Here is a 112,792-nt window from a genome sequence, read left to right on the forward strand (position 1 = left end):
CCGCATTCTACGCGATCTACACCGCTTAGCAACCCCTCTTTTTAAGCTAACTGCTTGATTTACAAGCCGTTTTCCGAGAGGTTCACGCCGGAAGAGGTGCGCATTATAGGCCCGCCAGAACTGCCGTCAAGGCTTATTTTCAGCAGACCGAAAACACCACGGCTGATCGAAATTCAACGTTCCTCTACATAGACGCAGCCGGCACTGGGTCGCTTATATCACCCACTCCCTCCTTGGCTTTTTGCCGCTTGAGAAAGTCGACCTTCCACTGCTCCACCCCGATAAACTCGGAATCGATATTCGCCTCGACTCGGTACTTGTCCTTGAGTGCCGCGATTGCTACTCGCTCTTCTATAAGGAAGCGATCGAAGCGCTCCAGCAGTCCGCCCTGCTTAAGAGAGGAAAGACTGAAACTGCTGCGGGTATGGGGCAACCTGGGGTCGAATACCAGAGCACCCGGGCGAGCGCGCACGTTATCCAGATAATGGGTGGCCACCACCACGTTGAAGTACGCACCGTCGGCCTCCTTCTTCAGGGTCTGCTTGATCATCTGGCGCAGATCGCCACTGCGGACCAGCTGCAGCTGCTGGCTCTTCAGCTGCTCCTGGTACCCCCAGGCCGTCCAGCCATCCACCATTGCCAACCGCTGCAACGGCAGCGCATCTTTACCCAGGCGCTCGGGCGCGACCAACGCGCCATCCACATAAGCGACCACACCCTGGCTATAGACCAGAGGCTTGCCGGCTTTTTGCGCCTGGGACCATTGCGGGTTGTCCGGGTACTTGAAATCGATCTGCCCTTGCAGCAGCGCCGGCAATAGCTGGTCGACCGGCATCGGTCGGTACTCCAGCTGAAGACCGCTGCGGCTGGCGAACAGATCCAGCAGCTCACGAGCGAACCCCTGGTAGTGCCCTTCGGCGTCTACGCGGTAGTGCGGAGCGAACTCCACCTTTTCCACCCCCACCACATAGGTTTGGCCATGACTAAAGGCGCAGACACTCATGGCCAGCAGGCCGACTGTTCTGGCGTTCACTCGGTACCCCTCCGCAAATAGACTGGCTCAGCCGCCAGTGACGCTCATAAAACGCACGACCTGCACCTGCTGATCCAGGCGAAAATGATGGCGTTCGGGCTTGAGCTGCAGTGCCTCACGCAGCGCCTGCTGCAAGCGCGGGCTGTCACCCGGGGAACCTCGCAGCACAGACCGCAGGTCCAGCGCACCCTCATGCCCCAGGCACAACACCAGCCGCCCCTCGGCGGTGACCCGTACCCGATTGCAGTCGCCGCAGAAGTTTCCGCTGTGGGGCGAGATAAAGCCGACCCGTGTGCCACTGCCCGCCACCCGCCAGTAACGCGAGGGACCGCCCGTGGCATGACTGCTGCGCACCAGGGGATGCCGCTGCTCGATCAGGCTGCGCACCTGATCGCTGGAACAGAAGGTCTGCTCACGCTCATGGGAAACCACCGCCCCCAGCGGCATTTCCTCGATAAAACTGATATCCAGGTCACGCGCCATGGCGTATTCCAGGAGCTCGAGCACTTCGTCGTCGTTACGCCCCTTTTGCACCACGGTATTCAATTTGATCCGGGCAAAGCCGGCAGCCCGTGCGGCTTCGATGCCCCGTAACACCGCTGCGAGGCTGTCCCGACGGGTGAAGGCGGCAAAGCGGTCGGCCCGCAGCGAGTCGAGGCTGATATTCAAGCGCTTCACACCGGCCATTTTCAGCGCCGCGGCCATGGCCTCCAGCTGTGAACCATTGGTGGTGATCGCCAGGTCGTCCAACTCGTCCCGCTCGCCGAGGCGTGTCAACAGACTGCACAGGCCCTTACGCACCAGGGGTTCGCCCCCGGTGATACGAATACGTTTGACACCCAGGGCGATAAAGGCATCGGCCACCCGATACAGCTCCTCCAGGCTGAGGATCTGCGCGCGCGGCGCGAACTGCATGTGCTCGCTCATGCAGTAGGTGCAGCGGAAATCGCAGCGGTCGGTCACCGACAGGCGCAGGTAGGTGATACGCCGGCCGAAGGGATCGACCAACTGGGTGTTCGGCATGATCGATCTCCGGGTACTCAAGGAGCCGAGTTTTGTTATTAGCTAAACAGGCTTGATAATGTAAACAGAATACTTATTTTTTGTATACACAAATAAAAACAATCGATCCAACTACCCCTCCAGAACTGGCTAGACGCTGGCTTGAGCCGCCAAACGGCCCGGTGCTACCATGCCCGACCGCCGCCAATCGCCCCTGGGATTGACGTCAAACAAGGAGCCCAAGGGCCAGATGACCAGTATTCGCGAGCGCAACAGAAGTCTGATTCTGCGCGCGGCCAGTGAAGAGTTTGCCGATAAGGGCTTCGCCGCCACCAAGACCAGCGACATCGCCGCCAAGGCCGGGCTACCCAAGCCCAACGTCTACTACTACTTCAAGTCCAAGGAAAACCTCTACCTGCAGGTGCTGGAGAGCATCATCGAGCCGCTGTTGCAGGCTTCGGCGCCCTTCAACCAACCCGGCCAGCCGGCGCAGGTGCTGGAAGCCTATATCCGCTCGAAGATCCGTATTTCCCGTGACCTGCCCTCGGCCTCGAAGGTATTCGCCAGCGAGATCATGCACGGCGCACCGCACCTGACGGTCCTGCAGACCGAGCAATTGCATGCCCAAGCCAAACACAACATTGCCTGTATCCAGGCCTGGGTGGACCAGGGTTTGATGGCGCAAGTCGATCCCAACCACTTGCTGTTCAGCATCTGGGCGGCCACCCAGACTTACGCCGACTTCGACTGGCAGATCTCCACCGTCACCGGCAAACCCCGCCTGGACGACGCCGACTACGAGGCCGCGGCGCAAACCATCATTCGCCTGGTGCTCAAGGGCTGCGAAGTCCGCGGCGATGGGCTGGCGACCCCGCTCTGAATAAGCCGGCATACCATGCGCTTCTTCGCGCCGACTATGGCTCGCGTCCCCCTTTTTATTGCTGCGCCTGGGGCAATGGCGCCACTGTAACCAAGGTGTGCATATGCTCGCCGCCCCCACCGCGGCGCATGCCACGCACCGGGCAGGCGTCCAGATAATCCAGGCCGACCGCCAGTTTCAGATGACGTTCCGGGCGCGCCAGCTGGTTGGTCACGTCGAAGCTGTACCAGGCGCCGTCGAGCCAGGCCTCGGCCCAGGCATGGCTGGCCAGGTGTTCGCAATCGTCGGTGTACAGGTAGCCGGACACATAACGGGCCGGAATGTCCAGGCTGCGGGCACAGGCGACAAAGGCATGGGCATGGTCCTGGCAGACCCCGACCTGCCCTGCGAAGGCCTGCGCTGCAGTGGTCTCGACCTGGGTGGCGCCCGGGGTATAGGCGATGTGCTGGTGCAGCGCGTGCATCAGATCGATCAAGGCGCTGCGGTCGACGCGCCCTGCGCCGTGCGAGTGGGCGAACTCACGCAACGCCGTATCGGCCAATGTCAGGCGGGTATTGCGTAAAAAAGGCAAGGGGGACCCCGCCTCCGGCTCGGCATCGCGCAGCGCGTCGATTTCGACCAAGCCGCGCGCCGCGATGACGATTGCGCCATGGGGCTCGTCCAGGGTCAGCACGTGAAGGATATTGCCGTAGGGGTCGCACTGCGCACGCACCGGACGCGGCAGTTCGAGTTGCCAGCTGAGCACCTGTTGCCGGGCACTGTCCTGGGGCGTCAGGCGCAGGTATTGAATGCTCGTCTGCACCTGACTCTCATAGCGGTAGGTGGTGTCGTGACTGATCGACAGCCTCATATGACCTCCAGGTAGGAACAATAAATGGCATCGGCCAGCTGGCGTACCCGCTGGATAAATTCGGTGAGCCACAGGTGCAGCCCCTCCTCCAACACTTCATCGACATGTGTGTAGCGCAGCCGCGCGTCCAACTGGGCCGCCAGGCGCTGGGCCGGCAGGCCGTTGTCACCGGGCAGGCTGGCCAGCATGGCGTTCAGTTCCTCCAGGCAAGCGCGCAGGGAACGCGGCACATCGGCGCGCAGCAGCAACAGCTCGGAGACCTTGCGGGTATTGGGCGACCCCCGGTAGACCTCGGCAAAGGCTTCGAACGACGACAGCGCCCGCAGCAGGGCACTCCACTGGTAGTAGCCGCGGGCCGAGCGGTCGTCGACTTCCTCAACCTCCTCGCCGAGCATGTCGAAGCGCGCGTCGAGCATGCGCAGGGTGTTGTCGGCGCGCTCGATATAGGTGCCCAGGCGAATAAAGCGGTAGGCGTCGCTGCGCATGATGGTGCCGAAGGTGGCCCCCCGAAACAGGTGGGAACGCTGCTTGACCCACTCGCAAAAGCGGCTGATGCCGTAGTGCGCGACACCCTGCGGCGCCAGCTCGCGAATTTCCAGCCAGGTGGCGTTGATGTTCTCCCACATGTCGGCGGTGATTCGCCCCCGCACCGCGTGGGCGTTGCTGCGGGCGGTGCCCAGACAGCTGTAGATACTCGCCGGGTTGTCGGCGTCCAGCGCGAAAAAATGCAGCAGGCGCTCGGCATGCAACTCGCCATGGCGGTTCAGGTAAGCGTCCAGGGTGCCGGTGATCAACAGCGGCATGGCCAGTTCGCCCAGACCATCGCCGCGGCCGGCCTGCGGCATCAGCGACAGGGAGTAACTGATATCGAGCATGCGCGCCAGGTTCTCGGCACGCTCCAGCGAACGGGACATCCAGTACAGGTCGGAGGCGGTTCTCGAAAGCATCTTGGTCTACTCCTCCACCACCCAGGTGTCTTTGGTGCCGCCGCCCTGGGACGAATTGACCACCAGCGAGCCGTCACGCAACGCCACCCGGGTCAACCCGCCCGGTACCAGCCGCACCTCGCGACCGGACAGCACGAACGGCCGCAGGTCGATATGCCGCGGTGCAATGCCGTTCTCGACGAAGGTCGGGCAGGTCGACAGGCACAGGGTCGGCTGGGCGATATAGGCTGCCGGATTGGCCTTGAGCCGGGCACGGAACGCCTCGATCTCGGCGTGACTGGCGGCGGGGCCCACCAGCATGCCGTAGCCACCGGAGCCCTGGGTTTCCTTCACCACCAGCTCCGGCAGGTGGGCCAGCACATGGGACAATTCCTGCGGCTTGCGGCACTGCCAGGTCGGCACGTTATTCAGGATCGGCTCCTCGTCCAGGTAGAAGCGGATCATGTCGGTGACGAAGGGGTAGACCGATTTGTCGTCCGCCACCCCGGTGCCAATGGCATTGGCCAACACCACGTTGCCGGAGCGGTAGGCGGCCAGCAGGCCCGGTACCCCGAGCATGGAGTCCGGGTTGAAGGCCAGCGGATCGAGAAAGGCGTCATCCAGGCGCCGGTAGATCACCTCCACCGGCCGCGCGCCCGCCGTGGTGCGCATAAACACATGGTCGTCGCGCACGAACAGGTCCGCGCCCTCCACCAGCTCCACGCCCATTTCCCGCGCCAGGAACGCATGCTCGAAATAGGCGCTGTTGAAGCGCCCGGGGGTCAGCACCACCACGCTGGGGTTGTCCAGCGGGCTGGCGCTTTTCAGGGTATCGAGCAGCAGGTTCGGGTAATGATCGATCGGCGCGACCCGCTGGGCGGCGAACAGCTCAGGGAACAAGCGCATCATCATCTTGCGGTCCTCGAGCATGTAACTGACGCCGCTGGGGGTGCGCAGGTTGTCTTCGAGCACGTAATAGCTACCGTCGCCGTCACGCACCAGGTCGATGCCGGAGATATGCGAATACAGGTCACGGTGCAGGTCCAGGCCTTGCATCGCCGGCTGGTACTGATCGTTGACCAGTACCTGCTCGGCGGGAATGATGCCCGCCTTGATGATGCGTTGAGCATGGTAGAGGTCGGCGAGGAACATGTTCAGCGCCTTGACCCGCTGAATGCAGCCTTGCTCGACGATGCGCCATTCGCTCCCGGGAATGCTGCGCGGAATGATGTCGAACGGGATCAGGCGCTCGGTGCCCTGGTCGTCGCCATAGAGGGTGAAGGTGATGCCCGCGCGGTGAAACAGCAGGTCGGCTTCGCGACGGCGCTGGGCCAGCAATTCGGCCGGAGTGTCCGCCAGCCAACGGGCAAACTCGCGGTAATGTGGACGGCAGTCGCCCGTGGCGGTATGCATCTCGTCGAAAAAGGTGCGGGTCATCCCATGCTCCTAACCTGCCGAAGATGAGTTAACCCTTTGCAAAGCCCGCGCCACTAAAAATAGCGTGCTATTACAATCACTTAATTATTAGCCAGGCGAATAACGCACCTTTTTGTCGCGCGCCGGAGACGACGCAGAGGTGGCCTGCCTGCTCCGCTGGCAGTTTTTGGCCGGGAAACCCATGGACCATTCAAGCGCTCGCACCAGTTGATAGGCCCACCGGCCGTGGGGCCGCGGAGCCCGACCAATCGAAGCTTGCCAGGGAAGTGGGGGATGAAAGCGGGGACCAACCTGCCCCGGCGAACGCCGGGACAGGCCAACCTGGCTTAGGCAGGAGGACGCTTGACCTCGTGAGCGACGCCCCAACCATCGAGGACACCGCCCAGGGGCAGCACCAGCGATTCCAGATCGTGCTCGAAATGGCCGATGCCATCGTAGGTCGCGTGCATGACTTTGCTGATTTGCAGATGCCAGGCGCCGTCGTCGCCGATCGATACCTGGGCATTCAACGACTCACCGCGAAAATTGCCTGCCGCCTTGCGGGCCCGGTCCTCGTCCGGAAAAATGGCGTAGAACTCGATTGGATGAAAACGAGCGAAATCAAAACCACCCTCTTTCATGCGGCGCAGAACGTTACTGCTGACATCATCGTTTAAGGCTGTGCTCATAAAAGAACTCCTCTCAGGCGATGGATGGATAGTCCGCATTCCCATTGCTGCCGACCCAACTTCGGTGGCGTCGCGACACCTTGTGGTGTCGCCCGAGAATCAGGCCTGCAGTTGGCCTGATGTGCACGAACAGGCCGATACCTTGGCCTGTTGGACGGCGAATCCCTCAGGGCAAGGGAGTCGGGCCGTCTGCTTGCAGGGTAGCCTTTTCGGCGCTACGGCGCTGCCCCCATCTTCGCCTCGGCGACGCCTCTTCGACCGGCGGTGGGATCGACAATCACCCTGAAAACAGCCCCTGCGAACGGCTGCTAACGGCGCCTCAACTGCCCTTCCAACACGGAGAGCGCGGCCCGGCCCTTGTGCAGCTCGCACGGCCAGTCGTGCCAAGCGCAGAACATCGCCAGGGCGGTCGCCCCGGTTAACTCGAACGGCCGCTACCGGGCTCCAGTGACTGGGTCCCTCGTTCACGCCGCACCAGCCAAACCGTCAAAGTCCTCGTTGCTGGACAAAGGCAGCCACTCGGCCCAGCGCCAGGTCAGCAGCATTCAGTCGGCCCGCCAAGCTCTGGAACACGTGCCAGAATCCCGGATAACGCTCCAACCGAACCTCGCCACCCGCTGCACGCACCCGCTCTGCCAGGCGCAGGCTGTCGTCGCGCAGGATTTCGTCTTCACCGACCTGGATCAACAGCGGCGGCAATGCCGTCAGGTCGTCGTTCAGGGGCGACAGGCGCGGGTCCTGGCGCTCCATCAGCGGCGGGCAGAAGGCGCTCAAACCCTGGCGAACCCAGCTTGGGTGCAACACCGGGTCGCCGGCGGCTGGCCGGTGCAAGGCGCTCGCGCTGGCATCGGTCAGCGGCGAAAAACACAGCAAGGCCGCGGGCCGTGGCAACCCCAGGGCCGGAAGACGCAAGGCACTGATCAGGGCCAGATGACCGCCCGCCGAGTCGCCGCCGATCAGCACCTGGGACGCCGAGTAGCCCTGCGCCAACAACGCCTGGTAGGCCGCCACGACGTCATCCAGGGCCGCCGGATAGGGGCTTTCCGGCGCGCGCCGGTAGTCCAGAACACAGACCAGCAAGCCGCAACGCAACGCCAGGTGCGCGGCCAGGTTGCGGTGCGTCGTCGGCGAGCCGATCAGGTAGGCCCCACCGTGCAGGTACAGCAGCACGCTGCTGGAAGGCGCCGGCGGCCGATGCCATTCGCAGGGCCGGTCCGCCAGGAACCCCGGCTCGATGGACACCTGCGCCGGCGGCCGGCTGCTGCAGGCCAACAGGCGTAGCACGGCGCGCTGCCCGGCGACCGGCATCCAGGGCCGCACCAGGCCACGGAATATCACCTTCAGGGTAAGGCGCAGCAGCCCGGTCAGAAGACGCTGCCCCGTGGAAAGCGGCACGGGCAGTTCAACGAATGAGGTCATAGTCATTGGGCTCCGGAGCGCGCGTTTGCTTGCGATAGACAAAGGTAAAGTCCGGCCAGTTGTTGGTGTGCTTGCCGGAGGCCAGCTTGTACCAACTGCTGCAGCCCTGTTCCCAGACCGAACGCCGCAGCCGCTGCTGCAGGCTCTGGTTGTAACGCTGCTGCACCGCGAGTTTGACGTCCAGATAGCGCAGGCCCGGCTGGCGTAGCCAGTCCAGGCAGCCCAGTACATAAGCAAACTGGCTTTCCAGCATATAAACGATGGAGTTGTGCCCCAGGTTGGTGTTGGGTCCGTACAACAGGAACAGGTTGGGAAAGCCACTGACACTGATGCCCTTGTAGGCTTCGGCGCCCTCTCGCCAGGCCTGGTTCAGCTCGCGGCCGGCCAGGCCGTTGATGCGCATCGGCGCAAGGAAATCCGTGGCGGCAAAGCCACTGGCGTAGATGATCGCGTCGACCTGATGAACCTCGCCATCGCCGGTCACCACAGCCTGTTCGGTCAGCCGTTGAATGGGCTGGCTGACCACCCGCACCTGGGCCTGGGTCAACGCCGGGTAATAGTCATTGCTGATCAGGATCCGCTTGCAGCCCAAGGGGTAGTCCGGGGTCAGTTGCCGGCGCAGCGCGGGGTCGCTAACCGCCCTGGCCAGGTGCCGGCGAAAGCGCCCGATATAGAGGGCCATCAACCGCGGAAAGGCAATAAAGGCCAGGGCCCGGACTTCGTGTTGCAGGTACTTGAGGCCGCGGTCCAGACGCAGCAGTCCCGGGCAGCGCCGCAACAACCGCTGCTCCCAGGGCCGATAGGCGCGATCCGGTTTGGCGATCACGTAGGGCGCCGAACGCTGGAACAGCAGCAGGCCGGCCACCTGCGGCACTATCTGCGGCACGAACTGGACGGCGCTGGCGCCACTGCCGATCACCGCCACCCGCTTGCCGCGCAGGTCGTAATCGGGGTTCCAGCACGCGCTGTGAAACGTCTCGCCCTGGAAGCGCTGCTGGCCTTCGATCAGCGGATAAGCCGGGCGGTTAAGTTGGCCGCAGGCGCTGACCAGCGCCCGTGCGTGCAGGACCTGCCCGTTGCCGCAGCTGACCTGCCAAAGGCCGGTGCTCGCGTCGAAACGCGCCGCCTCGACTTCGGCTCCGAAACGAATGTGCGCACTCACGCCATATTTGTCGGCGCAGTGCTGCAGGTACGCGAGAATCTCCGCCTGGGGCGCGTAGGTGCGTGACCAGTCGGCTTTCGGCTCGAAGGAAAAACAATAGAGGTGCGACGGCACATCACAGGCCGCACCCGGGTAGCGGTTGTCACGCCAGGTGCCGCCGAGCGCATGGGCTTTTTCCAGCAACAGGAAATCCTCGATACCGGCCTGGCGCAGGCGAATCGCCAGGCCCAGGCCGGCGAAGCCCGTGCCGATGATCAACACCTGCAAAGGTGGCGGCTCATCTGGTCGCTGATGCACCGGTGGCGTTCCTGCGTGATCCCGAGGTGCCACGATGCTACGTGTCCGCCTCGGCTCGGGTTATGGCATAGTCGGCCAATGTATTGTGACTTTCGGACAGCGCCATGCCCGCAGCTTCCACCTGGCCCGCCCAGCGCAGCGCCATCAGCGCTCAACTGCTGCTCCAGCTGGGCCTGGACCATGGCCTGTCGGTGGATACCTGCCTGCAGGGCACCGGCCTGAGCCCACTGTGCCTGGCGCAAGCGGCTCAACAGATCGACGCGGTTCAAGAACTGCAGCTGGTCGCCAACCTGATTGCCGCCCGGCCGGAGGTCGGTGACCTCGGGCTGCAAGCGGGACTGCGTTACCCATTGACCTGCTATGGCGTCTGGGGCTACGCACTGCTCAGCAGTCCGAATATGCGCCAGGCCGCGGAACTGGGACTGCGCTATCTGGACCTGACCTTCGCCTTTACCCGCGTCCACCTGAGCGAGGCCGGCGATCTCGCCCAGTTGCAGCTGGACGATCGCGCCCTGCCCATCGGCGTGCGCGATTTCCTGGTCCTGCGCGACGCCATCGCCGTGACCGTGATTCAACGCGAGCTCAGCGGCGCAGTCCTGCCGCTGCACCGTGTGCAACTGCGCATGGCCGCGCCCCGCGAGCCACAGCGGTTTATCGAACCCTTCGGGCTGTTACCAGAATTCGGCAGCCCACAAAACTGCATCAGTTTCGACCGGCGCATACTCGACCAACCACTGCCGCGGGCCAACCCTGGGCTGGCCGAGCTGTGCGAGCAACAGTGCCAGGCACTGCTGGCCAAACGCCCGGTGCGCAACGGGCTGGCCGAGCAGGTACGCAGCCGGCTGCTGACACCGGGTCGCTGGCTCGACATGGAACAAGTGGCCGTCGAGCTGGGGCTGAGCAGCCGCACATTGCGCCGTCGCCTGGAGCTGCAAGACACCTCGTTTCGCCAGCTGCGTGAAGAGGTGCGCCAGACCCTGGCCGAGGAGCTGCTGGCACTCGGCGGTTTGACCCGCGAGGCCATCGCCGAGCGCCTGGGCTACGGCGAAGTCGCCAATTTCCTGCACGCCTTCAAACGCTGGAAGGGCGTGTCGCCAGGGCAATACCTGCGTCAACGCACGGTCCCGACAGCCGATCGCAGCCGCTCGCCACAGCCCCACCGCCGAGGCAATCCCGACACCGATTGAGCCGCTTGCGCCGCGTCTCGTTAAGCGATGCACCTGGCCTATTGGCCAGCGGCTAGCACCTGAACTAGGAGTCAACAGACGAAGGGAAACCAGCCTGTCCTTCGTTTACTCAGGGAGAGCTTCCAATGAACGGATCGACAGGAAAACTACGCCAGGTGTTGGGCCTGTGCGGCGCGCTGGCGCTGCTGAGCAGCGGTGCCCACGCCGAAAAAGACCAAACAGCCGACAAACCCAACGGCCCCGAGCCAACAGAACGAGCAGAACCAGCAGAACTCGCAGAAAAACCCTCCAGCTACAGCCCGGTGGTGATTCGCGAGGATTTCGCTTCGATCGTGCGGCGTATGCTGCAGGACAAACCGCGCCTCGCCCAGCAGCACCAGGACTTGTTGCGGGCGCGCTATGACCTGAGCGACAACCCCTCCGGCAGCCGCATGTCGGGCGGAAAACCCGTGCAGCAAGGCGTTCGGGTTCGCCTGCAGCACGGCATCAGCTGGGAGGGGCTGGCCGCCCTCAGGCCCGGGGAAATTCGCCAGAGAGACCTGTTCCCCTTGGGTTTTCTGCCTCTGCCCCACCCCAACCACGCCGAGGGTGGCATGCTCTTTCCGAGTTTCGCGATCGATGAGATCAAACGCCAGGAGGGTCGCGACCTGACCCGCTTCGACCTCGATTTCGATCTGCCCACCCATCTGCTGCCGGAATTTCCAGCGCCGATCTACCTGACCACCCGACCCGACCTGGGCGATGTGTCCGGTGGCCAGTTAATCACCCTGGCCAACTTCTTCGAACGTTTCAACGGCATTCTCAACCCCAAGCAGCTCGAAGGGCTGCGCCTGCTGTTGACGCCTTTTCCTCAACAACAATTCAACGTCACCGACGACCGTCGCAGCCTGCACCCCAGCCGCGGCGTCGCCTGCCTGGATTGCCATGCCAATGGCCATAGCAATGCCGCCACCCACCTGGCGGGTGATGTGCGACCCCAGCCATTTCGCCATCGGATCGATACCCCCACCTTGCGCGGCGTGAACATCCAGCAGTTGTTCGGCTCACAACGGGCGCTGAAGAGCGTCGAGGATTTCACCGAATTCGAACAACGGGCCGCCTACTTCGATGGCGACCCGGTGATCGCCACGAAAAAAGGGGTGAACATCCTCGAACGCGGCAGCCAGGTGCATTTCATGGCCGAATTCCAGGCCCTGCTGGACTTTCCGCCGGCACCCAAGCTCAAGGTCGAAGGCTGGCTCGACCACCAATTGGCCACGGCCCAGGAGCTACGGGGGGAACAACTGTTCCATGGTAAGGCCGCCTGTTCCGGTTGCCATGCGCCGCCCTACTTCACCGACAACAGCATGCACAACCTGAAGGTCGAGCGTTTCTATCAACCGCGGCTGATCAACAACCGCCTGGCCAGCGCCGACGGACCGATCAAGACCTTCCCGCTGCGCGGCATCAAGGACTCGCCCCCATACCTGCATGATGGCCGACTGCTGACCCTGGAAGACAGTGTCGAGTTCTTCAACCTGGTGCTGGCGCGGCGCCTGACCGCCCCGGAAAAAGCCGACCTGGTGGCGTTCTTACGCACCCTTTAGACCCAGCCCAACCCGCCGCTGACAGACACAGCGACGGGTTGGCCCGGTTGCCGCCTCGACGGGCACAACAGCCCAGCGGATCACTGCGGCCGGGCAGCCCTTAGTGGCCTGTTTTGCCTCGTTCGATTAGTCCGTTTCGACGCCTGACGTCCTGATAGCGCGTTGCTGCGGAAAATGCTCCCAGGCCCTAACGCGCCGCGCCGCTGACGATCTGCAGCACGTCCAGGTAGCTCGGCGGTGGCGGGGTCAACCCCCGCTCGCGCAACAGCCGATGCAGGTGCGGCAAGCGAAAATACGGCACCGAAGCCATCAAGTGATGCTCGATATGAAAATTCACCCGCACTGGCGCCACAGTGGCCCGGGCCAACCAGCCGGCCGCAGTGGTCCGGGTGTTGCGCAAGGGGTCGGCGCCGGGCTGGGTGCAGGCATGTTCGGCCATGGAACGGATCCGCACGAACAAGGGAAATGGCGTGAGGTAGGCCAATGCCCAGACCCCATACAGCCAGGCATGACCGCTGGCCCACAGCACGCCAGCCAGCAGCGCATTGGTCAGCAGCATGCCAGCACTGTTCTTCAGCAGGGCCCTGGCATGGTCGGGCCAACGACGACCGGCGCGCGGCAGGCGCTGCACATCGTTGGCGACCGTCCACTTGAGCACCTCGGCATCCATCAATGCCCGTCCGAGCAGGAATTTCAGGCCGGACAGGCCACTGAGGTCGCGCAGGATTTTGCGGGTCAGGGAGCGCCTGCTGGTCGGAAAGCCGGTGGTCAGGGACAGGTCCGGGTCGTCCGCCGAGGAGGTCTTGGTGTGGTGAACCAGGTGGTAGGGCCGGTATTTGTGCAGCTGGTTCCACAAGGGCCGCGCGCACAGCCAGTCGGCCAATATGTCGTTGCCCCAGGCACTGGCGAACAGCGTGCCATGAGCCCCCTCGTGCTGCAAAATGGCCAGCGCCAGTTGGCGTCCGGCAATGACCAGCAACGCCAGCAGCAGCGCCAGTCCCTGCCCCCAGAGCGGCAAATGCGCCCGGGCATACACCAGGACGATAAAACTCAGGGCGATGACCGCCCAGGTGGAGCCTATCGCCCAAAGCCCCATGGCATTGGAGCGACGGGTCAACTGCCTGATCTCAGCGTGACTGAACAGTTCGCTGAGCTTGGGTCTGCGGGTCATGGCGCGGGCTTCCAGGTCAATGATGAACGGGGTTGAGGGACACCGCCGGCAGCGCAGTATGCGGGCCACGGTGCAGCGCCTGCCAAATCTGTTGCCCGGCCTGATCGAAACGCCGCACGCACGCGACAAAAGCCTGGCGCGCCTCGGTATCGACCAGCGGTGCGGGCAACAACGGGTCGTGGACCACCTGGCGAATCGCCCGACTGCCCAACAGAAAGGACTCGCGAGCGGCCACTTCGGGCTCGAGTTCGCCCGCCCGCAGCAGCCAGGCCTCCAATTGCTGGCTGAGCTGGTGGTAGGCACCGTTCAGGGCCGCGCCGTCCCACAAGGCGTGGATCTGCGTCACGCTGGCCGCCTCGAATTGCCCGGCGACGAACATCCGCGCCGACGCTTCCAGGCCCAGGCCATAGAGGCGACGGCGTACCGCCTCGACATTCGACTCGATATTGTTGGGACGCACATGCAGGCCTTTTTCCAGCTCGCGAAATCCCAGCAACTGCAACGCCCGCTCCCGCCGACGCAAGGCCGTCCGATCGCTGCGGCCGAGGGCGGCACTGACCACCGCCAGATAATCGCCCGACCAGGGGCGCATGCGCTGCTCGGCCGTGCGCCAACTGGCCACGTCGCCGGCCAGTTCCCGGGCCAAGGGACCCAGGTGGTAGCAGCCGCGCCCGGCCCCCTCCAGCAAGGAGTCCGTGGACAACCGGGCCAAGGCGACCCGTACGGTGTTTTCGCTGATGCCGAACAGCGCGGCTGCGACAATCGCGTCCCGGGCCGACAAGGGCCGCCCATCGCTGGCCAACAGCAAATCGAGGATCAGTGTTTTCGCGGTTAATTTCATGATGCCTGCCCTGTTGCGACTGACCGTGCCGGGCTGCGCCGAGCGCTTACATTACTAAATAATACACATAACGATTATTTAAGTAATATTTCAATAAAAAACATTTATGCCAAATTTATGTACTTAGAAAACGAAAACCCTGCCGCCGCTGGCGATTTACCGTTATCTGCGCAAACCTCCCGCAGTGAGGCCCTAGGCCGGCAACTCGGCCAGGCGCTGCTGCAGGAAACGCCGCTCGGCGTCCTGGCGCACCAGGGCCAACGCCCGCAAATAGGCTTCCCGCGCGTCGGCGGTACGCCCCAGCTGGCGACAGAGGTCGGCACGGGCGGCATGGGCCAGGTGGTAATCCTGCAACTCGCCCCGTGCCAGCAGGACATCGATCAGCTGCAAACCCGCGGCGGGACCATCGCGCATGGCCACCGCCGCCGCGCGATTGAGTGCCACCACCGGCGAGGGCTCGACCCGCAGCAGCACGTCGTAGAGGCCGACGATCTGCGCCCAGTCGGTCGTGTCGGCCGTGCTCGCCTCGGCATGCACCGCGGCGATGGCCGCCTGCAAACTGTAGGGCCCGAAGCGCCGCGAGCGCAGGGCTTGCTCAACCAGGGCGCAGCCTTCGGCGATCTGCTCGGCGTTCCACAAGCCACGGTCCTGGTCGGGCAGCAGCACCAGCTCAGCATTCCGGCTGCGGGCCGGACGGCGCGACTCGTGCAGCAGCATCAATGCCAGCAACCCCCAGGCTTCGGGTTCAGGCAGCAAGGTGATCAGCAGGCGCGCCAGACGAATGGCCTCGGCGCAAAGGTCGTGGCGGGTCAGCGACGGCCCGGAAGACGCCGAGTAGCCCTCGTTGAACAGCAGGTAGATCACCTGCAGCACCTGCCCCAGCCGGCCCGGCAGTTCTTCCCTGGACGGCACTTCATAGGGAATGCGCGCCTCGCGGATCTTCGCCTTGGCCCGCACGATGCGCTGCGCCACGGTCGAGGGTGCGCAGAGAAAAGCCCGCGCCACTTCCTCGGTGGTCAGGCCGCAGACCTCGCGCAGGGTCAGGGCGCTCTGGGCGTCCGCCGGCAAGGCCGGGTGGCAGCAGATGAAGATCAGCCGCAGGCGATCATCCTCCAGGCTAACGTCCTGCTGCGGCTCGAATGCCACCTCCTCGAGTTGCCACGCCAGTTCCTTTAGCGAGGCGTCGAAACGCATACGTTGGCGTATCCGATCGATGGCCTTGAAACGACCGGCCGAGACCAGCCAGGCACGCGGGTTGCGCGGCAGGCCGTCTTGTGGCCATTGCGCCAGGGCAGCCGCGAAGGAGTCGTGCAACGCCTCCTCGGCCAGTTCGAAATCGCCCAGCAGGCGAATCAGGGTGGCCAGCACCCGACGCGACTCGTCGCGATAGACAGCCGCCAGGGTCTCGCGCAATGCCGCATCCGTTAGCCTCGGGTCCATAGCGCCGCTCCTTCGATGATGTACTGCCGTATGCCTGAGTATGCCGGGGCCCTCCGGCGGCTTTACGCACCGCCACTGCGTCCCAGGCACGCTGAAGGATAACCGGCGCCACCTCGCCTGAAGAGAACGGGTGGGCGGGAGAATCCCGCAGTTTTGACAGGACAGCCTTTCAACCCTGCCGGGCCTGCTGAGTACAGCGCTGGGTCAAGCCTGCGCGGGGGGCGATTTTGCCAGGATTCGCGGGCGCTGCCCGCCCTACACAGGCCGGCGGTCCGCGCCAGGGCTGGGACCCTTCTTCGCGGCAAGGCGACTCGCGAGGGTTATGCCCACAGGCCCTGGGGCGCGCCGCTCACCGCGAGATCGCCTCAGAAAACGCAAACGCCGCTCGCCCGAGCTCTGCCTTGCCCCTAAGATCGCAGCCATTGTGGCACTCCCCTTTTTCCAGGCCCGAGCCGATGTTGAGCATCCAGAAGCTGTACAAGAGTTACCCGACGCCCCAGGGGCCGCTGCCAGTGCTGCAGGGCATCGACCTGGAGCTGGCCAGCGGCGCCAGCCTGGCCCTGATGGGCGAATCGGGCAGTGGCAAGAGCACCCTGCTGCACCTGGTCGCGGGCCTGGATTCGGCCGACAGCGGGCGCATCCTGGTGGCCGGCCATAATTTGGCGGCACTGACGGAAAGCCAACTGGCCGACTGGCGACGTACCGGCATCGGCCTGATCTTCCAGCAGTTCAACCTGATTTCCAGCCTGCGGGTGGCCGACAACCTGGCGTTCCAGGCCCGCCTGGCTGGCCGCCACGACCCCGCGTGGCAGGCCGAGTTGGCCAAACGCCTGGGCCTTGGCGACCTGCTGCAGCGCTATCCCGAGCAACTCTCCGGCGGCCAGCAGCAGCGCGTCGCCCTGGGGCGGGCACTGGCGGGACGGCCCGCCCTGGTGCTGGCCGATGAGCCCACCGGCAGCCTGGACGAGGGCACCAGTGACGAGGTGCTGGACCTGCTGCTGGAATTGCTCGCCGAAAACGCCACCACCTTGCTGATGGTCACCCACAGCCAGCGGGTGGCGGCGCGCCTGCAACGCCGGGTAACCCTGCGCAAGGGTTGTATCTTCGATGCGGACACCGCCTGAGATGAACAGCCTGCGCTGGACCCTGACCACCCTCTTCAGCCACTGGCGCCGGCACCCAGTGCAGTTCTTCAGCCTGCTTACCGGCCTCTGGCTGGCCACCGGCCTGTGGACCGGGGTGCAGGCGCTCAACAGCCAGGCACGCGACAGTTACGCCCGCGCCAGCCAACTGATCGCCGGCGACGGCCTTTATCGCATCAGCCCGCGCAGCGGAGGCCGGTTCACCCAGCAAAGTTATATCGACTTGCGCCTGGCCGGCTGGCCGGTTTCACCGCTGCTGCAAGGCCCTGTGCGGTTGCAGGGCCACGAGGACCAACGCCTGCAGCTGCTGGGTATTGAGCCACTGACCCTACCGGCCAGCAGCACCCTGGCCGGGCAAGCCAGCGCCGAACTCGACCTGCTTGCGTTTATCGGTCAACCGGGACGCACCTGGATTGCCGCCGATACCCTGCACAACCTGCAGCTGAACCCAGGCGACCGCCCACGCAGTGTCGATGGCGAACGGCTGCCACCGCTGGAGCTGCACCCACGCCTGGCCCCCGGCCTGCTGCTGGTGGACATCGGCGTCGCCCAGCGGGTGCTAGGCGCGCCGCAGCAGCTCTCGCAATTGCTGCTGGCCGTCGAGGGTGACGGACCACCGCCCGCCCTGCCCGCATCCCTGGAACCACAGCTGCGCATCAGCCGAGGCGAGGACAACGCCGACCTGGGCCGCTTGACCGACAGCTTTCACCTGAACCTGACCGCCCTTGGCCTGCTGGCCTTTGTGGTCGGGCTATTTATCGTCAATGCCGCGATCGGCCTGGCGCTGGAGCAACGCCGCGGCCTGCTGCGCACCTTGCGCGCCTGCGGGGTCGGCGCGCGCACCTTGCTGGCCGCGCTGACGCTGGAGCTCTGTGGCCTGGCCCTGCTCGGCGGCGTGCTGGGCGTCGCCAGCGGCTATGGCCTGGCCGCGCTGCTGCTGCCGGACGTGGCGGCCAGCCTGCGCGGGCTGTACGGCGCCGAGGTGGCCGGGCAGCTCAACCTGAGCCCGGCCTGGTGGTTCAGCGGTTTGCTGATCAGCCTGCTGGGCGCCCTGCTGGCCGGCGCCAGCAGCTTGATCCGCGCGGCCCGCCTGCCGCTGCTGGCCTTGGCGCAGCCCGAGGCCTGGCACCAATCCCAGGCCGCCTGGCTGCGGCGTCAGGCCGGCCTGGCCTTTGCCCTGTTGGGCCTGGCCGGCGCCAGCTGGCTGTTTGGGAACGGCCTGCTAGCCGGCTTCGTGCTGCTTTCCTGCCTGCTGCTGGCCGCGGCCCTGCTGCTACCAGTGTGCGTCAGCGGCCTGCTGGAGCTGATCCTGCCGCACTGCCGCACGCCCCTGGGCCAATGGTTTGTCGCCGACAGCCGGCAGCAGTTGCCGCGCCTGGCGCTGGCCTTGATGGCGCTGCTGCTGGCCCTGGCCGCGAACATCGGCGTAGGCAGCATGACCGAAGGTTTTCGCCTGACGTTCGGTGGCTGGCTCGACCAGCGCCTGGCGGCGGAGCTCTACCTGCGCACCGACGACCCGCAGCAGGCCCGGCAACTCGAGCAGTGGCTGGCGCAACGCCAGGACGTGGAGGCCGTGCTGCCCAACTGGAAGGTCGAGCTGAATTTGCAGGGGTGGCCGGCCGAGCTGCACGGCATCCTCGATCACCCGACCTACCGCGAACACTGGCCGTTGCTGGAAGCCACGTCCGCCGCCTGGGACCAGGTCGCCCGTGGCGAGGGCCTGATGCTCAGCGAGCAACTGGCCCGTCACCTGCACCTCGCCCTGGGGGATCGCCTGAACCTGGGCAGCCCGCAAGGCGAATGGTCGGCGACCGTGGTCGCGATCTACGCCGACTACGGTAACCCCAAGGGCAACCTGCTGGTCGAGGCCGGCGCCCTGCAGCGTCACTGGCCGGGCGTACAGCCGGGCAGCTATAGCCTGCGGCTGGCGCCCGCCGCGGTGCCGGCCGTAAAACAGGCGCTGCAGGACAGCTTCGTCCTGAACGACACACAACTGGTGGACCAAAGCACCCTCAAGGCCTGGTCGACACGGATCTTCGAACGCACCTTCGCTGCCACCGCCGCGCTCAACAGCCTGACCCTGGGGGTGGCCGGCATCGCGTTGTTTATCAGCCTGTTGACCCTCAGCCAGAGCCGCCTGGCACAGCTGGCGCCGCTTTGGGCCCTGGGCGTCGGCCGCCGGCAGATGCTCTGGCTGAACCTGGGCCAGACCCTGGCCTTGGCGCTGATCACCTTGTCGCTGGCCATTCCCCTGGGCCTGCTGCTGGCCTGGTGCCTGGTGGCGGTGATCAATGTGCAGGCCTTCGGCTGGCGCCTGCCACTGCATGTGTTCCCCCTGCAGTTGCTGCAGGCCGCCGCCCTGGCGCTGCTGGCGACCGTGCTCGCCGTGGCCTGGCCGCTGTGGAAACTCTACCGGGTCAGTCCCGCCGAACTGCTGAGGACCTTTGCCCATGAGCATTAACCGTTGGGCGCTGCTGCTGATGGTCGCCGCGCTGACCGCCTGCGACGACCAGAGCGCACCATCCCAGGGGTTTGCCGGGCTGGGCAGCCAGGCGCAGAACTATGCCGGGGTGGTGCCCGGGCGGCGTTTCGACTTTCCGGCCGATCACGGTGTGCACCCGGGGTATCGCATCGAATGGTGGTACGTCACCGCCAACCTGGAAGATGAGCAAGGCCGCCCCTGGGGCGTGCAATGGACGCTGTTTCGCAACGCGCTGCAGCCGGGCGGCAGCGCCGCTGGCTGGGCCGACAGCACGGTCTGGATGGGGCACGCCGGCCTGACGGGCCCCGACGGCCATCGTCATGGCGAGCGCTTCGCCCGCGGCGGCGTCGGTCAGGCCGGGGTCGACACGGCGCCGTTCAAGGCCTGGATCGACGATTGGCAGTTGGCGGGTCAATGGCCCGGCAGCAGCGACCCGCTGCAACTGCAGATGCGCGCCTCGGGCCAAGGCTTTCGCTACGACCTGCAACTCACCAGCGAGCGGCCCCTGGTCTTGCAGGGCGATCAGGGTTACAGCCGGAAATCCGGACAGGGCCAGGCCTCGAATTACTACAGCCAACCTTACCTGCAGGCCCGCGGCAGCCTCGAGCTGGACGGCCGAACCTATCAGGTCAAGGGCCAGGCCTGGCTGGACCGGGAATGGAGCAGCCAGCCGCTGGCAGCCGACCAACAGGGTTGGGACTGGTTTTCCCTGCACCTGGCCAGCGGCGAAAAACTGATGCTGTTCCAGCTGCGCCATGCCGACGGCCGGCATTACCGCGCCGGGACCTGGATCGATACGAACGGCGTCGCCCAGACCCTGGGCGAGCAAGAGATCCGCCTGACCCCGCTGCAGCAGAGCGCGGTCGCCGGTCGGCGCCTGCCCACCCGCTGGGCCCTGAGCATTCCCGGCAAACAGTTGGAACTGCTGACCGAGCCGGTACAGGAAGACGCCTGGATGGACACGCGTTTTCCCTACTGGGAAGGCCCGATCCGTTTCAGCGGCAGCCAACAGGGTGTCGGCTACCTGGAAATGACCGGTTACTGAACAGTCCCTGGGTTCGCATTAGGAGCTGTGGACACTAGCCCGCCAGGCCGACATAGACGTTTTGCACGTCGTCATGGGCGTCGATGGCCTCGAGGAAGGCTTCCACTTCCTCCATCTGCGCCTCGGTCAGGCTGACGGTGTTCTTCGGCCGGTAACCGAGCTGGGCCGATTGCACAGTGAAACCGTAGGTCGGCAGCGCTCGGCAAACCGCGTCCATGTCGGTGGGGTCGGTGAGGAACAGGGTGGCACCGTTTTCCGCCGCTTCGAAGTCCTGGGCGCCGGCCTCGATGGCGGCCAGTTCCGCATCGGTATCGGCGTCCTTGGGCGCCGCCTCGATCATGCCCAGGTAGTCGAAGTCCCAGGACACCGACCCCGAGGCGCCCAGTTGGCCCTTGCGAAACAGGACGCGGATCTCGGACACCGTGCGGTTGATATTGTCGGTCAGGCACTCGACGATCACCGGCACCTGGTGCGGGGCAAACCCCTCGTAGGTCAGACGTTCGAAGTGCACGCTCTCGCCCAGCAGGCCGGCGCCTTTCTTGATCGCCCGCTCCCAGTTCTCCCGGGGCATCGAGGCTTTTTTCGCCTGTTCCAGCACCAGGCGCAGGCGTGGGTTCATGTCCGGGTCGGCGCCGCTGCGCGCGGCAATCATCAGTTCCTTGGACAGCTTGCCGAAAATGCGGCCCTTGGCGTTCGAGGCCGCTTCCTTATGTTTGACTTTCCACTGTGCGCCCATGGGGATCTCTTGATAGGGGTCGGCTGGGTCCGGGCCCTGTGGACATAGCGCAGGGCCTCGGTGCCCGAGCCACCGGATGAATAAGGACACCGTCTGGCCGTCGGCCTGGGCGGCTGTTGCCGGGGACCCTGGTCCGCCGGCATTCAGGGGTGTTTTTATACACCAGAACCCCCTATTCCCGGAACCCGGACGCGCCGAGCCCTGGGGCGTTATTTGGGGTCGGTCACCCCGGCGGTATTGTCCAGCAGGCTCTGGGTGGCCGTTTGCAGAAAGGCCTCGAGTTTCGCCTGCAGCTGGCCATCGGCGTCCTGGGCGGCCGCACCCTGCAGCAAAGTCGCGTGGGGTTTGGCACCCAGCTGGTAGTCGAAGATCCGCACCGGCAGGTCCTTGGGTTTGATCAGCACCTGGCGGTTGGTCAGGATTGCCACCGTCTGGTCGCTGCCCGAGGGCTTGATCACGCCGATGCCGCTGTCGCCGGCCGGCAGGTTGAGCAGGTCGCGGCCCCAGCACTGGTGGCGCACCTCGCCACCCAGGCGGCCCATGATGGTCGGCACTATGTCGATCTGGGTGCCCAAGGTATCGCGGCGCGTGCCGAACTTGTCCTGGATGCCGGGCCCGATCAGCAGCAGCGGGACATTGAAGCGGAACAGGTCCATGTCCGTCAGCTGTTCCGGGCTGCCAAAGCCATGGTCACCGACTATGACGAACAGGGTGTCCTTGAAATACGGCGCCTGGCGGGCTTTTTCAAAGAACTGCCCCAGGGCCCAATCGGAATAACGCATGGCGGTCAGGTGCAGGTCCAGCGCGCCATGGCCCGTGACCGGCGGCACCGGCAGCGGTGTCGGCAAGGCGTAGGGGGTGTGGTTGGACAGGGTTTGCAACAGGCTGTAGAACGGCTTGCCGCCATCCTGCTTGGCCAGCTCCTGCGCGCCACGGTCGAACATGTCCTGGTCGGACACGCCCCAGGTCGGATCGGAGAACACCGGGTCGACGAAGTCTTCGCGGCCGATAAAGCGGGTCATGCCCTGGTTGCTGAAAAACCCCGACTGGTTATCCCACTGGAAATTGCCGTTGTACACATAGAGGTCGTCGAAGCCCCGCGCGCCGAGTAACTGCGGCAGGCCGGAAAATTTGTTGCCGCCCTCGGGCGTGCGCATCAGGTACTCGAAACTCGGCAGGTTGGGGAAACAGGCCATGGTCGCGAACATGCCCTGGTGGGTGTGGGTGCCGTTGGAGAAGAAACGGTCGAACAACAGCCCTTCCTTGGCCAGCTGGTCAAAATAGGGGGTGATGCCGTCCTCGCTGCCCAGCGCGCCGACATAACGGCCGGCAAAGCTTTCCATCAGGATCACCACCACGTTGCGAATTGGCAGCGTGCCTTCGGCCGGCGGGGTAAAGTCCCGGCGAATGGCGGCGCTCTCGGCATCGACCAGTCGATCATGGGGCGTCAGCAGCATCTGCCGCACCCGCTGCAGGGCTTCGGCCGGCGGCTGGGTGGCTTTCCAGGCATTGTCGCGGTGATCCGAGAAGCTGTTTTTCGCCGCGTCCACCAGGGTCAGGACCCCGTTGAGGCCCAAATGGTTGGCGAACGTCGATTCGGTGGTGTAGGCGTCCCCCCAGCGCAGCGGCGGGCCTTGGCGCAGGGTGCCGCGGGCGGCGACCACCGCCAGCAGCAGGCACAGGAAAAATACCAGGCCACGCTGGTAAGCAGGGGCGACGGTGCGCCCAGCTGGGTGCAGAGCGGAGCCGGGGCGTGTGCGGCGTTCCACGGCGCGAAACAGCAGGCCGAGAAACAGGGTGGCGGCGGCCCAGGCCAGCAGGTAGCGCAGCACCGGAAAACCGTACCAGAGCATGCTCAGCACGGTTTTCGGGTCTTCCTGGAAATACTGGAACACCAGGCTGTTGAGACGCTGGTGGAATTCGCGGTAGAAATCCATCTCCAGCAGGCCCAGGAACAGGGTCAGGCTGGCAAAGCCGGTCAGCCAGATCCACTGCCAGCGTCGACGCGCCATCGCCCAGGGACTCAGCAGTGCGAACAGCAAGGGTGCGCAGGCATACACCACCAGACGCAAGTCAAAGCGCGCGCCGTTGAAAAACGCTTCGGCGAAGTCCGCCATCGACGTCGCCCCGATCAGGTCGCGGTTGTAGACCAGCAGCGCCACTCGCAGCAACGAGAACATCAGCAACAGGGCCAAGGCGCCGAACAGCGTGAAACTCAGCTGTGCCTTGAGACTGGCCGGAGGCGAGGCAGAACGGTCTTCCGTTGAACGCATGGTATTCAGGATCCTGAGCGATTGATTTCAAGTATTCGATTGCGCCCTTGCTCGGCCAGCAGGTAGTGGCCGGGGGCAAGGGCGACCAGGCTTTGTGCCGAGCGCAAATGTTCCAGCACCACCTGCAGGGGCCCAGTGGGTGGCAGCAACAGCACCCGGGCCATATGGGTGGCGTCTTCGGTGATCCACAGCCCTGCGGCGTCGCACAGCAGAAAACCCGGAGCGTTCAGGCCCGCCTGCACCAGACGATCCTCGCCCGAGGCCTGCCATTGCTTGACCCAGCCCTTTTTCTTCTCGGTGTAATACAGGCGCCCGTCTGCGCAGACCGTCACCGCCTCCCCCTCGTCCAGGCCCTCGCGCAGGGTCGCCAGCTGCCCCGTGTGCGCGTCATAACGCAGCAGGCGACCGGCCTTCTTGTCCTCGATGGCGTACAGGTAACGCTTATCGCTGGCCAAACCCTCGACGTTTTCGGCCTCGAACAGCGACCTGGCCTGGCCACCCTTGAGCAACAGCACCGAATGCCGCCCCCCTTCCTGGCCTACGGCCATGCCGCCCTGGTAAGCCGCCAGGCCATCGGGTTTGAACAAGCCTTCGAGCAGCACATGGCGACCACCACTCGAATCACGCCGCGCCAGGCTGCCCTTGTCGTCGTCGAACTCCTGACTGAAGGTCAGCTCGCCGTCAGTACCGACCAGCAAGGCGCTGACCCGCGGGATATCGGCCGCCCAAACGCGGTACGTCCAATCACCGGCGGCGACCGCCGGAAACCAGTGGCGCCAGGCCGGGTAGGCGAGCGCGGGCAGGCAGGCGAACACCAGCAACAATGGCCGGAGCCTGGCGGGCAATGGCAGGAAAATGGACAAGCGCGCATGACCGAACGAAAAAGGAGACCAGTGTCACACCAGTTCTGTGAAAAATCCGTCGGTTAGCGGTGTTTCTAAGCGCTGAGCTGTAAGCGAAAGTTACCTGGGAAAGGTCTGCCGGGGATGGCTGCGCTGTGTCAGCGCGCCACTCCCGGTGCCGTTGGTGTCAGTCGTTGCTGGGCTTATGGATGGCCTGCAGCACGTACTGCGGCAAGGCGAACGCGCCCTGGTGAATCTCGGGGTTGTAGTAACGGGTGACGATACCGCTGCCGGCGAAGCGCTGACGCAGGGTCTCCAACGGCAGCTTGCGGTAGGCCGCGTCGGTGCTGCCCCAGGCGAAGGTCATGGCGCCGCCGATATAGGTCGGCACCGCTGCCTGATAGAAATGCCAATCGGTAAACAGCCCTTGCATGCGCCCGGCGGTGGTTTGCACCCCCTCCAATTGCATAAAGGGCGTGCCGTTCTGGGTCACCAGGATCCCGCCATCGGCCAGGCAACGGCGACAGGCCTGGTAGAAATTCTCGGAAAACAAGGCTTCACCCGGTCCGATCGGATCGGTGGAGTCGGAGATGATCACGTCGAACTGCTCGGTGCAGGTGGCGACGAAACGCATGCCGTCGTCGATCACCAGGTTCAGCCGGGGGTCGTCAAACGCGCCCTTGGAATGCTCGGGCAGGTAGAGTTTGCACATGTCCACCACCGTGACATCGATCTCCACCATGGTGATCTGTTCGACGCTGCGGTGGCGGCTCACCTCACGCAGCATGCCGCCGTCGCCGCCGCCGATGATCAGTACCCGCTTGGCGTTGCCGTGGGCCAGGATCGGCACATGGGTCAGCATCTCGTGGTAGATGAACTCGTCGGCCTCGGTGGTTTGGATAACGCCGTCCAGGGCCATGACCCGACCCATGCGCGGGTTCTCGAAAATCACCAGGTGCTGGTGCTCGGTGCGCACCTCGTGCAGCAACTTGTCCATGCGAAAGGATTGGCCGTAGCCTTCGTACAACGTTTCCAGGTAGTCGCTCATAAATTCGTTTCCCACTCGGTGCTGATGGCGACGGATAACCCGCCCCTGAAGAATGGCAGGCATTCTACGTGGCGCGCCCGGGCAGGTCGAACCTCGCGACGGTATTGGGCCGCCAGCACGCGCGCCCAACTGGCGGGAAATACGGCAGGCCCGCCGCAGCCAGCCAGCCGTTTTCGAGAGGGATATCCCAACCGGATCTACCCGACTGGATCTACCCGACCGGATCGCCCCCAACCGGGGCTCTCCAGACCGGGACCTGTCCTGATCGAACCTTTCCCGGCCGGAAAACCCGGCGGGGTCACGCCGCCCGACCCTTGCCGCCTTTTTTATCCAGCTGCGCCCGGCGTTCCTCGAAGTGCTGGGTAACACTGCGGATCACATGGCGCGCCGACAACACCTCGGCCGCCTGCCTGAGCGTATCCTTCACCTGCGCCACGGCCCTCTGGTCGCCCTCGGTACCCAGCGCGTCGCAGAATCTACCGACATACTGGGCATAGTCGATATGCCCCAAGGTTTCTGCGGTGCTGCTGCCCTGATCACCCAGCAATTGCGCGAGTTCGTCCCGGGCACTTTCCCGGTCTGCTTGCTGCACGCTGATATAGCAGCCGTCCTCGCTGAACTCCAGGGACTTGACGTCAAACAGCTTGGGCATCGACAAGGCGATCTTGGCGTGATCGCTCACCCGCCGATTCGGCAATTGGTCGATAACCTCACGCAAGGTATGGTTGACCTGACGGCTGTAGTTGCCGCCGTCGAAGGTCAACACCCGCCCCACGTCATCCTCGAAAAAGTCCTGGGCGAGGAACTCTTCCCTACGACTTTGCGGCGGTTGAACCCGTACCGTCAGGGCATTGGAGACGATGTCCTGATCGTTGCGGTGCAAGCACATCTGCACCAGGTAGTCGCCCGGCTCGGCGATTTGCCAACCGCCGCGACCCGCCGCCACGAACAACGACTGGTAAAGCGACTCGCCGCTGCGCAATACGGCCTGGCCCGGCTTACGGCAGTAGTGCGCATAGGACAGGCGTTCCCGGGCGACGTGGCCCTGGCGCTTGATGATGATGGTCATTGCCTCGGTGTCGCTGAGCAGGTCGTCAGGCAGCAACATGGGTTGCTCGGTCACGTTGGTGAGTTTCATCTCCAGCATCACCGGCTCGAGGAACTCGAAACGCGGCAGTTCACGGTTGACGCGGATTTCCAGCCGCAGGGAGGGCTCGGCCGAGACCCTGGCCTGCTGGAAGCCATGATGGTCGAACCAGTCGGCATTGCCCATCTGCACGAACTGCCGTGGCGCGTGGCGCAGGAACAGCAGCTCGCTGTCGCTGAAACGGAACTCGAAGTTCGCGAAAAACGCCGTTTGGCCACCGGCCACCGAGTAGGGATAGTTCATGAAACTACGCGCTTCCGGCTCGTTGGGCAGCGGCACCCAGGGGCCCTTGCCGTTAAAGACCAGAGCCTTTTGCCAGGAGTGCGCCAAATTGAAGGCGTGGCCCATTTCATGCACTGCGGTCCAGAACCGCATCCGATTGACCCAGGCCCCCGGCGCGGCATCGGCCGCTGGCGCCTGGGAGATAAAGGAGTTGTAGAACAGTGCCGTACCCTGGCGGTGATTGGGCCCAATGTCGTCGAACATGATCCCGCCAAGGCTGCTGCCCGCATCGTGCTGATTGGCGAAGAAGGTCCACAGGCTCCACTGCGGTTTGTCGGTAAAACGCGACCAGTGGGCCTGCATGGCATTGTGCATCTCCATGTCGCTCCAGGTGCTGTTGCCCCCTGCTTCGCCCGGCAGTATGTCGTTGCCGGCCAACCGCGTGGTGTTGAACCCGGCGCGGCGGAATACGGTATCTATGGACAGGCTTTCGATCGGTATCGAGGCAGGACGGTTCGGATGCGCATCGGTATCGATGGCGCTGACCGCTGTGATGCCCTGCTCGCGATCGAACTCGAACTCCACCGCCTGGTAGTAAGCGGAAAAGAAACGGAAGGCACGGATACGCGCGGGTGCGCCCCCCCCGGTGAACTTGGCGGTGATGCGTCGCTGATGGTTGTGCAAACTGCTCGAGACAGTGATCTGCACATTGGTCTGCGGCAAGGACGCCTGATCGCCTTCCTTGAACCAGATATGCCCACTCCAACTGAAGCGACCGCTGCGTTTCAACTTGGCGATCCAGTGGGTATGGCCAAACAGGGCTCGGGTGATGGTGCCGCTGGCGGTCATTTGCGGGTAAGGGCCGTCGACATCCAGACGCAACTCCTCCTCCGTCTGAATGCCAGCGAATATCGCCTCGGTGCCCGCGTCATAGAGGTCAGGTTCGGTGTACTCCTGTTCCGGGTCATGATTTTGCGCACTCTGAACACTGGGTTCGACAAGCGGTACGAATGGTACTTTTTGGTCATCGCTCAGTTTATAAACACCACTAACCGAAATAGCCGATACCGGCCAAGGTATGGCACCGGACATGGCGGCCTCAGACTCGCCGACATGCCGTGCCTCTTGCCCGACCTGATTTGAATTGGAATGTTGCATGCTGATATCTCCTGCACAGGCGGATGGAAACGCATCGCGCTTCGAGTGATATCAGGCATACATAAAAGGCGCACCGGAGGCTTTGTACTCAAGCGCTCCCGTCGCACTCAATGAAATACCCAGATAAGTGTCACCCTGAATGATTAAGTTAATGACTTCGACCTTGTCGCCGCGAGCGGGAAATAGCACATCCAGGCTTAGTGGCCCCTCCTCCACCTGTATGCTGAACGAAGCAGCCAGGCCGATTTGATTGCGTGTCGACAGCTGCTCCTGCTGATAGACCTGCCGTCCGGCGATTCTGATGTGCACCGTTTCCTCGGCGAAACCTTCCTGCAAATCAATCGTCAACTTGGCCATCATTGCTCGGTCACTCCCTGCTCACACCCACCTGCAGCCGCGCCCGCACACCACCACAACGAAACGCACGCCGGCCGCAGCAAACCGTCACCGCAAACACTCATCCAACGACTCTAAGCGGTTCGACACCGGCCACTACTGTTCGGGCCATATACCGAAACAGCAGAAACGGCACAAATGAATTGAATAGCCGACGTCTAACCGGTGAAACCTTTACCACGATGCAAGAAGCAGGATAGGCAATGCCCGACACCTGAACAAGCCAACAATTAGTGCGTTTACTAATTAAAGCGACGTCCGATAAAATAATTAAAATATAGTATAACGCCACCCAACCATGCGAACATCGATACACCTCGTCAAGCCCTGTCCAGACACCGACCCAAACATGCAAATAACACGATAAATATTTTTGCACTCGAGGGCAGGGAGCCATCAGACAATCAGATACCCAATCATTGCATCCCTTAACAAAGCAATACAAAGCGCAACGTCAGTATCAACCTGCTCGGGTCTAAATGGCGAAAAAATGCACTGAGTTCCACCGGGGCTCACCTGGTTTTAATCAGCCAAATCCGGGTTGATTTCAATATTTTTATCATGGTTAACCCCAATATCGCCCAGGGTTCGTCTGATCTGGTAACCAAGCTCGCTTTCGCTGCAACTGCCGCAGTGGCGCACATCCAGGGATATCACCATGACCCCAGCTGACCACCCCACCCGCCGAATTGCGCTGCAGCAACTCGATATCGCCATCCCCTGCACGGCCTCATGGGAGCAGATGAGGGGCGACGATCGGGTGCGCCACTGCGGTGAGTGCCACAAGAATGTATTCAATCTCTCCGCCATGGCTGAAGCCGAGGCGGCCGCACTGCTGGCGGACAACGCCAACGGCGACCTCTGCGTACGGTTTTACCGGCGCCATGACGGCACCCTTATGACCAGCGACTGCGGTGGCGCTCAGCGACCTGCGGCGCGCCCGTCGTGGCGCGGGCTACCGGCCATGGCCAGCGCGGCGGTGCTGGCCTTTTCCGTCGCCGCCGGTCACGCCAGCGAAGCGCCAGCCGATACCAGCGCCGCGCCTGTGACACAGGAAACTGCGCCGGCTCCGGTGCTGATGATGGGCGCCCCGCCACCACCGATGGAGGTCAACGGGGTTTCCGAGGCGCCAACACCGCCCCTCGAGACTACAACCGAACCGCCAGCACCGGTGCCAGAGCTGCTGATGCCACCCCGTATGGGCAAACCGGTGTTTCGCCCGAACACCCCGCCCCTTGAGCAGAACGCGGGAACCGACACGGATAGCGGGACTGACAAGTAAGGTATGCCCTGGGCCGCCTGGCGTGCCTGAACGGCGCGATGGGTGCAGAGGGAATGGGAACAGCGGCCCAACGGCGGTGAACGGTGTCGCCCGCCGCTGCCCAAGGTAGCACGGGCGGCTGCATGGGCCAGGAGCGACCGTCATGGCGACCTGCCGTTGAGCAGCGGCCGACAGGCGACAGGTCAACAGGTCAACAGGTCAACAGGTCAACAGGGCCTATCGTGGCGGTTCACTCCGGCTTTCGGCCCTACAGCCGAACGTCACCGCGGGGACCGGCGACCGCCCAGATAATCAGGCCCAGCACAGGCAGTATCAGGATCAGCAGGATCCAGACGATCTTCATCACGGTTTCTGCATTGCTCTTGATCACGTTGAGAATGGCCCAGATATCCAGGGCCAAAATGATCAGACCCAACAAATACGACATGGTAAGGCTCCTGTTTACGGGGCAGGCTCTGGTTCGAGGCGGCCGATGAACTGCACGCGGAACTGCGCGCAGCCCTAGGATAGACGATCAACCCCCGGTTCCGGTTCGGTAAATGTTCAGAGCGACGCCGGATCGATCCCGGCAAAGCTGTCCAGGGTCACATGGCCGGGCAACTCGCCCCCCTCGCGGGCCACACCGCGGGTCTGCATGCCCGCCTGGCGGGCGGCGTCCAGCTCTTCGACGATGTCGGAGAGAAACAGGATTTCATTGGCCGGGTAGCCAATCGACTGGGCGATACGGGCATAGGACGCGGGGTCGCGCTTGGGGCCACTGCCGGTGTCGAAATAACCGCTGAACAGCGGCCTCAGGTCGCCGGCTTCGGAGCAGCCGAAGATCAGCTGCTGGGCCTGGATCGAGCCAGAGGAATAGACATACAGGGCATAACCCGCGCGCTTCCAGGCCTGCAGGGCCTGCACCGCATCCGGGTAGACATGCCCTTTGAGCTGGCCGGCAGCATAACCCTCGGCCCAGATCATGCCCTGCAGCGCCTTGAGCGGCGTGGCCTTGCGGTCTTCGGCCATCCAGCCCTGAAGGATTTCGATCAGCCGCGGCAACTCGGCCTGGGCTTCAGCGCTCTCGGCGCGCACCGCCTCCAACTGAGCCGCCACGTCCGGCTCCCCGGCATGGGTGCGCAGGTAATCCGGCAGGTGCCGGGCGGCATAGGGAAACAGCACGTCGAAGACGAAACTCACCGCGCTGGTGGTGCCCTCGATATCGGTAAGAATGGCCTTGATCGACATGGGTCGCTCCGTAGCTCAGGTTAAAACCGGACTCAGTCGTCCAGGCGAGGAAAGGCCTCGGCAATCTTTTCCCCGGTGAACTGGGCGACCCAGCCATCGGGGTTATTGAACAGGCGGATGGCGACGAAATGCGGCCGCTCGCCCATGTCGAACCAGTGCCGGGTACCGGCGGGCACCGAGATCAGGTCGTTTTTTTCGCACAGTACCGCGTACACATACTCTTCGATATGCAGGGTGAACAGCCCGCGTCCGGCGACGAAAAAACGCACCTCGTCTTCGCCATGCCGGTGCTCGTCGAGGAACTTGGCGCGCAGTTCGGCCTTCTGCGGGTGGTCGGCCGTCAGGCTGACCACGTCCACCGTGACGTAGCCCCGCTCGGCCTGCAGCCGCTCGATCTGCTCGCGGTACGCGGCGATCACCTGCTCCTGGCTGGCACCGGGCACGATGGGGGCATTGGCCTGCCAGCGCTCGAAACGCACGCCGACCTCGGCCAGGGTGCTGGCAATGTCTTCCAGATGCGTCAGCACCTTGTTCGGCAGGTCGGGAGACGACTCGTGGTAAACGCTCAGGCTGCTCATAACAATGTTCCTGTCGGGCTAAGTGAGTAAGGGCGATGTCCATGGCGCACCCTAGAACGCGCCGCGCGCTGCATCAAGGCCGCTGCAGCGCGCGCACCTTGAGCTCGCATTCGAAGAGGAATTCGAAGGCCTCAATCTGGCGCAGCGCATCGCTCATCTGCGCGCCCCAGGTGTAGAGGCCGTGGCCGCGAATCAGGTAACCAACACAGTCCGGGTGGGCCTCCAGCCAGGGCTGGACCCGGCCGGCCAGACGTGCGATGTCCTGGTCGTTGTCGAAGATCGGTACCACCACCTGGGACCGGTGGCTGGTCACGCCAGCGAAGGCCTTTTGCAGTTCGTAGTCCTCGAACACCAGGCGATCGGCCGCCGTCAGCCGCGACAGCACCGTGGCATTCACCGAGTGGGTGTGCAGCACCGCGCCCAGGTCCGCGCGCCAGCGGTACAGCTGGGTGTGCAGCAAGGTCTCGGCCGAAGGCTTCTTGCCCGGCTCCAGGCTGACACCATCCAGGTCGGTGACCAACAGGTCGTCCGCCCCCAGTTGCCCCTTGTGCTTGCCCGAGACGGTCAACAGCACCTCGCTGGCAGACAGGCGCGCCGAGTAGTTGCTGCTGGTGGCCGGCGACCAGCCGCGGCCATGGAGAAAGCGTCCGGCCTCGATCAGGGCCTGGCTCAGTTGTTCGCGGGAAGGGTTCATCTCTTGAGCCTCTCGAATGCGGTGTCTTTAAAACCCAGGGCGATGCTCAGGGCCGCCAGCAATACCGCCAGGCTGGCGATGGCAAAGGTCCAGGCCGGGCCCAGGCTGTTCCAGCAGTAGCCTGCGTACAACGCGCCCAGGGCGCCGCCGACGCCCGACAGGCTGACGTACAGCGCCTGGCCCTGGCCCTGTTGGCCCGGGCCAAAACTGCGCTGGATAAAATGAATGGCGGCGGCATGAAAGGCACCGAAGGTGGCGGCGTGCATCAGCTGGGCCAGCAGCAGCACGACCAGGTGACCGGCCAGGTTACCCAGCAGCAGCCAGCGCACGGCGGTGATCAGGAAACTCGCCAGCAGCACCTGACGCAGGGAGAAACGCCCCAGCAGCCGCGCCATCAGTAAAAACAACAGGATTTCCGCCCCGACGCCCAGGGCCCAGAGCATGCCGATCATGCCCCGGGTATAACCCAGGGCCTCCAGGTGCAAGGTCAGAAAGGTGTAATAGGGCCCGTTGCTCAACTGCATCAGGCCGACGCTCAGGTAGAAGGCCAGCACCCCGGGACGCTGCAGCTGCTGCAGGAAACCGCTTTCCTGCAGCGCCTCCTGGCGCGGCGCGGGTGCGGCATTGGGCACCCAGCAACTGCTCAGAACGATGCCCGCCATGATCAGGATCAGTGCCCAGGGGTAGGCGTCCAGGCTGAAGCGCTCGAACAGCTGTCCCAGGCCCACCACGGTAAGGATAAAGCCGATGCTGCCCCACAGGCGGATCTCGCTGTAGCGCGCCGCGCGCTCGCGCAGGTGAGCCAGGGTAATGACCTCGAACTGCGGCAATATCGCGTGCCAGAAAAACGCATGCAGGGCCATCACCAGCGCCAGCCAAGCGTAGCCCTTGCCGAGGAAAATGCCGGCGAAACCCAGCAGGGTGCCGACCGCGCCCAGGCGCACTATGGTCAGGCGCCGCCCACTGCGGTCGCCCAGCCAACCCCAGATATTCGGCGCCAGGCAGCGCATCAGCATGGGAATGGCCACCAGCTCGCCTATGCGTGCGCTGGAAAAACCCAGGTGGTGAAAGTACAGGCCCAGAAACGGCGCCGTGGCGCCGAGCAGGGCAAAGTAGAACAGGTAAAAGCCGGACAGGCGCCAATAGGGAACGGAGGACGTCATCGGCGCACGGCTGCTCCCCGCCACGGGCACCGGTTCACAGCTGGCCCAGCACCGGCGTGCTCACGCGCACATCGGCGTTCTGCCCGCGATGGCGCAGCAGGTGGTCCATCAGCACGATGGCCATCATCGCCTCGGCGATCGGGGTGGCGCGGATGCCGACGCAGGGGTCGTGGCGGCCCTTGGTGATCAGCTCGACGGCATTGCCGTCGATGTCGATCGAGCGCCCCGGGGTGGTGATGCTGGAAGTCGGCTTGAGCGCCAGGTGGGCGATGATCGGCTGGCCCGAGGAGATGCCGCCGAGGATGCCACCGGCATTGTTGGAAAGAAAACCTTCGGGGGTCAATTCGTCGCGGTGTTCGGTGCCGCGCTGGGCCACGCAGGCAAAGCCCGCGCCGATTTCCACGCCCTTGACCGCATTGATGCTCATCAGCGCATGGGCCAGCTCGGCGTCCAGGCGGTCGAAGATCGGCTCGCCCAGCCCCGGCATCACCCCTTCGGCAATCACGGTGATCTTCGCGCCGACCGAATCCTGGTCGCGCCGCAGCTGGTCCATATAGGCCTCGAGCTCCGGCACCTTGTCCGGATCGGGACTGAAGAAGGCATTCTGCTCGACGCTTTCCCAGCTCTTGAACGGGATCTCGATGGGGCCCAGCTGGCTCATGTAACCGCGCACGCTGATACCGCGGGTCGCCAGGTACTTCTTGGCGATCGCACCGGCCGCCACGCGCATGGCGGTTTCCCGCGCCGAGCTGCGGCCGCCACCACGGTAGTCGCGCAGGCCGTACTTGTGCTGGTAGCTGTAGTCGGCATGGGCCGGACGAAACAGGTCCTTGATCGCCGAGTAGTCCTTGGATTTCTGGTCGGTGTTGCGGATCAGCAGACCGATGGCACAGCCGGTGGTGCGACCCTCGAACACCCCGGAGAGAATTTCCACCACATCGTCTTCCTGGCGCTGGGTGGTGTGCCGGCTGGTGCCCGGCTTGCGCCGGTCGAGGTCGCGCTGCAGGTCCTCCAGGGACAGTTCCAGGCCCGGCGGGCAGCCGTCGATAATGGCCACCAGGGCCGGGCCATGGCTTTCGCCGGCGGTGGTGACGGTGAACAGCTTGCCGTAGGTATTGCCGGACATGCAGGACGCTCCGCGTAAATCGGCCAGAAACAGGATCGCCCAGTATACTCGCGGCGCCCGCGCAGTTCACCCACGAACCTTGTGCCGCCGCGGGCGTCCAAGTTCGATGTCCCCCACAGTAGTGCCCCCATGTTGCGAGTGTTCCTGTTGATCCTGCCCCTGCTCACCGGTTTGGCCCAAGCCGCCCCACACACCATCCTGCAACGTCCACTCGAACTGGACACCGGCAGCGGTGTGCTGCACGGCACCCTGTTACTGCCGCAAAGTCCGACACCCGTGCCCGTGGCGTTGCTGATCGCCGGTTCCGGTCCCACCGACCGCGACGGCAACAACCCCAATGGCGGCCATAACGACAGCCTCAAGCGCCTGGCCCAGGTGCTGGCCAAACACGGGATCGCCAGCTTGCGCTATGACAAACGGGGGGTGGCCAGGAGCCTGGCCGCGGCCCCCCGCGAGGAGGACCTCAGCCTCGAGGCCTATGTCGCCGACGCGGCGGCCTGGGGGCAACTGCTGCGCGCCGATCCACGCTTCGCGCAACTGACCCTGATCGGCCACAGCGAAGGCGCACTGGTCGCCAGCCTGGCCGCGGAACCAGCCGGCGCCCAGGCGCTGGTCGCGATTGCCGGCAGCGCGCGACCGATCGACCAGGTCTTGCGCGAACAGCTCGAAGGTCGCCTGCCCGCACCGCTGTACGCCTATGCCCTGCTGGTGATCGACCGGCTCAAGGCCGGCGAGCGGCAACCGGTGGTGCCCGATGCCCTGCAGGTGCTGCTACGCCCCAGCGTGCAGCCTTACCTGATTTCACTGTTTCGCCAGGATCCGGTAGCGGCCTTCGCCCACCTGCGCATCCCGACCCTGATCCTGCAGGGCCGCAACGACATGCAGATCGGCGTGGCGGACGCCGAGGCGCTCAAGGCGGCCAAACCCGACAGTCAGCTGGTGCTGGTGGACGGCATGAACCATATGCTGCGCATCGCGCCGGCGGACAAGGCACGGCAGCTGGCGTCCTACAATGACCCCAGCCTGCCCCTGGCGCGGTTGCTCAGCGAGCAGATCATCCGCTTTATCCAACAGCGGCCCTGAGGTTATCCTCCAGTTGCATGGCGGATGGCCGATAGACTCGGCATAGCCTGGAGGATAACGTTCGATGGCCGAAACCGATGCTGCACCCGCCGTGGTCGAACCGCCGGCACCGCCCTCGCACCCCTGGGCCGAGCTGGGACCGGAACACTTTCGCCTGCTGCGCCTGGCGCCGCTGCCCACCGATCGCGGCACCGGTGCCCGACCGCTTCGATTCGTCCAACTGGGTCGCCTCGAGCGCCATAGCCGCGAGCAAAGCTTGCTGCGCCTGACCCTGCAGTTGCCGGGCCAACGGGTGCGCAAGGAACAGAACGTGCTGGAGGTCTGGGCCGATCATCGCAACCAGGAGCTGCGCTTCGGCCCCGATGCCGGGCTGCATATCGAGCCGCTCAATCGTGGCCTGGGGCGTTTCCTGCTGGCCCAGGGCATCGCCTGGGCCCAGCAGAAATACGCCAATTACCAGGTCGAGGGCGGTGCGCTGTCGATCAAGGACGTGCCCAACGACGAGGCGCGCCTGCGCCGCGACCGCATGCTCAACGCCCAGGGTTTCAGCGTCGAGTACCTCGACCCCCTGATGATCAAGGCCAGCTACAGCGCACCACGGGCCAGCGCCCTGCACGGCGACTGGCACGGGGAAAAGGTCCAACTGGTGGAATTGCTGGACGCCGCGGCGATGCTGCAGCAGGCCGACCAGAACCTGCGCGAACAGGACGTCAAGCTGCGCAAGCTCGACCAGCGCATGGAGGCGTTTCAGCGCGAGGACAGCACCTTGCGCTTTACCATCGCCTGCCTGGTGGCGTTCAGCGTGTTCCAGGCCGGGCTGTTGATCTGGATCGCCACCCGCTGATTGGCACTCAGGCCTCGAGCCGCGAGCGGAACAGCGCCTGGTGTTCCCGGCATTGCGCCGCCGCCAGCAGGAACACCCCGTGCCCGCCCTGCTCGAACTCCAGCCAGGTGAAGTCCACCTCCGGGTACAGCGCCTCGACGTGGACCTGGCTGTTGCCCACCTCGACGATCAACAGACCCTGCTCGGTCAGGTGATCAGCGGCCTCGGCCAGCATGCGCCGCACCAGATCCAGGCCGTCCTCGCCACAAGCCAGTCCAAGCGCCGGCTCGTGCTGGTACTCGGCCGGCATGTCGGCGAAATCCTCGGCGTCCACATAGGGCGGATTGGACAGGATCAGGTCGAACCGCTGACCCGGCAGGCCGTCGAAGCCGTCGCCCTGCACCGTGTAGACCCGTTCCTCCAGGTCGTGCCGCAGGATGTTCTGGTACGCCACCTCCAGGGCATCGAAGGACAGGTCGGCGAGGACCACCTCGGCCTCGGGAAACTCGTAGGCACAGGCAATGCCGATGCACCCGGAACCCGTACAGAGGTCGAGGATGCGGGCCGGCACCTGGCCCAACCAGGGGTCGAAACGGCGCTGGATCTGCTCGGCCAGCGGCGAACGCGGCACCAGCACGCGCTCGTCGACGATAAACGGCAGGCCGCAGAACCAGCCCTCGCCCAGCAGGTAGGCGGTCGGCACACGCTCTTCGATGCGCCGCCGGAGCAGGCCTTGCAAGTGGACTCGTTCGTCCTCTTCCAGCCGGCAATCGAGGTAGGCGTCGGCGATGTCCCAGGGCAGGTGTACCGCGCCCAGCACCAGCTGGCGCGCTTCATCCCAGGCGTTATCGGTGCCATGGCCGAAAAACACAGCTTCGCCATTGAATCGGCTGACGGCCCAGCGGATGTGGTCGCGCAGGCTGCGCAGGTGGGAAGACGAAGCGGTCACGGCGGGATCTCCGGGCTAAAAGCGCGCATTTTAGCCCAAGCCCGGACTGACGCCGTCGATTTATTCGGCCCCAGTTAGCGCCTGTCCCGCCGTCGAGGCCAGAGGGCCGAGGGTTTTGCCGGCCGGCGCGGCAGCCCGCCCAACAGGGCGAGGCCCACCGCCAGGAAAAAAAACGACCAGAAATGCGCGGGAAACTCCGAAAGCACGGACATAGGCAACTCCTTTTGCATATGCGTCAACCTCGCCGGGATGGCGGATCGAGGTGGCCCGATTCTGCTCGCGCAGCCAATGCGCTCGCAAGCCATCAACCGCACATCGAGATAAAAGGTTCACAGCCCAGGCTCGCACGTGGACAATGGGCCCGTACTGGCCCGCGAGGAACCCTCCTGATGTCCCATGCACAAACCCTGTACCAGCTCACCGGCCGCGGCCATGCGGCCGCCAGCCTGGGCCATGCCACGCTCCTGGTCATAGACGCCCAGGAAGAGTATCGCAGCGGCGTGCTGCGCCTGCCCGGCCTGGATGCCGCCCTGACCGAAATCGCCAGCCTGCTGGCCGCGGCCCGCGCCGCCGGCTCGGCCCTGGTGCATATCAAACACCTGGGCATCCCCGGGGGCCTGCTCGACCCCCAGGGACCGCGCGGCCAGCACCTGCCGGAAGCCACGCCGCTGCCCGGCGAGCCGGTGGTGGAAAAACGCCTGCCCAACGCCTTTGCCGGGACCAACCTGCATGAGCAATTGCAGCAACTGGGGCACCTTGACCTGATCATCTGCGGCTTTATGAGCCACTCCAGCGTCAGCAGCACCGTGCGAGCCGCCAAGGATTTCGGCTACCGCTGTACCTTGGTGGATGCCGCCTGCGCCACCCGGGACCTGCCCGACAGTCGGGGTGAAAGCGTCGCCGCCGAGCTGGTGCACCGGCTCGAAATGATCGCCCTGGCCGACAACTTCGCCACCCTGGTGCCGAACGCCCAGGCGCTGGCCTGAAGCCTATGCTCGCCGTTGGGCGTCGGCCCGCTGTCGGTCGCCTGATGCGCCCAGGCAGGAACCCGGGCCCCGAGGACCGGTCATACCGCCTTCACCCTGCAAGGAATTTGGCATGAAACAGTCCAATGGTTTCGATGCACGCCGCCTCCGGTCCCGTGGGCCGGCCAAATGGCGCTGGCGTTGCGGCAAGGCGCTGGCCCTGCTGCTCGGACTGTTCGGTATCGCACTGGCCATCGCCGCGTTCGCCGCGCTGGCCGGCCACCCCCTGGCGCCCGAGCTGGCAAAGGGCGGGGTTGGCATCACCGTGCTCCAGTTGCTGCTCGCCCTGGTCGCGCTGATCGCCAGCCTGAGTGTCTGGCGCCGTTGTCGACGCCGCCTGCAGCCGTCCAATGACCTGTCCCTGGCACCGCATCTGCTGAAAAAATAAGCGGTATGCCACAGCAGCCGGCTACCGCTTGCGGCGCCTTGGGTACAATGACTGCCCTAGCGGAGGCACTGTATGCACGACGACGATTTTTCCCTGTTCAAAGCCGAGCTGCGTGGGGTCAAGCCGATCCAGCAGGATCGGGCCGATACCGGCAAGCCCAAGATCGATCGTAAACAGCACGCCACCCTGCGCCAGGCGGCGAGCCAGACCCTGGACGCGGTCAAGGTCGACGGCCTGTCGGACCAGTTCATCATCGATGTCGGCCCCGAGGACGTGTTGCATTGGGCCGGGGACGGGGTGCAGGAAGGCCAGATGAAAAAACTCAAACTGGGCCAGATCAGTTTCGACGGCAGCCTCGACCTGCACGGCATGAGTGTCGAGGTGGCCCGCGATACCCTGTGGGAGTTTTTCGCCGAAGCGGCCAAATTCGAGGTGCGCTGCGTGCGCATCACCCATGGCAAGGCCGTGCGCACCGACGGCAAGCGGCCCATGCTCAAAAGCCATGTCAATACATGGTTGCGCCAGCACCCGCAGGTGCTGGGATTCACCTCCTGCCTGGCCAAACACGGCGGTACCGGTGCGCTCTACGTGATGCTCAAACGCACCATGCTGGACGGCCGGGACGACTGAGCGGATTTAGGGCCTGTTGACACTATTCGCCCGGCCGTGCCGGCGCCTGGCTGGGCGCGAAACCGGGCACGAAGGGCGATACTGCCGATGCGGGCTACCAGCTCAGTGCGCAGGGACAGACCCTGATCAGCCATTGTTTGCCCCTGACCGAATGGGCCGATCAATGGGAAACGCACCTGGCTGCCGACCCACAGTCGTGAGTTCGGCACCGCGCCTGCCCTTGCCAGCGCGACGGCCGCGCCCTACCCTGCGCGTCTGCGTTCACTGAAAAGGTCCCACAGGTAGATCCATGTCCCTGGAACAAAATTACAGCGCCATCATCGGCCAGCTCGGCGAAGACGTCTCCCGTGAAGGGCTGCTGGACACGCCCAAACGCGCGGCCAAGGCCATGCAGTACCTCTGCCGCGGTTATCAGCAAAGCCTCGAAGACGTCACCAACGGCGCCCTGTTCAGCTCCGACGCCAGCGAGATGGTGCTGGTCAAGGACATCGAGCTGTATTCGCTTTGCGAACACCACTTGCTGCCCTTTATCGGCAAGGCGCAAGTGGCTTATATCCCCAATGGCAAGGTGCTGGGGTTGTCCAAGGTGGCGCGGATCGTCGACATGTTCGCCCGTCGCCTGCAGATCCAGGAAAACCTCAGCCGGCAGATCGCCGAGGCCATCCAGCAGGTCACCGGCGCCCTCGGCGTGGCCGTGGTGATCGAAGCGCAGCATATGTGCATGATGATGCGCGGCGTGGAAAAGCAGAACTCCTCCATGGTCACTTCGGTGATGCTCGGCGAGTTTCGCGACAATGCCGCCACCCGCAGCGAATTTCTCAGCCTGATCAACTGATCGTGGCGGCCGCCTCGCCCGGGCCGGGCCGGGGCGCCCGCTCCCGCTGGCCGGGAAGATCGGTCGCCCAGGAGAAATTCGGGTAAGCTGCCGCCCTCGAATTTTTCCGCAAAGGCAGGCAGCTGTGTTTATCAAGGCATTGCGCGTTGGCTTGGGCCAACTGATCATCTTTATCGACTTCCTGACCCGTCCGCGGCCGCTGAAGCGCAGCCCCGAGGCACAAGCCAAGGTCGACCAGGCCGCGGCCGGACTGGCGCTCTATCAGTTCCATGCCTGTCCGTTTTGCGTCAAGACCCGGCGCAACCTGCGCCAATTGAATGTCCCGGTGGCCCTGCGCGATGCCAAGAACAACGAAGAGCATCGCCAGGCCCTGTTGACCCAGGGCGGCACGATCAAGGTGCCGTGCCTGCGCATCGAGGAAAACGGCCAGACCACCTGGATGTACGAATCCAAGGTGATCATCGCCTACCTGCAGGATCGCTTCGCTGCAGCCTGAGCCGGCGTGCCGCGGCGGCCCAGGGGCGCCGCGCGTCTAAGGGGCCATGCTCGCCAGTCGCCGCTCACCGAAAGCAAAGGTCGCCGACTGGATTTTCCCGTCGCGGACCTCGTAGATGGCCAGCAACTCGATCCAGCCCGGCCCTTCGGGAAAGGTCCGGGTGACCTCCTCATGGTCCACCACCATTGCCCCCATAACGGTCCGCTGCAGCAGCCGGGCATGCAGGTTCGACTCCTGAAATCGGCTGGTGGCGCATTCGGTGATCTGCGCCCGACCACTGGCCAACAAACGGCCGGGGTACTCGAACTGCTGCGCCGTGTCGGCGTAGGTGGCCACCCAGGCCTGCAGATCACGGGCGTTATAGGCCTCGAGTTGGCACTGTACGACGTCTTCGGGAGATGGGCTTAGCGGCATGGGAACTCCTTTGCTGGGTGCGATGGGCGGCGAGCTTGGACTTCAGCCTAACCCGTAGGGCAAAAACACCACCAGGCCTATCGCCACGGCTCCCAGGGCGCTGCACAGCACCGCAGCGGCGGCGACGTCCTTGGCCTTTTTCACCAGCGGATGAAACTCCGGCGACACCAGGTCGCACAGCTGTTCGACGGCGGTGTTCAGCGCCTCGGCGACCCACACCGCCATGATCGCCAGGATCAGCAGGCACCACTCGAGCGCGCTGACCCGAAAAGCGGCGCCCGCCGCGACGACGGCCAGCGACGCGACGGCATGAATCCACGCATTCTGTTGGCCCATAAGCAGACGCAGGCCGGCCAGGGCATGGCCCAGGCTGCGCAGCCGGCCGCCAACGGAAAAGGGTCCCAGGTTGTTGTTCATTCGGTGGCCTTGCAGAGGGGGTAAATGACGCGGAGCATTGGGCCCGCGGCGGCAGTATAACCGGGGCCAACCCAGGTCCTGGGTGCGCCGAGGTCCGCCTGGGCTTGGCCGTTCAAAAAAAGCCCGGTACCGGGGTACCGGGCGTTTCGACGCCTCACTCAGTCGCAATCGCAGCTGTCATCCATTTCCACGTCGATCGATACCTTGCGCACCCGCACGCACTTGATCTTGCCGTCCGGAAGATCGAGGCACTCCAGCAAGTCCTTGGCCTTGTCCCGGCAGCGCCGGCCACGATCACCTTTGGGCCGGTCGTTATAGGGGCATTTCAACGCGGGATCCAGACGGTAGACCATGCCGCCGATGATCGCCCCGTTGGCCGTGGCAGTGACCAGGATATCCCGCTCGGTGGTCGCCTCGACCTGCTCGCGGGTAAAAGCCTGGCCAGGATGGACCTCGAAACGCACCAGGCGCTGCTCATGGGGTTTGAGCCACACGCCGGCCTCAGGAAAGTCGACCAGCGTGATTTTCCAGCCGCGGCTGGCCAGCAATGGCGGCAAGGCTACCGTCACCTTCACCAGGGCCCTGACCCGATCGGGGTTGCCGACCCAGAAGCCCTTGCCGTGCAGCCCGGCCATCAAGCCGCCCACGCCACCGCCCCCTGGCACCAGGGTGACGTTGCGCTGGCCGATATTGTTGTCGTTGGGGACCAGGCGCCAGTCGGCAACCACTTCACCCAGGGTGAAATTGTCGACATTGCTCGGGTCTCCGGTCGCCGAAACGATCATCAGCATGCAGTCATGGCCCCAGGTGTTGACCACCGGCGTCCATTCGAAAGGCCCGACGATTTTCTCCTCGGCATTGTTGGGTTGCAGGCTGCCGGCAGCCAGCTGCGCCGTGGTCATGGCCTGCAGGTCGCTGGGCCACAACACGCCGGCCGAGGGTTTGCAGTGAAAGCCCTTGACCTGCACGTTGTTGGCCACCGAGGTGCCGCGATTCTTGATCCGCACATAGGCGTAGTTGGTCTCCTCCAGTGCCGGCTCCTGATGACCAGGCAAGCCGTCGGGCTCGCGGCGGTTCCAGATGGTGGTGGTCGCCCAATGCACCGCCAGGTAGGGGTATTCCCCGGCACGGCCATCGTCGATATAGACGTCGACGCTGGGCGCGGCACCGTTATTGAGGTTCTGTTCCTCGAACGCCCAGGTCAACACCTTGCCGTAGGCGCCGCCAAAGTGCCCCTCGGATGTCCAGTTAAGCGCATCGGCGGCCAGCAGGGCGGCGAGGAACTGCGCTGGCGACGCGGGGTTACTCATGGGCGTAAGCGTGCCCACCGCACGCAGCATCAGGTAACTCATAAAGCGGGCGGCGAACTCGCGGCGCGTCAGGCTGGTCGCATCGCCACCGATCGAGCGGTAGGCACGAAACAGGGTGGTCGAGAGGATCTGTTCGCTGGAATAGCTGCCGACATCGTTGGCCCCACCCCAGCCCCAGCCGTCCGCGACCGCGCGATCCGAGCGGCGCACGATGCTGGGCACAAAAGGCAGGAAGAAAAAGCGGTCGAGCGCTGCACCGTTGTGCCACTCCGAGGCGAAATCGTTGAGGATCATGGCAAAGCTGTCGCCGGCGCTATGGGCAAAACCGAAATTGGGGCCACCCACATGCTCATACAGGATGCCGTGGCCGCCCAGCTCATGCAGCACCACCCGCCAGTCGGCGGCGATGCCCACCGGGTTGGCGGTGTCGCCCAGGTCCGCCAGGGCATAACAGGCATGGTCGATACCGTCGCCATCGCCGACGCAATGGGCATTGACCGTATTGCCCATATTGGCGACCGTGCCCTTGCCGCGATGATCGACCTCCACCGGAAACGCCGTGCCGTTGAAATAACTGGCCAGCGGGAAACCCAGGTTTTCCACCAATTGGAAAAAGCGGTCGTTGTGGAAATACGCGTTGACCGCCGCGAACTCGTTGGTGCGCACTGCGTAGTCGAAATCGCTGCCGCTGGGCCGGGTCGGCGGCGCCAGGCTCAGGGGTTCGATGTCCATCAGCGAGACCCGACTGCCCTGCAAGGCCTGAGTGCCGGCAACCGGCCCATTGAGATTGGGCAACAGCACATCGTCGCGGTGCGGATTAAGCACGGCATTGCTCTGGTCGGGAGTGTTGGTCGCGGTACCGGTACTGGTGATCGGATCATAGGTATAGACCAGGCCATTGACCCCAGAGGCCAGCGCGCGCAGGTAGAGGATGGTGTTGCTCTCAACCTCGACCAAGGCGCGCCAGTTCAGGCGAGCGCCATCGAGTGGCAGGCGAAAGACCAGTTCGGCAACCACGTACCAGCGCCCGTCCTTGAGGGCGTCTGGCACCGGCGCCAGTGGCAGCGTGGGCGGCGTGCCGCACACGCCCTGCTCCTCCTGCGCCGGAGTGCCTGCATGGGCATGGGTATGAGCGCCTGGCACCGGGTGATCGGAGTCACCACTGCGCTGGTCGGCGTCGTAGCGGTAGACGAAAAAACGCCCGCGTATTAACTGCGGTGGCGAAGGCTCCTGCAATTCGGCACCCTCTTCCAGGGCTTGCCCGAGCACTTCGCCCAGCAGGTCGCTGTCGTCCCGCGCCTCGAGCGGATCGGACGCTGCTTTGCGTCGCACAGGACCGCTGGACGGTTTCTCCGCCGTGGCGAACAGGCGCCGGTAGCGCTCGAGGGTCTCTTGCGTCGGCAACTGGGCGTCGACACCCTGCTCGCTGGTATTGGTCGAGGCAACGGCGCGCGCCGGAGCCTGTTTGAGGGTCACGGTGAGCCCCGCCGCCCAGACGGGTGTATTCAGGTAGGTTTGCCAATAGGCATAGGTGGCCGCGTCGAACGCGGGTTTTTCTTCACCGTAGTGGTACTCCACCCCTTGCTGCTGGGGGTAGAGATAAGACACCGGTTGCTCCAGCGCCCGCAGGGCCGCGGGCGCAATCTTGAAGGCGTCGGCGTACTCACGCACGTACGCCGACGCGGCTTCGCGGCCGCGGCGGTTTTCCATTTCAGGGTAGAGGTCGAGGTGGTTAATCGCCCGTATGTCCCCGGCATCGTCCAGGGTCAGGGTGGCCTTGAGGGTGGGATCATAGACAGTACGCATCGGCTAGCTCCTTTAGCAGAGTAACGGCGTACTGCCTTCGCTCCCGCGGTCCTGGAAAACGGACCGCAGCGTCACGCCGGTCTCTTCAGGCTAGTCAAGGCGGCCGCGAATGCAGCGCCTCCCGACGGAAATACTCCTCCCGGCGCCGTCAGTCGAGCATGCCGACATGCCCTGGGTGGCCAGCGACCCGCGCCAACCAGGCGCGCACGGCCGGGTAGGCGGTGAGATCGAAGCCGCCTTCGTCGGCGACATGGGTATAGGCATAGAGCGCGATATCGGCGATCGAATAATGCTCGCCGACCAGATAGGGCGTGCGTTGCAGCTGCTGCTCCATGACCTTGAGTGCCTTATGCCCGCGCACCTGGCAGACCTGGTACTCCTCCAGACGCGCCGCCGGCATGCCCTGGAAGCGCTGGATAACCCGCGCCACCGCCACATAGGGTTCATGGCTGTACTGCTCGAAGAACTGCCACTGCAGCACCTGGGTGCGCAGGCGCGGCTCGCTCGGCAGGTAGGCGCTGCCATCAGCGAGAAAATTCAGGATGGCGTTGGATTCCCAGAGGCAGCTGCCATCCTCGAACTGCAGCACCGGGATCTTGCCGTTGGGGTTCATCGCCAGAAAATCCGCGGTCTGGGTTTCGCCCTTGAGGATATCCACGGCCACCCACTTGGACTCCAGCCCCAGCAAGTGCAGCATTAATTTGACCTTGTAACAGTTGCCCGAGTGGTAGTCACCGTAGACCTTGTACATGACGAACTCCTCTTAGGCCGCCGCGGCGCTGTGGGCCTGACGCACAACCTGGGCCAGGCGCTGCAGGCCCTCGCCCAGGCGCTCGGGGGCAATATGACTGAAATTGAGCCGCAGGTAACCCGGGTTCTGCTCGGGATCGATGAAAAACGGCTCGCCTGGCATAAAGGCCACGTTCTGTTCCAACGCCGGCTTGAGCAGGGTACGGGTGTCCAGCGGGCACTTGAGGGTCAACCAGAAGAACAGGCCGCCCTGGGGAATTTCCCAGTCGGCCAACTCGGAAAAGTGTTCGAGCAAGGCGCGCTGCATGGCATCCCGGCGCACCCGGTAAAAATCCCGCAGTTCGGCCATATGCTCGCGGTAGTGGCGGGTGCCGATCCACTGCAGCGCCTGCCACTGGCCGATCCGGTTGGTGTGCAGGTCAGCCGACTGTTTCAGGCGCAGCAGGTGCACGAACAGGTCCGGGGTGGCGATCAGGAACCCCACCCGCAGGCCCGGCAGCAGGGTCTTGGACACGGTGCCGGTGTAAATCCAGCTGGCGGTTTTCAGGCGGCTGACGATGGGCGTGGCGCTGCCGTCGTCGAACACCAGTTCACGGTAGGGCTCGTCTTCGATCAGCGTGACGTTGAACTCGTCCAGCAGGGCGGCCACGGCATCCCGCTTGGCTTCGCTGTACCGCACAGCCGAGGGGTTCTGGAACGTGGGAATCAGGTAGGCGAAGGCCGGCTTGTGCTGCTCCAGGCGCTGACGCAGCGCGGTCAGTTCCGGACCGTCGGCCTCCTGCGGCACGGCCAGACACTCGGCGCCGAACAGCTGAAAGGCCTGCAGGGCGGCCAGGTAGGTCGGCGCTTCCACCAGCACCTCGGTGCCCGGATCGATAAACAGCTTGCTGGCCAGATCCAGGGTCTGCTGTGAACCACTGACAATCAACACTTGCGACGCTTCGCAGGCAATCCCCAACGCGCGGGCCTCGGCGGCGATCGCCTCGCGCAGCTCGGGTTCACCCTCGCTCGTGCCGTATTGGCCCAACCCCACTGGCATATCGGCCCACTCCACCCTCGGCAACATTGCCTCGGCCGGCAGGCCACCGGCGAAGGACATGACCTCCGGACGCTGGGCGGCGGCGAGGATTTCGCGAATCAAGGAGCTTTTCAGACGGCTGATACGTTCGGAGAAGGCCATGCGGGTCACCGGCGGCTAAGGGAGAATAAACAAGACCGGTTGGCACAACCACGGCACAGCGGTCATTTACGCTGTACCCACCTTGGGTCAAACTGATTGACCGAAACTACGACACCCCGGCCAGATACGTCAATATGCTTGACCTTAAAAACTCGACCACTCAGCAGGCCGCCATGGAGGCGTTCTTTTTCGGTTACCAGGCGTTTACCGCCAAGGCCGACGAAATGCTGGCCCGTCGCGGCCTGAGCCGGGTGCACCACCGCATCCTGTTTTTCATCGCCCGTTATCCGGACCTGAGCGTCAAGCAACTGCTGGCCGCGCTGGGGGTGAGCAAGCAGGCGCTCAGTACGCCGCTGCGTCAATTGCTGCAAATGCACCTGGTGCAGAGCCTGACCGCGGCCGACGACAAGCGTAAGCGTCTGTTGCGCTTTACCGCCGAGGGCGCCCGGCTGGAACTGGCCTTGCGCCGCGAGCAGGCCCGCTTGCTGCAACGGGTGTTCGACGAAGCCGGGGAAAACGCGGTGAGCGGCTGGCTGCAGGTCAACCAGGCGCTGGGCAGCACCCGTCATTCGCCCTTGGCGTCAGACTGATCGCCCGCTGCCAGGTGAATGCCGCAAGGCCCGCTGCTCCAGGGCCCCCTGCAGAAACACCCACATCATCGCCACGCTGGCACCGAACAAGGGCAGTACCGCGGCCACCAGCAGCAGGATAGAGGCCATGCAGGCGCCGCCGACTATGTCCAGCCAGGCCATGATCCTGAACGCCCGGTAGGCCTGGCGGACCTTGCGCAGGCACAGGCCCAGCCAGAGCGTCACCGCGCCCGTCAGCACCAACAGGGCCAGGTAGAAGACGCTTTGCCAGCCCAGGTGGCTGAGTGCCTCCTGACCGATGGAAAAACTGATGGCGCCCATCAGCACCGAAGCCAGCACGGCACACCAGACCGGAACGGCCAAGTGCCTCGCGGCGAAACGGTCACGGGCGAAATCCTTGACGCGCACCAGCAGGAAAGCACCCAACAGCACCAGCGTCATGCCAAGCGCGTCCAGGTACGGCTGCAGGACGAGTAGGCGTTCATCCAGCGACAGGCTGACGAGAAAGGAAACCAACGTACCCAGTACCGACAACAGGCTCAGCGCCGTGAGCAGGAACAATCGCCGGGCACTCCACCGGGCCAGTGGCGGAATCTCGGGAGGGTCGACCAGATTGCCCCGAGGGGCGACGTAGGGATGCGATTCCATGGCAAATTCCTTTTGCGGGGGGCAGTCAAGGGCGAACACTAACCAGGCGCCGCGCAGTTTACCAGCGCGCACACTGCCGTCCATGGCAGCGGACGCCCGGGCGGAACGGGGTTCACGGGCTGCGGCTTTTCGGCGGCACGGACCCCAACCCGTGCACATTTTTTGCCACGCGTGCCTGCTCGCCCGCCCACTGTACGGCCCATTGCGTCAGGCGCTGTACCCCAAGACGCTACAGCTGCAGCCGCCATGTCGCCGTGAGGGGCCTGGACCCCGCGCCACTCTGTGCTCCGCTCGCATTCACGCCGCGCACTGTACGGTCCATCAGGCCGGCCGCTGTATCGAGACGCGGACGACGCCCACCCTTAGTCTGGTGGCTCCCGCTGGAGAGACCGAGATGAACCCGGAACTGTTGGTTGCCTTTATCGCCTTTGCCTTCGTCACTTCGGTCACGCCCGGGCCGAACAATATGATGCTACTGGCCTCGGGGGTGAACTTCGGCGTGCGCCGCAGCTTGCCGCATATGCTGGGAATCAGCCTGGGGTTTATGCTGCTGGTGGTGGCCGTCGGCCTGGGCCTCGGTCAGCTGTTCGAACGCCTGCCTGAGCTCTACACCGTGCTGCGCTATTTGGGCGCCACCTATTTACTGTACCTGGCCTGGAAAATCGCCCGCGCCGGAGCCCTGCAAACCGAAGGTGACCCGCAGGCCAAACCCTTCACCTTTCTCCAGGCAGCCGCCTTTCAGTGGGTCAACCCCAAGGCCTGGGTCATGGCCATCGGCGCCATCACCACCTATACGCCCCAGGAAAATTTCCTGACCAATGTCGTGGTGATCGCCGCGCTGTTCGCCCTGGTGAATTGCCCCAGCGTCGGACTGTGGACCGTCGCTGGCAGTTTGCTGCGCACCTGGCTGAACGATCCGCGCCGGCTGCGTATATTCAATGTCGGCATGGCCCTGCTGCTGGTGGCTTCGCTGTACCCCATACTGACCGAGTTCGGAGTCTGAGATGCACGACCTGCCCCCCGCCACCAGCGGGTTTGCACGCCCGACCCTGCCCTTGGGCTGGCTGCGCGACAGTTCACCTTCGGCGGTGGTTGCTGGCTTTATCGCCATGCTCACCGGTTACACCAGCTCGCTGGTATTGATGTTCCAGGCCGGGCAAGCCGCCGGCCTTAGCAACGGGCAGATCTCCTCCTGGATCTGGGCGCTGTCGATCGGCATGGCGGTGTGCAGCATTGGCCTGTCCCTGCGCTACCGCACCCCCATTACCGTGGCCTGGTCGACGCCGGGGGCGGCGCTGCTGATCACCAGCCTGGCCGGGGTGAGTTACGCCGAGGCGATCGGCGCTTACCTCACCTGCGCCCTGCTGGTCACGGTCTGCGGCCTGACCGGCAGTTTCGAGCGCCTGGTCAGGCGCCTGCCCGCCTCCCTGGCCGCCGCCTTGCTCGCCGGCATCCTGTTCAAGATCGGCAGCGAGATTTTTCTGGCGGCCCAGCACCGCACTGGCTTGGTGCTGGGGATGTTCCTCACCTACCTGGTGGTCAAACGCCTGTTGCCGCGTTATGCCGTACTCGCTGCGCTGCTGGTCGGCACCGCGCTGTCGGGCCTGCTCGGCTTGCTGGATTTCAGCGCGTTCAGCCTGGAGCTGGCCAGGCCGCTGTGGACCACCCCGAGTTTCTCCCTGGCGGCGACCATCAGCATCGGTATTCCGCTGTTCGTGGTGGCCATGACTTCGCAGAACATGCCTGGCATGGCCGTGCTGCGTGCCGACGGCTACGGCGTGGCGGCGTCCCCCTTGATATCGGTGACCGGTATCGCCTCGCTGCTGATTGCACCGTTCGGCGGCCACGGCGTTAACCTGGCGGCGATCAGCGCGGCCATCTGCACCGGCTCGCACGCCCATGAAAACCCGGATAAGCGCTATACGGCGGCGGTCTGGTGCGGCATTTTCTACGGGGTGGCCGGCATTTTCGGCGCGACCCTGGCTGCGCTGTTCGCCGCCTTGCCCAAGGAACTGGTGCTGTCGATCGCGGCGCTGGCGCTGTTCGGTTCACTGATCAATGGCCTGACTCAGGCCATGCAAGTGCCCCAGGAGCGCGAAGCGGCGTTGATCACCTTTATGGTCACCGCCTCCGGCTTTAGCCTGTTTTCCATCGGCTCGGCGTTCTGGGGGTTGGTCGCCGGCGTGGTGACGCTCCTGATTCTGAACGCCCGCACGCGCGCCTGACGGCCCCCTCGGTGACCCGCCGCCGGGGTCTACAGTTTGAAGTGCCCAACCATGCCCTGCAGCTCATGGCTCAGGGACGCCAGTTCGACGCTGGAGGCCGCCGTGCCTTCCATGGCCAGGGACGATTGATCGGCGCTGCTGCGAATATTGGTCACGCTGCGGTTGATCTCCTCGGCCACCGAACTCTGCTGTTCGGCGGCCGCGGCGATCTGCTGGTTCATCTGGTGGATCACCGAAACGGCGGCGGCGATGCTGCCCAGGGCGCTCTCGGTTTCCAACGCGTCGCTGACCGTCAACTTGACCAACTCGCCACTGCTCTGGATCTGCGCCACCGAGGTCTGCGCGCCCAGCTGCAAGGCTCCCACCAGCCGTTCGATTTCGGCCGTGGACTGCTGGGTCCGCTTGGCCAGTGCACGCACCTCATCGGCCACCACGGCGAAGCCGCGGCCCTGATCGCCGGCCCGGGCCGCCTCGATGGCGGCGTTGAGCGCCAATAGATTGGTCTGCTCGGCCACGCTTTTGATCACGCTCAAGACGCTGCCGATGTTCTGGATTTCCTGACTCAGGCTCTGGATGCTCTGGCTGGCGGTACCCGAGGACGCCGACAGTTGCTCGATCCGCGCCAGCGTCTGGCGCACCACGGCCTGGCCATTGGCGACCTTGGTATCCGCCGTCTCGGCGGCCAGCGCCGCCTCCTCGGCGTTGCGCGCCACGTCATGCACGGTGGCCGTCATCTGGTTCATCGCGGTGGCGACCTGCTCGGTTTCCTCCTTCTGGTTACTGACCTCGGCGTTGGTCTGCTCGGTCACCGTGGACAGCGAGCGCGCCGAGGAGGCGATCTGATCGATGCCCGCCTGCAGGCCACTGACCATGCCACTGAGCCCCGCCGACATCTGCTGCATGGCACTCATCAGCTGGCCTATTTCGTCGCTGCCGCGCACCTGGATCTTGCCGCTGAGGTCGCCGTCGGCAATGCGATTGGCCACCCGTATTACGGTTTTCAGTGGGCCGACTATGACCCGGGTGATCAGCACCGACGCCGCCAGACCGACCAGCAGGGCCAACACCGAGGAGCCGAGAATCAACGCCGAGTTAGCCTTGAGCTCGCGCTGCATCGCCGCGTCCTGTTCCTCATAGGCCTGGTCGACACGCTGCACCACCTGCTCGGCATGCGCGCGCATCTGGGCATAGACCTGCTGCTCCCGACCGAGCAGGTCGATGTATTCGGCCAGCTTGCCGGTGAAGTTGGTGATATGGGTGCTGACCTCGCCCAGCACCGTGCGGTAACCGGCGTCGGTGACCGACGCCTTGAGTTTTTCCGCCAGCGCCAGCGCCTCCTCGGCTTGCAGGATCTTGCTGGTGGCGCCCTCTTCCGCCGGTCCCTTGCGGCTCTTGTTGAGGCGAATATGCGCCTCGTTCATCGCCTGCAGCATCAGCCGCGACACCTGGCTGACCTCATTGGCCTGCTCGACGAACGCCGCGCCCACCTGGCCCTGGGAATCCTTCAGCTCATAGGTGCCGTCGTCGGCCAGACCGGCCTGCAACAGGTTGAGGTTGTTGGCCACACTTTCCACCGACCAGTTGGCCAGTTCCAGCGCCAGGTCCTTGGCCAGCGCCAGTTCGACGAACTGATCGAACGAGCTGCGATAGGCGGCCAAGGCCTGGTCCACTTCATCCATGGCCAGCTGATTGTCCGCCGAGCGCGCTTTCAGCTCCGCGGTCAACAACAGGATCGCCTCGAGGTCCTTGCGTAATGCCTCGGCCGTCTTGGCGTCGCCCGTCAGGGAGAAACTCTGTTCGAGCAGGCGCGCCCGCAGCACCGCGCTGTTGACCGAGGACATCTGTTTAAGCCCTTCGAAACGCCGATCGATGGCCTGCAGGGACATCAAGCCCATGCCGGCCACGACCCCGGTCAGCACCAGCACCAGGCCGAAGCCGATGCCCAGTTTCTTCGCCATGCCGATATTGGCAAGACTGCGTTGCAAGGCCGACATCATGACGATGAATCCCCCCGTAAAATGCGCTCGCCACTGCTGGCGCTCGAATACCCGCAGCCTTGCCCCGAGCCGGGTGCCGGCACAAGCCCAGCACTGGGCTTTGTGGGTAAATGGCTATGCCGAAGTCGCTTTCAGGACACTAATATCATTTTAATGTCATCGACGGCGACTCCCCTTTTTATCGGCCGTAAAAAAACGCCCTGAAGGCGCTTTTTTTCAGTTCCGGCCGGCCAGCAAACTCAGTCTAGTGGTTGGGACAACTCTTTCCCATGAACCCAATTGACCCACCAGCCAAACAGGCCAGCGGTGAAGAACATGATCAGGCTGTAGATGGCCGCGGGAATGGCCATGGTCGAGTTGTTCAGCAACATGGGGCTCAGCGCCAGGGCAATCGCCAGGGTGCCATTGTGGATGCCGATCTCCATGCCGATGGCCACCGCCTGGCGCAGTGGCAACTTGAGCAGGCGCGGCACGCAATAGCCGACGCCCAGGCTGATCAGGTTGAACGTCAGGGCCGCCAGCCCCACCACTGGAGCGAACTCCACCACCGTCTGCCAGTCCTTGACGAACGCCAGCACCACCACCAGTAAGAGAAACAGCGCCGAACCGATCTTCACCGGCTTGTCCATGCGCGCGGCGAATCCCGGAAAGCGCGAACGTACCCACATGCCAATGGCCACCGGCCCCAGGACAATGGCGAACACCTGCAGCACCTTGCCGAACTGCAAGGGCAAGGCCTGGTCGGCCGCCATGAAGTGCAGCATCGACAGGTTGACGATCAGCGGCAGGGTCAGCACCGCGATCACCGAGTTCACCGCCGTCAGGCTGATATTCAAGGCCACATCGCCGTGAGCCAGATGACTGTAGAGGTTGGCCGAGGTGCCGCCGGGCGAGGCGGCCAACAGCATCAAACCGACCGCCAGTGCCGGGGCCAGGGCGAAGCCCTTGGCGATCAGGAAACACAGGGCCGGCAGCAGCAGTACCTGGCACGCCAGGCCGATCAGTACCGGACGGGGAAATTTCAGGACCCGGGCAAAATCCGCCAGGGTCAGGGACAATCCCAGGCCGAGCATGATGATGCCCAGGGCCATGGGCAGAAAAGCGGTCAGCAGGGGGCTGGCGGTCATCGACTGGCACTCCAACGGCAATGGCGTCGATTCTTGACCAGCGGCGAGCACCTTGTCACTGGCTATTCGCGCCAATGTGCCGGTGCCGTCGTGCCCCCTAGGGCCTGTGACACTACCCGCACGGCCCTGCGGGTTGCGCAAATAAGTGCCCCTGCCGCGTCGCGAAACTGCGCAAGGGAATGACCCTTGCCTGCGTTTCGCGCCTTGCCTGACACCCTTTTCGCGGCAACGCACCTCGCAAGGGTTAATGTCTACAGGACCTAGATCGCGGTGGCCCCACCGTCCACGGCGAGCGCATGGCCGGTGGTAAAGCCGGCCCCATCGCAGCACAGGTAGAGCACCGCGCTGGCGATTTCCTCGACCCGACCGATACGCCCGACCGGGTGCATGGCGGCGGCGAACTCGGCCTTTTTCGGGTCCGCTTCATAGGCGCGACGGAACATGTCGGTGTCGATCACCGCCGGACAGACCGCGTTGACACGGACTTTCTTGCGCGCGTATTCCACCGCGGCCGACTTGGTCAGGCCGATCACGGCGTGTTTCGAGGCGCTGTAGATGCTCATCTTCGGCGCGGCCCCCAGGCCGGCCACCGAGGCGGTATTGACGATGGCGCCGCCACCTTGGGCCAGCATCAGCGGAATCTGATGCTTCATGCACAGCCAGACCCCTTTGACATTGACGCCCATGATGGCGTCGAACTCAGCCTCGCTGCCGTCAGCCAGCTTGCCTTGCTCGATCTCGATGCCGGCGTTATTGAAGGCGTAGTCCAGCCGACCATAGGCGCTGACGGTACGCTCCAGCAACGCCTTGACCTCGGCCTCGCGGGTGACATCGCAGCGCACGAAGGTGGCCTCACCGCCCGCCTCGCGAATCAGCCGCACCGTGGTTTCGCCGCCCTCACCATCCAGGTCGGACACCACCACTTTGAGGCCCTCGGCCGCGAATGCCAGCGCCGTAGCGCGGCCGATACCGGCGGAACCGCCAGTCACCAGGGCAACCTGGCCGGAGAAGGTCATGCTCATGCTGTGCATCCTCGAAACAATGGCGATGAAAGGGGAACCGCCGGCAGTCTAGTCAGCCCGGCGACCTTACGGCAGCACTATCACAACCCCGGTTGAAGCCTTATCCAAAAAAATAATGAAGACACCCGACCTACCATCACTCTCCTGGATAAAACCCTATTCGCCCCCCGGGTTCTGCTTGCCCGACTGGACAGCCGGGGCTAAACCTCGGGATTCAGTTCCCAGGAGTACCTGCCATGACCACGCGCAATCGCCAGTTCCTGCTCGCCCAACGCCCGGTGGGCCTGCCCAGCCGCGAGACCTTCAGTTATGTGGAAAGCGTCGTTGGCGAACCCGGTCCGGGTCAGGTGCTGGTGCGCAACCTCTACCTGTCACTGGACCCGGCCATGCGCGGCTGGATGAACGACGCCAAATCCTATATTCCACCGGTCGGCCTCGGTGAGGTGATGCGCGCCCTTGGGGTGGGCCAGGTGGTCGCCTCCAATCACCCGGATTTTGCCGTGGGTGAGCATGTCAACGGCGCCCTCGGCGTGCAGGATTATTTCCTGGGCGCACCCAAGGGGTTCTACAAGGTCGATCCCCGCCGCGCGCCCCTGCCGCTGTACCTGTCGGCCCTGGGCATGACCGGCATGACGGCCTACTTTGCGCTGCTCGACGTGGGCGCCCCCAAGGCCGGTGAAACCGTGGTGATCTCCGCCGCGGCCGGCGCGGTTGGCAGCATTGCCGGGCAGATCGCCAAGCTCAAGGGTTGCCGGGTGGTCGGTATCGCCGGCGGCGCCGAGAAATGCGCGTTGCTGGTCGACGAGCTGGGCTTCGACGCGGCCATCGACTATAAAAACGAGGACTTGCATGCCGGTCTCAAACGGACCTGCCCCAAAGGCGTCGATGTGTTCTTCGACAACGTGGGCGGCGATATCCTCGACGCCGTGCTGACCCGCATCAATTTCAGGGCGCGGGTGGTCATCTGTGGCGCGATCAGCCAGTACAACAACAAACAGGCGGTCAAGGGCCCCGCCAACTACCTGACCTTGCTGGTCAACAGCGCCCGCATGGAAGGCATGGTGGTGATGACCTACGCCCCGCGCTTTGCCGAAGCCGCCCAGGACATGGCTGCCTGGCTGGCCGCCGGCCAATTGAAAAGCAAGGAAGATGTGATCGAAGGGCTGCAGACCTTCCCGGAGACGCTGCTGAAGCTGTTCAACGGCGGCAACTCCGGAAAGTTGATCATCAAAGTCGATTGAACCCGAAATCTGCGCTGTTCGGCCAGCGCGGCTGACAGCGCGAAAAAGCGAACAGGGACACACTGGCAAGTATATCGATCCGGGCACTTGCAACACTTCAAGACCCGCCTGCAGCGCCCAGTGTAAATTATGTAAACAACCTACCACTTATTGTCCACCCCCTTTACTACTTGCAACTCACCGGCCGTGATACACGCCGCGCCTACCACCGCTGCCGGCCTGCGCCCAGCCTGCAATCCGTGCCCTTGAAAGGCAGCGGCTTAGCGCACGGTGCCCCAAGGCCAGGACCTGGACACGCGGTCACCATCCGAACCTGAGCGCTGCGCCGCGGATACAGCCCGGCTAATAGCGCGCGCAAACGCCAACTAAAGTCAGCGTGTTTGAATAGTGCCCCGCCTTGACCAGCCCGTTCAGCGGAAATGGATCATATAAAAGAACAGCCAAGTAATGATCGCCGCAAACACTTCATTAACGGACTGGATCGGCGACCCGCAAGGTAGTACCCGATGCCGCGCATTGCGGTTTTATATCCTCTAGGAGTTCTCAATGAAGGTGAACAACAAGGCTGATGGATTGACTGGCACGGATACCGCGACAGTCACAGCCCCCGCAGGTTCGGCAGGCAGCCGTTCGCGGGTCCGCCGCAGCGGCGGCGCGGGTAACGACACGTTAACCGGCGGCGCAGGCGACGACCTGCTCGACGGCAAGGGCGGCAACGACCAGTTGTACGGCGGCGCCGGCAACGACACCCTGCTCGGCGGCCGCGGCCATGACCTGCTCAACGGCGGCAGTGGCGACGACCGCCTGGACGGCGGTGCCGGTAACGATCTACTGATCAGCAGTGCCGGTACCGACCGTTTCCTGTTCGGCAAAGGCGATGGCCAGGACCGCATCCTGCGCCTGCCGGAGGGCAATGACAGCCGTTTTGGCATACTGCAATTCAAGGATGGCGTGGCCACCAGCGAAGTGCGCTTCAAACAGGTCGCCGACGCCACGTTTGGCGGCACCACCGCGCTGCAAGTGAGCATCGTCGGGACCCGCGACACCGTCACCATTGACGGTTTTTTCAGGGAGGACACCTCTGGCCGCTACAACCCGGTGCAGCTGCTGCAGTTCGCCGACAGCACCCTGTGGGACGTCGCCGCGATCAAGGCCCAGCTGGGCGGCGGCACGGCCGGCAACGACAGCCTGAACGGCGGCAACGGCAACGACCTGCTCGATGGCAAGGGCGGCAACGACCAGCTGTACGGTGGCGCCGGCAACGACACCTTGCTCGGCGGCAGTGGTGAAGACCTGCTCAACGGGGGCAGCGGCGATGATCTGCTGGAGGGCGGTGCGGGCAACGACCGCCTGATCGGCAGTGCCGGTAACGACCGTTTCCTGTTCGGCAAGGGTGACGGCCAGGACCAGATCCTGCGTTTTCCGGAAGGCAGTGACAACCACTCCGGAGTGCTGCAGTTCAAGGCAGGCGTGGCCTCCAGCGAGGTGAGCTTCAAGCAGGTCGCCGACGCCACCTTCGGTGGCATCACCGCGCTGCAAGTGAGCATTGCCGGCACCGCTGACACCGTCACCATCGACGGTTTCTTCAAGGAGGACACTTCCGGCCGCTACAACCCGGTGCAACTGCTGCAGTTTGCCGACAGCACCCTGTGGGACGTCACGGCCATCAAGGCGCGGCTACCGGCCGGCGCATCGGCGCAGACGGCTCACCTGGACGGACAGTTGCAGCATCTGGTGGATGCCATGGCGGCCTTCGGCGTGCCCGCTGCCGCCGAGACCACACTGGGCGGCAATCAACGTGACCAACTGAATCTACTGATCGCCGCCAATCTGCAGTAAGGATCCAGGCTCGGTAATCTGCGACGTACAAAAAAGGCCCATCGCTCGATGGGCCTTTTTTATGCCCGCCGCGGTATCAGGGGCTGCCGCAAGCGCGCAGCGGCGAGGGTTTCGCCACCAGCGCAGGCGTGCTCGCCATCACCCCGCATCCGCCTGCAAACCCGCCGCCAACACGCCCTTGATCGCACACTGCTCGTCAATGTCCGAGCTGTCCCCGGTGATACCGATGGCGCCGAGCAACCGATTGTCCCGGTCGCGGATCAGTACGCCGCCCGGTGCCGGAACCAGGTTGCCCTGGGCCAGGGTATTGACCGCGGCAATGAAGCTCGGGCGCTGCCGGGCGTCTTCGGCGATCAGCCGCGAGGCCTTGCCCAGTGCCATCGCGCCCCAGGCTTTGGCCACCGCGATTTGCGGACGCAGCAGGCTGGCGCCGTCCTCACGTTGCAGGCTGATCAGGTGCCCGCCAGCATCCAGCACCGCGACGGTGAGCGGCGCCGCGCCGACGGCCCGACCCGCGGCCAGCGCCTGGGTGGCGATTTGGGTCGCCATATGCAGGGTTAACAGATTCATGGTCCAGCCCTTCTGTGGGTGAAGACTGAGGAGTGCGGCCTTTTAGCACTGTCGTACGACAGAAAGGCCTTCCAGGTGCCACCCCACTATCCCACCAAGGGCGCGCAACACTCAACACAAAAGAACAATAAATGTATTTTTTGTATACAAAAACACTCACAACCTTCCTGACCATCCGTCAGAAGCCCGCCAAAAACGGCCACTATACGGGCACTGCAGCGATCAAGCGTCCGACCAATATAAATATTGACCCACAGGTCAAGGAATGAATAGAATCGCCAACAGTTTTTTTGTATACAATTTCAGAACAAAAGAGGCACAACAAAATGGCCAGAATGAGAGCAATCGAGGCTGCGGTGCTGGTGATGCGCCGCGAAGGCGTCGACACCGCGTTTGGCATCCCCGGCGCCGCCATCAACCCCCTCTACGCCGCCTTGAAAAAGGTCGGCGGTATCGACCACGTCCTGGCCCGTCATGTCGAAGGCGCCTCGCATATGGCCGAGGGCTATACCCGCACCCAGGCCGGCAATATCGGCGTGTGCATCGGCACGTCCGGCCCCGCCGGCACCGATATGGTCACCGGCCTGTATTCAGCCAGCGCCGATTCCATTCCGATTCTCTGCATCACCGGCCAGGCGCCCCGGGCTCGCCTGCACAAGGAAGATTTCCAGGCGGTCGACATCACCAGCATCGTCAAGCCGGTGACCAAGTGGGCGACCACAGTGATGGAGCCTGGGCAGGTGCCACGGGCCTTTCAGAAAGCTTTTTACGAGATGCGCAGCGGCCGCCCCGGCCCCGTGCTGATCGACCTGCCGTTCGACGTGCAGATGGCCGAGATCGAATTCGATATCGACGCCTACGAGCCGTTGCCGTTGGCCAAGCCGGCCGCGACCAGGATTCAGGCGGAAAAAGCCCTGGCGCTGCTCAATGCCGCCGAACGTCCCTTGCTGGTGGCTGGCGGTGGCATCTTCAATGCCGACGCCAGCGCCGAGCTGGTGGAATTCGCCGAGCTGACCGGCGTGCCGGTGATCCCGACGTTGATGGGCTGGGGCTGCATCCCCGACGATCATCCGTTGATGGCCGGCATGGTCGGTCTGCAGACTTCGCATCGCTATGGCAACGCCACCCTGCTGGCTTCGGACCTGGTGTTCGGCATCGGCAACCGCTGGGCCAACCGCCACACCGGCTCGGTCGAGGTCTACACCGAGGGCCGCACCTTTATCCATGTCGACATCGAACCGACCCAGATCGGTCGGGTGTTCAACCCCGACCTGGGCATCGTGTCCGACGCACGCGCCGCGCTGCAGATGTTCCTCAGCGTCGCCCGCGAATGGAAGGCCGCCGGCAGGCTGAAGGACCGCAGCGCCTGGCAGGCCGACTGCCAACAACGCAAGCGCAGCCTGCAGCGCAAGACCCAGTTCGACAACGTGCCGGTCAAGCCCCAGCGCGTGTACCAGGACATGAACGAGGTGTTCGGCAAGGACACCTGCTACGTCAGCACTATCGGCCTGTCGCAGATCGCCGGCGCGCAGTTCCTGCACGTCTACCACCCCCGTCACTGGATCAACTGCGGCCAGGCCGGCCCGCTCGGCTGGACCATTCCGGCGGCCCTGGGCGTGGTCAAGGCCGACCCGACCCGCAAGGTAGTGGCCTTGTCCGGCGACTACGACTTCCAGTTTATGATCGAGGAGCTGGCGGTCGGCGCCCAGTTCAACCTGCCCTATATCCATGTGGTGGTGAACAATTCCTACCTAGGACTGATCCGTCAGTCCCAGCGCGGCTTCGAGATGGACTACTGCGTGCAGCTGGCCTTCGACAATATCAACGCCCCGGAGCTGAACGGCTACGGCGTCGACCATGTCGCGGTGGTCGAAGGCCTGGGCTGCAAGGCGATCCGGGTCTTCGAACCCGAGCAGATCCGCCCCGCACTGATCCAGGCCAAGGAGCTGATGCAGCAGTACCGCGTGCCGGTGATGGTGGAAATCATCCTGGAGCGGGTGACCAATATCTCCATGGGCACCGAGATCAACGCGATCAACGAGTTCGAGGACCTGGCGCTGACCAGCCGCGACGCACCGACCGCGATTTCACTGCTGGACTGACCGCAACCTTTTGCTGCGGATGCGCCCGGCACCTTATCGGTCCGACGCGGATCCGGCTGCGCACCACCAGGAGCACGCCATGCCCCGCTTTGCCGCCAACCTGTCCATGCTGTTCACCGAGTTGGACTTTATGGATCGCTTCGCCGCCGCCGCCGATGCCGGTTTCAGCGGTGTCGAGTACCTGTTTCCCTATGACTTCGACCCCCAGGAAATCCGCGCGCGCCTGAACGCCAACCAGCTGACCCAGGTGCTGTTTAACCTGCCGGCCGGCGACTGGGCCCAAGGCGAACGTGGCATCGCCTGTCACCCGGAGCGGGTCGAGGAGTTCCGCGCCGGGGTCGACCAAGCCATCGCCTACGCCAAGATCCTGGGCAATACCCAGGTCAATTGCCTGGCCGGCATCCGTCCGCCAGGGGTGGCCAGCGCCACGCTCGAGCGCACCCTGGTCGACAACCTGAAATATGCCGCCGAGCGCTTGCAGGCCGCCGGCATCACGCTGCTGATGGAAATGATCAACACCCGCGACATTCCCGATTTTTACCTGAGCACCACCGCCCAGGCGCTGGCGATTCGCGAGCGGGTCGGCAGCGCCAACCTGTACTTGCAATACGACCTCTACCACATGCAGATCATGGAAGGTGACTTGGCACGGACCCTGGCCGAGCAGCGGGCGGTCATCCGTCACGTGCAGCTGGCCGACAACCCCGGGCGCCACGAGCCGGGCACTGGCGAGATCAATTACCGCTTTCTCTTCGAGCACCTGGACCGCATTGGCTACCAGGGCTGGGTTGGCTGTGAATACAAGCCGGCCACCACCACCACTGCCGGCCTCGGCTGGTTGAAAACCCACAACGCCCATTAAGGGGTATCGCATGGCTAAAATCGGATTTATCGGCACTGGCATCATGGGCAAGCCCATGGCGCAGCACCTGCAGAACGCCGGTCACACCCTGTTCTTCTCCGAGCACTTCGAAAAAGCCCCGGCCGAGCTGCTCGGTGAGCACGGCATCGGCTTGGCCAATCCACGCGAAGTGGCTCAGGAGGCCGAATTCATCATCATCATGGTGCCCGATACGCCCCAAGTCGAAGACGTGCTGTTCCGTGCCGACGGCGTGGCCCTGGGCCTGGGCGCCGGCAAACTGGTGATCGACATGAGCTCGATCTCGCCGACCGCCACCAAGGTCTTCGCCGAGAAGATCAAGGCCACCGGCGCGGGTTACCTGGATGCCCCGGTGTCCGGCGGTGAAGTGGGTGCCAAGGGCGCCACCCTGAGCATCATGGTCGGCGGCTGTGAAAAAGCCTTCGAACGCGCCCTGCCACTGTTCCAGGCCATGGGCAAGAACATCACCCGGGTCGGTGGCAATGGCGATGGCCAGACCGCCAAGGTGGCCAACCAGATCATCGTCGCCCTGAATATCCAGGCGGTGGCCGAGGCCCTGCTGTTCGCCGCCAGGAACGGTGCCGACCCGGCGAAGGTGCGCGAGGCGCTGATGGGCGGCTTCGCCGGCTCGAAGATCCTCGAAGTGCACGGCGAACGCATGGTCAAGGGCACCTTCGACCCGGGCTTTCGCATCAGCCTGCATCAAAAGGACCTCAACCTGGCCCTGGCCGGCGCCCGCGAGCTGGGCCTGAACCTGCCCAACACCGCCAATGCACAACAGCTGTTCAGCACCTGCGCGGCCCTGGGCGGGGCCAACTGGGATCACTCGGCGCTGATCAAGGGCCTGGAGCATATGGCGAACTTCTCCATCCGCCCCGAGTAACCTTGCCGATCGTTGCCAGGCATGCCCTGGCAACGCCATGAGGGACGCTCCGGCGTTCCGAGGCAAGCCCCTTTCGAGCTCCCGCTGGGCGGTGTCACGGCCTGCCTGCCGGGTCGCTCGATTCCAGTGCGCAGCGCCTGCCCGGCGGACGCTGCGCACTAGAATCGAGGTTGATCCACCTTGCCACCCGAACCAGAGAGATCGCCATGCCCATCGATCCGCAAAACCTGCTACGTGAGCTGTTCGCCAGCGCCATTGACGCCGCCCATCCCCGCCAGGTGCTGGCCGACCACCTGCCCACCGACCGCAGCGGCCGGGTCATCGTGATTGGCGCCGGCAAGGCCGCCGCCGCCATGGCCGAGGTCATCGAAGACCACTGGCAGGGCGAGATCAGCGGCCTGGTGGTGACCCGCTACGGACACGGTGCCCGCTGCAGCGCCATCGAGGTGGTCGAGGCTGCGCACCCGGTACCCGATGCCGCCGGGCTGGCCGTGGCCCAGCGCGTACTGGCCCTGGTCAGTCACCTCCAGGAAAGCGACCGGGTGATCCTGCTGCTATCCGGCGGCGGCTCGGCCCTGCTCGCCCTGCCAGCCGAGGGCATCAGCCTGGCGGACAAGCAGGCGGTCAACAAGGCGCTGCTCAGGTCCGGCGCGACCATCGGCGAGATGAACTGCGTGCGCAAGCACCTGTCGGCGATCAAGGGCGGCCGCCTGGCCAAGGCCTGCTGGCCGGCCACCTTGCATACCTACGCGATTTCCGATGTACCGGGCGACGAGGCGACGGTGATCGCCTCAGGCCCCTCGGTCGCCGACCCGACCACTTCGGCAGAGGCCCTGGCGATCCTGGCCCGTTACGCCATCGAGGTGCCCGCCGCCGTGCGCGCCTGGCTGCAGGATCCGCGTTCGGAAACCGTCAAACCTGGCGACCCCTGCCTGGCGCGCAGTCACTTCCAGTTGATCGCCACGCCGCAGCAGTCCCTGGTCGCCGCCGCCGCCCGCGCCGAGGCGGCCGGTTTTTCGACGCTGATCCTCGGCGACCTGGAAGGTGAATCCCGCGAGGTGGCGAAAGTCCACGCCGGCATCGCCCGGCAGATCGTCCAGCACGGCCAGCCGCTCAAGCCGCCCTGCGTGATCCTCTCCGGCGGCGAAACCACCGTCACCCTGCGCGGCCAGGGCCGTGGTGGACGCAACGCCGAGTTCCTGCTGAGCCTGACCGAAAGCCTCAAGGGCTTGCCGGGCGTGTATGCGCTGGCCGGCGACACCGACGGCATCGACGGCTCGGAAGACAACGCCGGGGCCCTGATGCGCCCCGACAGTTATGCCCGCGCGGCCCAGTTGGGCTTGAACGCCCGTGACGCGTTGGACGACAACGACGGTTACGGCTACTTCGCCGCCCTGGGCGACCTGATCATCAGCGGCCCGACCCGCACCAATGTCAACGATTTCCGCGCCATTCTCATCCTTGAAAGCAGCCCCCTTGAGAGCTCCCACCATGACGCCTGACAAGAAAGTGAAGATCCTTGCCACCTTGGGCCCGGCCATCCAGGGCCTCGACGACGTCCGTCAGCTGGTCGAGGCCGGGGTCAATCTGTTCCGCCTGAATTTCAGCCACGGCGAGCACGCCGACCACGCCGAACGTTTCCACTGGGTGCGTGAGGTCGAGCGCCAGCTGGATTACCCGATCGGCATCCTGATGGACCTGCAAGGCCCGAAACTGCGGGTCGGCCGCTTCGCCACCGGCAAGGTCGAACTGCAACGCGGCCAGGCCTTCCGCCTGGACCTCGACTCGAGCCCGGGCGATACACGACGTGCCAACTTGCCCCATCCGGAAATCATCGCCGCACTGCAGCCGGGCATGAACCTGCTGCTGGACGACGGCAAGCTACGCCTGCAGGTCACCGCCAAACATGCCGACGCCATCGACACCCGTGTACTGGCCGGCGGTGAGCTGTCGGACCGCAAGGGCGTCAACGTGCCGGAGGCGCTGCTGGAACTCAGCCCACTGACCGCCAAGGACCGCCGCGACCTGGACTTCGGCCTGCAGTTGGGGGTGGACTGGGTGGCGTTGTCCTTCGTCCAGCGTCCCCAGGACCTGATCGAGGCCCGTGCGCTGATCGGCGAGCGTGCCTTTATCATGGCCAAGATCGAGAAACCCTCGGCGGTCGAACAGTTGGAAGCCATTGCGCAACTGGCCGACGCGATCATGGTTGCCCGTGGCGACCTGGGCGTGGAAGTCCCGGCGGAAAACGTCCCGGCCATTCAAAAAGCCATTATCCGGACCTGTCGCCAACTCGGTAAACCGGTGGTGGTGGCCACACAGATGCTCGAGTCCATGCGCTTTTCCCCGGCCCCGACCCGTGCCGAGGTGACGGACGTGGCCAACGCCGTCGCCGAGGGTGCCGACGCGCTGATGCTGTCAGCGGAAACCGCCTCCGGGGACTATCCGCTGGAGGCCGTCAGCATGATGAGCAAGATCATCCGCCAGGTGGAGAGCGGCGCGGACTTCCAGGCCCAGCTCGACGTGGGCCAGCCCCGTCCCGAGGCCACCGCCTCCGATGCCATCAGTTGCGCGATCCGTCGTATCGCCACCATCTTGCCGGTGGCGGTGCTGGTCAACTACAGCGAGTCCGGCAGCTCCAGCCTGCGCGCCTCCCGTGAGCGGCCCAGGGCAGCGATTCTCAGCCTGACACCGAACCTGCACACCGCACGCCGACTGACGGTGGCCTGGGGCGTGCACTCGGTGGTCAATGCGCGGCTGAACAAGGTCGAGGAGATCACCAGCACGGCCGTGGAAATCGCCCAGGCTCAGGGCTTGGCCCAGCGCGGCGACACCCTGTTGATCACCGCCGGGGTGCCCTTCGGCCAGCCGGGCAGCACCAATATGCTGCGCATCGAGACCTTGCCCTGACCGCCCTGCCACGCGGCGGGCAAGGCCCCTGGCCAACGAAGATCAACAGCAGCGAGGCGCTCCGTAGGGCGGGTGCAACCCGCGCCTGTGGCCCGGGTGCAGAACGGGCTAAGCGACGCCATCGCCATGACGCGGTCGGACGCAGCAGTTGCGCAAGCAGCTCCCAGGCCCGCACGAGGCGTGCACAGGTCGCCAATCACGCTCCCTGTCACGCCGTTTAACCGAGCCTTGCCCGCATGCCCTCCCGCCTTCCACTCGCCCCCCGCCTCGGCCCACTGGCCATCCCCCTGCTGCGCGGTGCCGGCCAAGTCTTTCTCCAGGGCCACGCCGGCTGCGGTCTGCTGGTGCTGCTGGCCCTGGCCTGGGGTGGCCCGGGCCTGCTCGGCGCGGCACTGCTGGGTACGCTAGCCAGCGGATTGACGGCACGCTTGCTGGACTGCCGTCGCGCGGCGATCGACACCGGCGTGTACGGCTACAACGGCCTGTTGCTGGGCCTGCTGCTGGGCCTGAGCTTCACCTGGACGCCGTTGCTGGGGCTGGCCATAGTCGCCGGCGCGGCGTTCTCCGGCCTGCTGTTGCGCCCGACGCTGCGGCGCCGTGCAGGCCCGGCCGCGCTACCGGCCTACACCTGGCCCTTTGTCACGATCGGCTGGTCGCTGTTGGCGCTGGGCACCCCGCTGGGGTTGTCCCCGCGGCCCGGCGAGCTGCCCGTGACCCTGCCATTCAATGGCCTGAACCTGGTGGCGGCACCCTTTCGCAGCCTGGCCCAGGTGGTCTTTCTGGACTCGTTCGGCGCCGGCCTGTGCCTGTGGCTGGGCCTGCTGTGGGCGAACGCGCGCCTGGCCGGCTGGGCATTGTGCGGCGCCAGCGGAGGCCTGCTGTTCGGCCTCTGGCAGGAAGGCAGCACACCCGCGGTCCTGGCCGGCCTGGCGGGCTATAACCCGGCCCTGGCAGCCCTGGCGCTGGGTCGGCAGCGCACGCCCCTGCCGGCCCTGTGCGGCGCGGTACTGAGCTGCATCCTGCAGCCGGGGTTTATCGCCTTGGGCCTGCCGGCCCTGACCGCGCCTTTTATTCTGGCTTGCTGGCTGGTGCTGGCCAGCCAGCGGCTCTGGAGCCGAATGACCCTTGAGGCGCACTTGCATCCGCTGCGGAAAAGTCCTTAGGCTGCCCCCCAACCCCGGCTCTACCACCGGACCTTCCATGAGGCCCCCATGTCCGTCCCACTGACCGAGACTCGCTTGACCGAGGAACGCTGGCAGAGACTCTGGCAGGCACTGGGCGGCAGCGCCCCGGACGGAAGCTACCGGCAGTTACGCGTGGCCTATGACGAACCCCAGCGGTTCTACCATAACGGGTCGCATATCGAGGCCTGTCTGGCCCATTTTGACCGCTGGCAGCACCTCGCGCTCGCCCCGGCACGGGTGGAACTGGCGCTGTGGACGCACGACCTGGTCTACGACACCCGGCGCCAGGACAACGAAGCCGCCAGTGCCGAGCTGACCACCAGCTGGCTGGAGCAGGCGGGTTTACAACACCACGCGACGAAGGTGGGTGAGATGATCCTCGCCACCTGCCATCGACAACCGCCGGACGATCCTGATGCCGCCCTGGTGGTTGACCTCGACCTCAGCATCCTTGCCAGCGCAGCGGAGCACTATGCCGCGTACGAGCAGGCCATTCGCGCCGAATACGCCTGGGTGGAAGAGTCGCTGTTTCGGACAGGGCGCGCTCGGCTATTGCAACACCTGCTGGCGATGCCGCACCTGTATCAGAGCCCAACGCTGGCGCAGCGCTGGGAAGCCCAGGCGCGGACGAACCTGCAACAGGCACTGGACCGTCTCAGGCCTTGAGTTCGCGCCAGGCCCTTGCGGTGCAGGGCCTGGTACTCAGTTAGGAAAGTTCATGCAAAAGGCCAGGGCCATCGCATCCTTGCTGTCCGCCATGCAATCGATGATTGGCTGGGCCTTGGGATCCGTGAGGTAATCCCGCTCACAGCGCTCCGGATGACGCTTGATGTCCAGGTGGTGCTCCTTCAGCTGGTCCATGTTCTTGCGGTATTTCTCGTCGCTGATGCGACCTTCCTTGACCGCGGTGCGGCCAAACCCCTTAAGCTCGACCAGCAAATCCGGCATGCGCTTTATCACCCCCGCACATTGCCTCTCGGCTTTTTTCTGCAATTGAGCGGCATCCAGCGGCCTCTCGGGCACTGCGCTCTCGCCGGCCTCTGCCCCTGGCGCAGCGGTAGCCGGCTCAGGTTCGGCGGTCTTCAAGGCCTCCATCGAATTCACCTGCAGGCGTCGCGCCTCGACTTTCTGGCTTTCCGGTGGCGGGGTGTCGGTGAAGTGCAGCTTGCCGTCGGCGTCCCGCCATTGATAGACCTGGGCCCCGGCCGGCGGGCAGAGGGCAAGCAAGAGCCCCGCGACAATCAGGGAACGAATGGACATGCAGGCCTCCTGGGCACTCGACTGGAACCTTGCCCCACCGCGGACCGGCATCGGCAACGCATTAACTGAAGGTAGAAACGTGGAGGGCTTGCGCCGCCCCTGGTGACGGTCGATCCGCTGCCTGGAGGGTCCGGTCGACCGCGGCGATCACTGACGCCGATAGTGCTTGCCCAGCGCCGCCGGCACCCGGCTGTCATCCGACGGCTGCCAGGGCCCCTGGGGACTGCTGGACCAGCTCCAGCCCTGGTTCCAGCGGTAGTAGGTGCGCTCGCGATAATACAAGTGGTCGGCGTTTTCCAGCACATACACACCGAGGCTGGCGTCCCAGTGACTGTGCCCGCCGGGCGGTGGCGCGTAGCGCGGGTGGGACGGGGTCTGACTCGAGGGTGGCGTCGCCACCGGCCCGCGGTGCGCGGTGCACCCCGCCAGCAGCAAGGCGCACAGGCAGGCACTGATCAGCGGTTTCATTGCGGTTGCCCCTCTGCGGTGTCGATCATCAGCACCTGCTGCGCCGGATTGCTGCTGGCCAAGGGTGCACTGCGCCCCACCCACTCGCCGGCTGTGGCATTACCGGCCCGGGAAATCCGTGCCACCAGTTGCACCTGGGCGAAACCGGAGAGTTTCAGTTGCGGCATCATTGCATCGCTGTCGGACAGGCTGACCTCGGCCGGCAAGTCGGCCACCGTCAGGCGCTTGACCGCCAGCGGCATCGGCGGGCCCGCAACGGCGCGGGCAAACACGAACACGCTGTCGCCCGGCTGGACCTGGTCTTTCAGCTCGGCGGCCAGGCTGACCTGGACCCGCAGGGTGGCGCCGCCGGGTGCAGCCGGCACCGAGGGTACCGCCGCCGGCGCGCCGGCTTGCAGATTGGCACGGGCGCGTTCGATGCCGCCGGCAATGGCGCTGCGCGACGGATCGTCGGTCGGCAACACCGCCACCAGACGCTCCCAGAAGCCGATGGCGTCGGCGAAACGTTGGTTCTCGAAGGCGGCAATGCCTAGCAGGCCCAGGCTGGTAACCTCCTTGGGGTCGGCTTTCAGGGCTTCGTCGGTCAAACCCTGTATCTGCGTCGACCACTGCTTGTCCGCGGCGAAGTACAGCGCCTGGGCCCACTGGCCGAGCAGCTCGGGCTCGCGCCCGGCCAATTCGACGGCCCGGGCAAAGGCCTGGCTGGCCGCTTCGGCACGCGGTTCGGCCATATAGGCCCGACCGAGGAAATACCAGGCCTGGGCCGAGTCGGGCTGGGCCTTGACCTGGGCCTGCAGGTTGGCGATCAGTTGCTCCAGGCTTTGTGGCTGCTGCACTGGCTGCGCGGCCAGCTCGCGGGTCAGCTCGACCTGCGCCAGGCCGCCCCACTGCGAGTACAATCCGCCGCCCACAAGCGGCACCAGCAGTGCGGCCAACAGCGGGATGGCGCCGCCGAGCACGCGGGATCTGCGGTTCTGCGCGCCCTCGGTGTCGGCCAGCAGTTCCCGGGCAGCCTCGTCGCGGGCGGCCTGCAGTTGCGCCAAGCTCAGTACCCCGGCCTGCTGCTGCCCCTCCAGTTCGCGCACGCGCTCCTGGTACAGGGTGACATTCAGAGCGGTGCGGTCCTCCTCGGCCTGCACCCGCCGGCCGCGCAACACGGGAATCAGCAAAAACGCCAGGGCCAGCAGCAACAGCAGCCCAGCGGACAGCCAGAAATCGATCATGGGACGTTCTTATCCAGGGAAGTCGGTTGGAGCAAGGTGGCCAGGCGTTGTCGTTCGTCCGCCGTCAGTTCGCCGCGCGGCGTGTCGCGCTGGCCACGGCGGCGCCAGACGATCCAGCCCAGCAGGCCGAAGCCGCCCAGCAGCAGGCCGGCCGGGCCGTACCAGAGCAGCAAGGTACGCGCGTTGACCGGCGGTTTGTAGCGCACGAAATCGCCATAGCGATTGACCAGGTAGTCGATGATCTGCTCGTCGCTTTGCCCCGCCTCCAGCATGCGGTAGATCTCGCGGCGCAGGTCGGTGGCGATTGGCGCATCGGAGTCGGCGATGTTCTGGTTCTGACACTTGGGGCAGCGCAGTTCCTCGGTGAGGGTGCGGTAGCGTTGACGTTCGGCCTCGCTGGCGAATTCGTAGGTATCGATGGCCGCTCGCGCCACCCCGCACAGGCTCAGGCCCAGCAGGCAGGCGATCAACAGGCGCTTCATGGCGCCACCGCCGGGGCATCCGCCAGGGCCTGGTAAAGTGGCGCCAGTTTCTCGCGCCAGACGCGTTCGTCGATCACCCCGACGTACTTGTGACGGATGATGCCCTGGGCGTCGATCAGGAAGGTCTCCGGCGCGCCGTAGACCCCCAGGTCCAGCCCCAGGCTGCCCTGGGCATCGTCGATATTGAGGCCGTAGGGGTTATGGAATTCGGCCAGCCATTTGCGCGCGGCGGCGTTGTCGTCCTTGTAATTGACGCCATGGATGACCACACCCTGCTGCGCCAGTTGGTTGAGCACCGGATGTTCGACCCGACAGGACACGCACCAGGTGGCCCAGACGTTGACCAGGGCGGGCTTGCCCTTGAGGTCGGCCTGGGTCAGGGCTTTGCCGCCGTCCACCGCCGGCAGGGCAAACGCCGGAAAGGGCTTGCCGATCAGGGCCGACGGCAGCTCCGCCGGGTCGAGAAACAGCCCGCGGTACAGCACCACCGCCACGCCCAGGAAAATCGCCAGGGGCAGCAACAGGATCAGGCGTTTCATGACGGCGCTCCCACCAGGCCCAGGGCATCGCGCACCCGGGTGCGGACTTTCATCCGATAACGTTTATCGCTGGCCGCCAGCAAGCCGCCCAGGCCCATCAGCCAGGCGCCCGCCCAGATCCAGCGGACAAAGGGCTTGATGTGCACCCGCACTGCCCAGGCGCCGTCATTGAGCGGCTCGCCCAGGGCGACGAACAGGTCACGGGTGACCCCGGCATCGATGCCGGCCTCGGTCATCATCGATTGCTGCACGGTGTAAAAGCGTTTTTCCGGGTGCAGCACGGCGATTTCCCGCTCGCCCTCGAAGACCCTGACCGTGCCCCGGTCGGCGGTAAAGTTGGGGCCCTCGCGGTGCACGGCGCCCTCGAAGACAAAGCGGTAGCCGCCCAGCGCCATGGCCTCGCCCGGCGCCAGGCGCAGGTCGCGTTCAGCGCTGTTGAGGCTGGCCAGCACCACGCCCAAGGCGCACACGGCGATACCGAGGTGCGCCAACTGCATGGCCCAGTAACTGCGGCCCAGGCCACGCATACCGGTCCACAGGCCCTTGTGCCGGGTCTTGTCGCGCAAATCACGCAGGCCGGCCAGCACCACCCAGGCCGACAGCATGCAGGTCGCCAGCACCGCCCAGTTCGAATCGCCTAGGGCAAAGGCCGCCAGGCCCGCCAGCGCCATGCTGCCCAACAGCACCGGCGCCAGCATGCCAAGCAACCAACGCACGGGCGTGTCCTTCCAGCGCACCAGCACGCCGACCGCCATCATGGCCATCAGCAGCCCCATCAGCGGCACGAACAGCGCGTTGAAATACGGCGGGCCGACCGACAGCTTGGCGCCGGTCATGGCGTCCAGTACCAGGGGATAGAGAGTGCCGAGCAGGATGGTCGCGGCGGCGACCACCAGGATCAGGTTGTTTACCAACAGCAGCGTCTCGCGCGACCACAGGGCAAAGCCGACCTGGCTGCGCACGACCGGCGCGCGAATGGCGAACAGGGTCAGCGAGCCACCGACCACCAGCAGCAGGAAGGCCAGGATAAACACGCCCCGCTCCGGATCGCTGGCAAAGGCGTGCACCGAGGTCAGCACGCCGGAGCGCACCAGGAAGGTCCCCAGCAGGCTCAGGGAAAACGCGGCAATGGCCAGCAGCACCGTCCAGCTTTTGAATACGCCGCGCTTTTCCGTGACCGCCAGGGAGTGGATCAGCGCGGTGCCCACCAGCCAGGGCATAAAGGACGCGTTTTCCACCGGGTCCCAGAACCACCAGCCGCCCCAGCCGAGCTCGTAATAGGCCCACCAGGAACCCAGGGCGATACCTATGCCCAGGAAGGCCCAGGCCACCAGTGTCCAGGGCCGCGACCAGCGTGCCCAGGCGGCATCCAGTCGACCACCGAGCAAGGCGGCAATGGCGAAGGCAAAGGCCACCGAAAAACCCACGTAACCCATGTAGAGCATCGGCGGGTGGATGATCAGGCCGAAATCCTGCAGCAAGGGGTTGAGGTCGCGACCGTCCACCGGGGTGTCAGGCAACAGGCGGGTGAAGGGGTTGGAGGTGATGATCAGGAAGCACAGGAAACCGACGCTGATGATGCCCATCACCCCCAGCACCCGCGCCAGCATCTCCTCGGGCAACTGCCGAGAGAAGATCGACACCGCGAAGGTCCAGCCACCGAGGATCAAGGCCCAGAGCAACAGCGAACCCTCGTGGGCCCCCCACACGGCACTGAACTTGTAATACCAGGGCAAGGCGCTGTTGGAGTTGTGCGCCACATAGGCCACGGAAAAATCATCGACCATAAAGGCCTGGGTCAGGCAGGCGAACGACAACACCAGAAAGGTGAACTGACCCCAGGCGGCCGGCTGCGCCAGGCCCATCCACTGCCGATCTCCGCGCCAGGCGCCAATCAGCGGCAAACTGGCCTGGACCAAGGCCAGGCACAAGGCGAGGACCAGGGCCAGGTGGCCAAGTTCGGGAAGTATACTAGGCATGGTGGTCATCCCTTCTTGTTCGGCATGGGTTGGCTCTGACCACTGTCCTGCAGGGCCTTGGTGACTTCCGGCGGCATGTAGTTCTCGTCATGCTTGGCCAGCACTTCGTCGGCCATCAGCACGCCATCTTCGAGCTTGCCCAGGGCGACGATGCCCTGCCCCTCGCGGAACAGGTCCGGCAGGATGCCCTGGTATTCGATGGTCACGTCACGGGCAAAATCGGTCACCACGAAGCGCACGGTCAGGGAGTCTGTGGAACGCACCAGGGACCCCTCCTTGACCATGCCGCCAGCACGGATGCGGGTGTCGGCGGGCACTTCGCCATTGGCGATCTGGGTCGGCGTGTAGAACAGGTTGATGTTCTGCTGCAACGCGCTGAGGGCCAGGCCCACGGCCAGGCTCACGCCTAACAGGATGGCGAGGATCAGCAACAGGCGTTTCTTGCGCAGCGGATTCACGGTTTGTTCTCCCGGCGCAAACGACGCGCCTCTTCCTGCAGATAACGGCGGCGAGCCAGCAGCGGCAACACCAGGTTCAGCCCCAGCAACGCCAGGCTAATGCCATAGGCACTCCACACGTACAAGCCGTGCTGGCCCATGGCGATAAATGCACCGAACGACTCGAAACTCATGGGCCCTCCTTCACCAGGCGCGCCACTTCGGCCTGCGCCCAGCTGCTGCGGGCCTCGCGTTTGAGCACCTCGAGACGCATGCGCAGCAGCAGCACCGTGCCGAAAAAGCAGTAAAAGCCCAGTACCATCACCAGCAGCGGCAACCACATCTCCGCCGGCATGGCCGGTTTCTCGACGATACTGAAGGTCGCGGGCTGGTGCAGGGTGTTCCACCATTCCACCGAGTATTTGATGATCGGGATATTGATCACCCCGACTATGGCCAGCACCGCACAGGCCTTGGCCGCGCTGTCGCGGTTGGCGATGGCCTGGCCCAGGGCGATGATGCCGAAGTAGAGGAACAGCAGGATCAGCATCGAGGTCAGCCGGGCGTCCCAGACCCACCAGGCACCCCAGGTCGGCTTGCCCCAGATTGCCCCAGTGAGCAGCGCGATCACCGTCATCCAGGCGCCAATCGGCGCGGCGGCCTGCAGGGCGACATCGGCCAGCTTCATCTTCCAGACCAGGCCGACCACGCCACAGACGGCCAGCATCAGGTAGCAGGATTGCGCCAGCAGCGCCGCCGGCACATGGATATAGATGATCCGGAAGCTGTTGCCCTGCTGATAGTCCGGCGGCGCGAAGCCCAGGCCCCAGGCCAGGCCAAGCGCCAGCAGCACGGCGCTGACCCAGCCCAGCAGCGGCAGCCAGCGGCCGCTGATCTGGTAGAACCACTTGGGCGAGCCTAGCTTGTGAAACCAGCCCCAGTTCATAAGCGACACCCCACAATGGTCGCGCCCACGGGGCGCCGACCTGGAATGACTGGCTGTTGTGACCCGACCAGCGCCGGGCATGTTAGCGTTTCCAACCGTCTCTCCATCTGTTTGTCCAGGGTGCTTGGGCGCTGCCACCCGCCCCGGTCATTCACCGACACTGATGCTCAGTCCGGCGGCGATTGCAAAAGGGCTCAGCGTCAGGGTCAGGGCCGCCAGGCTGGCCAGCCACAACAGCTGCCCGGTGGCGGGCAAGCCCTGCAGGGCCGCCTGCAGCGCACCGCTGCCCAGGATCAGCACCGGGATATACAACGGCAAGATCAACAAGGCCAATAGCAACCCACCGCGCTTGAGCCCCACGGTCAAGGCCGCCCCCACCGCGCCGAGCAAACTCAACACCGGCGTGCCCAGCAGCAGCGAGAGTAGCAACACCGGCAGGCAACGCGCGGGCAACCCCAGCATCAGCGCCAGCAGCGGCGCCAGCAGCACCAGCGCCAGCCCCGAAAACAACCAGTGTGCCAGGACCTTGGTCACCACCAAAAGAGGCACGGGGTGCGACGAAAGGACCCACTGTTCCAGGGAACCGTCCTCGAAATCGCTGCGAAACAGCCCATCCAGTGACAACAGCACCGCCAGCAAGGCGGCGACCCAGATCAGCCCGGGTGACAGGGTCTTGAGCAGCTCGGTTTGCGGACCGACCGCCAGCGGGAACAACGCGATAACGATGGCAAAAAACACCAGGGGATTGGCCAATTCGGCCGGGCGGCGAAACAGCAGACGCGCTTCGCGGGTCAGCAGCAGGACGAATACCGACTTCATCAGTGGCCCCCTAGCTCGAGGGTACGGAAGGCCACGGGCACTTGCGCCAGCTGGTGGTGGGTGGTCAACAACACCAGACCACCCTGTTCGCAATGCGCCGCCAGGTGCGCCTCCAGCTGTGCCACACCCTGCTTGTCCAGGGCAGTGAAGGGTTCGTCGAGGATCCACAGCGGCGGCGCCTGCAGGTACAGGCGCGCCAGTGCCACCCGGCGCTGCTGGCCCGCGGACAGGCTATGACAGGGGACGTCCTCGAAGCCGTACAGGCCGACCGCCTGCAGTGCCTGCCAGATCGCCGGGCGCTCGGCGGGGCGCTGCAAGGCACACAGCCAACTGAGGTTTTCCTCGGCGCTGAGCAGGCCCTTGATCCCGGCCGCATGCCCGATCCACAGCATCTGCCGCGCCCGCTCGCCCGCATCGGCCCGCAACGCGCGACCGTTCAGCCGCACTTCACCCGCACTGGGTTGCATCAACCCGGCGAGCAGGCGTAATAGACTGGTCTTGCCGCTGCCATTGGGCCCGGCGACCTGCAGCATCTCGCCCGCCGTCACACGCAGGTCGAGGCCGTCGAAGAGCATACGCCCGTCCCGCTCGCAGGCGAGCGCCACGGCTTCAAGAACAGGGCTGGTCACGGCATGGTTACCCGTTAAAGTCGAGGGTGTGCCGGCCGCTATACTGACGCAAGCACAATGCGCGGCCGGCCCGGACGGGGCGGCATTATACATGCCAGGCCCCGCCGCCGAAGCGGGCATTTTCGACAGGTTATTACCCCGCCATGGCCGAGATCAGCAGCCCACGCCCGCTTCCGCCGACCGCACCGAGCCCGCGCCCCAGTGCGCCGACGGCCGACCTGGCGCTTAAATTGCTGCAGCCCTTGCAAGGCCTGCTGGCCGTCGGCGAGTCGGCAAGCGCCGAAGTCGTCACCGTCAAGGAGGCCGGCCAGAGTTTCCAGATGCTGCTCAAGCTGACACTGGACAATGGCCGCCAGGCCACGCTGCAGGCCAGCGGGTCACGGCCCTTGAGCCAAGGCGCCGCCGTGGTGGTCACCGCACTGGCGGAAACCCGCCTGGCCGTGGCCCTGCAGAGCGGCGGCAGTGGCGCGCTGACCCAGCTCGACCTGGACCAACTGCCGGTGGGCACACTGCTCCAGGGCAAGGTGCTGACCAATGAGCAACTGGTGCAGGGCAAAGCGTCCCAGGCGATTTACCGGGTGCTGGTCAGCCTGCTCAACACGCCCCTGGCCGGCAGCAAGCTGGCCCTGGAAACACCGCTGCCGCTGCCCATCGGCAGTCTGTTGACCGCCCAGGTGCAAGGCAGCCAGAGCCTGGCGTTTCTGCCGCTCAGCGGCCGCCTGGATCAGCTCGCCCTGGGCCAGCAACTGGGTAACCAACTCAACCGCCAGGGCTCGCTGGAAGGCCTGTTCAAGGCCCTGCAGGGCCTGGGCGAGAAAACCGGCCTGCCCGACGGCCTGCGCGGCAGCGTCGACAAGCTGCTTGGCAACTTGCCCAGTGGCGCCCAGTTGAGCACACCCAAGGGACTGGCCCAGGCCCTGGAAAACAGCGGCCTGTTTCTCGAATCCAAATTGCTCGCCGGTCAGACCGGCGCCCTGCCCCAGGACCTCAAGGCCAACCTGCTGCGCCTGGTCGCCCAGTTGCTGCCCGCGCTGCCGACAGGTGCGCCTGGCGCCAGCCCACTGGGTGGTTCGGGCATCCCCGGCGCGGCCCTGGCCCAGGCGCTGCCGGCCTTCGTCCGCTCGGCCCTTGGCGGCCTGAGCCAGGGCGGCGGACGCCAACAGGCGTTGCAGTTCCCCCTGCCCGCGCGGCTGCTACAGGCCATGGAAGGCGAAGAGGACCTGGAAGCCTTGCTCAAGCTGGCGGCGGCAGCGGTGTCACGCCTGCAGACCCACCAACTGTCGAGCATGGCCCAGAGCCAGGTCGGCCCTGACGGTAACCTGTTGACCACCTGGCAACTGGAGCTGCCGATGCGCAACCAGCAGGAGCTGGTGCCGTTGCAGATCAAGTTGCAACGCGAAGAAGAACCCCCCAAGAAGGACAAGAAGGAACAAAAGGAGATGCTCTGGCGGGTCGAGCTGGCATTCGACTTGCCGCCCCTGGGGCCGCTGCAAGTACAGGCGCAGTTGGCCCGTGGCAGCCTGTCCAGCCAGCTCTGGGCCGAACGCGCCAGCACCGCCAGCCTGATCGAAGCGGAACTGGGCAACCTGCGCGAGCGCCTGCTGGCCGCCGGGCTGAATGTCGGCGAGCTGGACTGCCGCCAGGGCACACCTCCCCAGGGACCGCGCACCCAGCTGGAACAACGCTGGGTCGACGAGACCGCTTGACGCCCTCGCCCGCTCGCCAACGCCACAAGGACCCTTTGCCCATGAAAGACACCGCGCCCCGGCAAGCCATCGCCCTGACCTACGACGGCGCCAACGCGCCCAGCCTGACGGCCAAGGGCGACGATGAACTGGCCGAGGCCATCCTGGCCATTGCCCGCCAGTACGAGGTGCCGATCTACGAAAATGCCGAGTTGGTCAGGTTATTGGCGCGCCTGGAACTGGGGGATGCGATCCCCGAGCAGCTGTACCGCAGCATTGCCGAAATCATCGCCTTCGCCTGGTACCTCAAGGGCAAGTGTCCGGCCGGTTTCAATCCCGATCAGGACCGCGACATTACACCGCCACCGCTGCTGCTGGGGGGGCCGGCGCGCTGAGGATGCTCGAGGAACACCCTGGCGGACTGGCGCTGGAGGACGCGTCGAGGCCGCCCTACGGGCTCGCCAGAAGGCGCGTGGCGCCCAGCCGCAAAGGCACGCCGCCGCTCAGGAGCGGCGGACCTTGCCCTCGTTCAGCTTGCTCACCAGCTCCGCTTCCGCCCTGCTCAGGCCACAGGACTGGGTCAGGTCGTCGACGCTGGCGCCCAGCCCCACCAGGCGCGCCGCCTGGGTAAAGGACAGGCTGCTGGGATCACGCTGCTCGATTTGCTGAAGTTTGTCCGGCAGCGGCGCGACCACCCGCCGTAACTCGTGCAGTTCCTCGCCCATGCGAATGCTGCCGGTCAGGTAGGCATCCAGGCGCTTGCCCAATTCCTTCAGACGCTGGTCGCGCGCAGCATCGCGCTCGGCCTGCAACAAGGCCTGTTGGCGCTGGTTCATCTTCAGCCACAGGCAACAGCCGGCCAGGCCGACACAGGCCAGGGCCAGCACCACCAGCGCGAGTTCGAGCACAGGTCAGATACTCTCCAGTTCGGACCACTCTTCTTCCGACATCATCTTGTCCAGCTCGACCAGGATCAGCAATTCGCCGTTCTTGTTGCAGACACCCTGGATAAACTTGGCCGACTCGTCGTTGCCAACGTTGGGGGCGGTTTCCACCTCGGATTGGCGCAGATACACCACCTCCGCCACGCTGTCGACCATGATGCCAACCACTTGTTTGTCGGCCTCGATGATAACGATCCGCGTATTGTCGGTGACCTCCGCCGAATCAAGGCCAAAGCGCTGGCGGGTGTCAATCACGGTCACCACATTGCCGCGCAGGTTGATGATGCCCAGCACGTAGCTCGGCGCACCGGGCACCGGGGCGATTTCGGTGTAGCGCAAGACTTCCTGAACCTGCATCACATTGATGCCATAGGTCTCGTCGTCCAGGCGGAAGGTCACCCACTGCAGGATCGGATCTTCAGAGCCTTGTGCAGAATTTTTCTTCATGTCCCTTGCCTCGTCAAAAAACGCCGGAAACAGCGTACGCGGGTATCACCCCGCCTGTGTGCCTGAAAGCGCGCAGCCCGCGCGGCGTGACTTCCTCTACTTCAGTGCCTCTTGCCCACGACGCTTGGCGCCATGCGCTTGGTGGCGCCGCTGGCGATCAGTTCGGCCAGCGCCGCGACGTCCAGCAAGGCGCACATATGCTCGATCACCGTACCGGCAAGCCAAGGCCGTTGAGTGCGCTGGCTGCGCCATTTGACCTGATCCGGCTCCAGGCGGATCGAGCGGCTGACCTGATGGACTGCCAGCCCCCACTCGTAGCCCTGGACCGAAATCACGAATTGCAGGCCGTCACGGAAATCCTCGCGGTAACGGTCGGGCATCACCCAGCGCGCGGTGTCCAGGACCTTGAGGTTACCACCGGGGGCAGGCAGCAGCCCGAGGAACCAGTCCGGCTGACCGAACAGTGCGGTCAAATCCTGACCTTCCAACGGATAGATCGAACCCAGGCACACCAGGGGCACCGCCAGGGTCAGCCCGGCGACGTCGAACAACAGGCATTCGAAAGACGCCTGGGCCCAGTCGGGGCGCCCACCCTTCAAGGGCAGCGGTGAGGCAGCCTGCTGCACCGAAGGTGCCAGGGCACTGACGACGGGCGCCTGTACCGCTGGCGCGGGGGGCGGCGGCGCCTGTACCTCGACCGGTTTGGGCAGCGGTGACACCACCTCTGGCAGCGCCAGGGGCATTTTCAGCGACGCCAGCTGCAGTGGCGCCGGCTCGGCCAACACCGGCCGTGGCAGCACGCTGGCGGGCAGCACCGGCCTGTTCGGCTGCGGGCGCGCGTCGCGCACCTGCTCCTCGAGCACCGCCGCTTCGAATTCGTCCAGGCTGAAGGTCTCGGCCTGCGCCAATTCCTCGGCGGCATCCTGCAACAGCCCATCGAGATAGGACTGCAGGGCCTGCTGGGAACGGGTGGCGACGACCGGGGTACGACTCATGGGTACAACCTGCAAAAGAAGCCTGTACTGCTTATCGGCCGGCGAGGCGGCGGACTTGAGCTGCTCAGTTGAGCATAGACCCTCATCTCATGCTACCTGGTTGGCGAGTTGCTGGTTCAACAGATGTTTGAGCAATGCACGGTAGGCCAGAACCCCCCGACTGTTGCCGTCGAACTGCGAGGGCGTCTGCCCCGCTCGGCTGGCATCGCGCAGGCGGGTATCCACCGGAATATAGGCGGGCCAGAGATGCTCGGGGTAGCTGTTGCGCAGCACCCGAAGGGTGCTCATGGAGGCCTGGGTGCGACGATCGAACAGGGTCGGCACTATGGTATAGGGCAGTGCCTGCTTGCGTGAGCGGTTGATCATGGCCAGGGTGCTGACCATGCGCTCCAGGCCCTTGACTGCCAGGAACTCGGTCTGTACCGGGATCACCAATTGCTGGCTGGCCGCCAGGGCGTTGACCATCAACACCCCGAGCAGCGGTGGGCTGTCGATCAGCGCGTGGTCATAGTCCTGCCACAGTTGCGCCAGGCTTTTGGCGATCACCAGACCCAGGCCGCTCTGCCCGGGCGACTGGCGCTCCAGGGTGGCCAGCGCCGTACTGGACGGCATCAGGGCGATGCGCTCGTTGCTGGTCGGCAGCAGCAGCTGCGCCGCCAGTCCGGGCGGCACGCTGCCCTTGTGCTGGAACAGGTCGAAGGCACTGCGCTCCAGGGAATCGGGATCGTGACCGAAATAGCTAGTCATCGAACCGTGGGGATCCAAATCGACCACCACCACGCGTTTGCCGGCATCGGCCAACAGGCCTGCCAGTGCGATGGTGGTGGTGGTCTTGCCGACCCCGCCTTTTTGATTGGCTACCGCCCAGACTCTCATCTTCTTCATCCTCCCGGCGAGCGCAGGCCCGGTCCGAGAACTGGCGTCGCAGGCTCAGGGAGCCGGCGACGGGGAATTGACGGCACCCGGCGTGGGTGCCCGTACACCTGGCGCTGGTGCAGATTGCGTGCCAGCTCCAGGCATGATCACTGCCGGTGGCTTGGCGGCGCCACTCACGCCACTGACCCCGCGGCGCACCTCGAGGTTACGTGAAATCACCAGCACCACGCGCCGGTTGCGCCCGCGCCCTTCAGCCGTGGCATTGTCCGCCACCGGCTGGAACTCTCCGTAGCCGACCGCGGCCAGGCGTCCGGGATTCAAGCCGTCCATGGCCAGCATGCGCACGATGCTGGCCGCGCGCGCGGCGGAGAGCTCCCAATTGGTTGGATACAGGGAAGTGCGAATCGGCAGGTTGTCGGTGAAGCCCTCGACATGCACCGGATTCTCATAAGGCGCCAGGATCTTGGCGACCTTTTCGATGATGGAGAACGCCGCGTCATTGGGAATCGCATCGCCACTGGGAAACAGCAGGCTGGAATTGAGTTCGATCTCGATCCACTGCTCGTTGCCACGCAGGGTCATCTGGTCGCTCATGATCATCTCGCCGAAAGCGTCGCGGATGCTCTGGGCGATTTCGGCGAGCGGATCGGCCCCCGGTTCGTCGATGGAGGCGGCGTTCTGTTGCTGCTCATCGACCATCGAGCGGTCGGGCTCGGAGGTGCGTGGCCGCTCTTCACCAATCGGGATGGGCTTGATCGAGCGGTCGGGCTGGTTGAAGACGCCCGTCAGGGTCTCCGAGAGAATTTTGTACTTACCTTCGTTGATCGAGGAAATGGAATACATGACCACGAAAAACGCGAACAGCAAGGTGATAAAGTCCGCGTAGGAGACCAGCCAACGCTCATGGTTCTCATGTTCTTCATGCTGGCGACGACGGGCCATGATCAGTCCATGAAGCCTTGCAGCTTCAGTTCGATGGAGCGTGGGTTTTCACCCTCGGCAATCGACAGTATGCCCTCGAGCAGCATCTCCCGGTAACGCGACTGGCGGCCCGCGATGGCCTTGAGCTTGTTGCCCACCGGCAGCAGCAGCAGGTTGGCGAACCCCACCCCGTAGATGGTCGCGACAAAGGCCACGGCAATGCCGCTGCCCAGCATGCTCGGATCGGCCAGGTTGCCCATGACGTGAATCAGGCCCATCACCGCGCCGATGATACCGATGGTCGGGGCATAGCCGCCCATGCTTTCGAACACCTTGGCCGCCTGGATATCGCGTCCCTCCTGGGTATACAGGTCGACCTCGAGAATGCTGCGGATGGCCTCGGGTTCGGCGCCGTCCACCAACAGCTGCAGGCCCTTGCGCGCATAGGCATCCGGCTCGGCGTCGGCCACCGGCTCGAGCCCCAGCAAGCCCTCCTTGCGCGCCGTCAGACTCCAGCCGACCACGCGGTTGATACCGCCAGCCAGGTCGATACGCGGCGGGAAGAGGATCCAGCGAATGATCACCAACGCGCGCTTGAGCACTTCCATGGGGGCCTGCAAAAACGCCGCGCCCAGGGTACCGCCGATCACGATCAACGCCGCCGGCCCGTTGAGCAGAGCGCCGACATGCCCGCCTTCCAGGTAGTTACCGCCAATGATCGCGACAAACGCCAGGGTTATCCCGATCAGGCTCATTACATCCATCAGAGGCAGGCCTCGGCCAGATGCCGACCGATATCATCCAGGCTGTAGACCGCGTCGGCGAGATTGGCCTTGGCGATCGCCATGGGCATGCCGTAGATCACGCAACTGGCTTCGTCCTGGGCCCACACCTGGCTGCCCCCGGCCTTGAGCAGGCGCGCGCCCTCGCGACCATCGGCGCCCATGCCGGTGAGCACCACCGCCAGAACCTTGTCGTTGAAGGATTTGGCGGCCGAACCGAAGGTGATGTCCACACAGGGCTTGTAGTTCAGACGCTCGTCGCCCGGCAGGATCCGCACCGCACCGCGGCCGTCGATCATCATCTGCTTGCCACCGGGCGCCAGCAGCGCCAGGCCCGGGCGCAGCAGATCGCCGTCCTCGGCCTCCTTGACACTGATGCGGCAGAGTTTGTCCAGGCGCTCGGCGAAGGCCTTGGTGAACGCCGCCGGCATATGCTGGATCAGCACGATGGGGGCTGGGAAATTGGCCGGCAGCTGGGTCAGCACCCGTTGCAAGGCCACCGGGCCACCGGTGGACGTGCCGATGGCCACCAGTTTGTAGGCTTTGCGCTTGGGTGCGGCAGCCGGTGCCGAGGCCCGGGGGCCGGCCGGGGCACTGCTGCCTGGCGCCGCGCTGCTGCGTGCCGGCGCTGGCGCCGGTGCCGTGGGACTCGGCGCGGCGGCCACGGCCGGTGAGGTGCTGTAGCGGCGATTACTGCGAGCGATACTGTGGACTTTTTCACACAGCAACTGCTTGACCTTCTCCGGGTTGCGCGAGATGTCCTCGAAATTCTTCGGCAGGAAATCCACCGCCCCGGCATCCAGCGCATCCAGGGTGACGCGCGCGCCCTCATGGGTCAGCGAGGAAAACATCAAGACCGGCGTAGGGCAACGCTGCATGATGTGCCGAACGGCAGTGATGCCGTCCATCATCGGCATCTCGTAGTCCATGGTGATCACATCGGGCTTGAGCGCCAACGCTTGATCGATGGCCTCGCGGCCGTTGGTGGCGGTGCCCACCACCTGGATATTCGAATCGGCGGAAAGGATTTCCGATACACGCCGGCGAAAGAAACCGGAGTCGTCCACCACCAAGACCTTGACCGCCATACAGACTCCTAAAAACTGCAATATCGACCGCGAGGCGGCGGACGCCAACCGCGCCCTAAGGACGCCGCGCGTAACGTTTGAGCATGCTCGGCACGTCCAGAATCAGGGCGATGCGACCGTCACCGGTAATGGTGGCGCCGGACATTCCCGGCGTACCCTGCAGCATCTTGCCCAGGGGTTTGATCACCACTTCCTCCTGACCGACCAGTTGATCGACGACGAAGCCGATCCGCTGGGTACCCACCGACAGGATCACCACATGCCCTTCCCGCTGCTCTTCATGGGCGGCACTGCGCACCAGCCAGCGCTTGAGGTAGAACAAGGGCAAGGCTTTCTCGCGCACGATCACCACTTCCTGCCCGTCCACCACGTTGGTGCGCGACAGGTCGAGGTGGAAAATCTCGTTGACGTTGACCAGGGGAAAGGCGAATGCCTGGTCGCCCAGCATGACCATCAGGGTCGGCATGATCGCCAGGGTCAGCGGCACCTTGATCACGATCTTGGTGCCCTGGCCCTTTGCCGAATAGATATTGATGATGCCGTTGAGCTGGGCAATCTTGGTCTTGACCACGTCCATGCCCACACCGCGCCCGGACACGTCGGATATCTCCGCCTTGGTGGAAAATCCCGGGGCGAAAATAAGGTTGTAGCACTCGGCCTCGCTTAAACGGTCGGCCGCATCGCGGTCCAGCACCCCCTTCTCGACCGCCTTGGCCCGCAGTACATCCGGATCCATGCCGTTGCCGTCGTCAGAAATCGACAGCAGGATATGATCGCCTTCCTGCTGCGCCGCCAGCACGATCTTGCCGCCCCGACTTTTTCCGGCGGCTTCGCGCGCTTCCGGCGACTCAATGCCATGATCCACCGAATTGCGCACCAAGTGCACCAGGGGATCGGCCAGGGCCTCCACCAGGTTCTTGTCCAGGTCGGTCTCTTCTCCAACCAGTTCGAGGTTGATCTCTTTTTTCAGGCTGCGGGCCAGGTCGCGCACCAGGCGCGGGAAGCGGCCGAAGACTTTCTTGATCGGCTGCATGCGGGTTTTCATCACCGCGGTCTGCAGGTCGGCAGTCACCACATCGAGGTTGGAGACAGCCTTGGCCATGGCCTCATCGGCGCTGTTGGAACCCAGGCGTACCAAGCGATTGCGCACCAGCACCAGCTCGCCAACCATGTTCATGATTTCGTCCAGACGTGCGGTATCGACCCGCACCGTGGTCTCCGCCTCGCTGGCCGGGTTCGCTTTGTCGGGCCCAGCCGCGGCCGCAGGCGGCGCAACGGCTTTGGCCGGCTCCGCTTTTGCCGCGGGCGCGGCGGCGGGCTTGGGCGCGGCGGCGGCCGGCGCCTTGGCTTTCGCCAGCGGGGCCGGCGCTGCAACGGGGGGCGACGGCGCAACGGCCGGGGCAGCAGGCTCGACGAACTTGCCCTTGCCGTGCAACTGATCGAGCAGCGCCTCGAATTCGTCGTCGGTAATATTGTCGCCGCCACCCGGCACTGGCGCCGCGGGCGTTACCGGGGCAGCAGGCTCGGCGGCAGCCACGGGCTCGACGAACTTGCCCTTGCCATGCAGCTGATCGAGCAAGGCCTCGAACTCATCATCGGTGATCTCGTCACCGCCACCGACCGTGGGCGCCGCTGCCACGGCGGCGACCGGAGCCTTAGCCACGCCAGCGGGCGCCGCGGCCTGGCCCTTGCCATGCAACTGATCGAGCAACGCCTCGAACTCGTCATCGGTGATTTCATCACCGCCACCCACGGGCGCACTCGGGGCCGCCAGTGGCGCGGGGGCTTCGGGTAAGGCGTCGAGCAGCTGCTCGAACTCCTGATCGCTGGCATCGACGTGAATATCTGGCTCGTCTGGCGCCTCGACCACTGCGGCCTGGGCACTGGCCGGCTCCGCCAGGCGAGTCAGCGCCGCCAGCAATTCGGGCGTGGCCGGGGTAGGCTCGACGCGCTCACGCACCTGACTGAACATCAGGTTGACCGCATCCAGCGCCTCGAGGATGACATCCATCAGCTCCGAATCGACACGCCGTTCGCCCTTGCGCAGGATATCGAAGACGTTTTCCGCGATATGGCAGCATTCCACCAGCTCATTGAGCTGCAGGAAGCCCGCGCCACCTTTGACGGTGTGAAAACCGCGAAAGATGGCGTTGAGCAGATTCGAATCATCCGGGCGGCTTTCCAGCTCGACCAACTGCTCGGACAGTTGCTCAAGTATCTCACCGGCCTCGACCAGGAAGTCCTGGAGGATTTCTTCATCGGCGCCGAAGCTCATGTGCGTGCTCCCCAAAGGTTCGCGTGGAACCTAGAATCCCAGGCTGGATAGCAGATCATCGACATCGTCCTGGTTGGACGCGACGTCCTCACGGGTATCGGCATGAATCTGCGGACCTTCACCCCGAGACGGCTCTTTTAATTGTTCTTGTTCGGCACGCAACACCTCATGGTTATGTTCAATGCCGGCGAAACGATCTACCTGGCTGGCCATCAGCACCAGCTTCAGCAGATTGCCCTCGACCTCGGTCACCAGCTGGGTGACACGCTTGATCACCTGCCCTGTCAGGTCCTGAAAGTCCTGGGCCAGCAAAATATCGTTGAGATGGCCGGAGATCGCCGCGCCGTCGCGCTCGCTGCGCGCCAGGAAAACCTCGATACGCTTGGCCAACTCACGGAACGCATCGGCGCCCAGCTCACGGCGCATAAAGCGCCCCCAGTCGGCGCCCAGGCTCTGCGCCTCGTCGCTCAGACCGTTGACCAAGGGGGCGCTCTGTTCCACCAGGTCCATGGTCCGGTTGGCCGCCTTCTCCGTCATGGTGACCACGTAGTTCAGCCGCTCAGTGGCGTCGGTGATTTGCGAGACCTCCTGGGCGTGGGGCATCCGGGGGTCCAGCTGAAAGTTGACGATGGCGTTGTGCAGCTCGCGGGTCAGCTTGCCGACCTCGTGATACAAGCCACGGTCGCGCACCTTGTTGAGCTCGTTGATGAACAGCACCGCTTCGCCGAAGTTGCCTTTTTCCAGGCTGGCTACCAGCTCACGAGCATTGATTTTCAGGGCCGACTCAAGGTCACCCGATGTGGAATCTTTCTGATCCATAAGACCCTCGTGGCGAACATCAGCCGTTGACCCGCTCGAAGATTTTTTCAATCTTCTCTTTCAGCACTTGGGCTGTGAACGGCTTGACCACATAACCATTGACCCCGGCTTGCGCCGCTTCGATGATCTGGTCGCGCTTGGCTTCGGCCGTTACCATCAGCACCGGCAGCTGCTTGAGGCGCTCGTCCGCACGCACCGCGCGCAACAGGTCGATGCCCGTCATGCCCGGCATGTTCCAGTCGGTGACCAAAAAGTCGAAACTCCCGCTTTGCAGCATCGGCAATGCGGTGGTGCCATCATCGGCCTCGGCGGTATTGGTAAAACCCAAGTCGCGTAAGAGGTTCTTGATGATCCGTCGCATCGTCGAGAAGTCGTCAACGATGAGGATTTTCATGTTCTTGTCCAAGTCGACCTCCGTACAGTCCTAAACGCACTCAGCAGCTGAATACGCCCTTCAATCGTGGAACCGACCCGCACCGGGCGCCTCAGGGCGCGCGCCATTCACCGAGCCGTGCGCGCAGACGCGCGGCACACTGGCTATGCAACTGGCTGACACGCGACTCGCTAACCCCCAGTACTTCGCCGATTTCCTTCAGATTCAGCTCTTCATCGTAATACAGCGCCAACACCAGACGCTCACGCTCCGGCAGGTTGGCGATGGCATCGGCCAGCGCCACCTGGAAACGCTGGTCTTCCAGATCGCGCGCGGGCTCGAAATGGGTGATACCGGCGTCTTCGCGCAAACCACCGTGCTCGCCGTCCTGCAACAGGTCGTCGAAACTGAACAGGCGGCTGCCCAACGTGTCGCCCAGAATGCCGTAGTAATCCTCGAGACTCAATTGGAGTTCGGCCGCAACCTCCTGATCTTTAGCGTCGCGACCGGTGCGCGCCTCGATTTTTCGAATGGCGTCGCTGACCATGCGGGTGTTGCGGTGGACCGAACGGGGCGCCCAATCGCCCTTGCGCACCTCGTCGAGCATCGAACCGCGGATGCGGATACCGGCAAAGGTCTCGAAACTGGCGCCCTTGCTCGCATCGTACTTCTTCGCCGATTCGAGCAGGCCGATCATGCCGGCCTGGATCAGATCATCCACCTGCACACTGGCAGGCAAGCGGGCCAGCATGTGATAGGCGATGCGCTTGACCAGGGGGGCGTAGCGTTCGATCAGCTGGTGCTGCGAATCCTGAGCGTGTGCCTTGCTGTACATACTGAGTCCACTGGCTGGTGTCATACGCCCGTGTCCGCGGTGGGCTGCTGCACCAGACGCTCGACGAAGAACTCCAGATGGCCGCGCGGGTTGGCCGGTAACGGCCAGGTGTCGACTTTCTGGGCAATCGCCTTGAACGCCAGCGCGCACTTGGAACGCGGAAAGGCCTCATAGACCGCGCGCTGCTTCTGCACGGCCTTGCGTACCGACTCATCGTAGGGCACGGCGCCCACATACTGCAGCGCCACATCGAGGAATCGGTCTGTCACCTTGGTCAGCTTAGCAAAGAGGTTGCGACCTTCCTGCGGGCTGTGGGCCATATTGGCCAGAACCCGAAAGCGGCTCATGCCATGGTCACGATTGAGCAGCTTGATCAAGGCGTAGGCATCGGTGATCGAGGTCGGTTCGTCACAGACCACCACTATCACTTCCTGCGCCGCGCGCACGAAGCTGACCACCGCATCGCCGATGCCGGCGGCGGTGTCGATCACCAACACGTCGAGGTTGTCGCTGATGTCACTGAAGGCCTGGATCAGGCCGGCGTGCTGCATGGGCGAAAGTTGCACCATGCTCTGGGTGCCCGACGCCGCCGGCACCACGCGAATACCGCCGGGACCGAGCAACAACACATCGCGCAGCTCACACTCGCCACTGATCACATCGGCCAGGGTGTGTTTGGGGGTCAGACCCAGCAATACGTCGACATTCGCCAGGCCAAGGTCGGCGTCCATCAACATCACCCGCCGACCGAGGTCGGCCAGGGCCAGCGACAGATTCACCGACACATTGGTCTTGCCGACGCCGCCCTTGCCGCCGGTCACCGCAATCACCTGTACAGGATGCCTACCCATGTTATCTACACACCTTGTCTTGCTGCGGCTGGGCCATTTGGCTTATTCCTTCTGTGCTCGTCCTGAGCGGTCGCCAGGCGCGCCTGGCGACCGGCTGCGGCTGCTGTAGCTAGCCGGCGCGGCGCGTCGGCCCCTGATACAGGCCGGCGAACATGTCGGCCATGGCGTCTTCGCTCGGTTCCTCGGCGGCCTGCAAGCCCACCGCGCGACTGACCAGCTGATGACCGCGGGGTACCTGCAGGTCATCCGGAATCTTCGGACCGTCAGTCTGGTAGGCTACCGGCAGATGCTGGCTGATAGCCAGACCTAAAACCTCACCCATGCTGGTCGCCTCGTCCAATTTGGTCAGTATGCAGCCTGCAAGGCCGCAACGCTTATAACTATGGTAGGCGGCCTTGAGCACTTGGCTCTGACTAGTGGCCGCTAAAACCAGATAATTTTTTGCCTTGAGGCCCCGCGCCGCCAAGGCTTCCAACTGCATCGCCAAGGCCGGATCGTTGCCCGGCAGCCCGGCGGTGTCGATCAACACCACCCGTTTGCCTGCCAGGGGCTTGAGTGCCTGCAACAACGACTGGCCAGGATCGACCGGGGTAACGGTGACATTGAGAATGCGCCCCAAGGTCTTGAGCTGCTCCTGGGCACCGATGCGGTAGCAGTCCATGCTGACCAGCGCGATATTTTGCGAGCCGTATTTGAGCACATAACGGGCCGCCAGTTTAGCCAGGGTGGTGGTCTTGCCCATGCCGGCCGGCCCGACCAGGGCGATCACACCGCCCTCTTCCAGCGGCTCCTGCTTGGGCGTGCGGATCGCGTGAGCCAGGTGCGCCAGCACCATCCGCCAGGCCTGACGCGGTTCGGCCACGTTGGCCACGCGCTCGAGCAAGGCCTTGGCGATGTCCGCCGACAGCCCCATGCGCTGCAACCGACGCCAGAGGTTGGCCTGCTGTGGACGACGGTGCTGCAACTGGCCCCAGGCCATGGAACCCAGCTGCACTTCGATCAGCTGACGCAGGCCGTGCAATTCGAAACGCATGGCGTCCAGCGCGCGCTGATCGGTGGCCACCGCACTCGCTGCGCTGGGGCTCGGCGCCGCCGGGCGACCGGCCGGACGCAATACCGAGGCGGGCAGTTCGGGGGCGATAATCGATTCGTTGGCGAACAGCTGGCGGTCCTGGCCGGCATCGACCTGCTCGCGGGTGGTCAGCTCGGCTTGGGCCGAGGCGATCCGCGACTGGGTCTTGCGCAGCTCCGCTTCCAGCGCCGCGTTGGGTTGGCGAACCGGGGCCGCAGGGGCCTGGTAATCCAGCGCGGCGGTCAGTTCCACACCGCCGGCGACCCGACGGTTTCCGATGATCGAGGCATCCGCGCCCAGCTCGTCGCGAACCAGTTTCATGGCTTGGCGCATATCGGCAGCGAAAAAGCGTTTGACTTGCATGGCCTTGGACCTCGGTTAGTTCTGACCCACAGTCGCGACTATGGTGACTTGCTTGTTATCTGGGATTTCCTGGTACGCCAGCACCTGCATGTTCGGCACGGCCAGCCTTGCAAAGCGCGACAACATCGCCCGAACCGGACCGGCCACCAGCAGAATCGCGGGTTTGCCGAGCATCTCCTGGCGCTGCGCCGCTTCCACCAGGGAACGCTGCAGCTTCTCAGCCATGCCGGGCTCGAGCAGGATCCCCTCCTCGGCGCCTTGACCGGCCTTCTGTAGACTGTTAAGCAATATCTGTTCCAACCTTGGCTCGAGGGTGATCACAGGCAGCTCCGGCTCTAGTCCCACAATGCTTTGCACGATCGAACGGGCCAACGACACGCGCACCGCGGCCACCATGGCGGCGGGATCTTGACTCTTGGGCGCGACATTGGCGATGGCCTCGGCGATGGTGCGGATGTCTCGTACCGGCACCTGCTCCTGCAGCAAGGCCTGCAGCACCTTGAGCAGGGTCGACAACGACACCAGCCCGGGCACCAGCTCGTCGGCCAGCTTGGGCGAGCTCTTGGCCAGCAGCTGCAGCAATTGCTGCACCTCCTCGTGGCCGAGCAATTCGTGGGCGTGCTTGTGCAGCACCTGGTTCAGGTGCGTGGCGACCACCGTACTGGCGTCGACCACGGTGTACCCCAGCGACTGGGCCTGGTCTCGCTGGGTCGGGTCTATCCATACCGCTTCCAGGCCGAACGCCGGATCCTTGGCGGCGATCCCGTTAAGCGGGCCGAAGACCTGCCCTGGATTGATCGCCAGCTCGCGATCCTGATAGACCTCCGCCTCGGCCACGCTGACCCCCATCAGGGTCAGGCGGTAGGCATTGGGCTGCAGGTCGAGGTTGTCGCGGATATGTACCGACGGCATCAGGAAACCCATGTCCTGGGAGAGCTTCTTGCGCACCCCCTTGATCCGCGCCAACAGTTGTCCCCCCTGGTTACGGTCGACCAGCGGAATCAGCCGGTAGCCCACTTCCAGGCCGACCATGTCCACCGGGGTGACGTCGTCCCAACCCAGTTCCTTGACCTCCTGGGCCCGCTGGGCCGGCAGCAGCTCCTGCTGGCGCTGCACTTCCTGCACCACCTGCTCCTGGGCTTTGCGTTGCTTGTTGGCGATCCAGTAGGCGCCGCCCGCGGCTATCAAGCCGAGGCCGACGAAGGGTACGTGGGGCATGCCAGGAATCAGGCCCATGACGACCATAATGGCGGCGGCGACGGCCAGCGCCCGGGGCGAGGCGAACATCTGCCGGGTGACTTGCTGGCCCATGTCTTCGGAGCTGGACACGCGGGTCACCATGATGGCCGCGGCGGTCGACAGCAGCAGTGAGGGAATCTGCGCCACCAGACCGTCACCGATGGTCAACAAGGTGTAGATGCGCCCGGCATCGGCGAAACTCAGGTCATGCTGCAGCACGCCGATGGCGATGCCGCCGATCAGGTTGATAAACAGGATCAGCAGGCCGGCGATCGCGTCACCGCGCACGAACTTGCTGGCACCGTCCATGGAGCCGTAGAAATCGGCCTCCTGGGCCACCTCGGTACGACGCTTCTTGGCCTCGACCTGATCGATCAGGCCGGCGTTGAGGTCAGCGTCAATGGCCATCTGCTTGCCGGGCATGGCATCCAGGGTGAAGCGCGCGCTGACTTCGGAGATCCGCCCCGCGCCCTTGGTGACCACCACGAAGTTGATGATCATCAGGATCGCGAACACCACGATACCCACCACGTAGTTGCCACCGATCACCACCTCGCCAAAGGCCTGGATCACTTGGCCGGCGGCGGCATGCCCATCCTGGCCGTGCAGCAGCACCACCCGGGTCGAGGCGACGTTCAGGGCCAGGCGCAGCAAGGTGGACGCCAGCAGGATGGTCGGGAATACCGCGAAATCCAACGGCCGCAAGGCATAGATGCTGACCAGCAGCACCACGATCGACAGCGCGATGCTGAACGTGAACAACACGTCCAGCAGGAACGGCGGAATCGGCAACATGACCATGCCAAGCATGACCAGCAGCAGCAACGGAATACCCAGGTTGCCTTCGCGCAGACCCGAGAGGTTACTGCGTACGTTGCCCACCAGTTGCGCGCGATCTACTGCCACAGTCCACTCCAACCCGTTCAATCTTTTGACGCCGACGACGCCCGTGCCAGGGCATCTGCAAGAAGCTGTCCAACTTGCCCGGGCCCAGCCAGGGCGCGGGTGCGGGGCGCGCGACGAACCACAACGCGCGGCGAGGGTCCGAGCAAGACACCTGTCCTGGAGCAATACCCATGCTGACGTTTTGGAAACCCTGCTCGATCGCCGTATTAGGTCTGTGTGCCACCCTGCCCGTGCAGGCGCAGACCCTGACCATTCCGCTGACCCAGGTCGACGCCCAGGGCCAGGGCCAGCCCCTGGGCAGCGTTGACCTCAGCGAGACGCCCCATGGCCTGGTCCTTACCCCCGCGCTGCACGGCCTGACGCCGGGCATTCATGGTTTTCATGTGCATGCCAACCCCAGCTGCGCCCCCGCCGACAAAGCCGGCCAACTCTCGGCCGCGGAGGCTGCAGGCGGCCATTGGGACCCACGCACGAGCGGCAAACACGGCAGCCCCTGGGGCGATGGCCATCTGGGCGACTTACCGGCGCTGCTGGTGACCGCCGACGGCAAGGCCCAGCAACCGGTGCTGGCACCGCGCCTGAAACAGCTGAGCGAACTCAAGGGCCACGCGTTGATGGTGCATGCCGGCGGCGACAACCATGCCGACCACCCCGCACCCCTGGGCGGCGGGGGCGCACGGATCGGCTGCGGGGTGATCGAGTAAAGCTGCAAGCTGCAAGCTGCAAGCTGCAAGCTGCAAGCTGCAAAAAGAGTATGAGGCGCAGCGGTGACGGTCGCTTGAGCGCTTACAGCTTGTGACTTGACGCCGTTACTCGTCGCGCCGCAGGTCCGGCGGAATGGGGTCATGGCAGGGGTAGCGGCCCTGCACACGCCGTTACTCGTCCCGCCGCAGGTCCGGCGGAATGGGCAGGTCCGGTAGCGGCCCGGGCCGCTTGCCCTTGCCGGCGCGGAACTGGCGCAGCTGATAGACATAGGCCAGTACCTGGGCCACCGCCAGATAGAGCCCGGCGGGGATCTCATGATCCAGCTCGGTGGAAAAGAACACCGCCCGCGCCAGGGCCGGTGATTCAAGCACCATCACCTTGTGCTCCTGGGCGATCTCGCGGATTTTCAACGCGAGAAAATCCCCCCCCTTGGCCAGCAGCACCGGGGCACTGCCCTGGGCGGGATCGTATTTCAACGCCACGGCGAAGTGAGTGGGGTTGGTGATGACCACATCGGCCTGGGGAATCGAGGCCATCATGCGACGTTCGGCCATTTCCCGCTGCAGCTGGCGAATCCGCTGCTTGACCTCGGGCTTGCCCTCGCTGTCCTTGTATTCGTCGCGCACTTCCTGCTTGGTCATCATCAATTTCTGACGGTTGTCCCACAACTGGAACGGCACATCCACCGCGGCGATCAGCATCAAGCCGCAAGCCATCCACAGCGCGCTCCAGCCAGCCACCTGGGCGCTGTGCAGGATGGCCATTTCCAGGGGCTCGTGGGCCATGGCCAGCAACGCGTCGCGGTCGGCCGAGAGCACCGCCAGACCGACCATCAGGATCACCACGAACTTGGCCAGGGCCTTGACCAGCTCGACCAGGGCCTTGACCGAAAACATCCGTTTCAAGCCGGCAAGAGGGTTGAGTCGGCTGAATTTTGGGGCCAGCGCCTCCGCCGAAAACAGCCAGCCGCCCAGCGCGATGGGCCCCACCAACGAGGCGATCAGCAGGTAAACGAACAGCGGTAACATGGCTTCCAGAGCGGTCTGCGCCGAAGCCATCAGCAGCAACCCCATGCTCTCCTCGCTGAACCAGGCCTCCCGCGGCAAATCGAAACAGGCACGCATCACCCGCAGCAAGGCATCGCCCAGTTCGCCACCGGTGGCCAGCAGCCCCCCGGTCCCAGCCAACATCACCGCCAGCGTGTTGAGTTCCCGCGAGCGGGCCACCTGGCCTTTTTCCCGGGACTCACGCAGCCGTTTGTCGGTGGGTTCCTCGCTCTTGTCCGCGCCGCTTTCGCTTTCGGCCATGGCTCAGCCCTTTACCGGTGGATTGCAACAGGCCCTCATCAGGCAGCCCACACTACGCCGCCCCGACCATTTCACGCAGCCACTGCAAGACCTCGGTGGCCAGCACCTGGTATTGCGCGAGAATATCGGCCATGCCGATCCAGACGATCACCAATCCCAGCACCAGGGTCAGCGGAAAGCCGATGGAGAAGATATTCAACTGCGGCGCGGCGCGGGTCATCACGCCAAAGGCGATATTCACCACCAGCAGCGCCGTGACCGCCGGCAGCACCAGCAACAGTCCCGCTCCCAGCACCCAACCGAGCTTGCCGGCCAGTGCCCAGTAATGCTCGGCCCTCAGCCCGCTGCCGACCGGCAGGGTCACGAAACTCTCCGCCAGCACCTCGAACACCACCAGGTGGCCGTTCATGGCCAAGAACAGTAGGGTCACCAGCATCAGGAAGAATTGTCCAATCACCGCCACCGAAATACCGTTGGCCGGGTCGACCATGGAGGCGAAGCCCAGCCCCATTTGCGTGGCGACCAGTTGCCCGGCCATGACGAAAACATGGAAAAACAGCTGTAGCACAAACCCCAGCATGACCCCGATCAGCACTTCCTGGGCAATCATCACAAAGGACTGCAGGCTGACCGAATCGACCTGCGGCATGGGTGGCAGCGTGGGCATCAACACCAGGCAGATCGCCAGTGACAGGTACATGCGCACCCGTACCGGCACCAGCTGAGTGCCAATGATCGGCATGGTCATCAGCAGCGCGGCAATGCGAAACAGCGGCAGCAGGAAACTGCCCACCCAGCCGCCGATCTGCGCGTCGCTGAGCTCGAGCATCAGCCGATCAGCAACGGAATGTTCTGGATCAGGTTGGTGGTGAACTCCATCAGCTGGCGAACCAGCCAGGGCCCCGCCCAGATCAGCGTGAGCATGATCACCAGCAGGCGCGGCAGAAAGCTCAGGGTCTGCTCGTTGATCTGCGTGGCGGCCTGGAACATCGCCACCAACAGGCCGACCACCAGGCTGGGCACCACCAGAATCGCGACTATCATCGCGGTCAGCCAGAGCGCCTCGCGAAACAGGTCCACCGCGATTTCAGGGGTCATATCAGGTTCCTCCGAAACTGGCGGCAAGCGTGCCCATGATCAGCGCCCAGCCATCGATCAAGACGAACAGCATGATCTTGAACGGCAGCGAAATGATCAGCGGCGACAACATCATCATGCCCATCGCCATAAGGATACTGGCCACCACCAGGTCGATGACCAGGAACGGGATAAAAATCATAAAGCCGATCTGAAAGGCGGTTTTCAGCTCCGAGGTGACAAAGGCCGGCACCAGGATGGTCAGCGGCGCGTCCACAGGGGTGAGGATATCGGTACGTTTGGACAACCGGACGAACAGCTCCAGGTCGCTTTCGCGGGTTTGCGCCAGCATGAAGTTCTTGATCGGCACCTCGGCTTTCTTGATCGCCTCCTGGGCCACCAGTTGCTCGTTCAGGTAGGGCTGCAAGGCCTCGCGATTGATCTGGTCAAACACCGGCGCCATGATGAACATCGTCAGAAACAGGGCCAGGCCGATCAGGATCTGGTTCGACGGCGTCTGCTGCAGGCCCAAGGCCTGTCGCAGGATTGAAAAGACGATGATGATCCGGGTAAAACTGGTCATCAGCATGACAAAGGCCGGGATAAAACTCAGGGCCGTCATGATCAGCAGGATCTGCAGGCTGACCGAATACTCTTGCTGACCCTCGGCATTGGTCGACAGGGTGATCGCCGAAATCGACAGCGGGTCGCTCGTGGCCCCCAGGGCCAGGGGCGCGAGCAGGACCAGCGCCAGGCTCAGCAGCAGGCGAACGGCGGTCATCACGGTTTGTCCTTCTGATCCTTGCCCAGCAACTCCATCAGCCGCTGGGCAAATTCGGGCGTGGCCACTTCGGCATCGGCCAGCGGTACCGGTTCCTTGAGCACATGCAGGGGGGTGATCTGGCCGGGGGTCAAGCCCAGCAAAATCTGTTCAGTGCCCACCTGAACCAGCACCAAGCGATCGCGTGGCCCCAGCGACTGACTGGCCACCAGCTTGATCACCTGCCCGCCGCGCGGGCCGATCTGCTGGACCCGCCGCATCAGCCAGGCCAGCAGGAAAATCAGGCCGATCACCAGGCCCAGTCCCAGCAGCAACTGCACCAGCTGCCCGGCGATACCGCTGTTAGTCAGCGGTGCGACCGTCGCCGGTTCGGCGGCCAGGGCCGCCAGCGGCCCGGCGGCGAACAGCGCGAGGAGTTTGGCCATGGCTCAGCGCAGCTTCTTGATGCGTTCGCTGGGACTGATCACATCGGTCAAGCGGATGCCGAACTTCTCGTTGACCACCACCACCTCGCCATGGGCGATCAGGGTGCCGTTGACCAACACGTCCAGCGGCTCACCGGCCAGACGATCGAGCTCGATCACCGAGCCCTGGTTGAGCTGCAGCAGGTTGCGGATGGTGATGTCGGTGTTGCCGACTTCCATGGAAATGGACACCGGGATATCCAGGATCACGTCCAGGTTCGGGCCTTCCAAGTTCACCGGCAGGTTGGAACGCGGCGTGCTGCCGAATTCCTCCATGGGCGCGCGTGGCGCCGACGGCTCGGCGGGACTACTGGTCTGGGCCATCATCGCATCGATATCGTCCTGGCTGGCATCGCCGGCCTCGGACAGCGCCGCCGCCCACTCGTCGGCCAGGGCCTGCTCCTCAGGGCTGGTATGTTCGTTTTCATCGGCCATCAGGCGTCCTCGGCAAGGAGAATAAGATTAAAAATAAGGGGTTAGCGAGGTCGCTCGATCGGTTCAAGCACCTGCAGCGCCAGGTTGCCCTTGTGTGCGCCCAGCTTGACCTTGAACGCCGGCACGCCGTTGGCGCGCAAAATCACGCTCTCCGGCAAGTCGACCGGGATCACGTCGCCGGGCTGCATGTGCAGGATGTCGCGCAAGCGCAACTGGCGGCGCGCCACCGTGGCACCCAACGGCACGCTGACGCCCAGGATGTCCTCGCGCAGGGCCTTGATCCAGCGTTCGTCCTGGTCGTCGACATCCGACTGGAACCCGGCGTCGAGCATGTCGCGGATCGGTTCGATCATCGAATAGGGCATGGTCACGTGCAGGTCGCCACCGCCGCCATCGAGCTCGATGTGGAAGGTCGAGACCACTATCACTTCACTGGGGCTGACGATATTGGCCAGCGCCGGGTTCACTTCCGAGTTGATGTACTCGAAATTAACGTCCATGACCGCATGCCAGGCCTCCTTCAGGTCGATAAACGCCTGATCGAGAACCATGCGCACCACCCGCAATTCGGTGGGGGTGAATTCCCGGCCCTCGATCTTGGCGTGACGACCGTCGCCGCCAAAGAAGTTGTCCACCAGCTTGAACACCAGCTTGGCATCCAGGATAAACAGCCCGGTGCCGCGCAGGGGTTTCATCTTCACCAGGTTCAGGCTGGTCGGCACATACAGCGAGTGCACGTACTCACCGAACTTCATCACCTGCACACCGCCCACCGCCACATCCGCCGAGCGGCGCAACAGGTTGAACATGCTGATGCGGGTATAACGGGCGAAGCGCTCGTTGATCATTTCCAGGGTCGGCATCCGGCCACGGACGATTCGATCCTGGCTGGAAAGGTCGTAACTTTTGACGCTACCCGGCTCGACCGCGTCTTCGGGTTCGACCGCGCCGTCGTCCACCCCGTGCAACAGGGCATCGATCTCGTCTTGGGACAGCAGGTCTTGCACAGCCATCAGGGCGTTCTCACTGCAAAACGAGGTTGGTGAATAGCACTTGCTCGACCGCCAGCTTGCCGGTCTCCTTCTGCGCCAGTTCCTGGACCGCGGCGGTCGCCTGCTGACGCAGCATTTCCTTGCCCACCGGGGTGATCAGCGCCTCGAAATCCTGGCTGGACAAGAGCATCACCAGGCGGTTGCGCAGCAACGGCATATGGACTTTCAGTCCGTCCAGTGCGGCCTGATCGCGCGCCATCAAGGCGATGCTGACCTGCATGTAACGCTGGCGTCCCTGGTAATTGAAGTTGACCACAAAGGCCGGCGTCAGCGGCTCGTAAATGGCCGCCTGCTTGCCAACGGGGGCGACAGCCTCGGCAGCCTCGGCTTTTTCATCCTTGTCGGCATGCTTGGCGTCGCCCTTGTTCAGCAGGAACCAGGTGCCACCAATGGACAGGCCCACCACCACCAACAATGCCACCACCACCAGAATGATGAGTTTCAACTTACCCTTGCCGGCCGGTTTCGCTCCTGCGTCGGGCGGGCTTTGCGGCGCCTCTTTCTTTGCCATGCCAATTTTCCGTCACTGAGCGGAGTGGTATCCGGTTTCATCGAGGTGCGAGCAAGTGTTATGCCAACCGCCGGAAAGCGGTTGCGCACAGACTGCACGCGCAGCGGATATACCAGGCTCGCCTGGCGCTGTCACGCTAAAGGGCTGCGCACGCGCTGGCAACTCCTAAACGGACAGCAACAGTCTAGGGCCTGTGGACCCAAGCCGCACGGCCGCGCCGAACCACGATGGTAATGCGTACAGGCGTAGGCGTGGTCAGGCGGCATGACTCGAAGGGTTGCGCGGCGCACAGCGTACGCCTGACGGATCGGCGCGCCAGGGTCCGTCAGACTGACAGCGGGAGAGTGCTGTCGCCCTGGGGCCTGTTGACACTACGCGCGCGTGGCTAGTGTCAACAGGCCCTAGGTCAGGCGTAGTAATCCACCAGGCCACGCGCGCTACCCGGCCCGGCCGCCCGCACCTCGCTGGTCCCCAGCAGCACCGGCTCATCGGCGGCGCCGTGCTCGCCAGAACCACCGCCACTGCGCCGTTCGCCGCCCTCGTTACCCTGGCCTTGCCAGCCGCGGCTGAGGGATTGGTCGGACACGCTGACATCGAGCTGGTTCATGCCCTGCTGGGTGAACAGCTCGCGCAGGCGGTGCATCTGTCCTTCCAGCGCCTCACGCACCTGGGCATGCGGGCTGGCGAAACTCACCTGGGTTTGCTCCTGGTTGACGCTGATGCGCACCTCCAGCCGGCCCAATTCCGCGGGGTCGAGTTGAATTTCGGCGGACTTGAGGTTCTGGCTGGACAGCCACATGACCTTGTCGACCACCGCCTCGCTCCATGCGCCCTGCTGCATCGGCACAGGCAAGCCGGGAATCAGCGCGCTACGCTGGGCCGGTGTGGGCTGCTGGCTGGCGGCCTGGTTCAACGCCCCCAGCCGGTTACTGTCCACGCGCTGTTCGCCGACGCTTTCCTTGAGGTTCTCCAGTCCTTCGAATGACAGCTCCGTCATCGGCAGGTCCAGCTCGTCCTCACTCACCACCGGCTGCAGCTGTTGCTCGGCGCTGGCCAAGGCGCTGGCGAAATTCTGCCCGGCGCTCAGGGTGGCCTGAGCCGCCAGGCTGGTTGGCGCGCTCTGCGCGCTGGCACCCGTCACCGCGCTGCCAACCTGGCCAGTCAGCCCCAGTTGGACAGGTCCCTGGGGCATAACGCCAGCGAGAGTCTCTTCAGTCGTCGCCGCCGGGGTCGCTTGCGTCGGGGCCAGGACGCCGCCACCCGGCAATCCCCAGAGCGACATTTCCGCGTCCCCCTCGCCGCCGCCCTCGAGTTCGATGGCGTCAGGCAGGGTCTCGGGCACCGCCGGCATCTGGCCGGTCATCCCCAGCAACAGCAACGGATCCAGAACCGGCTCGGTCGGCAAGGTTTTGCCGCTATCGGCAATGGCTGTCGGGTCAACGACCTCCGCCACCTCCTCATCCTGCTCTGGCGCGCGGCTGGCCACCGCCTCGTCGTCGACTCGCGCCGTGCCTTCCTGGCGCTCAGCGGGTCGCGCCTGGCGTTCCTTGGCATACACCTGGGCAAAGCTAGAAGCCTCTTTCTGCTGGGGCTCAGGCGCTCTGGCCGGCGGCTTGGCCGCGGCGGTTTTGGCTTTGATCTCAGGGGCCGGCCTGAGCAATAGATCGGGGGCAACGGACATTGGCACTCTCCGCGAGGGATGGGTCGTGCCAGAGCAATAGCAAGGGTCGGGCCAAGTTCCACACGGGCTAACCATCGCGCATGAAACCAGGTGGTCAAGCGAGGGGCGAACCAACAGGCTCAGGGTAAGGTAGCGAGCCTGTAGCCGCCCAACGCAAGGCCACCTCGCGGATCAGGAGAGGGAGCCATACCGCTGGCGTTCGCTTTTGAACAAGATGCGCACGATGGCGAACTCACGTTCGGTCTGTTCGAGCAGGTCGTCAACCTCCTCCAGCATCTCACGTCGACCCGCCTCTTCGAGCAGGCGGCAAAGGCCTGCCAGTAGCGGCGCCCCCATGTTGCTGCAACTGCCCTTGAAGCTGTGTGCCGCCAGGCGCAGGCCCTGGGCATCCTGTTGCCCATGCGCCAGGCGCAACAGACGCATGCGTTCTTCGGAGTCAGCCAGAAAGGTATCCAGCAGAACCGGATATTCGTCCTCCATCACGTCCTGCAAGGCCGCCAGGACGGCGCTGTCGAGGTGAACATCAGACACCGATAACTCCCTGATCACAAAGCTGGATTATGCCTGAGGCGGCCAGCAAAACTCCACGCGGGCAGCACGCCCATCGTCGGTCCAGGCACAACGCGCAGTCAGTTGATCGACCAGCATCAGACCCCGACCACTGAAGCGGTCGGCGTTCTGCTGCAGGGCCGTCATCCGCGCGACATCGAAGCCGGGGCCACTGTCTTCGACCCGCACGGTCAGCCGACCGCCACCGGCCTCGGGCTGCAACTGCAGGTGGAAGCGCACATAACCGTCCTCCAGGGCAGCCAGCCGTGCAGCCCGTTGCCGGTAGTATTCAGCAAAGCCTTGGGCGTTGCACTTGAGCGACGAATCCAGGCCCATCACCCCGTGCTCCAAGGCGTTGGAATAAAGTTCGGCCAACACCGTGTACAGCGCTCCCCCCTGGGAGCGCAACCCCTGTACCTCGAGCAGGATCTGCAACAAGGACGGCAGCGGATTGAAGCTCTTGAGCGTCTGGGCACGAAACTCGAAAGTGGCGGACCAGTCCAGCGGACTGTTCAGGCCGCTGTCGGAAAACACCAGCGCCGGGCGCTTGAGCACACCATCGGCCACCAGCGTGATTTCAACCATGCTGACGTCGTCCTCGACCTCACCGCGAAAGGCTTGCAGCGCTTGCTGGATATCCTCGAACAGCTGATCGGGTTGACGGTTTGCATTGAACACCGCCTGCAGACGCTCCTCGCCAAACAGCTGGTCTTCAGCATTGCGCGCTTCCAGCACTCCGTCGGACAGGAGAAACAGGCGATCGCCCAATTCCAGGGGATAGACTTCGTACTTGTCGTTGAACGACCCCGCGTCGAGTATCCCCAATGGCAAATGGCGCGACGCCAGGGGAATGCGCTCGCCACTGCCGACACGGTGCAGGTAACCGTCGGGCAAGCCCCCGTTCCAGATTTCCACCACCCGCCGCTGGAAACTGAGGTTGAGCAACGCCGCGCAACAGAACACCCCAACGGGCAGTATGCGTTTGAGCTTGGCATTCATCTCACGGAGGATTTCCGCCATGGAATAGCCCTTGGCGGTCATCCCGTAGAACACTTCGGCCAGCGGCATGGCGCCGATGGCCGCCGGCAAACCGTGACCGGTGAAATCCCCCAACAGCACATGCATGCCGCCGGACGGTTTGAACGCGGCCAGCAGCAGGTCGCCGTTGAACAGTGCATAGGGCGACTGCAGGTAGCGGATATTCGGCGCGCTCAGGCAACCGGAATGGGCCACCTTGTCGAACACCGCCTTGGCCACCCGTTGCTCGGTGAGCAGGTGTTCGTTGTGCTTGGCGATCAGGTCGCGCTGCTGCAGCACGGTGGCCTGCAAGCGGCGCAGGCGGTCCATGGCCTTGATCTTGGCCTCGAGTATCACCCGGTTATAGGGCTTGGCGAGGAAGTCGTCGCCACCGGCGTCCAGGCAACGTACCAAGGCTTCGCCTTCGGTCAGGGAGGTGAGAAAGATGATGGGCACCAACTGCTCGCCCGCGATCAGCTTGATTCGCCGCGCCGCCTCGAAGCCGTCCATCACCGGCATCAGGGCATCCATCAGCACCAGTTGGGGACGCTCCTGCTCGAACAGGCCGACCGCCTCCAGGCCATTGCTGGCGTTCAGGACCCGATGCCCCTGACGGCTGACGATGGTCGACAGCAGCATGCGATCGGCCGCACTGTCCTCGGCGATCAGGATCGTCAGACGCTCGGGCATGGCCCCTCCGCCACCAGCGCCTCAGGCGATCTGGAACAGCTGTTCGAAGTTGGAAATGGCGAGAATCTTGCGCACGTCGGGGTTGCAGTTGAGCAGGCGGATCTGCGCATGGTCGCCGCCGGCGTGGTCGCGCAGCAACAGCAACATGCCGAGCGCAGAGCTGTCGAGGTAAGTGGTGCCTTGCAGATCGACTACGTAACGCGAGGGACTGATATTGACCCGCTCATAGGAATCGCGAAATTCCTGATGCGCGCCAAAATCGAAACGTCCCTGAATCTGAATGGTCAGCTCTTGCCCATCGGTTGAGGGCAGCGAGGTAATGGCCATGTAGCACTCCTTGTCTTATGCGATATGCGCGTTATCAAGATGTAGCACTCCGGGGCGGCAGCGGCAACCGGGAATCAACCCTGATCACGTCTTAATAATTGTTGGGACAATTCATCGAGCAATTTCTGCTCGCGCTTGTCCTCGACCCGGCGGGCTTCGTCGATGTAACGCTGGACCAGTTTGCGCAGCCCCTCCAGGCGAGCATAACGCTGCTGCCAGGCGGCCCGCGCCTTGTTCAGGTTGTCCCTGTGCCAAGCCAGGGTCTGCCGTTGCTGGCCGATGGCGACCTCCAGTTGCGAGAGGAAACGCTGATAGTTCATCAGCCATTGACCGGACACGCCGCGCTGACCCTCGGTGATCCATTGCTGCTGGTAGTCGCCACGGTAGCGCTCGAGCTCGACCAACTTGAGCTCCGCCTGGCCGCACAAGCCCTGGCAATGACCGACCTGGCGCGCCGTCTCACGCTCGGCCCGCTCGGCCTGCTCGACCACTGGACGCAGGCGCTCGGCGCGGCTCTGGGCCATGGCTTAGGCCGCGCCGCCGGAAGGCGAAAACAGCGCGGCAAGTTGCGCGCTGCTCTGGCCCAGGCTCTCGTTGTCGTTCAGGCCCTGGCGCAGGTAACGGGCCATGGCCGGTTGCCGGGCGATCGCCAGGTCGGTATCGGCGTCCCCGCCGGGCACATAGGCGCCGACACTGATCAAGTCGCGGCTCTGCTGGAAGCGCGACCACAGCTGCTTGAAGCGCTGGGCGTTGCGCATGTGCTCGACGCTCACCACCTGGGGCATCACCCGGCTGATCGAGGCCTCGATATCGATTGCCGGGTAATGACCTTCTTCCGCCAGGCGGCGCGACAACACGATATGGCCGTCCAGCACACCGCGGGCGGCATCGGCGATCGGATCCTGCTGATCGTCGCCTTCGGACAGTACGGTGTAGAACGCGGTAATCGAGCCGCCGCCCTTTTCGGCATTGCCGGCACGCTCCACCAGGCGCGGCAGCTTGGCGAACACCGACGGCGGATAGCCCTTGGTCGCCGGCGGTTCGCCGATCGCCAGGGCGATTTCGCGCTGGGCCTGGGCAAAGCGGGTCAGCGAATCCATCAGCAACAGCACGTTCTTGCCCTTGTCGCGAAAATACTCGGCGATCCGGGTGCAATACATGGCCGCGCGCAGGCGCATCAGCGGCGCATCATCGGCCGGCGACGCCACCACCACCGAGCGCTGCATGCCCTCCTCGCCGAGGATATGTTCGATAAATTCCTTCACCTCCCGGCCCCGCTCACCGATCAGCCCGACCACGATGATGTCGGCTTCGGTAAAGCGCGTCATCATGCCCAGCAGCACGCTCTTGCCCACGCCGGTGCCGGCGAACAGACCCAGCCGCTGGCCGCGCCCGACTGTCAGCAGGCCGTTGATCGAACGGATACCGACGTCCAGCGGCTCGCTGATCGGATGGCGATTGAGCGGGTTGATGGTCGGCCCGTCGATCGGCACCCAATCCTCGGCCTTCATCCCCCCCTTGCCATCCAGCGCCCGGCCCACGCCGTCGAGGACCCGACCAAGCATCGACATGCCCATGGGCAAGCGACCCGTATCCGGCAGCGGCACCACGCGCGCGCCGGGGGCGATGCCGGCCAGGCTGCCGACCGGCATCAGGAAGATCTTGCCATTGGCAAAACCCATGACCTCGGCTTCGACCTGAACCGGGTGGTAACTGTCATCGTTGATCACCAGGCAGCGGCCGCCGACGGCGGCGCGCAGCCCCTCGGCCTCCAGGGTCAAACCGACCATGCGCAGCAGTCTGCCTTCCATCACCGGCTGCGTCGGCAGCTCGATGGCCTGACTGTAGCCGCCCAGGCGCTTGGCGAAACTGAGCCGCTCAAGGCGCATGGGGGGTATCCAGGTCAGGGGGACCCTCGAGGGCCGCGGACGCTTCGACGGCCTGATAACAAGCGCCCAGGCGCGGGCCTGTACCCACCCCGTCAGGGCACATCGACGGCGTCCAAGTCCAGGTGCAAATCGCTGGCCGCCGGGTTGGTGGCCTGTTCGCGCTGCTGATCGAACAGCTGCTTGAGCGCCAGGCTCAGGCGCGTCTCGACACTGGCGTCGATCCGGCTGTGCTCGCTCTCGACCCGACAACCGCCGGGCTGCAGCGCCTCGTCTTCGAGAATCTTCCAGGTTTCCTCGTGGCGCTCGCGCAGGGCCTTGACCATCTCGAAGTCCTGCGGATTGATATGAATGCGCACGTTGCCCGCTCCCATCGGCAACAACTTGAGGGCCTCGCGCAGCACATGGCGGATTTGGCTGGAATCGGCGTTCAGTTCGCGCTGAATGACCTGGCGGGCCATGTGTTCGACCAGATGCACCAGCGCCACTTCCAGTTGCTGGTCCTGTTCGGCGATCGGTTCGAGCAGTTGCACCATCACCTGCTCCAGGCGCTGCAGCTTGGCGCCGAGCGCCACTTCGCTTTCCTGGCGCGCCTTGAGCTGGCCGGCGTGAAAGCCGTCTTTTTCACCGGTGGCGAAACCTTCGTTGTAGGCATCCTGGCGAATCGCCTCCAGCTCCTCCAGGCTGAGCGTCGGCACCTCCTCGGGCGCGACCTCCTGGGACGGCGGCTGAACCACCGGCACCTCGACCGGTGCCTCTGGCGCCGCCTCGGGCTCCGGCAACGGCGCCTCGCCTTCCGGGTCGAAGCTCGGCAACGCCCAGCGGTCGAAACCGCCGACGTCCTTGGCACGAATCAACTCGCTGGGCAATTCCTTGTTGGACATGGGATCAGACCATTTCTTCGCCGCCTTTGCCGCCCAGGACTATTTCCCCGGCTTCGGCCATGCGGCGGGCGATGGTGAGGATTTCCTTCTGCGCGGTTTCCACATCGCTGACGCGCACCGGGCCCTTGGCTTCCAGGTCGTCGCGCAGCAACTCGGCGGCACGTTTGGACATGTTCTTGAACACTTTTTCCTTGATCGCCTCGTCGGCGCCCTTGAGCGCCAGTACCAGCACGTCCGAGGAGACTTCGCGCAGCAGCGCCTGGATGCCTCGGTCGTCGACGTCGGCCAGGTTGTCAAAGACGAACATCAGGTCTTCGATGGCCGTCGACAGGTCCTCGTCGACCTCGCGGATCGAATCCATCAGCTGGCCTTCCACCGAACTGTCGAGGAAGTTCATGATATCGGCCGCGCGCTTGATCCCGCCCAGCGCCGCGCGGGTGGTGTTGGCGCTGCCGGAGAACTGCTTCTCGAGGATCAGGTTGAGCTCTTTCAACGCGGCCGGCTGCACGGTGTTCAGCGACGACACCCGCAGGACGATATCCAGACGCACCTTGTGATCGAAATGCCCCAGGACTTCACCGGCCTGGTCCGGATCCAGGTACGCCACCACGATCGCCTGGATCTGCGGGTGCTCGTAGCGGATCACATCGGCCACGGCGCGCGGTTCCATCCATTTCAGGCTATCCAGCCCACTGGTGCTGCCGCCGAGCAGGATACGGTCGATCAGGTTGCCGGCTTTATCCTCGCCCAGGGCCTGGGTCAGCATCTTGCGAATGTAGCTGTCGGCACCGACGCCGACACTGGTCTGGTCGCCGACGGTTTCGACGAATTCGCCCATCACCTGCTCCACCTGCTCGCGCTGGACATTACGCATATGCGCCATGGCCACGCCGACCTTCTGCACTTCCTTGGGGCCCAGATGACGCAACACCTGGGCAGCGTCGGTCTCGCCCAGCGACAGCAGGAGAATGGCGGCCTTTTCGACCTTGCTCAGTTTGCCGGGGCGATTATCACTCATCATCGTTGATCCACTCTTTGACGACCTGGGCGACGCGGCCCGGGTCCTCGGCCACCAACCCTTTGATGGCGTTCAGTTGAGCATCATACCCCTCACTGGAGCTGGGCAGCAGAATGCTCTGCGGACCACCCAGGCTGACCCGATCGGCCGACAATTCGCCGTCCAGCCCGCCGAGCTCGCCCAGCTCGGCATCACGACCACCGGCCAGCAGTTCCTTGCCCTTGCCAGTGCCGGTGATGTTGTTCAATACCGGCCGCAGCACGCCAAACACCAGCACCAGGATAAACAACACACCCAGCACCTGCTTGACCACATCCCAGAACCAGGGCTGGGTGTAGAACGGGATATCGATAATCTCATCGCCCTGGTCGGCCATAAAGGCGGTATTGATCACGCTGACGCTGTCACCGCGGCTGGCATCGAAACCCACGGAGTCCTGGACCAGGCGGGTAAAGCGCGCCAGATCGTCGGCGGTCCAGGCCACGCGGGTGGTTTCGCCGCTCTCGGCATTGATCTTGAGCTGGTCATCCACTACCACCGCCACCGACAGGCGGCGCAGGCGGCCGAGCTGTTGCTTGGTATGGCTGATCGAGCGGTCCAGTTCAAAATTGCGCGTGGACTGCTCGCGCTTGTCGGCCGGGTAAGGCGCCAGCATCGGCTGACCGGTGAGCGGGTCCATCACCTGTTGACCGGTGGCATCCAGCAGCGGCTGACCCGCGGCAATGGCGCCGGCCGGTGCCGCTGCAGCCGCACCGGTCTGCTCCGGTGCACTGGCGGCCCCGGGCGGCTGGTTACTCAAGGCGCCCGGCACGCCCTGGGGCGGCAAGCCGCTCTGGCGCTGTTCGTTGACTTTCTGCTCGCTGCGCAGCGCCGGCTGGTCGGGGTTGAACATTTCGGAGGTCGATTCCACCGCGCTGAAGTCGACGTCGGCGGAGACCTCGGCCTTGTAGCGACCATTGCCAAGCACCGGCTGCAGGATATTGTGCACCCGCTGGGTGAACAGACTCTCCATGCGGCGGCTGTAGTCGAACTGCTTGCCGGCCATGCTCAGCTCGGAGTTTTCCTGCTGGTCAGAGAGCAAATTGCCCTTCTGATCGACCACGGTGATCTGCGACTTGGTCAGTTCCGGCACGCTGGTGGCGATCAGGTTGACGATGGCCATGACCTGACTGGGTTCCAGCGAACGCCCGGGATACAGCTCCACCAGCACCGAGGCACTGGGTTTGCGTTCGTCGCGGACGAACACCGAGCCCTTGGGAATGGCCAGGTGCACCCGGGCGGCCTTGACGTTGTTGAGGCTCGACACGGTGCGTGCCAACTCACCTTCCAGGCCGCGCCGATAACGGGTGGCCTCCATGAACTGGCTGGTGCCCAGACCTTGTTCCTGGTCGAGAATCTCGAAGCCCAGGTTACCGTCCTTTGCCGCCACACCGGCACCGGCCAGTTTCAGGCGAGCGCGTCCCAGGTCCTCGGCCTTGACCAGCAAGGCACCCGAGTTCGGTTCGATGGTATAGGGAATGTCGGCCGCGGCGAGGGCTTCGGTCACCTGGTTGGCGTCCATACCCGCCAGGCTGTTGTAGAGCGGGCGGTAGTCCGGTTGTTGCGACCAGAGCACCACGGCAAAGCCAATGGCGACGCTGGCGGCCAGGCCGACCAACAGGCCGATCTGACGCAGCATGGTCATCTCGGCGAGGTTTTCCAGAAACGCCAAGCCGAACAGCGGCTTTTTCGGCTCATCGGAACCGGTCCGTGCCGGTACGTTATCAGCGACAGCTTCTGCCATGACCTAATCCCGCCCTTAAACCGGCATTTGCATGATGTCTTGATAAGCCTGAACCAGCTTGTTACGCACCTGGGTCATGGCTTGAAAAGACACACTGGCTTTTTGCGACGCGATCATCACATCGCTCAGGTCGACACCGCTGGTGCCCACCTCGAACGCGGTGGCCAGCTGGCTTGAGGTCTGTTGCACTTCATTGACCTTGCCCACGGCCTGCCCGAGCATGTCCGAGAAACTCGGCGCGCCTGGCTCCGGCGCTTTGGCGATCGGCTGCTGACGCGCCATCGCCTCCGCCTGCATGGAGCGCATTTCCAACATCAGGCGATTGAATTCAATACCCTGGCTCATCACAACCTCCAGTGAGCGCGGTTTTTTGACACCGCACAGCTCGTTATCTGGGTAGTTGCAACAAGGGTGCCAGAGTGGAGCAGCTCTAAGAGAGGAGCAGCTATAAGCCTCAAGCCTCAAGCCTCAAGCAACCGACGATGGCACCGCGGGCACCCCAAGGAACGTTACTCGCCACCAGCATGATGAAAGGCGGAGCCGCTTCCGGCCTACCTTGTAGCGTGAGGCTTGCCGCTTGCTACTTGCTACTTGCTACTTGCTACTTGCCGCTCCCAGCGCTAGCTGGCATACAGAAAGGCTTCCACGTCCATGCCCGCGTCGCGCATCTGCGCCAGCTTGTAGCGCAGCGTACGGGGGCTGATGCCCAGGCGTTCGGCGGCCTCCTTGCGCCGGCCACGCTCGGCACGCAGGGTGTCGATGATCATCTGGAACTCGTGGCGGCGCAGGTCGTCGCCCAAGCCACCGGCATCGCCGCCCAAGCCGTCCTCGGGCACCACGACGCGCACCGGCGTGGGCACCGCGGTCAGTACCGGCGCGACTACCGCTGACGGCGCCAGCAGCCCCAGCGGGCCGCTCAGGCAGAGATCCTGGGGCTGGATCAGTCCCCCCTGCTGCAAAATCAGCGCCCGCTGGATGGCGTTGTCCAGCTCCCGCACATTGCCCGGCCAGGCATGGCCGAGCAGGCAGGTCTGGGCCTGGGGTGAAAGGCGCGCGGGCGCCTGGTTCATTTTCTTGGCGTGCTTGGCCAGCAGCCGCTCGGTCAGCGGCAGAATATCGGCGGTGCGCTCCCGCAGCGGCCGCCAGCCCAGCGGGAAGACCGACAGCCGATAGAACAGGTCCTCGCGAAAACGCCCCGCCGCGACCTCGGCCGCCAAATCACGGTTGCTGGTGGCCAGCACCCGGATATCCAGTTGAATCGGCTTGCGCGCGCCGACGCGCTCGACTTCGCGCTCCTGCAGAACCCGCAGCAGCTTGGCCTGCAAGCCCAGGGGCATTTCCGAAACTTCATCAAGCAGGATGGTGCCACCATCGGCCAGTTCGAATTTGCCCGGTTGCGCGGCAATGGCACCGGTGAAGGCCCCTTTTTCGTGGCCGAACAAGATGGCCTCGAGCATGTTGTCCGGAATCGCCGCACAGTTGATGGCGATAAAGGGCTTACCGGCGCGCGAAGACTGCTGGTGGATATAGCGCGCCAACACCTCCTTGCCGGTACCCGACTCGCCGGAAATCAGCACCGTGGAATCGCTACGCGCCACCCGACTCGCCAGCTCCAGCAATTGCCGGCTGGCCGGTTCCAGGGCCACCGGCCCTTCCTCGTCCACGGCGGGCAGCCGGCCGAGGGCATGCCGCGCCACCAGCTCGAGCAAGGTCTTCGGCTCGAAGGGTTTGACCAGGTAATCCGCCGCCCCCTGGCGCATGGCATCCACCGCGCGCTCCACGGCACCGAAGGCGGTCATCAGCAGCACCGGCACCGAGGGATAACGCTGACGCACCAGGCCCAGCAGTTGATGGCCGTCCATGCCGGGCATGTTGACGTCGCTGATCACCAGGCTGAAGGCCTCCTGGTCCAGGGCATCCAACGCTGCCTCGGCGCAGTCCACCGCGCGATAGCCGTAGCCACCGAGGTCCAGGGTATCGCCCAAGGCTTCACGCAGGGCCCGGTCGTCTTCGACCAGCAGGATTTTGACGGTCATAGGGCATGCTCCTGAACAACCGATGACGCCGCGGGAATCAGCGGCAGGGTCAGGATCGCGCAGGTACCGCGCCCGACATGTGAAAGCAGTTGCAACGAACCCTGGTGGGCACGGGCGACCGCCTTGACCACCGCCAGGCCGAGGCCGGTGCCGGTGGTTTTAGTGGTGAAGAACGGCTCGCCCAGACGTGCCAGGGTAGAGGCATCGATACCGGGACCGTTGTCGCTGACGCACAGGCGCAATTGCCCAGCATGGCCGTACAGGTGAATTTTAAGCCTGGCCTGACGACCCGCCGCCTGGATCGCGTTGTCCACCAGGTTGAGCAGCGTACCGACCAGGGTGTCGCGATTGCACAGCAACTCCCCCGCGACCGGATCGCATTGCCAGCGCACCGCCAGCTCGCCCAGGTGCGGCTCGGCGGCCGTGCGCAACGCCTCGAACAACGCCGCGGGCGCCAGTCGATCCGGCAGGGGCAGGTCGCCGCGGGCGAACACCAGCATGTCACGCACTTGGTGTTCGAGCTCATGCAGGCGCTCTTTCAGCCGGCCGGCGAAGCGTTGTTGCTGCTCCACGGGCAAGACTTGCTCGGTCAGGTGGCTGGCGTAGATCAGGGCCGCAGACAAGGGTGTGCGAATCTGGTGAGCCAGGGACGCGACCATGCGCCCCAGGGCCGACAGCCGCTCATGGCGCGAGAGTTGATCCTGCAGGCGTCGGGTTTCTGTCAGGTCGGTCAGCAGCACCAACTGGCCCGGCTCGGCGGACAACGAACGGGTGGCGATCGACAGGCGGCGTCCGTCCTTCAGCGAGATTTCGTGACCGTCGTCTTCCCGGGGTGCGAAGTTGCGCGCGATCACCTGGCGCCAAAGCATGCCCACCAACGGCTGCCCCAGCAGCTGCCGCGCGACCGGATTGGCTTCACGCACCACGCCCTGGCCGTCGATCACGATGACCCCACCCGGCAACAAGTCCAGCAGGCTTTGCAGGCGGTGGGCGATACGTTCCTTCTCGGCCAACTCCTGCATACGCTGGGCGCTGACCAGCGCCAGTTGTCCCTTGAGTTCGGTGACCCGCGCCTCGAGCAGGTTGTAGGACTCGCTCAGCTGAGTCGACATCTGGTTGAACAGGGCAAAGGCCTGCTCAAGCCCACCCGCGACCTGATCGGGTTCGGGGCGGGTCGGCTCAGCGGCTCGGTTTGGAGTGGCGGTTGGGTTCATGGTCCTCTCTCGCACGGCAAACCGTCATCGGACGGTTGGTGGAGAAAGACATAGCAATACCCGTGCCTAAAAAAATATCCTTATTTTTCAATCAACTACAATCAAACACAAAACAGCGCGTCAATCCTCCGGCTGCTCGTCATCCTCTCGACGGCTCATACCGTACTTGCGCATCTTCTCCACCAGGGTGGTGCGCCGGATCCGCAGCCGCTCGGCAGCGCGCGCGACCACCCCGCCTGCGTCATCCAGCGCCTGCTGGATCAACCCCTGCTCCAGGTTACCCAGGTAGTCCTTCAGGTCGATCCCCTCGGGCGGCAACATCGCGGGAGAGTCCAGCCCTGGCAGGCCGACGTGGAAGGTGGCGCGCTCCTCCAGATCGCTGCGTTCGCGGTTTGCCAGTTGCTCATCTTCGTCATCCACATGACGGAATTTCTTCGGCAACTCGATCACCCCGATGACTCCGTAGGGGTGCATGATCGCCATCCGCTCGACCAGGTTGGCCAGCTCACGCACGTTGCCAGCCCAATCGTGCCGGCACAGCGACATGATGGCCGCGGAATTGAAGCGGATGGACCCGCGTTTTTCGAACTCCATGCGCGAGATCAACTCGTTCATCAACAGCGGGATATCCTCGACCCGCTCGCGCAGCGGCGCCATCTCGATCGGGAAGACATTCAACCGGTAATACAGGTCCTCGCGAAAACTCCCCTGCTCGATCATCTGCTCAAGGTTCTTGTGGGTCGCGGCGATGATGCGCACGTCGGCACTCTGGGTCTTGTTGCTGCCGACCCGCTCGTAGGTGCGCTCCTGCAGCACGCGCAACAGCTTGACCTGCATGGGCAAGGGCATGTCACCGATTTCGTCGAGAAACAGCGTGCCACCATTGGCCAGCTCGAAACGCCCGGCACGGCTGGTGATGGCCCCGGTAAAGGCGCCCTTCTCATGGCCAAACAATTCGCTCTCCAGCAACTCGGCCGGGATGGCGCCACAGTTGACCGGTACAAAGGGGGCATCGCGGCGCTTGGAATGATAATGCAGGTTGCGCGCCACCACTTCCTTGCCGGTGCCCGACTCGCCCAGGATCAACACGCTGGCCTCGGTATCGGCGACCTGCTGCATCATCTGGCGGACCTGCTGGATGGCCCGGCTGGTGCCCACCAGGCTGCGGAACAGGTTGGGCTCGCGCTGACGGCCACGCTCGCGGGCCTGGTCGTACATCTCGCGGTAGACCTGGGCGCGGTGCAACGAATCGAGCAATTTGTTGTAGCTCGGCGGCATCTCCAGGCTGACCAGGACCCGGCGGCGCAAATCATCGGACCAGTCGCTCGGCACGGCCTGGTCGATCAGCAGCAACGGCAGGAACTCGTCCCAGCTTTCGAGCTGGCGCAGCACCTCCAGCGTACCGCCCTTGGCGTTGACCTCGCCCAGCAACACACTCAGCACGTCGCGACTGGAGGCCAGGGCGCCAACCGCCTCGCGCCACTCGCTGCTGGTGCAGGCGATGTGTTCTTCCCCGAGAAAATTCAGAATCACTGCCAGGTCGCGGCGGCGCTCATGATTGTCATCGATCAGCAGAATCTTGGTTTCACGCCACATCGTTTATCGGCTCGTTGGCTGAGAGGAAGACCGCGCGACCGTCTATTGACGGCAATTCAGCGGCATTTGGCCAGTAGTAAAGTCAAAAGTGCCGCAAGAGTCAATTTTATGACGTGCTTTTTCTGTTTTAAGCGAAGCGTCGCCCAAGGGGCTGTTCACCCAAGAAGGGCCGTAACGACCTTGGACAGAAAAGCATAAGAATGGCGAAACGGGGGGAAAACTTGGGTCCACCGAGCGGCGGACCGGGGAGCGTGCAAGCGGGGACTCACCCAAACAGCTGGTACACCTTGGCACCCTGTTGGGACTGGTTGAGCTGCACCAGCTCGTGGGCAACGCGCTGTTGCTCCCGCTGGCAGAGGGTCACCAGATCACGGTACAGATCGAGCAACTCCTGCATGCGCGCACGCAGCACCTCCTCATCGCGCGCCGGCTCCACCATCGCCTCATCCACCGCCTGGCGACACTGCAGGTCCAGTTCCCCGATGGCGGCCCAATCCTGGCTGGCCAACGCCGCGCGCAAGGCGCAGCCAGTGGCTTCAAGACGCTGAACGGATGAACTCATGTCTTTCTCCTGGCCGAAGGCGAAGCGCCTCACTGACTGATGGCATCCCAACCTGACTTGATATTGCGCAACAGCCCGGCCACTTCTTCCAAGGGCTCGACTTCATTGTTCACATTGGCGTGTACCAGACGCGCCATCATGTATTCGTAGAGCGAATCCAGGTTGCTGGCAACCTCGCCGCCC

General features: G+C 64.4%; 109 protein-coding genes and 3 pseudogenes (1 of these 112 cut by a window edge). 29 read left to right on the top strand and 83 right to left on the bottom strand.

Annotation, left to right across the window (positions count from 1 at the left end; translation table 11 throughout):
• Nucleotides 1–184: 184 nt before the first annotated feature.
• Nucleotides 185–1,003, bottom strand: coding sequence for a transporter substrate-binding domain-containing protein (locus tag ABWY06_RS08715; RefSeq protein WP_353925366.1), 819 nt, complete (start codon nt 1,001–1,003; stop codon nt 185–187).
• A 57-nt stretch (nt 1,004–1,060) separates the two neighbouring features.
• Complete coding sequence (gene moaA, locus ABWY06_RS08720; protein ID WP_353925179.1) at nt 1,061–2,056, bottom strand: GTP 3',8-cyclase MoaA; 996 nt, start codon at nt 2,054–2,056, stop codon at nt 1,061–1,063.
• A 229-nt stretch (nt 2,057–2,285) separates the two neighbouring features.
• Between moaA and ABWY06_RS08725 the strand changes: the two genes are divergently transcribed.
• Entirely contained in the window at nt 2,286–2,915 is a 630-nt protein-coding gene (locus ABWY06_RS08725; protein WP_353925180.1) for a TetR/AcrR family transcriptional regulator, read from the top strand.
• Nucleotides 2,916–2,970: 55 nt separating this feature from the next.
• On the opposite strand, the gene ABWY06_RS08730 is transcribed toward ABWY06_RS08725, so the two are convergent.
• The 6 genes from ABWY06_RS08730 to ABWY06_RS08755 all read right to left on the bottom strand — a co-directional run bounded on the left by ABWY06_RS08730 (nt 2,971) and on the right by ABWY06_RS08755 (nt 9,674).
• On the bottom strand, nt 2,971–3,765 hold the full coding sequence (locus tag ABWY06_RS08730; RefSeq protein WP_353925181.1) for a transglutaminase family protein: 795 nt from the start codon (nt 3,763–3,765) through the stop codon (nt 2,971–2,973).
• Complete coding sequence (locus ABWY06_RS08735; protein ID WP_353925182.1) at nt 3,762–4,712, bottom strand: alpha-E domain-containing protein; 951 nt, start codon at nt 4,710–4,712, stop codon at nt 3,762–3,764. The genes ABWY06_RS08730 and ABWY06_RS08735 overlap by 4 nt, the downstream gene beginning before the upstream one ends.
• 6 nt (nt 4,713–4,718) lie before the next feature.
• Complete coding sequence (locus ABWY06_RS08740) at nt 4,719–6,128, bottom strand: circularly permuted type 2 ATP-grasp protein (RefSeq protein WP_353925183.1); 1,410 nt, start codon at nt 6,126–6,128, stop codon at nt 4,719–4,721.
• Between the two features lie 326 nt (nt 6,129–6,454).
• Nucleotides 6,455–6,796 (bottom strand): ribonuclease E inhibitor RraB, encoded by a 342-nt coding sequence (locus ABWY06_RS08745; RefSeq protein ID WP_353925184.1) that lies wholly within the window; start codon nt 6,794–6,796, stop codon nt 6,455–6,457.
• A 486-nt stretch (nt 6,797–7,282) separates the two neighbouring features.
• Nucleotides 7,283–8,215: an alpha/beta hydrolase gene (locus tag ABWY06_RS08750; protein WP_353925185.1), complete on the bottom strand. Its 933-nt coding sequence runs from the start codon at nt 8,213–8,215 to the stop codon at nt 7,283–7,285.
• Entirely contained in the window at nt 8,199–9,674 is a 1,476-nt protein-coding gene (locus tag ABWY06_RS08755) for a flavin-containing monooxygenase (RefSeq protein WP_353925186.1), read from the bottom strand. The genes ABWY06_RS08750 and ABWY06_RS08755 overlap by 17 nt, the downstream gene beginning before the upstream one ends.
• Nucleotides 9,675–9,778: 104 nt before the next feature.
• Between ABWY06_RS08755 and ABWY06_RS08760 the strand changes: the two are divergent.
• A pseudogene (locus ABWY06_RS08760) lies at nt 9,779–10,861 on the top strand (AraC family transcriptional regulator); the annotation flags it as partial.
• Between the two features lie 269 nt (nt 10,862–11,130).
• A pseudogene (locus ABWY06_RS08765) lies at nt 11,131–12,447 on the top strand (cytochrome B6); the annotation flags it as partial.
• 187 nt (nt 12,448–12,634) lie between these two features.
• On the opposite strand, the gene ABWY06_RS08770 reads toward ABWY06_RS08765, so the two are convergent.
• The 3 genes from ABWY06_RS08770 to ABWY06_RS08780 all read right to left on the bottom strand — a co-directional run bounded on the left by ABWY06_RS08770 (nt 12,635) and on the right by ABWY06_RS08780 (nt 15,899).
• The gene (locus tag ABWY06_RS08770; RefSeq protein ID WP_353925187.1) at nt 12,635–13,618 is read right to left on the bottom strand and encodes a fatty acid desaturase family protein; all 984 of its coding nucleotides are present in this window, start codon (nt 13,616–13,618) and stop codon (nt 12,635–12,637) included.
• A 16-nt stretch (nt 13,619–13,634) separates the two neighbouring features.
• Entirely contained in the window at nt 13,635–14,459 is an 825-nt protein-coding gene (locus tag ABWY06_RS08775) for a PaaX family transcriptional regulator C-terminal domain-containing protein (RefSeq protein WP_353925188.1), read from the bottom strand.
• A 192-nt stretch (nt 14,460–14,651) separates the two neighbouring features.
• Nucleotides 14,652–15,899, bottom strand: coding sequence for an RNA polymerase sigma factor (locus ABWY06_RS08780; RefSeq protein ID WP_502948174.1), 1,248 nt, complete (start codon nt 15,897–15,899; stop codon nt 14,652–14,654).
• A gap of 455 nt (nt 15,900–16,354) precedes the next feature.
• Here ABWY06_RS08780 and ABWY06_RS08785 point away from each other — a divergent pair, with 455 nt between their 5' ends.
• Genes ABWY06_RS08785 through ABWY06_RS08795 form a run of 3 tightly spaced genes read left to right on the top strand, consistent with a single transcriptional unit; the run spans nt 16,355 to nt 20,568 of the window.
• Entirely contained in the window at nt 16,355–17,023 is a 669-nt protein-coding gene (locus ABWY06_RS08785) for an ABC transporter ATP-binding protein (protein ID WP_353925189.1), read from the top strand.
• Nucleotide 17,024: 1 nt separating this feature from the next.
• The gene (locus ABWY06_RS08790) at nt 17,025–19,502 is read left to right on the top strand and encodes an ABC transporter permease (RefSeq protein ID WP_353925190.1); all 2,478 of its coding nucleotides are present in this window, start codon (nt 17,025–17,027) and stop codon (nt 19,500–19,502) included.
• Complete coding sequence (locus ABWY06_RS08795; protein ID WP_502948175.1) at nt 19,492–20,568, top strand: lipocalin-like domain-containing protein; 1,077 nt, start codon at nt 19,492–19,494, stop codon at nt 20,566–20,568. The genes ABWY06_RS08790 and ABWY06_RS08795 overlap by 11 nt, the downstream gene beginning before the upstream one ends.
• A gap of 34 nt (nt 20,569–20,602) precedes the next feature.
• On the opposite strand, the gene ABWY06_RS08800 is transcribed toward ABWY06_RS08795, so the two are convergent.
• The 6 genes from ABWY06_RS08800 to ABWY06_RS08825 all read right to left on the bottom strand — a co-directional run bounded on the left by ABWY06_RS08800 (nt 20,603) and on the right by ABWY06_RS08825 (nt 28,354).
• Entirely contained in the window at nt 20,603–21,304 is a 702-nt protein-coding gene (locus tag ABWY06_RS08800; protein ID WP_353925191.1) for a YebC/PmpR family DNA-binding transcriptional regulator, read from the bottom strand.
• Nucleotides 21,305–21,513: 209 nt separating this feature from the next.
• Nucleotides 21,514–23,577 carry an LTA synthase family protein gene (locus tag ABWY06_RS08805; RefSeq protein ID WP_353925192.1) on the bottom strand — a complete coding sequence of 688 codons (2,064 nt, stop codon included), beginning with the start codon at nt 23,575–23,577 and terminating at the stop codon, nt 21,514–21,516.
• 5 nt (nt 23,578–23,582) lie between these two features.
• Nucleotides 23,583–24,440, bottom strand: coding sequence for an SMP-30/gluconolactonase/LRE family protein (locus ABWY06_RS08810; RefSeq protein WP_353925193.1), 858 nt, complete (start codon nt 24,438–24,440; stop codon nt 23,583–23,585).
• 166 nt (nt 24,441–24,606) lie between these two features.
• On the bottom strand, nt 24,607–25,467 hold the full coding sequence (gene speE, locus ABWY06_RS08815) for a polyamine aminopropyltransferase (protein WP_353925194.1): 861 nt from the start codon (nt 25,465–25,467) through the stop codon (nt 24,607–24,609).
• Nucleotides 25,468–25,765: 298 nt separating this feature from the next.
• The gene (locus ABWY06_RS08820; protein WP_353925195.1) at nt 25,766–27,994 is read right to left on the bottom strand and encodes a hypothetical protein; all 2,229 of its coding nucleotides are present in this window, start codon (nt 27,992–27,994) and stop codon (nt 25,766–25,768) included.
• 51 nt (nt 27,995–28,045) lie between these two features.
• Nucleotides 28,046–28,354: a hypothetical protein gene (locus ABWY06_RS08825; RefSeq protein ID WP_353925196.1), complete on the bottom strand. Its 309-nt coding sequence runs from the start codon at nt 28,352–28,354 to the stop codon at nt 28,046–28,048.
• A 694-nt stretch (nt 28,355–29,048) separates the two neighbouring features.
• Here ABWY06_RS08825 and ABWY06_RS08830 point away from each other — a divergent pair.
• The gene (locus tag ABWY06_RS08830) at nt 29,049–29,672 is read left to right on the top strand and encodes a hypothetical protein (protein WP_353925197.1); all 624 of its coding nucleotides are present in this window, start codon (nt 29,049–29,051) and stop codon (nt 29,670–29,672) included.
• A 247-nt stretch (nt 29,673–29,919) separates the two neighbouring features.
• On the opposite strand, the gene ABWY06_RS08835 is transcribed toward ABWY06_RS08830, so the two are convergent.
• The 6 genes from ABWY06_RS08835 to aroC all read right to left on the bottom strand — a co-directional run bounded on the left by ABWY06_RS08835 (nt 29,920) and on the right by aroC (nt 34,460).
• On the bottom strand, nt 29,920–30,099 hold the full coding sequence (locus tag ABWY06_RS08835) for a PLDc N-terminal domain-containing protein (protein WP_353925198.1): 180 nt from the start codon (nt 30,097–30,099) through the stop codon (nt 29,920–29,922).
• Between the two features lie 116 nt (nt 30,100–30,215).
• A complete protein-coding gene (gene mtnC, locus ABWY06_RS08840; RefSeq protein ID WP_353925199.1) occupies nt 30,216–30,899 on the bottom strand; it encodes an acireductone synthase in 684 nt (227 codons plus the stop codon).
• A 32-nt stretch (nt 30,900–30,931) separates the two neighbouring features.
• On the bottom strand, nt 30,932–31,477 hold the full coding sequence (locus ABWY06_RS08845) for a 1,2-dihydroxy-3-keto-5-methylthiopentene dioxygenase (protein ID WP_353925200.1): 546 nt from the start codon (nt 31,475–31,477) through the stop codon (nt 30,932–30,934).
• Nucleotides 31,478–31,550: 73 nt separating this feature from the next.
• Nucleotides 31,551–32,171, bottom strand: coding sequence for a methylthioribulose 1-phosphate dehydratase (locus ABWY06_RS08850; RefSeq protein ID WP_353925201.1), 621 nt, complete (start codon nt 32,169–32,171; stop codon nt 31,551–31,553).
• Nucleotides 32,168–33,334, bottom strand: coding sequence for an MFS transporter (locus ABWY06_RS08855; protein WP_353925202.1), 1,167 nt, complete (start codon nt 33,332–33,334; stop codon nt 32,168–32,170). The genes ABWY06_RS08850 and ABWY06_RS08855 overlap by 4 nt, the downstream gene beginning before the upstream one ends.
• Nucleotides 33,335–33,368: 34 nt before the next feature.
• Entirely contained in the window at nt 33,369–34,460 is a 1,092-nt protein-coding gene (gene aroC / locus ABWY06_RS08860; protein ID WP_353925203.1) for a chorismate synthase, read from the bottom strand.
• A gap of 129 nt (nt 34,461–34,589) precedes the next feature.
• On the opposite strand from aroC, the gene ABWY06_RS08865 reads away from it, so the two are divergent.
• Complete coding sequence (locus ABWY06_RS08865; RefSeq protein ID WP_353925204.1) at nt 34,590–35,543, top strand: alpha/beta hydrolase; 954 nt, start codon at nt 34,590–34,592, stop codon at nt 35,541–35,543.
• Nucleotides 35,544–35,607: 64 nt separating this feature from the next.
• Nucleotides 35,608–36,387, top strand: a complete 780-nt coding sequence (locus tag ABWY06_RS08870; RefSeq protein ID WP_353925205.1) for a hypothetical protein — start codon at nt 35,608–35,610, stop codon at nt 36,385–36,387.
• A gap of 7 nt (nt 36,388–36,394) precedes the next feature.
• On the opposite strand, the gene prmB is transcribed toward ABWY06_RS08870, so the two are convergent.
• Nucleotides 36,395–37,315 (bottom strand): 50S ribosomal protein L3 N(5)-glutamine methyltransferase, encoded by a 921-nt coding sequence (gene prmB / locus ABWY06_RS08875; protein ID WP_353925206.1) that lies wholly within the window; start codon nt 37,313–37,315, stop codon nt 36,395–36,397.
• A gap of 389 nt (nt 37,316–37,704) precedes the next feature.
• On the opposite strand from prmB, the gene ABWY06_RS08880 reads away from it, so the two are divergent.
• The 5 genes from ABWY06_RS08880 to ABWY06_RS08900 all read left to right on the top strand — a co-directional run bounded on the left by ABWY06_RS08880 (nt 37,705) and on the right by ABWY06_RS08900 (nt 40,689).
• The gene (locus ABWY06_RS08880; RefSeq protein WP_353925207.1) at nt 37,705–38,301 is read left to right on the top strand and encodes a cysteine hydrolase family protein; all 597 of its coding nucleotides are present in this window, start codon (nt 37,705–37,707) and stop codon (nt 38,299–38,301) included.
• A gap of 112 nt (nt 38,302–38,413) precedes the next feature.
• Nucleotides 38,414–38,728: a hypothetical protein gene (locus ABWY06_RS08885; RefSeq protein ID WP_353925208.1), complete on the top strand. Its 315-nt coding sequence runs from the start codon at nt 38,414–38,416 to the stop codon at nt 38,726–38,728.
• Nucleotides 38,729–38,800: 72 nt separating this feature from the next.
• Entirely contained in the window at nt 38,801–39,358 is a 558-nt protein-coding gene (locus tag ABWY06_RS08890; RefSeq protein WP_353925209.1) for a Smr/MutS family protein, read from the top strand.
• A 289-nt stretch (nt 39,359–39,647) separates the two neighbouring features.
• Nucleotides 39,648–40,193: a GTP cyclohydrolase I FolE gene (gene folE, locus ABWY06_RS08895; protein WP_353925210.1), complete on the top strand. Its 546-nt coding sequence runs from the start codon at nt 39,648–39,650 to the stop codon at nt 40,191–40,193.
• Nucleotides 40,194–40,317: 124 nt separating this feature from the next.
• A complete protein-coding gene (locus ABWY06_RS08900; RefSeq protein ID WP_353925211.1) occupies nt 40,318–40,689 on the top strand; it encodes a glutathione S-transferase N-terminal domain-containing protein in 372 nt (123 codons plus the stop codon).
• 36 nt (nt 40,690–40,725) lie between these two features.
• On the opposite strand, the gene ABWY06_RS08905 is transcribed toward ABWY06_RS08900, so the two are convergent.
• The 5 genes from ABWY06_RS08905 to ABWY06_RS08925 all read right to left on the bottom strand — a co-directional run bounded on the left by ABWY06_RS08905 (nt 40,726) and on the right by ABWY06_RS08925 (nt 46,566).
• A complete protein-coding gene (locus ABWY06_RS08905) occupies nt 40,726–41,103 on the bottom strand; it encodes a nuclear transport factor 2 family protein (protein WP_353925212.1) in 378 nt (125 codons plus the stop codon).
• Between the two features lie 42 nt (nt 41,104–41,145).
• Nucleotides 41,146–41,520 carry a diacylglycerol kinase family protein gene (locus ABWY06_RS08910; RefSeq protein ID WP_353925213.1) on the bottom strand — a complete coding sequence of 125 codons (375 nt, stop codon included), beginning with the start codon at nt 41,518–41,520 and terminating at the stop codon, nt 41,146–41,148.
• A 158-nt stretch (nt 41,521–41,678) separates the two neighbouring features.
• The gene (locus tag ABWY06_RS08915) at nt 41,679–44,636 is read right to left on the bottom strand and encodes a hypothetical protein (RefSeq protein WP_353925214.1); all 2,958 of its coding nucleotides are present in this window, start codon (nt 44,634–44,636) and stop codon (nt 41,679–41,681) included.
• Between the two features lie 148 nt (nt 44,637–44,784).
• Entirely contained in the window at nt 44,785–45,387 is a 603-nt protein-coding gene (locus ABWY06_RS08920; protein WP_353925215.1) for a glutathione S-transferase family protein, read from the bottom strand.
• A gap of 12 nt (nt 45,388–45,399) precedes the next feature.
• Complete coding sequence (locus ABWY06_RS08925; RefSeq protein WP_353925216.1) at nt 45,400–46,566, bottom strand: aminotransferase-like domain-containing protein; 1,167 nt, start codon at nt 46,564–46,566, stop codon at nt 45,400–45,402.
• A 134-nt stretch (nt 46,567–46,700) separates the two neighbouring features.
• On the opposite strand from ABWY06_RS08925, the gene ABWY06_RS08930 reads away from it, so the two are divergent.
• Nucleotides 46,701–47,156, top strand: a complete 456-nt coding sequence (locus ABWY06_RS08930) for a MarR family winged helix-turn-helix transcriptional regulator (RefSeq protein WP_353925217.1) — start codon at nt 46,701–46,703, stop codon at nt 47,154–47,156.
• Here ABWY06_RS08930 and ABWY06_RS08935 read toward each other — a convergent pair.
• Nucleotides 47,148–47,804, bottom strand: coding sequence for a hypothetical protein (locus ABWY06_RS08935; RefSeq protein ID WP_353925218.1), 657 nt, complete (start codon nt 47,802–47,804; stop codon nt 47,148–47,150). The genes ABWY06_RS08930 and ABWY06_RS08935 overlap by 9 nt on opposite strands.
• A gap of 394 nt (nt 47,805–48,198) precedes the next feature.
• Here ABWY06_RS08935 and ABWY06_RS08940 point away from each other — a divergent pair, with 394 nt between their 5' ends.
• The gene (locus tag ABWY06_RS08940; RefSeq protein ID WP_353925219.1) at nt 48,199–48,807 is read left to right on the top strand and encodes a LysE family translocator; all 609 of its coding nucleotides are present in this window, start codon (nt 48,199–48,201) and stop codon (nt 48,805–48,807) included.
• A gap of 1 nt (nt 48,808) precedes the next feature.
• A complete protein-coding gene (locus tag ABWY06_RS08945; RefSeq protein WP_353925220.1) occupies nt 48,809–50,029 on the top strand; it encodes a benzoate/H(+) symporter BenE family transporter in 1,221 nt (406 codons plus the stop codon).
• A gap of 29 nt (nt 50,030–50,058) precedes the next feature.
• Here the strand turns inward: ABWY06_RS08945 and ABWY06_RS25895 are convergent, their stop codons facing one another.
• From ABWY06_RS25895 to ABWY06_RS08960, 4 genes and pseudogenes are all read right to left on the bottom strand, one after another.
• A complete protein-coding gene (locus tag ABWY06_RS25895) occupies nt 50,059–50,940 on the bottom strand; it encodes a methyl-accepting chemotaxis protein (RefSeq protein ID WP_502948177.1) in 882 nt (293 codons plus the stop codon).
• A pseudogene (locus ABWY06_RS25900) lies at nt 50,920–52,026 on the bottom strand (HAMP domain-containing protein); the annotation flags it as partial. The gene ABWY06_RS25895 and the pseudogene ABWY06_RS25900, both read right to left, overlap by 21 nt.
• A 239-nt stretch (nt 52,027–52,265) precedes the next feature.
• Nucleotides 52,266–53,153, bottom strand: coding sequence for a bile acid:sodium symporter family protein (locus ABWY06_RS08955; RefSeq protein WP_353925222.1), 888 nt, complete (start codon nt 53,151–53,153; stop codon nt 52,266–52,268).
• A 260-nt stretch (nt 53,154–53,413) separates the two neighbouring features.
• Entirely contained in the window at nt 53,414–54,175 is a 762-nt protein-coding gene (locus ABWY06_RS08960; protein WP_353925223.1) for an SDR family oxidoreductase, read from the bottom strand.
• Nucleotides 54,176–54,411: 236 nt separating this feature from the next.
• Between ABWY06_RS08960 and ABWY06_RS08965 the strand changes: the two genes are divergently transcribed.
• Nucleotides 54,412–55,416 carry an NADP-dependent oxidoreductase gene (locus ABWY06_RS08965; protein ID WP_353925224.1) on the top strand — a complete coding sequence of 335 codons (1,005 nt, stop codon included), beginning with the start codon at nt 54,412–54,414 and terminating at the stop codon, nt 55,414–55,416.
• Nucleotides 55,417–55,962: 546 nt separating this feature from the next.
• Nucleotides 55,963–57,255: a calcium-binding protein gene (locus ABWY06_RS08970; RefSeq protein WP_353925225.1), complete on the top strand. Its 1,293-nt coding sequence runs from the start codon at nt 55,963–55,965 to the stop codon at nt 57,253–57,255.
• Between the two features lie 138 nt (nt 57,256–57,393).
• On the opposite strand, the gene ABWY06_RS08975 is transcribed toward ABWY06_RS08970, so the two are convergent.
• Nucleotides 57,394–57,825 (bottom strand): GlcG/HbpS family heme-binding protein, encoded by a 432-nt coding sequence (locus ABWY06_RS08975; RefSeq protein WP_353925226.1) that lies wholly within the window; start codon nt 57,823–57,825, stop codon nt 57,394–57,396.
• Nucleotides 57,826–58,151: 326 nt separating this feature from the next.
• Here ABWY06_RS08975 and gcl point away from each other — a divergent pair, with 326 nt between their 5' ends.
• The 7 genes from gcl to ABWY06_RS09010 all read left to right on the top strand — a co-directional run bounded on the left by gcl (nt 58,152) and on the right by ABWY06_RS09010 (nt 66,447).
• Nucleotides 58,152–59,927, top strand: coding sequence for a glyoxylate carboligase (gcl, locus tag ABWY06_RS08980; RefSeq protein ID WP_353925227.1), 1,776 nt, complete (start codon nt 58,152–58,154; stop codon nt 59,925–59,927).
• A gap of 79 nt (nt 59,928–60,006) precedes the next feature.
• The gene (gene hyi / locus ABWY06_RS08985) at nt 60,007–60,789 is read left to right on the top strand and encodes a hydroxypyruvate isomerase (protein WP_353925228.1); all 783 of its coding nucleotides are present in this window, start codon (nt 60,007–60,009) and stop codon (nt 60,787–60,789) included.
• A 10-nt stretch (nt 60,790–60,799) separates the two neighbouring features.
• Nucleotides 60,800–61,690 (top strand): 2-hydroxy-3-oxopropionate reductase, encoded by an 891-nt coding sequence (locus ABWY06_RS08990; RefSeq protein ID WP_353925229.1) that lies wholly within the window; start codon nt 60,800–60,802, stop codon nt 61,688–61,690.
• 206 nt (nt 61,691–61,896) lie between these two features.
• A complete protein-coding gene (locus ABWY06_RS08995) occupies nt 61,897–63,192 on the top strand; it encodes a glycerate kinase type-2 family protein (protein ID WP_353925230.1) in 1,296 nt (431 codons plus the stop codon).
• Nucleotides 63,182–64,597, top strand: a complete 1,416-nt coding sequence (gene pyk / locus ABWY06_RS09000; RefSeq protein WP_353925231.1) for a pyruvate kinase — start codon at nt 63,182–63,184, stop codon at nt 64,595–64,597. The genes ABWY06_RS08995 and pyk overlap by 11 nt, the downstream gene beginning before the upstream one ends.
• A gap of 236 nt (nt 64,598–64,833) precedes the next feature.
• The gene (locus ABWY06_RS09005) at nt 64,834–65,760 is read left to right on the top strand and encodes an urea transporter (protein ID WP_353925232.1); all 927 of its coding nucleotides are present in this window, start codon (nt 64,834–64,836) and stop codon (nt 65,758–65,760) included.
• Nucleotides 65,761–65,808: 48 nt separating this feature from the next.
• Entirely contained in the window at nt 65,809–66,447 is a 639-nt protein-coding gene (locus tag ABWY06_RS09010) for an HD domain-containing protein (RefSeq protein WP_353925233.1), read from the top strand.
• A gap of 36 nt (nt 66,448–66,483) precedes the next feature.
• On the opposite strand, the gene ABWY06_RS09015 is transcribed toward ABWY06_RS09010, so the two are convergent.
• From ABWY06_RS09015 to ccmA, 11 genes are all read right to left on the bottom strand, one after another.
• A complete protein-coding gene (locus ABWY06_RS09015; RefSeq protein ID WP_353925234.1) occupies nt 66,484–67,041 on the bottom strand; it encodes a DUF4124 domain-containing protein in 558 nt (185 codons plus the stop codon).
• A gap of 147 nt (nt 67,042–67,188) precedes the next feature.
• Nucleotides 67,189–67,509 carry a flagellar basal body L-ring protein FlgH gene (locus tag ABWY06_RS09020; protein ID WP_353925235.1) on the bottom strand — a complete coding sequence of 107 codons (321 nt, stop codon included), beginning with the start codon at nt 67,507–67,509 and terminating at the stop codon, nt 67,189–67,191.
• Nucleotides 67,506–68,732, bottom strand: a complete 1,227-nt coding sequence (ccmI, locus tag ABWY06_RS09025) for a c-type cytochrome biogenesis protein CcmI (protein WP_353925236.1) — start codon at nt 68,730–68,732, stop codon at nt 67,506–67,508. Before ccmI ends, ABWY06_RS09020 begins: the two co-directional genes overlap by 4 nt.
• Nucleotides 68,729–69,214 carry a cytochrome c-type biogenesis protein gene (locus ABWY06_RS09030; RefSeq protein WP_353925237.1) on the bottom strand — a complete coding sequence of 162 codons (486 nt, stop codon included), beginning with the start codon at nt 69,212–69,214 and terminating at the stop codon, nt 68,729–68,731. Before ABWY06_RS09030 ends, ccmI begins: the two co-directional genes overlap by 4 nt.
• Nucleotides 69,211–69,753: a DsbE family thiol:disulfide interchange protein gene (locus ABWY06_RS09035; protein WP_353925238.1), complete on the bottom strand. Its 543-nt coding sequence runs from the start codon at nt 69,751–69,753 to the stop codon at nt 69,211–69,213. Before ABWY06_RS09035 ends, ABWY06_RS09030 begins: the two co-directional genes overlap by 4 nt.
• Nucleotides 69,750–71,723, bottom strand: a complete 1,974-nt coding sequence (locus ABWY06_RS09040) for a heme lyase CcmF/NrfE family subunit (protein ID WP_353925369.1) — start codon at nt 71,721–71,723, stop codon at nt 69,750–69,752. Before ABWY06_RS09040 ends, ABWY06_RS09035 begins: the two co-directional genes overlap by 4 nt.
• Nucleotides 71,724–71,737: 14 nt before the next feature.
• Nucleotides 71,738–72,190 (bottom strand): cytochrome c maturation protein CcmE, encoded by a 453-nt coding sequence (gene ccmE / locus ABWY06_RS09045; protein ID WP_353925239.1) that lies wholly within the window; start codon nt 72,188–72,190, stop codon nt 71,738–71,740.
• Nucleotides 72,187–72,363, bottom strand: coding sequence for a heme exporter protein CcmD (gene ccmD, locus ABWY06_RS09050; protein ID WP_353925240.1), 177 nt, complete (start codon nt 72,361–72,363; stop codon nt 72,187–72,189). The genes ccmE and ccmD overlap by 4 nt, the downstream gene beginning before the upstream one ends.
• Nucleotides 72,360–73,115: a heme ABC transporter permease gene (locus ABWY06_RS09055; RefSeq protein ID WP_353925241.1), complete on the bottom strand. Its 756-nt coding sequence runs from the start codon at nt 73,113–73,115 to the stop codon at nt 72,360–72,362. The genes ccmD and ABWY06_RS09055 overlap by 4 nt, the downstream gene beginning before the upstream one ends.
• A 147-nt stretch (nt 73,116–73,262) precedes the next feature.
• Nucleotides 73,263–73,934 (bottom strand): heme exporter protein CcmB, encoded by a 672-nt coding sequence (gene ccmB, locus ABWY06_RS09060; protein ID WP_353925242.1) that lies wholly within the window; start codon nt 73,932–73,934, stop codon nt 73,263–73,265.
• Nucleotides 73,934–74,563: a cytochrome c biogenesis heme-transporting ATPase CcmA gene (ccmA, locus tag ABWY06_RS09065; RefSeq protein ID WP_353925243.1), complete on the bottom strand. Its 630-nt coding sequence runs from the start codon at nt 74,561–74,563 to the stop codon at nt 73,934–73,936. Before ccmA ends, ccmB begins: the two co-directional genes overlap by 1 nt.
• Nucleotides 74,564–74,706: 143 nt before the next feature.
• Between ccmA and fliK the strand changes: the two genes are divergently transcribed.
• Entirely contained in the window at nt 74,707–76,269 is a 1,563-nt protein-coding gene (gene fliK / locus ABWY06_RS09070) for a flagellar hook-length control protein FliK (RefSeq protein WP_353925244.1), read from the top strand.
• Between the two features lie 41 nt (nt 76,270–76,310).
• Nucleotides 76,311–76,643: an EscU/YscU/HrcU family type III secretion system export apparatus switch protein gene (locus ABWY06_RS09075; RefSeq protein ID WP_353925245.1), complete on the top strand. Its 333-nt coding sequence runs from the start codon at nt 76,311–76,313 to the stop codon at nt 76,641–76,643.
• A gap of 108 nt (nt 76,644–76,751) precedes the next feature.
• Here the strand turns inward: ABWY06_RS09075 and ABWY06_RS09080 are convergent, their stop codons facing one another.
• The 14 genes from ABWY06_RS09080 to flhA form a co-directional block, all read right to left on the bottom strand.
• The gene (locus ABWY06_RS09080; protein WP_353925246.1) at nt 76,752–77,156 is read right to left on the bottom strand and encodes a DUF2802 domain-containing protein; all 405 of its coding nucleotides are present in this window, start codon (nt 77,154–77,156) and stop codon (nt 76,752–76,754) included.
• Nucleotides 77,157–77,159: 3 nt separating this feature from the next.
• Complete coding sequence (locus ABWY06_RS09085) at nt 77,160–77,639, bottom strand: chemotaxis protein CheW (protein ID WP_353925247.1); 480 nt, start codon at nt 77,637–77,639, stop codon at nt 77,160–77,162.
• 101 nt (nt 77,640–77,740) lie between these two features.
• Nucleotides 77,741–78,634, bottom strand: a complete 894-nt coding sequence (locus ABWY06_RS09090) for a CheW domain-containing protein (RefSeq protein WP_353925248.1) — start codon at nt 78,632–78,634, stop codon at nt 77,741–77,743.
• A gap of 87 nt (nt 78,635–78,721) precedes the next feature.
• Entirely contained in the window at nt 78,722–79,510 is a 789-nt protein-coding gene (locus tag ABWY06_RS09095; protein WP_353925249.1) for a ParA family protein, read from the bottom strand.
• 54 nt (nt 79,511–79,564) lie between these two features.
• Nucleotides 79,565–80,452, bottom strand: a complete 888-nt coding sequence (gene motD / locus ABWY06_RS09100; protein ID WP_353925250.1) for a flagellar motor protein MotD — start codon at nt 80,450–80,452, stop codon at nt 79,565–79,567.
• A 2-nt stretch (nt 80,453–80,454) separates the two neighbouring features.
• Nucleotides 80,455–81,195 carry a flagellar motor protein gene (locus ABWY06_RS09105; protein ID WP_353925251.1) on the bottom strand — a complete coding sequence of 247 codons (741 nt, stop codon included), beginning with the start codon at nt 81,193–81,195 and terminating at the stop codon, nt 80,455–80,457.
• On the bottom strand, nt 81,195–82,301 hold the full coding sequence (locus ABWY06_RS09110) for a protein-glutamate methylesterase/protein-glutamine glutaminase (RefSeq protein ID WP_353925252.1): 1,107 nt from the start codon (nt 82,299–82,301) through the stop codon (nt 81,195–81,197). The genes ABWY06_RS09105 and ABWY06_RS09110 overlap by 1 nt, the downstream gene beginning before the upstream one ends.
• Nucleotides 82,302–82,356: 55 nt before the next feature.
• A complete protein-coding gene (locus ABWY06_RS09115; protein WP_353925253.1) occupies nt 82,357–84,576 on the bottom strand; it encodes a chemotaxis protein CheA in 2,220 nt (739 codons plus the stop codon).
• A 30-nt stretch (nt 84,577–84,606) separates the two neighbouring features.
• Nucleotides 84,607–85,395 (bottom strand): protein phosphatase CheZ, encoded by a 789-nt coding sequence (locus tag ABWY06_RS09120; RefSeq protein ID WP_353925254.1) that lies wholly within the window; start codon nt 85,393–85,395, stop codon nt 84,607–84,609.
• 19 nt (nt 85,396–85,414) lie between these two features.
• Complete coding sequence (locus ABWY06_RS09125) at nt 85,415–85,789, bottom strand: chemotaxis response regulator CheY (RefSeq protein WP_177345177.1); 375 nt, start codon at nt 85,787–85,789, stop codon at nt 85,415–85,417.
• Between the two features lie 91 nt (nt 85,790–85,880).
• Nucleotides 85,881–86,627, bottom strand: a complete 747-nt coding sequence (gene fliA, locus ABWY06_RS09130; protein ID WP_353925255.1) for an RNA polymerase sigma factor FliA — start codon at nt 86,625–86,627, stop codon at nt 85,881–85,883.
• The gene (fleN, locus tag ABWY06_RS09135; protein WP_353925256.1) at nt 86,624–87,454 is read right to left on the bottom strand and encodes a flagellar synthesis regulator FleN; all 831 of its coding nucleotides are present in this window, start codon (nt 87,452–87,454) and stop codon (nt 86,624–86,626) included. Before fleN ends, fliA begins: the two co-directional genes overlap by 4 nt.
• Before the next feature lie 109 nt (nt 87,455–87,563).
• Nucleotides 87,564–88,889: a flagellar biosynthesis GTPase FlhF gene (gene flhF / locus ABWY06_RS09140; protein ID WP_353925257.1), complete on the bottom strand. Its 1,326-nt coding sequence runs from the start codon at nt 88,887–88,889 to the stop codon at nt 87,564–87,566.
• Nucleotides 88,890–88,904: 15 nt separating this feature from the next.
• Nucleotides 88,905–91,034, bottom strand: a complete 2,130-nt coding sequence (gene flhA / locus ABWY06_RS09145; protein ID WP_353925258.1) for a flagellar biosynthesis protein FlhA — start codon at nt 91,032–91,034, stop codon at nt 88,905–88,907.
• 170 nt (nt 91,035–91,204) lie between these two features.
• On the opposite strand from flhA, the gene sodC reads away from it, so the two are divergent.
• The gene (sodC, locus tag ABWY06_RS09150) at nt 91,205–91,738 is read left to right on the top strand and encodes a superoxide dismutase [Cu-Zn] SodC (protein WP_353925259.1); all 534 of its coding nucleotides are present in this window, start codon (nt 91,205–91,207) and stop codon (nt 91,736–91,738) included.
• 171 nt (nt 91,739–91,909) lie between these two features.
• On the opposite strand, the gene flhB is transcribed toward sodC, so the two are convergent.
• From flhB to fliS, 23 genes are all read right to left on the bottom strand, one after another.
• The gene (gene flhB, locus ABWY06_RS09155) at nt 91,910–93,046 is read right to left on the bottom strand and encodes a flagellar biosynthesis protein FlhB (RefSeq protein ID WP_353925260.1); all 1,137 of its coding nucleotides are present in this window, start codon (nt 93,044–93,046) and stop codon (nt 91,910–91,912) included.
• Between the two features lie 52 nt (nt 93,047–93,098).
• Nucleotides 93,099–93,875, bottom strand: coding sequence for a flagellar biosynthetic protein FliR (gene fliR, locus ABWY06_RS09160; protein ID WP_353925261.1), 777 nt, complete (start codon nt 93,873–93,875; stop codon nt 93,099–93,101).
• The gene (gene fliQ / locus ABWY06_RS09165; RefSeq protein ID WP_353925262.1) at nt 93,875–94,144 is read right to left on the bottom strand and encodes a flagellar biosynthesis protein FliQ; all 270 of its coding nucleotides are present in this window, start codon (nt 94,142–94,144) and stop codon (nt 93,875–93,877) included. The genes fliR and fliQ overlap by 1 nt, the downstream gene beginning before the upstream one ends.
• Nucleotide 94,145: 1 nt before the next feature.
• On the bottom strand, nt 94,146–94,904 hold the full coding sequence (gene fliP, locus ABWY06_RS09170) for a flagellar type III secretion system pore protein FliP (RefSeq protein ID WP_353925263.1): 759 nt from the start codon (nt 94,902–94,904) through the stop codon (nt 94,146–94,148).
• Entirely contained in the window at nt 94,904–95,329 is a 426-nt protein-coding gene (gene fliO, locus ABWY06_RS09175; protein WP_353925264.1) for a flagellar biosynthetic protein FliO, read from the bottom strand. The genes fliP and fliO overlap by 1 nt, the downstream gene beginning before the upstream one ends.
• Before the next feature lie 3 nt (nt 95,330–95,332).
• Nucleotides 95,333–95,803, bottom strand: coding sequence for a flagellar motor switch protein FliN (fliN, locus tag ABWY06_RS09180; protein WP_353925265.1), 471 nt, complete (start codon nt 95,801–95,803; stop codon nt 95,333–95,335).
• Nucleotides 95,804–95,844: 41 nt separating this feature from the next.
• Nucleotides 95,845–96,816 carry a flagellar motor switch protein FliM gene (gene fliM, locus ABWY06_RS09185; RefSeq protein WP_353925266.1) on the bottom strand — a complete coding sequence of 324 codons (972 nt, stop codon included), beginning with the start codon at nt 96,814–96,816 and terminating at the stop codon, nt 95,845–95,847.
• Between the two features lie 10 nt (nt 96,817–96,826).
• Nucleotides 96,827–97,366: a flagellar basal body-associated protein FliL gene (fliL, locus tag ABWY06_RS09190; protein WP_353925267.1), complete on the bottom strand. Its 540-nt coding sequence runs from the start codon at nt 97,364–97,366 to the stop codon at nt 96,827–96,829.
• Between the two features lie 406 nt (nt 97,367–97,772).
• Nucleotides 97,773–99,047: a flagellar hook-length control protein FliK gene (locus ABWY06_RS09195; RefSeq protein ID WP_353925268.1), complete on the bottom strand. Its 1,275-nt coding sequence runs from the start codon at nt 99,045–99,047 to the stop codon at nt 97,773–97,775.
• 171 nt (nt 99,048–99,218) lie between these two features.
• A complete protein-coding gene (locus ABWY06_RS09200) occupies nt 99,219–99,578 on the bottom strand; it encodes an Hpt domain-containing protein (protein WP_353925269.1) in 360 nt (119 codons plus the stop codon).
• A gap of 27 nt (nt 99,579–99,605) precedes the next feature.
• Nucleotides 99,606–101,303, bottom strand: a complete 1,698-nt coding sequence (locus tag ABWY06_RS09205; RefSeq protein WP_353925270.1) for a SpoIIE family protein phosphatase — start codon at nt 101,301–101,303, stop codon at nt 99,606–99,608.
• A 21-nt stretch (nt 101,304–101,324) separates the two neighbouring features.
• On the bottom strand, nt 101,325–101,630 hold the full coding sequence (locus tag ABWY06_RS09210) for an STAS domain-containing protein (protein WP_353925271.1): 306 nt from the start codon (nt 101,628–101,630) through the stop codon (nt 101,325–101,327).
• Nucleotides 101,631–101,704: 74 nt separating this feature from the next.
• A complete protein-coding gene (gene fliJ / locus ABWY06_RS09215) occupies nt 101,705–102,154 on the bottom strand; it encodes a flagellar export protein FliJ (RefSeq protein ID WP_353925272.1) in 450 nt (149 codons plus the stop codon).
• 3 nt (nt 102,155–102,157) lie between these two features.
• Complete coding sequence (gene fliI, locus ABWY06_RS09220; RefSeq protein WP_353925273.1) at nt 102,158–103,519, bottom strand: flagellar protein export ATPase FliI; 1,362 nt, start codon at nt 103,517–103,519, stop codon at nt 102,158–102,160.
• 92 nt (nt 103,520–103,611) lie between these two features.
• Nucleotides 103,612–104,400 (bottom strand): flagellar assembly protein FliH, encoded by a 789-nt coding sequence (fliH, locus tag ABWY06_RS09225; protein ID WP_353925274.1) that lies wholly within the window; start codon nt 104,398–104,400, stop codon nt 103,612–103,614.
• A gap of 4 nt (nt 104,401–104,404) precedes the next feature.
• Nucleotides 104,405–105,418 (bottom strand): flagellar motor switch protein FliG, encoded by a 1,014-nt coding sequence (gene fliG, locus ABWY06_RS09230; RefSeq protein WP_353925275.1) that lies wholly within the window; start codon nt 105,416–105,418, stop codon nt 104,405–104,407.
• On the bottom strand, nt 105,411–107,201 hold the full coding sequence (gene fliF, locus ABWY06_RS09235; RefSeq protein WP_353925276.1) for a flagellar basal-body MS-ring/collar protein FliF: 1,791 nt from the start codon (nt 107,199–107,201) through the stop codon (nt 105,411–105,413). The genes fliG and fliF overlap by 8 nt, the downstream gene beginning before the upstream one ends.
• A gap of 15 nt (nt 107,202–107,216) precedes the next feature.
• Nucleotides 107,217–107,546 carry a flagellar hook-basal body complex protein FliE gene (gene fliE, locus ABWY06_RS09240; protein WP_353925277.1) on the bottom strand — a complete coding sequence of 110 codons (330 nt, stop codon included), beginning with the start codon at nt 107,544–107,546 and terminating at the stop codon, nt 107,217–107,219.
• Between the two features lie 275 nt (nt 107,547–107,821).
• Entirely contained in the window at nt 107,822–109,237 is a 1,416-nt protein-coding gene (gene fleR / locus ABWY06_RS09245; RefSeq protein ID WP_353925278.1) for a sigma-54-dependent response regulator transcription factor FleR, read from the bottom strand.
• Nucleotides 109,234–110,451, bottom strand: coding sequence for a sensor histidine kinase (locus tag ABWY06_RS09250; protein ID WP_353925279.1), 1,218 nt, complete (start codon nt 110,449–110,451; stop codon nt 109,234–109,236). The genes fleR and ABWY06_RS09250 overlap by 4 nt, the downstream gene beginning before the upstream one ends.
• A gap of 120 nt (nt 110,452–110,571) precedes the next feature.
• Nucleotides 110,572–112,047 (bottom strand): sigma-54 dependent transcriptional regulator, encoded by a 1,476-nt coding sequence (locus ABWY06_RS09255; RefSeq protein WP_353925280.1) that lies wholly within the window; start codon nt 112,045–112,047, stop codon nt 110,572–110,574.
• Nucleotides 112,048–112,312: 265 nt separating this feature from the next.
• Nucleotides 112,313–112,609 (bottom strand): flagellar protein FliT, encoded by a 297-nt coding sequence (gene fliT, locus ABWY06_RS09260; RefSeq protein WP_353925281.1) that lies wholly within the window; start codon nt 112,607–112,609, stop codon nt 112,313–112,315.
• A 29-nt stretch (nt 112,610–112,638) separates the two neighbouring features.
• Nucleotides 112,639–112,792, bottom strand: the final stretch of a protein-coding gene (gene fliS, locus ABWY06_RS09265) for a flagellar export chaperone FliS (protein WP_353925282.1). It continues 227 nt past the right edge of the window; only the last 154 of its 381 coding nucleotides appear in the window; its start codon lies off the right edge, out of view; the stop codon is at nt 112,639–112,641.

The organism is Pseudomonas sp. (assembly GCF_040514055.1).
In the GTDB taxonomy this organism is placed as follows: domain Bacteria; phylum Pseudomonadota; class Gammaproteobacteria; order Pseudomonadales; family Pseudomonadaceae; genus Aquipseudomonas.

Coding starts and splice junctions, on each gene's coding strand:
- ABWY06_RS08715 (WP_353925366.1), bottom strand. CDS start 1,003: ATGAGTGTCTGCGCCTTTAGTCATGGCCAAACCTATGTGGTGGGGGTG.
- moaA (WP_353925179.1), bottom strand. CDS start 2,056: ATGCCGAACACCCAGTTGGTCGATCCCTTCGGCCGGCGTATCACCTAC.
- ABWY06_RS08725 (WP_353925180.1), top strand. CDS start 2,286: ATGACCAGTATTCGCGAGCGCAACAGAAGTCTGATTCTGCGCGCGGCC.
- ABWY06_RS08730 (WP_353925181.1), bottom strand. CDS start 3,765: ATGAGGCTGTCGATCAGTCACGACACCACCTACCGCTATGAGAGTCAG.
- ABWY06_RS08735 (WP_353925182.1), bottom strand. CDS start 4,712: ATGCTTTCGAGAACCGCCTCCGACCTGTACTGGATGTCCCGTTCGCTG.
- ABWY06_RS08740 (WP_353925183.1), bottom strand. CDS start 6,128: ATGACCCGCACCTTTTTCGACGAGATGCATACCGCCACGGGCGACTGC.
- ABWY06_RS08745 (WP_353925184.1), bottom strand. CDS start 6,796: ATGAGCACAGCCTTAAACGATGATGTCAGCAGTAACGTTCTGCGCCGC.
- ABWY06_RS08750 (WP_353925185.1), bottom strand. CDS start 8,215: ATGACCTCATTCGTTGAACTGCCCGTGCCGCTTTCCACGGGGCAGCGT.
- ABWY06_RS08770 (WP_353925187.1), bottom strand. CDS start 13,618: ATGACCCGCAGACCCAAGCTCAGCGAACTGTTCAGTCACGCTGAGATC.
- ABWY06_RS08775 (WP_353925188.1), bottom strand. CDS start 14,459: ATGAAATTAACCGCGAAAACACTGATCCTCGATTTGCTGTTGGCCAGC.
- ABWY06_RS08780 (WP_502948174.1), bottom strand. CDS start 15,899: ATGGACCCGAGGCTAACGGATGCGGCATTGCGCGAGACCCTGGCGGCT.
- ABWY06_RS08785 (WP_353925189.1), top strand. CDS start 16,355: ATGTTGAGCATCCAGAAGCTGTACAAGAGTTACCCGACGCCCCAGGGG.
- ABWY06_RS08790 (WP_353925190.1), top strand. CDS start 17,025: ATGAACAGCCTGCGCTGGACCCTGACCACCCTCTTCAGCCACTGGCGC.
- ABWY06_RS08795 (WP_502948175.1), top strand. CDS start 19,492: ATGAGCATTAACCGTTGGGCGCTGCTGCTGATGGTCGCCGCGCTGACC.
- ABWY06_RS08800 (WP_353925191.1), bottom strand. CDS start 21,304: ATGGGCGCACAGTGGAAAGTCAAACATAAGGAAGCGGCCTCGAACGCC.
- ABWY06_RS08805 (WP_353925192.1), bottom strand. CDS start 23,577: ATGCGTTCAACGGAAGACCGTTCTGCCTCGCCTCCGGCCAGTCTCAAG.
- speE (WP_353925194.1), bottom strand. CDS start 25,467: ATGAGCGACTACCTGGAAACGTTGTACGAAGGCTACGGCCAATCCTTT.
- ABWY06_RS08820 (WP_353925195.1), bottom strand. CDS start 27,994: ATGCAACATTCCAATTCAAATCAGGTCGGGCAAGAGGCACGGCATGTC.
- ABWY06_RS08825 (WP_353925196.1), bottom strand. CDS start 28,354: ATGATGGCCAAGTTGACGATTGATTTGCAGGAAGGTTTCGCCGAGGAA.
- ABWY06_RS08830 (WP_353925197.1), top strand. CDS start 29,049: ATGACCCCAGCTGACCACCCCACCCGCCGAATTGCGCTGCAGCAACTC.
- ABWY06_RS08835 (WP_353925198.1), bottom strand. CDS start 30,099: ATGTCGTATTTGTTGGGTCTGATCATTTTGGCCCTGGATATCTGGGCC.
- mtnC (WP_353925199.1), bottom strand. CDS start 30,899: ATGTCGATCAAGGCCATTCTTACCGATATCGAGGGCACCACCAGCGCG.
- ABWY06_RS08845 (WP_353925200.1), bottom strand. CDS start 31,477: ATGAGCAGCCTGAGCGTTTACCACGAGTCGTCTCCCGACCTGCCGAAC.
- ABWY06_RS08850 (WP_353925201.1), bottom strand. CDS start 32,171: ATGAACCCTTCCCGCGAACAACTGAGCCAGGCCCTGATCGAGGCCGGA.
- ABWY06_RS08855 (WP_353925202.1), bottom strand. CDS start 33,334: ATGACGTCCTCCGTTCCCTATTGGCGCCTGTCCGGCTTTTACCTGTTC.
- aroC (WP_353925203.1), bottom strand. CDS start 34,460: ATGTCCGGCAATACCTACGGCAAGCTGTTCACCGTCACCACCGCCGGC.
- ABWY06_RS08865 (WP_353925204.1), top strand. CDS start 34,590: ATGTTGCGAGTGTTCCTGTTGATCCTGCCCCTGCTCACCGGTTTGGCC.
- ABWY06_RS08870 (WP_353925205.1), top strand. CDS start 35,608: ATGGCCGAAACCGATGCTGCACCCGCCGTGGTCGAACCGCCGGCACCG.
- ABWY06_RS08880 (WP_353925207.1), top strand. CDS start 37,705: ATGTCCCATGCACAAACCCTGTACCAGCTCACCGGCCGCGGCCATGCG.
- ABWY06_RS08885 (WP_353925208.1), top strand. CDS start 38,414: ATGAAACAGTCCAATGGTTTCGATGCACGCCGCCTCCGGTCCCGTGGG.
- ABWY06_RS08890 (WP_353925209.1), top strand. CDS start 38,801: ATGCACGACGACGATTTTTCCCTGTTCAAAGCCGAGCTGCGTGGGGTC.
- folE (WP_353925210.1), top strand. CDS start 39,648: ATGTCCCTGGAACAAAATTACAGCGCCATCATCGGCCAGCTCGGCGAA.
- ABWY06_RS08905 (WP_353925212.1), bottom strand. CDS start 41,103: ATGCCGCTAAGCCCATCTCCCGAAGACGTCGTACAGTGCCAACTCGAG.
- ABWY06_RS08910 (WP_353925213.1), bottom strand. CDS start 41,520: ATGAACAACAACCTGGGACCCTTTTCCGTTGGCGGCCGGCTGCGCAGC.
- ABWY06_RS08915 (WP_353925214.1), bottom strand. CDS start 44,636: ATGCGTACTGTCTATGATCCCACCCTCAAGGCCACCCTGACCCTGGAC.
- ABWY06_RS08920 (WP_353925215.1), bottom strand. CDS start 45,387: ATGTACAAGGTCTACGGTGACTACCACTCGGGCAACTGTTACAAGGTC.
- ABWY06_RS08925 (WP_353925216.1), bottom strand. CDS start 46,566: ATGGCCTTCTCCGAACGTATCAGCCGTCTGAAAAGCTCCTTGATTCGC.
- ABWY06_RS08930 (WP_353925217.1), top strand. CDS start 46,701: ATGCTTGACCTTAAAAACTCGACCACTCAGCAGGCCGCCATGGAGGCG.
- ABWY06_RS08935 (WP_353925218.1), bottom strand. CDS start 47,804: ATGGAATCGCATCCCTACGTCGCCCCTCGGGGCAATCTGGTCGACCCT.
- ABWY06_RS08940 (WP_353925219.1), top strand. CDS start 48,199: ATGAACCCGGAACTGTTGGTTGCCTTTATCGCCTTTGCCTTCGTCACT.
- ABWY06_RS08945 (WP_353925220.1), top strand. CDS start 48,809: ATGCACGACCTGCCCCCCGCCACCAGCGGGTTTGCACGCCCGACCCTG.
- ABWY06_RS25895 (WP_502948177.1), bottom strand. CDS start 50,940: ATGAGTGCCATGCAGCAGATGTCGGCGGGGCTCAGTGGCATGGTCAGT.
- ABWY06_RS08955 (WP_353925222.1), bottom strand. CDS start 53,153: ATGACCGCCAGCCCCCTGCTGACCGCTTTTCTGCCCATGGCCCTGGGC.
- ABWY06_RS08960 (WP_353925223.1), bottom strand. CDS start 54,175: ATGAGCATGACCTTCTCCGGCCAGGTTGCCCTGGTGACTGGCGGTTCC.
- ABWY06_RS08965 (WP_353925224.1), top strand. CDS start 54,412: ATGACCACGCGCAATCGCCAGTTCCTGCTCGCCCAACGCCCGGTGGGC.
- ABWY06_RS08970 (WP_353925225.1), top strand. CDS start 55,963: ATGAAGGTGAACAACAAGGCTGATGGATTGACTGGCACGGATACCGCG.
- ABWY06_RS08975 (WP_353925226.1), bottom strand. CDS start 57,825: ATGAATCTGTTAACCCTGCATATGGCGACCCAAATCGCCACCCAGGCG.
- gcl (WP_353925227.1), top strand. CDS start 58,152: ATGGCCAGAATGAGAGCAATCGAGGCTGCGGTGCTGGTGATGCGCCGC.
- hyi (WP_353925228.1), top strand. CDS start 60,007: ATGCCCCGCTTTGCCGCCAACCTGTCCATGCTGTTCACCGAGTTGGAC.
- ABWY06_RS08990 (WP_353925229.1), top strand. CDS start 60,800: ATGGCTAAAATCGGATTTATCGGCACTGGCATCATGGGCAAGCCCATG.
- ABWY06_RS08995 (WP_353925230.1), top strand. CDS start 61,897: ATGCCCATCGATCCGCAAAACCTGCTACGTGAGCTGTTCGCCAGCGCC.
- pyk (WP_353925231.1), top strand. CDS start 63,182: ATGACGCCTGACAAGAAAGTGAAGATCCTTGCCACCTTGGGCCCGGCC.
- ABWY06_RS09005 (WP_353925232.1), top strand. CDS start 64,834: ATGCCCTCCCGCCTTCCACTCGCCCCCCGCCTCGGCCCACTGGCCATC.
- ABWY06_RS09010 (WP_353925233.1), top strand. CDS start 65,809: ATGTCCGTCCCACTGACCGAGACTCGCTTGACCGAGGAACGCTGGCAG.
- ABWY06_RS09015 (WP_353925234.1), bottom strand. CDS start 67,041: ATGTCCATTCGTTCCCTGATTGTCGCGGGGCTCTTGCTTGCCCTCTGC.
- ABWY06_RS09020 (WP_353925235.1), bottom strand. CDS start 67,509: ATGAAACCGCTGATCAGTGCCTGCCTGTGCGCCTTGCTGCTGGCGGGG.
- ccmI (WP_353925236.1), bottom strand. CDS start 68,732: ATGATCGATTTCTGGCTGTCCGCTGGGCTGCTGTTGCTGCTGGCCCTG.
- ABWY06_RS09030 (WP_353925237.1), bottom strand. CDS start 69,214: ATGAAGCGCCTGTTGATCGCCTGCCTGCTGGGCCTGAGCCTGTGCGGG.
- ABWY06_RS09035 (WP_353925238.1), bottom strand. CDS start 69,753: ATGAAACGCCTGATCCTGTTGCTGCCCCTGGCGATTTTCCTGGGCGTG.
- ccmD (WP_353925240.1), bottom strand. CDS start 72,363: ATGAGTTTCGAGTCGTTCGGTGCATTTATCGCCATGGGCCAGCACGGC.
- ABWY06_RS09055 (WP_353925241.1), bottom strand. CDS start 73,115: ATGAACTGGGGCTGGTTTCACAAGCTAGGCTCGCCCAAGTGGTTCTAC.
- ccmB (WP_353925242.1), bottom strand. CDS start 73,934: ATGAAGTCGGTATTCGTCCTGCTGCTGACCCGCGAAGCGCGTCTGCTG.
- fliK (WP_353925244.1), top strand. CDS start 74,707: ATGGCCGAGATCAGCAGCCCACGCCCGCTTCCGCCGACCGCACCGAGC.
- ABWY06_RS09075 (WP_353925245.1), top strand. CDS start 76,311: ATGAAAGACACCGCGCCCCGGCAAGCCATCGCCCTGACCTACGACGGC.
- ABWY06_RS09085 (WP_353925247.1), bottom strand. CDS start 77,639: ATGAAGAAAAATTCTGCACAAGGCTCTGAAGATCCGATCCTGCAGTGG.
- ABWY06_RS09090 (WP_353925248.1), bottom strand. CDS start 78,634: ATGAGTCGTACCCCGGTCGTCGCCACCCGTTCCCAGCAGGCCCTGCAG.
- ABWY06_RS09095 (WP_353925249.1), bottom strand. CDS start 79,510: ATGAGAGTCTGGGCGGTAGCCAATCAAAAAGGCGGGGTCGGCAAGACC.
- motD (WP_353925250.1), bottom strand. CDS start 80,452: ATGGCCCGTCGTCGCCAGCATGAAGAACATGAGAACCATGAGCGTTGG.
- ABWY06_RS09105 (WP_353925251.1), bottom strand. CDS start 81,195: ATGGATGTAATGAGCCTGATCGGGATAACCCTGGCGTTTGTCGCGATC.
- ABWY06_RS09110 (WP_353925252.1), bottom strand. CDS start 82,301: ATGGCGGTCAAGGTCTTGGTGGTGGACGACTCCGGTTTCTTTCGCCGG.
- ABWY06_RS09115 (WP_353925253.1), bottom strand. CDS start 84,576: ATGAGCTTCGGCGCCGATGAAGAAATCCTCCAGGACTTCCTGGTCGAG.
- ABWY06_RS09120 (WP_353925254.1), bottom strand. CDS start 85,395: ATGGATCAGAAAGATTCCACATCGGGTGACCTTGAGTCGGCCCTGAAA.
- ABWY06_RS09125 (WP_177345177.1), bottom strand. CDS start 85,789: ATGAAAATCCTCATCGTTGACGACTTCTCGACGATGCGACGGATCATC.
- fliA (WP_353925255.1), bottom strand. CDS start 86,627: ATGACACCAGCCAGTGGACTCAGTATGTACAGCAAGGCACACGCTCAG.
- fleN (WP_353925256.1), bottom strand. CDS start 87,454: ATGGGTAGGCATCCTGTACAGGTGATTGCGGTGACCGGCGGCAAGGGC.
- flhF (WP_353925257.1), bottom strand. CDS start 88,889: ATGCAAGTCAAACGCTTTTTCGCTGCCGATATGCGCCAAGCCATGAAA.
- sodC (WP_353925259.1), top strand. CDS start 91,205: ATGCTGACGTTTTGGAAACCCTGCTCGATCGCCGTATTAGGTCTGTGT.
- flhB (WP_353925260.1), bottom strand. CDS start 93,046: ATGGCCGAAAGCGAAAGCGGCGCGGACAAGAGCGAGGAACCCACCGAC.
- fliR (WP_353925261.1), bottom strand. CDS start 93,875: ATGCTCGAGCTCAGCGACGCGCAGATCGGCGGCTGGGTGGGCAGTTTC.
- fliQ (WP_353925262.1), bottom strand. CDS start 94,144: ATGACCCCTGAAATCGCGGTGGACCTGTTTCGCGAGGCGCTCTGGCTG.
- fliP (WP_353925263.1), bottom strand. CDS start 94,904: ATGACCGCCGTTCGCCTGCTGCTGAGCCTGGCGCTGGTCCTGCTCGCG.
- fliO (WP_353925264.1), bottom strand. CDS start 95,329: ATGGCCAAACTCCTCGCGCTGTTCGCCGCCGGGCCGCTGGCGGCCCTG.
- fliN (WP_353925265.1), bottom strand. CDS start 95,803: ATGGCCGATGAAAACGAACATACCAGCCCTGAGGAGCAGGCCCTGGCC.
- fliM (WP_353925266.1), bottom strand. CDS start 96,816: ATGGCTGTGCAAGACCTGCTGTCCCAAGACGAGATCGATGCCCTGTTG.
- fliL (WP_353925267.1), bottom strand. CDS start 97,366: ATGGCAAAGAAAGAGGCGCCGCAAAGCCCGCCCGACGCAGGAGCGAAA.
- ABWY06_RS09195 (WP_353925268.1), bottom strand. CDS start 99,047: ATGTCCGTTGCCCCCGATCTATTGCTCAGGCCGGCCCCTGAGATCAAA.
- ABWY06_RS09205 (WP_353925270.1), bottom strand. CDS start 101,303: ATGCCCGAGCGTCTGACGATCCTGATCGCCGAGGACAGTGCGGCCGAT.
- ABWY06_RS09210 (WP_353925271.1), bottom strand. CDS start 101,630: ATGGCCATTACCTCGCTGCCCTCAACCGATGGGCAAGAGCTGACCATT.
- fliJ (WP_353925272.1), bottom strand. CDS start 102,154: ATGGCCCAGAGCCGCGCCGAGCGCCTGCGTCCAGTGGTCGAGCAGGCC.
- fliI (WP_353925273.1), bottom strand. CDS start 103,519: ATGCGCCTTGAGCGGCTCAGTTTCGCCAAGCGCCTGGGCGGCTACAGT.
- fliH (WP_353925274.1), bottom strand. CDS start 104,400: ATGTCCAACAAGGAATTGCCCAGCGAGTTGATTCGTGCCAAGGACGTC.
- fliG (WP_353925275.1), bottom strand. CDS start 105,418: ATGAGTGATAATCGCCCCGGCAAACTGAGCAAGGTCGAAAAGGCCGCC.
- fliF (WP_353925276.1), bottom strand. CDS start 107,201: ATGGCAGAAGCTGTCGCTGATAACGTACCGGCACGGACCGGTTCCGAT.
- fliE (WP_353925277.1), bottom strand. CDS start 107,546: ATGAGCCAGGGTATTGAATTCAATCGCCTGATGTTGGAAATGCGCTCC.
- fleR (WP_353925278.1), bottom strand. CDS start 109,237: ATGACCGTCAAAATCCTGCTGGTCGAAGACGACCGGGCCCTGCGTGAA.
- ABWY06_RS09250 (WP_353925279.1), bottom strand. CDS start 110,451: ATGAACCCAACCGCCACTCCAAACCGAGCCGCTGAGCCGACCCGCCCC.
- ABWY06_RS09255 (WP_353925280.1), bottom strand. CDS start 112,047: ATGTGGCGTGAAACCAAGATTCTGCTGATCGATGACAATCATGAGCGC.
- fliT (WP_353925281.1), bottom strand. CDS start 112,609: ATGAGTTCATCCGTTCAGCGTCTTGAAGCCACTGGCTGCGCCTTGCGC.